We start from the raw sequence: 115,343 nt of genomic DNA on the forward strand, positions 1-115,343 counted from the left end.
CAGGCCGAGCCGGCGCTGCAGGGCTGGCTGCGCCAGGGCCAGCCGAATTGCTTCGTGCCCTACGACCGCGCCGGCATCGACCCGTTCACCGAGCTGTTCCGTATCACCTTGCGCGCCGAAGGCACGGTGCGCGGCACGGGCGGCGTCGACATCGTCTCCGACGATTGCGCCACCGGCGTGCCCGGCCTCTATGTAGCCGGTGACGCGGCCAGCCGCGAAATCATGACCGGCGCGGTTTCCGGCGGCGGCGCCGTCAACTCATCCTGGGCGCTGGCCAGCGGCTGGTGGGCGGGCAAGGGCGCCTCGATCCATGCCAAGCGTCGCGGCGGCAAGGCGTTTCGCGGCATCGTGCAATCGCTCGGCCAGGCCGGCTTGAGGCCGGCAGCATCGCCGCGCGCCGACATTGCGGCAGGTGAGGTGATCGACGCCGTGCGCAACGAGGTGACGCCGCTCGAGGGGAATTTCTTCCGCAGCGGTGCCGGTCTCGATAAAAGCCGGGAGCGGCTGGAGAGCGTCTGGCGCGATGTGCGCGACCATCTGCAGGGCGAGGGGCTGGATCGGGTCCGCACACGCGAGGCGGCATCGATCGCCGCGACCGGGCGCTGGTCGGTGGCTGCCGCGCTGCATCGCGCCGAAAGCCGCGGCATGCACCGCCGCACCGATGTGCCTGGCAAGAGCCCTGATCTGGCGCACCGGCTGGTGATCACCGGCGTCGACGCGTTCCGCATTGCCGGCGCGCCGGAGCGGCTCGCGGAGCTGGCTTCATGATCGAGATCGTCTCCGCCACGCGCTGCATCGAGTGCGACATCTGCGTCAAGGTATGCCCGACCAATGTCTTCGACGCGACTGACAACGGCGCCCCCATTATCGCGCGCCAGGACGACTGCCAGACCTGCTTCCTGTGCGAGATCTATTGCCCGACCGATGCGCTTTACGTGGCCGAATTCGCCGAAGGGCCGACCGGCATCAGCGAGGCGGAAGTCGAGGGGCGGCTTCTGTTCGGCTCCTATGCTCGCGCGCTCGGCTGGAAGCGGGGCAAGGCCGGCGGCTCGGAATTCGACCCGACGCACCACATCCGCGTGGCGCAATAGGAGGGGACAAGATCATGGACCGCATCGTCGTCAGCGACATCAAGAAAACCTTCCAGCTCAAGCCGGGGCAGTTCGTCACCGTCGACGGCGAGGCGACCGATCGCGTCACCGTGCTCGACGGCGTCGATCTGTCCATCCGCAAGGGCGAGTTCATCACGCTGGTCGGGCCGAGCGGCTCCGGCAAATCGGTGCTGCTCGACATCATCGGCGGATTGACGCAGGCGACCGGCGGGGACGTCCAGCTCGACGGAAGGCGGATCACCAGGCCTGATCCCAAGACCGGCTATGTCTTCCAGCAGTATGCGCTGTTCCCCTGGCGCACGGCGCTGGCCAACATCGAATACGCGCTGGAGGTGCGCGGCGTCGCCAAGGCGGAGCGTACGGCCACCGCCCGTCACCTGCTGTCGCTGTTCGGTCTTGCCGGCTTCGAGGACCGTTTCCCAAACCAGTTGTCCGGCGGCATGCAGCAACGCGTGGCAATCGCGCGGGCGCTGGCCAGCAACCCTGAAGTGCTGTTGATGGATGAGCCCTTCGCCGCTCTCGACCAGCAGACGCGCGAACTGCTGCAGGGCGAACTGCTCAGGATCTGGGGCAAGATCAAGACGACGGTCATTTTCGTCACCCACTCCATCGACGAGGCGATCTTCCTCGCCGACCGGGTGGTGGTGATGACCGCGCGGCCAGGCGCGGTCAAGGAGATCATCGACATCGCCCTGCCGAGGCCACGCGACGGCGACATCCGCGCCAGCACCGCCTTCAACGATTACCGCGCCCGCGTCTGGGACGTGCTGCGCGACGAGGTCAACAAGGCACAGAAGGACTGGACGCTGTCGCCAGCCTTCAGCCATTGAGGAGCTAGCCATGGCCTACCTGACCGAAAAGCTTGGCCCCGCCATCGGTTTTCGCGGCGTTGCCGGGGCGGCGCCAAGGGCTGGCCGCGCCGCCAAGGCCCGAAGGAAGAGCGCGCATTTCGGCACTTTCGTCTACGGCTTGCCGCTGCTCGGCCTGTTCTTCCTGCTGTGGGAGATCGCGCCGCGGCTCGGCTGGCTCAACCGCATCTTCTTTCCGCCGCTGAGCGAGGTGATGGTGGCGTGGTGGAACCTGCTCGCCTCGGGCGTGCTGATCGAACATATCGGCATCAGCCTGCAGCGCGCCGCGATCGGTTTCGCGCTCGGCGTGGTGGTGGCCATTCCGCTCGGCCTCTTGATGGGACGCTATGCGCTGTTCGAGAAGGTCAGCGACCTCCTGGTGCAGACGCTGCGCAACACCTCGCAATTCGCGCTGCTGCCGGTGTTCATTCTTTTGCTCGGCATTGGCGAGGAATCGAAGGTGGCCATCACCTTCTACTCCTCGGTGTTCTTCCTGCTGGTCAACACGATCAGCGGCGTCAAATCGGTCGATCCGCTGCTGATCAAGGCGGCACGCTCGATGGGCACGTCCGACTTCGACCTGTTCCGCAAAGTCATCCTGCCGGCCAGCATTCCCTCGATCGTCGCCGGCGCGCGGCTGGCGGTCAAATCCTCGCTGTTCGCTGTCATCGGCGCCGAGATGCTGGCGGCCAAATCCGGCCTCGGCTTCCTCATCCAGAACTCGCAGCTGATGATGGAGACGGGCGACATGTATGCCGGCATCCTGACGCTCACCGTCATCGGGCTGACCGTCAACTACCTGCTCGTCTGGTTCGAGCGCTGGGCGACCGCCTGGAAAGGCCAGTCCGAGTCTTCGCTCATTTAAGCCATTCATTCCAATCAGGAAGGATTTTCCCATGACCAGCATCGCATTCGATGGATTTCGCCGGCTGCTCCTGAAGGGCGCCATTGCCGTCGTCATCGGCCTTGGCGGCATGCCCGCCTTCGCGCAGGACAAGCCCGATGTGATCCGCATCGGCAGCACCGCGCCCGGGCATCTCAAATTCATCCTCGCCCAGAAGGATGGCTGGTGGGACAAGGAATTCGCCAAGGACGGCATCAAGGTTGAATTGGTGACCTTCAATGGCGGCTCGGAGGCGACGACGGCGTTGGCCACCGGCGCCATCGAGGTGACCTATACCGGCAACAACCCGGCGCTGCGCGTCGCCGCGTCCGGCGCCGATGTCAAGCTGATCGGCCTGTCGAGCTATGTCAGGGCGGGCGGCTCCTACGTCGTCGTCAAGGCCAACTCGCCGCTGAAGACCCTGCAGGACCTCAAGGGCAAGAAGGTCGCTTATCTCACCGGCACGGTGAGGCATTCGAATTTCAGCAAGGCGCTGAACAGCGTCGGCCTGACCACGAATGACGTCGAGGGGCTGAACCTGCCTTTCGAGGCCTCCGGCCCCGCGCTATTGCGCGGCGACATCGACGCCATCGTCGAGACGGACTCGACAGCGGCCAAGCTGGTCGACACCGGCGAGGCGCGGGTGCTGTTCGACACAAGCACGCATCCGGAGTGGAACGTGCCCAACGTCATCTCGGTCAACGGCGCTTTCGCGGCGAAATATCCCGACCTGGTCAAGCGGCTGCTGAAGGTCGATATCGAGATTTCGCGCTGGGCCGACGCGCATCCCGACGAGACGATCAAGATCTTTGTCGAGGCGACCAAATCGTCGGAGAAGTCAGTGCGCAAGACCTATGCCGACGGCGTGTTCCACCAGGATCCCAAACTCACCGACGACGCCATCGACGCCTTGAAGGGCGAGGAGAAATTCATGGCTGGCGCCGGGCTTTTGAAGGGTTCGATCGACTACGGCAAATGGGTCGACAAGAGTTTCGTCGACGCCGCCGCCGCGCAGGTCGCCGCCGTCCAGTAAGTCAGAAGCGTCGGGCGGCGCTGCGCCGCTCGTCCCGATCCGTCAGATTTCCGGGATGTTCTCCTTGAAGATCACCTGCAGCCTGGGCTGGTGCAATTCATAGGGGAGCCCCCGGACCGCATGGGTCAAGGTGTTGAGTGCTTCGCGGGCCTCGACGCGCGGGTTCTGGTCGATGACCGCGTCGAGCGTGCCGTCGAGCAGCAGGTCCTTGGTGCCGTCCGTCACCTCATGGCCGAGAAAGACCATGGATTGCGCACGGCCGCGCTCCTTGAGCGCGCGTGCGATGCCGGTGTTGCCGGCGCCGACATTGTAGATCGCGGCAAGGTCGGGGTGCCGCTCCAGAAGCGCCGATGCCTCCGAATAGGCCTTTTCGCGGTCGTCGAGCATCTCGCGCATCTCGACGATCTCGAGATTGGGGGATTCCTCGGTCAATATGTGCCGGAACCCCATCTCGCGTTCCTCATGGCCGCGATAAGACAGCGAGCCGGCGAACAGCGCCACCTTGCCGGGACGTTCCGGGCCCATGAAACGCTTGAGCAGATAGCCGGCCAGGCGACCCGCGGCACGGTTGTCGATGCCGATATAGGCGACCCTCGGCACATGCAGGATGTCGGAGGCGATGGTCACCACCTTGACGTCATTGGCCGACAGCGAGCGGATCGCCTCGCGTACCGTTGGATGGTCTAGCGCGATGACGCCGACGCCTTGCGTCTGGCCGCGCAGATCCTGCAGCAGACGGGCAAGCCGGTCTGGATTGAAGCCTTCAATCGTGGCGATGTGCACGTCGAGATCGGGGCGCGCCAGGGCCTGTGCCTCGATGTGGCGGTGCAGCATCTTGATGAAGGAGTTGGTGCCGGCCGGCAGCGCGAAGTCGAGCCTCATGACCTCGCCGGATGAGGGCCTCGGCGGTGCCCCGTTCGGACTTTCGGCGATGTAGCCGAGGCGCTGCGCCATTTCGAGCACGATGTCGCGCGTGCGCGCCCGCACGCCGGGACGGTTGTTGAGCACGCGGTCGACGGTGGCTGCGGAAACGCCAGCTTCCCGGGCTATGTCAGTCAGGGTGGAACGCACCGTCTTTCATCTCCTCAATGCATCAAGATCGTGCAATGCCGGCCGCCGGCATGATGGCGACGGCACCCGCTATCCGCGATTCTGATGGGAAATGATGTATCCGGCCTTGGCCGAAGCGCAAGCCGCCGGGCTAAATCAGGTCGCCTGACGGTTCGGAGCCGGGATGGGAAAGCACATTTCCCATCAATTCGAGGCATCAGGAGCGATGCATGGACCTTGGTATGACGCATTTCCTCGCCTTATTGCGATGTTGTGAGGTGTTTTGATTATTTATGATGTTGACAGCCTTCCGATACTGCCGTCAATATCCCTCATGGGCTCGTGGAGGAAACATTGAGCCCTGAGGGAGGAATTCCAATGTCTGATCTGATCCGCATATCGCGACGCCGATTGCTGGCGTCCGGAGGAAAGGCGGCGGCGTTCGTGGCCGCGGCCGGCATCGCACCGCAATTCATTCGTCCCGGCCGCGCCTTTGCGGCCGACGCGCTGGCGCCTGGCATGATCGGCGGCCCGACCGGTTTCGAGGGCGCCGAGCGTTATCAATACGGCGCGGACACACCGGAAGGCCGCGCCATCGAGGCCGCCAAGGCGCTGAAGGGCGCAGGCAAGGCGCCGGCTAGAATCGTGCTCGGCCTGTCGGACGGCTCGATCGGCCAGCTGACGCAGCCTTTCCCGGCCGGCGCGCCATCGATCAAGGAGCTGTGGGAAAAGGAAACCGGCATTCCGATCGAGATCGTCGGCCTGCCGAACGGCCAGGAATTCACCAAGACGATGCAGGATATCTCCACCAAGGGTGGGGCCTACGACATCTATTCAACCGAATGGAACCGCCTCGGCGACCTCGCCGAGACCGGCGGCATCGCCAAGCTGGACGACTTCGTCGCCCAGTACAAGCCCGAGTGGGACGATCCCAAGACCGGCTATGTCGACGGCGCCAAGGGCGTGTCGCTGCTCAACAAATATCGCGGCTCGAACTATGGCGTGTCGCTCGACGGCGACTTCCAGACCTGGGTCTACCGCACCGACCTGTTCGGCGACGCCGCCGAGCAGAAGGCCTTCAAGGACAAATACGGCTACGACCTGGCGCCGCCGAAGACCTGGAAGCAGCACAGCGACATCGCCGCCTTCTTCCAGCGCCCCGACAAGGGCCTGTTCGGCTCGACCGACCTGCGCAACCAGGGTTGGGGCTACACCAACTGGTACCAGCGCTATGTCTCGATGGCCTCGCCCAACCAGTTCCTGTTCGGCGACGACGGCAAGCCGCTGATCAATTCCGAACACGGCATCGCCGCCACCAACGAATATGTGGAATCGCTCGTCCATCATTCACCGGATGCGATCTCATGGGGCTGGCCGGAGCAGTATGGCAATTTCGCCAAGGGGGGTGCCGCAATGACCTGCGCCTTCTCCAATCTGCCGAAATTCCTCGACAATGCCGGCAACAAGGATTCGGCCGTCACCGGCAAGATCGGCACGATGCTGCCGCCGGGACGCGAGATCGACGGCAAACTGATCAGCCGCTCGGTGCTGTGGTTCTCGCTGACCGGCATGGTCTCGTCGCAGTCGAAAAACCAGGAAGTCGCCTACCTCCTGCTGCAATGGCTGGGCTCGGCCCGCATCTATGCCTGGATGAGCGCCAATCCCGGCGGCTATCTCGATCCGTTCCGGCTTTCGGATTTCTCCGATCCGCTGGTGCGCCAGACCTATCATGCCTACCACATGGATGTGGTGCGCGAGACCGTCGCCCGCACGGTGCCGACCATCAACTATCCCGGCGCCACCGCCTTCCACAACGCCCTGGACGAAAACCTCATGGCCTCGCTGACCAAGGCCAAGACCGCTGAACAGGCGATGGCCGACACCGAAGCCGAGTGGAAGAAGATCGCCCGGCGGATCGGCGAGGACAAATTGCTCGAAGCCATCAGAACCAACAAGGAGGCCTGGCCGACCGTTCTCGATCCGATCAGCTGATCCGTCTCCCTGGATCAGAGCCGGAGGGGAGGGGCGAAAGCTCTTCCCCTCCGCACCAGAGCATGATCCCGAAAAAGTGGGACCCGGTTTTCTCGGACAAACGGTTTTCCGTTTGTCCAGAGATCATGCTCCCTCTAACGCCACCAGCAAAAGCAGCCAGATGAAGCGTTCCGTTCCTTTCGAGATATTCCGCTACGCTGCGATCCTCGCGGCGATGGCGGTGACGCTGGTGCCGATCCTGTGGATGGTGTCGATGGCCTTCAAGCCGATCGCCGAATGGTCGGCGACCGGTGTCGACCTGACCTGGTGGCCGAAGAACCCGACACTCAGCAATTTCCAGTTCGTCTTCGGCGAATCCACCAACAATTTGATCGTGGCGCTCGACCGCACCGCGCTGAAGCCGATCCTGTCGTCGCTGCTCTCGGCGGTGTTCGGCACCGCGATCGCCATGTCGGCGGGCACGGCCGCTGCCTACGGCCTGTCGCGCTTCGGCTCCGGACAGAATCTGCCGCTGGCGCTGATCCAGCTCAGGCTGTTTCCGCCGATGGCGGTGATGATCCCTGTCATGATCATGTGGTCGTTCCTGAACTTCACCGACAGCTGGTGGGGGCTGGCCCTGATCTACGGCATCGTCACCTTGCCGTTCGCCTTCTGGCTGATGAAGACCTTCTTCGACGACATGCCGCGCGAGATCGAGGAAGCCGCCCTGGTCGAAGGCTGCTCGCGGCTGCGCGTCTTCACCCGCATCACGCTGCCGATGATGCGCGCGCCGCTCGCGAGTGCTGCCCTCTTCGTCTTCATCCTCAACTGGTCGGACTATCTGATCGCGCTGCTTCTGACGACGCGCGAATGGGTGACGATCCCCGTCTACATGGCCTCGCTGTCGTCCTCGATGACCGGCCAGCTCTATGGTGCCAAGGCAGCGCTGGGGCTCATCGCCGCCGTGCCGCCGGTCATCATGGGCATCGCCATCCAGCGCCATCTGGTGCGCGGGCTGACTTTTGGAGCGCTCAAGCAATGAGCGCGGTGATTGCCACGATTTCGGAGGACGCGATGAAGGCCGTCCAGGCAAAGCCGGCGCCGCGCGATGAAGGAGCAAAGCTGGGCTTCCGGCTGACGCTGCCGGCGCAGATCCTGGTGCTGTTCATCTCGGTCTTTCCGCTGCTCATGCAGCTCTACATCAGCGTCACCGACTGGTCGCCGCTTTCGGGCCTCGGCTGGTGGAATGCCTGGGAGATGTGGAACAGCTTTGCCAACTATACGGACCTTGCCGCCGATGCGCGCTTCTGGAGCGCGCTGAAGCGCACGGCGATCGTCATGATCGTCTGCGTGCCGGCCGAATTCCTGCTGGGCCTGGCGCTGGCGACGCTGTTCGCGGACGATTTTCCGGGCAAGCGCATCTTCTATTCGATCCTGCTGACGCCGATGATGGTGGTGCCGGCGGTGGCCGGCTACATGTTCTTCATGCTGTTCCAGTCCGGCGGCCCGGTGAACGACATCCTGTCCGCCATATCAGGTACACAGGTCACCATCGCCTGGCTGTCGGACCCGACGCTGGCGCTGATCGCGGTGATGATCGCTGATATCTGGCAATGGACGCCGCTGATGTTCCTGATCCTGCTTGCCGGCCTGGTCGGCGTGCCGGAGGACCAGATCAAGGCGGCTACCTTGCTCGGCGCCAATCCTTGGCAGCGCTTCGTCACCATCGTGCTGCCGAAGATGAAGACCATCATCATCATCGCGCTGGCGATCCGCGTGATCGAGAATTTCAAGATCTTCGACACGCTCTACATCATGACTGGCGGTGGTCCCGGCGTCGCCACGGAAACGATCTCGGTCTACATCTACAAGGTCACGACGCAGGACCTGATCTGGGGTTATGTGGCGGCGATCGCGCTGGCCATCCTGATCGTCCTCTCCGTCGTCGCCGTGTTCGCCATGAAGCGCATGGCGCGGGCAGGGCAGGTGGCGGCATGAGCGCGATCCAGCTGCGCAACCTCACCAAGACATTCGGCGACTTCACCGCGCTGAAGACGATGGACCTCGACATAGCGGATGGCGAGTTCATGGCGCTGCTCGGGCCATCCGGCTGCGGCAAGTCGACCACGATGAACATGATCGCCGGCATGGAAGAGCCGACCAGCGGCAAGATCCTGTTTGGCGAGCGCGACATGGCCGGCGTGCCGATGGGCCGGCGCGGCGTCGGCTTCGTCTTCCAGAATTACGCCATCTTCACCCATATGACGGTGCGCCAGAACCTGGCCTACGGGCCAAGAATGCGCGGTGCGGCGAAAACCGAGACCGACCGACGCGTCGGCGCCATTGCCGAGCTGCTGCAGCTGACGCCGCTGCTCGACCGCAAGGCCGACCGGCTGTCGGTCAACATCTTGCAGCGCGTGGCGATCGGCCGCTCGGCGATCATGGAGCCGGCGATCTTCCTGCTCGACGAGCCGCTGTCCAATGTCGATGCCGCCTTCCGGGCCGTCATGCGCACCGAGCTGAAGCAGCTGCAGCGCCAGTTCAGGCAGACCATGGTCTATGTCACCCACGACCAGCTCGAAGCCATGACCATGGCCGACCGCATCGCCGTCATGGACCACGGCGTTCTGCAGCAGGTCGGCACGCCGCTCGAAGTCTACAACAATCCGGTCAATGTCTTCGTCGCCCGCTTCATCGGTGCGCCGGGCATGAACCTGCTCCAGGGCAAGCCGGCGGAGAGTGATCGCGGGCTTGTCGTCGATCTCGGGCCGCTGGGTATCACGCCGCCGCTGCCGGACGAGTTGGCGGCCACCCTGCGCGGTGCCAGCGGTGACGTGCTCTACGGCTTCCGGCCGGAGCAGGTGGCCCTGGCGCAGGACGGCCGCGGTCTTGCCATGCCTGTCACCTTCGTCGAGCGCATCGGCGCGCGCACCATCGTCCATCTCGGCCAGGGCGAGGGCGCCGTGAAGGCGGTCTTCGACAATGATGTCGGGCTCTCGATCGGACAAACAGCGGTTGTCGCGCCCACGGCGGCGTCGGTGCGCATCTTCGATGCCGCCAGCGGCCTTGCGATGAGGGTGGATTGAGCCATGGCCGACATCGTCTTCCGCAACGTGACGAAACGATACGGTGCAACGCTCGCCGTGGACGATGCGTCGTTCACCGTCAACGACAACGAGTTCTTCTGCTTCTTCGGGCCGCCGCTATCGGGCAAGTCGACGATGCTGCGCCTGGTGCTCGGGCTGGAGAGCCCGGACGCCGGAGAAATCCTGATCGGCGGCAGACCGGTCAACACGGTATCGCCGGCCGAGCGCAATGTGGCGATGGTGTTCCAGAACCTGGCGCTGTTCCCGCATATGAGCGCGCTCGACAATGTGCGCTTTCCGCTGGTCGAACGCGGCGTCGCCGAGCTCCAGATCAAAAAGCGCGTCGCCGACGTCGCGGCCAAGCTGCATATCGGCCACATCCTGCACAAGCCGCCGGCGCAGCTTTCGGGTGGCGAGCGGCAGCGCGTGGCGATCGCGCGTGCGCTGGTGCGCGATCCCAACGCCTATCTGATGGACGATCCGATCTCGGCGCTTGATGCCAGGCTTCGCGAGGAGACGCGTGTCGAGCTGAAGCGGATCCAGCGCGAACTCGGCAAGACGCTGATCTATGTCACCCACGACCAGGAAGAGGCGATGTCGATCGCCGACCGCATCGCCATACTGGAGAATGGCAAGATCCGGCAGATCGGTGCGCCGGCCGAGATCTATGACCGGCCGGCCAGCACCTATGTGGCGCGGCTGCTCGGCTCGCCTGTCATGAACATCCTGAAATCGGCGCGCGGCGAGGGCGGTGTCGAGGCGGCTGAAGGCACGATCCGGATTGCCGACAAGACTGCTCCTGCTGATGCCGTCGAGATCGGGTTGAGGCCGGAAGACATCAAGGTCAGACCCTGGGCGGACGGGGGCTCGGGCCGCCCGGCGCGGGTGTTCGAAGTCGAGCCGCTCGGCGGCTACACCGTCGTGACACTCGCTGCCGGGCAAGCGCGGCTGAAGGCGCTGTTGCGCGGCCAGCCCGACATCAGGCCTGACGCCATGGTGGCGATATCCTGCGAGGCCACCCGCGTGCATTATTTCGGACAGAGCGGAGGCGCGTTGTCGAGATGATTGCGGCCGCAAGGACAGAATTTCGGGAGGAAGACATGGCAGCCAAAGGCTTCGAACCGGACGTGAAGGTCCGCACAAAGGAATACAGGATCGGTTGCGTCGGTGCCGGCATGATCATGGCGGAGTGCCATCTCGCCGCCTACAAGGAGGCCGGCTTTCCAGTCGTGGCGATTGCGTCGCGCACGCGGGCGAATGCGCAGAAGGTCGCCACGCGCTGGGGCATCCCGACCGTGCACGACACGCCGGAACGGCTGATCGAGGACACGAATGTCGAGATCATCGACCTTGCCTTCCCGCCCGATCTGCAGCCGGCGCTGATCCGCCACGCGCTGAAGCAGAAGCACATCAAGGCAATCCTGGCGCAGAAGCCGCTGGCGCTGTCGGTCGAGGAAGCCGTCAAGCTGCGCGATGAAGCGGCGAAGGCCGGCAAGATCCTCTCGGTCAACCAGAACATGCGCTACGACCAGTCGATGCGCGTCTTGAAGCAGATCATGGACAGCGGCGCGCTCGGCGACATTGTCTTCGCGCAGATCGACATGCACGCCATCCCGCACTGGCAGACCTTCCTCGAGGATTACGACCGGCTGACGCTCGCCAATATGAGCGTGCATCATCTCGACGTGCTGCGCTTCCTGTTCGGCGATCCCGACGAGATCACGACGCTGACGCGCAAGGATCCGCGCACGACATTCGACCATCTGGACGGTATCACCGTCTCGACGTTGCGTTTCCCGTCCGGCGTGCTCGCGGTTTCGCTCGAGGATGTCTGGTCCGGCCCGCGCCAGGAGGGATACAAGGACGACCAGCACATCAACTGGCGCGTCGACGGCACGAAGGGTGTCGCCAAGGGCACGATCGGCTGGCCGACGGGTGCGGCCTCGACGCTGACCTATGCCTCCGCGGAAACCACCGGCGGCGAATGGGTCAGCCCAAGCTGGGACACGATGTGGTTCCCGCATGCCTTCATCGGCGTGATGGAGCAGCTGCAGCACGCGGTGAAGACCGGCACGCCGCCCGCGCTCTCCGTCGCTGACAATGTCAAGACCATGGCGCTGGTCGAGGCGGGATACCGCTCGATGGCATCGGGCCGAACGGTCAAGCTTTCCGAAATCGCTATCTGATCACCGCAACCGAAACACCAGACAACTGAATCGCTTACAGGGAGGAATTCAAGATCATGATGCAGGCAGGTATTTTCACGGGCTATTTCCCGTACGGCCTCGAAGAGACGGCGAAGAAGATCCGCGGCCTCGGTTTCAACACGGTGCAGCTCGATCTCCACTTCAAGGATGTCGACCTGTCGGCCGGACAGATCACGCAGGACAAGGCGAAGAAGGTCCGCGACGTCTTCCGCGACCACAACCTGCCGGTCTGCTGCGTGTCGGGCTACACCAACATCATCCATCCGGACAAGGCCGAGCGTGACAAGCGCGTCGGCTATCTCAAGGAGATCATCCGCAACGCCCGTCATTTCGGTTCGCCTTACGTGATCTCGGAGACCGGCACCTACAACACCGAATCCGACTGGGTCCATCATCCCAAGAACAAGACTGAGGAAGGTTTCGAGGAATGCCGCAAGGTGATCGCGGACCTCGCGCAGACGGCTTATGACCACGGCGCGGTCTTCCTGCTCGAAACCTATGTCAACAACGTCGTCGGCTCGGTCGAGGAGACGGTGAGGATGTTCGCGCAGGTCGACCACCCCGGCCTTGGCTTGCTGATGGACCCCACCAATTATTTCGAGACGCACAACATCGACAGGATGGACCAGATCCTGAACCAGGTGTTCGACACGCTGACCGACAAGATCAAGATCGCGCACGCCAAGGACGTCAAGCGCTCGGGCGATGACAAGTCGGAGAAGCACGCCGATATCGGCGACGCCGATGCGATGGAAAGCCATACGTTCCGCGGCGTCGGCGAGATCGAACTGCCGGCGCCGGGCCTCGGCTCGCTGAACTATGATCTCTATCTCAAGCGGCTGGCTGAGAAGCATCCGAACATCCCGGTGATCATCGAGCATCTGTCGGAGGACGACGTGCCGCGCGCCAAGAAATTCCTCGACGGGAAATTCCGCGCCAACGGCCTTTGATGATTGTTTCGCGCTGCCGGTTCGCGGCCGCTCGGCTCCAAACAAGGGAGGAAAGAATGTTGAAATTCGCTTGGAAATTGGCGGCCGCGGCGACGGTGCTCGCCGGCGTGGCCCTCGGCACGACGGCGCAGGCGGCGGAGGGCCAGAAGACCTTTTATCTGCTGTCGCATGGCGGCCCCTCGGATGCGTTCTGGATCGACTGGAACGCCGGCGCGACCAAGGCCTGCGACCAGCTCAAGGTGACCTGCAAGATCTCTTTCAGCGGTGGCGACATGGCGGCGCAGAAAGAGGCGTTCAACTCGGCGCTCGCCGCCAAGCCCGACGGTATCGCCACAACCTCGGCGCAGCCGGGGCTTTGGACAGAGGAGGTCAAGGCTGCAAAGGCTGCCGGCATCCCGATCGTGTTCTTCAACACCGACGATCCGGCGACGGGCCGCCAGGCCTATGTCGGCGCCGACCTCAAGGAAGCCGGCGCGGTCTGGGCCAAGTACCTCGTCGACCACAAGATGGTGAAGCAGGGCGACAAGGTGTTCCTGCCGGTGGAAGTTCCCGGCGCCAGCTATCAGCAGTTGGAGACGGAAGGCATCGCAAGCGTTTTCGATCCGTTGGGGATCAAATACGACGTCGTCGATTGCGGCACCGATCCGGCCGGCATCATCGCCAAGATGACCGACTATATGGTGGCCAACAATCCGCCGGCGATCATCGCGCTCGGCGATTCCGTGGCGGCCAGCGTGAAGCGGGTGTTCGACGGTGCCGGCGTGCCGGCAGGCAAGATCCCGGTCATCGGCTGGGGCAATTCCAAGGAGACGGCGCAGGCCGTCAAGGACGGCTTCGTCAACGCCGCCGCCTGGCAGTACCCGTCGGCGCAAGGCTTCATGCCGGTGGCGTTGCTCGGGCTGGCCGCATCGGGCGAGCCGATCGGCTACGACATCCACACTTTCGGTCTCTACGACGCCTCCAGCGTCGACCCGATCCTGAAGCTCTACGACAAGAAATGATAAAAGCAGCGCCCGCTGCGAAAGCGGCGGGCGTCTTTCCAGCATGGTTCAAACAGTCATGACGATCGCCGCAGAAGACGAGATGCCTGTCGGGAAACGCAGATCGAGCCTGATACGCTCGCCGCCATTTTCCTCGCTCGTCATCCTCATTGTCCTGCTGGCGGTGTTCGCCATCGCCGACCGCAACTTCCTGTCGCCGCTCAACATCTCCAACATGATGGCGTTCCTGCCCGAGCTCGGCATCATCGCGCTCGGCATGACGCTGCTTCTGACGGCGGGCGAATTCGACCTGTCCGTCGGCGCGGTGTTCGGACTGGCGCCGGTGGTGGTGATGCTGCTGGTGCAGAACGGGGGATTGGATATCGGCATCGCCCTTCTGGCCGGCCTTCTCCTGTGCATCGCGATCGGCGCGATCAACGGGCTGATCGTCACCAAGATCGGCATTTCGTCTTTCCTGGTGACGCTGTCGATGCTGCTCGTCGTACGCGGCGCGGCCCTCTACATCACGCAAGGGTTCCCGCTGAAATCCTGGGACCAGCCCGGCTTTTTCGTGACCCTGCTGGCGGGCAGCTTCAATGTCGGTTCGTTCCGCTTCTATACCTCGCTGTGGTGGTTCATCGGCCTGTCGCTGTTTGCCATCTACATCCTGCGCTACGCCAAGCTCGGCAATTGGATCAGCGCCATCGGCTCCAACCGCAACGCGGCGGTGGCGCGCGGCGTGCCGGCGGACGCCGTCAAGATCTGGCTGTTCATCGCGACCTCGGTGCTGGCCGGTCTTGCCGGCATGATCAGCGCCTTCCGCATCTCCGCCGCTTCGCCGGTGGCCGGTACCGGCTACGAACTGGAAGTCATTGCCATGGTGGTGGTCGGCGGCACGGCGCTGACCGGCGGGCGCGGCACCATCCTCGGTACCATCGTCGGCGCGCTGATGCTGCGCGCCATCCGCAACGGCATCGTGCTGATCGGCGTGCCGGGGCTGGCCTACAACATCTTCGTCGGCCTCATCATCCTCGCCATGCTGATCCTGCACGCTTTGCTGCAGAAGAACGCCGCAAGGAGCTGATAATGGACGTGCTTCGGCTGCAGAATTTGCAGAAATCCTTCGGCAGCGTGCGCGCGCTGAAGAATGCCTCGCTGACGCTCAGGGAAGGCGAAGTGGTGGCGCTGCTCGGCGACAATGGCGCCGGCAAATCGACGCTGATCAAGGCGATCTCGGGCGTGTTCCCCGTCGACCGAGGCGACATCTATGTGCGCGGCGAAAAGGTCTCGATCCGCTCGACCCGCGATGCGATGGACCTCGGCATCGAGACCATCCATCAGGACACGTCGCTGGCGCCGGATCTCAGCATCGCGCGCAATCTTTTCCTCGGTCGCGAGCCGGTCAATTTCGGCTGGCTCGGCGTGTTCGCGCCGCTCGATCTCGCCAAGCTGCGCAAGGCCGCTTCCGAACTGCTCAAGCGCGTCGGCATCTCGAAGAAACTCGACGCCGATGCGCTGGTTTCGACGCTGTCGGGCGGCGAACGCCAGTCGATCGCCATATCGCGCGCCATGCAGTTCGCCGCCAAGGTGATCATCCTCGACGAGCCGACCAACAATCTCGGCGTCGAGGAGACCCATGGCGTGCTGCGCTTCGTCAAGGAAGTGCGCGACGCCGGCCATTCGGTGCTTTTGATCACCCACAACATCCACCACGTGTTCCAGGTCGCCGACCGCATCATCGTCATGCGGCGCGGCGAAATCGTCGCCGAACAGATCGTCGCCGACACCGACCTCTTGACCGTGGAAAGCATCATCACCGGCGCCGACATGTCGGCCTTGCTCAAAGAGGCGAGGGCAAAGTGAAGGGCGTCGCATGGTAGAGCTTTACGGCAAGACGCTGTCGCGAAGGCAAGTGGCGGAGCGATCCGGCATGCTGTCGCAATTCGCCGGCGTGCGGCTGATGACGCTTGGCGACGGCGTGGAGCGCGGCATCCGCATGCTGGAGTTCCGCACCGGCTCGGGCCTGCGCTTCACGGCGCTGGTCGACCGGGCGCTTGATATCGCCGATTGCGAGTTCAAGGGCCAGGCGATCGGCTGGCATTCGCCGAGCGGCTTCCGCCATCCAGGTCTGCACGACTATGAGGGAGAGAGCGGGCTCGCCTGGGCACGCTCCTTTTCCGGGCTGCTCGTCACTTGTGGCCTCGACCACATATTGGGCCGGGAAGAGGTGCCGGCCGAAAACTACAACTACCCCGGCAAGAGTACCGTCACCCATTCGCTGCACGGCCGCGTCGGCACCATTCCGGCACGGCTGACCGGTCATGGCGAGCGCTGGGAGGGCGACCGCTGCGTGCTGTGGGCCGAAGGCATCGTCCAGCAGTCGGCGGTGTTCGGCGAGGATCTGCATCTCATCCGTCGCATCGAAGCCGATGTCGGCGGCAACGAGATCCGGCTTTCAGACCGTGTCGTCAATCACGGCTTCAACCGCACGCCGCATATGTATTTCTACCACATCAATGTCAGCCATCCCCTGCTCGACCAGGGTTCGCGCTATCTCGCGCCGATCCGCGACGTGGTGTGGGCCGGTCATACCGGCGAGCGCTACAAGGCGCAGAAGGTCGGATATCGCACAGCGCCGGAACCGCGAATGGGGTTCAGCGAGCAGGTCTGGCAGCATGAGATGGGCGCCGACGCAAAGGGCGAGGTTCCGGTGGCGGTGGTCAACGACCGCCTCGGACTCGGTTTCGAAGTGGTGACGCGCAAGGACCAGCTGCCTTGTGCCTATCAATGGCAGAATTTCCAGGCCGGGCAGTATGCGCTGGGCATGGAGCCTTCGACCCATCATGTGCTCGGCGATCTCGCCGCGCGCGACCGCGGCGAGATGATCTGGCTGGAGCATGGGGAAAGCCGGGCCTACGATGCGGTGTTCCGGGTGCTCGACGGTGCGGGTGAGATCGCGGCCGCCGAAAACCGGATCGCGGCCATCGCCCGGCAGCCAAAGCAGGATTATCCTCAGCCTTCCGGCAATTTCCCAAGACTGGCGGGCAGGGCATGAGCGCTACATTTATCCAAAGCGAGCCTTCCGGCCGGCGGACCGGATTGCCAGCGGTGCATGACGATTGGAGGTCGATGTGACGACGATGGCAAAAAAGCGCGATTACAGCCTGGTCGGCGAAAGCACACGCAGGGCGATCGAGACCGGCCTGGCCTCGGCCGAGTGGTACCACACCGACGTGCCGCGCAAGGCGATGAAGGAACTGATGCAGCGCTCCGATGGCCCGGCGATCCGCGACACGGTGATCTGGCTCGCCGCGATCCTGGGTTCGGCCGCCGGCATCGTCTGGTTCTGGGGCACTTGGTGGGTGGTGCCGTTCCTGTTCGTCTATGGCGTGCTCTACGGCTCGTCGAGCGATTCGCGCTGGCACGAATGCGGCCACGGCACGGCCTTCCGCACGCGCTGGATGAACGATGTCGTCTACCACATCGCCTCCTTCATGCTGATGCGCAATCCCGTGCAATGGCGCTGGAGCCATGCCCGCCACCATACCGACACCATCATTGTCGGCCGCGACGCCGAGATCGCCGTGATGCGTCCGCCGGATTTGTTGAAGGCGGCGCTCGCCTTCACCGGCATTCTCGATTTCCGCTATTCGCTGCCGACGCTGGTGCGCCAGGCCTTCGGCACGCTGTCCGCGGAGGAGAAGAGCTACATCCCCGAAATGGAACAGCACAAGGCCGTGGTCGCCGCCCGATGGCACGTGGCCATATATCTCGCGACGATCGTTCTTGCGATCGCGCTGAGGTCATGGATACCGCTGGTGCTGATCGGCCTGCCGCGCCTTTACGGCACCTGGCACATGGTGACGACCGGCCTGCTGCAGCATATCGGCCTTGCCGACAATGTCGTCGACCACCGGCTCAACACGCGCACCGTCTACATGAACCCAATCAGCCGGTTCATCTACTGGAACATGAATTACCATGTCGAGCACCACATGTTCCCCATGGTGCCGTATCACGCGCTGCCCAGGCTGCACGAGCTGATCAAGCACGATCTGCCTGAGCCGAACCCGTCGATGTGGCATGCCTATCGCGAGGTCTGGCCGGTCCTGCTCAGGCAGCTGAAATACGAGGATTTCTACCTCAAGCGCGAATTGCCGCCGACGGCCAGGCCCTATCGCGGCGAGTTCCACGAGGTCGATATGTCGGCGGCCGCCGAATAACGATCGCGAGTGTTGGCAGGAGACTGAAAGATGGCCGATTGGGTTGAAGCGTGCGCGGTGGACGACGTCGAGGAGGAGGATGTCATCCGCTTCGACCATGGCGGCCGCACCTTCGCGGTCTACCGCTCGCCGGATGATCAGTTCTTCGCCACCGACGGCTATTGCACGCATGAGAAGGCGCATCTGGCCGACGGGCTGGTGATGGACGACATCATCGAATGCCCCAAGCATAATGGCCGCTTCAACTACAAGACCGGCCAGGCCAAGGGCGCGCCGGTCTGCGTCAATCTCGCGACCTATCCGGTGAAGGTCGAGGCCGGTAAGGTGATGATCCAGATTTGACGCGCGGCAACCGACCCAGCACGTGGCAAGCAACAGAGGGGATGTTTTAATGAGCCGAAAGAGACCGACCGTCGCCGATCTGCGCGCCATGAAGGGCAAGCGCCAACTGACCATGCTGCGGGTGCTGACGCTCGACGAGGCGGAGGCCGCCGAACGGGCAGGGGTCGACATCGTCTCGGTGCCGCCCGAACTGGTGCTTAACCCGCAATATCGCGATGCCGCGCCCAGCCTGTTCACCATGCCGGGCGAGAATTTCTTCGAGATCGGCACGGCGGATGATTTCCTGCGCTGGGCGTTCCGGCTCTACAAGGCCGGTGCCGACGCCGTCTATTGCAGCGCCGGCCATGCCACGATCAAACGGATGGCCGACGATGCCATTCCCGTCATCGGTCATGTCGGCCTCATTCCATCCCGCGCCACCTGGACCGGCGGCTTCAAGGCGGTCGGCAAGACCGCCGATACCGCTCTTCAGGTCTTCGAAGCGGTGAAGCAACTGGAGGCCGCCGGCGCCATCGGCGCGGAGATCGAGGTGGTGCCGGTGGAGGTTGCCAAGGCAATCTCGGAGCGGACCTCGCTGATCATGCTGTCGATGGGGGCGGGCACCGGCTGCGATGCGCAATATCTGTTCGCCGAGGATATCCTTGGCCAGAACCGGGGTCACATGCCGCGCCACTCCAAGGTCTATCGCAATTTCGCCGCCGAATATGACCGGCTGCAGGCTGAGCGGGTGGCGGCATTCTCCGAATATGTCGCCGACGTCAACAGTGGCGCCTATCCGGAGGACAGGCACATCGTGCACATGGACCCGGCCGAGCTCAGCCTGTTCATGAAAAAGGTAGACGCAAGGAGCTGATTATTCGGCTTCCTGGCTGACCATTGCCGCGCCTTGCCACGCTCCATCGGCGAGCATGGCGTGGAGCAGCTCGGCGTCGGTTCCCAGCGGCCGGTCGTCTTTCAGCATCGATACATGCGCGCGCACCGCCGCATAGATCGAGCCAGTGCGTGGCCCCAGCGTCGACCCTTCACGCAGGTCGACGGCCTGGGCGGCAGCCATCAGCTCGAAGGCTATCAGCCGCCGCCATAGCGCGATCATCCCGGCGCATTTCGCAACGGCGAGGGGGGACTGGGTCGCATGGTCCTCGACACCTTCCGATACCGGCAGGAAGTCGAGCATCACAGGATTGGCCTTGTGGCGAATGGCGGCCAGGATCGATGTCGCCGTCTTCTGCAGGGGCACGAAGCCGGCCGACGCGCCGCCGACCGGCGACAGATATTTCGCCAGGCCGTTGCGTCCCGAGCCGGTGAGCTGAATGAAGCGGGCGACGCTCGCGGCGGCGCATTGCGCGATCGCCAGGCTGAGTGTCTCGAAAGCGAGCGAAAGGGCGGCCGTGTGGAAATTGCCGGTCGACAGCACCAGTTCGTCATCGCCCAGCACCAGCGGGTTGTCGGCGGCGGCATTGAGCTCGATCTCGACGGCACGTTTAGCCTGGCCGATCGCCTCGATCAGCGCGCCGTGGATCGACGGCATGCAGCGGATCGACAGCGGATCCTGCAGGGTGGTCGGCGCCGGCGGCTCGTCGCGGGCCAGCAGATCATGCAATATCTTGGCGGCTTCCTGTTGGCCGGCCGCCGGGCGTGCCATGTGCAGGCGCGGATCGAGGATGGTGCGGTTGGCGCCAAAACCTTCCATGGTCAGCGCGCCGGCCTGCTGCTGCTGGGCAAGCGCCGACAGCGCGTCAGTTACCGCAAGCGCGCCGCAGCCGGAGGACACCGCCGATGCGTTGATCAGCGACAGCCCGTCCTTGGGTGCCAGGCTGATGGGCGCGAGGCGGCCCATCATCAGCGCCTTGGCCGCCGGCATGCGACGGCCCTGATAGTCGACTTCGCCTTCGCCGATCAGCACAAGGGCAAGCGCGGTCATCAGCACGAGGTCGCCGGCGCCGATCGAGCCGAGTGACGGCATGACCGGATGGACACCGGCATTGAGCACGTCGACCAGAGCGACGAAGACAGCGGGAGAGAGGCCGGAGCCGCCGGCCGACAGCATCGCCAGGCGAGCGACCATTGTTGCCCGCACCGCCTCAACCGGCAGCGCCTCTCCGACCGCGCCGCTGCGCCCTTCCAGCAATTGCCGCTGGAAGGCACTGGCGTCGCCCTCGACCGCCGTGCCGAGATTGGCGCCGAGCCCGGTGTTCAGCCCGTATATGGGCTGGCCGGAGGCAGCGGCCTGGTCGAGCACTTTGCGTGCCTTGTCCAGCCTGCCGAGGACATCGGGGCCGATCTCCACCTTGCGGGCTCCGCGGGCGACGGTGGCGATATCGCCGACACTTACGGCGGCTCCGGTGAGGACGAGCGCGCTCATGCGAAACGCAGCCTCTGGCCGATGCCTTTTTCTCCTGCCTTGGCCAGCATCGCCTTGCCGAGCGCAATGTCGGACAGCGACAGGCCGCGATGCCAGAACAGGATGGTCTCGTCGTCGCTTTGCCGGCCCGGCTTGAGGCCGGCGGCGATCTGGCCAAGCTCGGCATGCAGCGTCTTTTCACTCAGCCGTCCGGTCTCGACATGGGCGCGCAGCGAACCGAACTTGCCGCCCTTGCACTGGCCCCAGTCGTCGACCACCATCTTCTGCATGATGTCGGTCAGCGACAGCTCCACCGCGCTCATCGTGCCATAGGGTACGACCAGGGCGCCGGGCTTGATCCATTCGGTCTTGAGCAGCGGCTGAGGCTCCGGCAGCCGCGAGGCCTCGACAACGATGTCGGCGCCTTCGATGCAGCTCTTCCAGTCGGCGACCGCCGTCACTTTCTTGCCGAGGTCGCCGGAGAGCTTGGCGGCAAAGCCGTCCCGGCTTTCCGGGCGGCGCGAATGGACGCGGATCTCGTCGAAGTCGAAGAGATGGTCAAGCAGGCGCACGTTCCAATAGGCGGTGCCGCGCGCGCCGATATGGGCGAGCACCTTGGAGTTCTTGCGTGCCAGATGCTTCGCGCCGATCGCTGTGACGGCGCCGGTGCGCATGTCGGTGATGACGGTGGCATCGAGGATGGCACGCGGCGTGCCGGTGCGCGGATCGAACAGGTTCAGAATGCCGAATTCAGAGGGCAGGCCATGCAGATAGTTGTCGACGTAGTCGCCGACGATCTTCACGCCCGCCGCGTCGAGTGGCGCCACATAGCCGCGCAGCACATTGAAATGGCCGTGGAAGGATGGGTCCGGTTCCAGGTGAACACGCGGTTCGATCACGGTCTGGCCCTTGCCCTGAGCGACCAGACCGGCCTCGACGGCGGCAATGATTTCGCCGTCGGTCATGGCAAGCGCATCGATGTCTAGAGCATTGAGATAGTCGATGTAGATGGGCTTCATTTATGCGCGCCCTTTCCTCGGTCGCCCCGCCCATCCCATAGCAGGCCGCGAGGCGACACGAAAGTTTGTTGCGCTGGCTATGGACGCAGTCGGCCAAATGCTGTTCAACCCGGTTCCGACATGACTGCCATTCCCGAAACTGAAGCCTTGCCGGCAACGGCCACCAGTGCGCGGCGCGTGGCGCTGATCGTCGCCATCGCCTTCTTCATGCAATTGCTGGATTCGACGATCATCTCGACCTCGTTGCCGCAGATGGGTGCCTCCTTCGGTGTGCCGGCGGTGGCGATGAGCATCGGCATCACGGTCTACATGCTGACCATGGCTGTTTTCGTGCCGCTGTCCGGCTGGCTTGCCGACCGGTTCGGCGCGCGCAACATTTTTCTCGTGGCGATCGCGCTGTTCACGCTGGCCTCGCTTGCCTGCGGCTTTTCGGAAAACCTGCCCCAATTTGTCGCTGCTCGCGCCGTGCAGGGGCTGGGCAGCGCGCTGATGACGCCGGTCGGCCGCATTCTTGTCCTGCGCAATGCGTCGAAGTCCGAGCTGCTCAACGCCACCGCGCTGATCACCTGGCCGGCGCTGTTCGCGCCCGTGGTCGGGCCGGTGCTCGGCGGCTTCATCACCACCTACCTGTCCTGGCACTGGAATTTCTTCATCAACGTGCCGCTTGGGCTGATCGGGCTGGCGCTGGTCGCCCGCTTCATTCCGGGCGACCGGGAAGCCGATCCCAAGCCGCTCGACTGGCCGGGGTTTTTCCTGACGTCGCTCGGGCTCGCCTGCCTGCTCTACGGCCTCGAGCGCATCGCGCATCCCGAGGACGGCCCGCGGCCGACGGTGCTGCTGATCGCGGCGGGCATCGTCATCGGCTGGCTGGCGGTGCGGCATCTGCGGCGCGCGACTCATCCGCTGCTCGATCTCTCCTCGTTCAAGGTGCTGACCTTCGCCATCTCGACACTCGCCGCGGGCACCATATTCCGGATGGCGATCAACGCCACGCCGTTCCTGCTGCCGCTTTTGTTCCAGGTTGGCTTCGGCCTCTCGCCCGTCGATGCCGGCTTGATGATCCTGGCCTATTTCCTCGGCAATCTCGGCATGAAGACGATAACGACGCCAACGCTGCGGCGTTTCGGTTTCCGCCCGGTGATGGTCGTCAACGGCATCATCGCCTCGGCCTCGATCATGGCTTGCGGAGCGATCTCGCCGCAGACGCCGCAGGCGCTGGTCGTGGTCCTGATGCTGATCGCCGGCCTGTCGCGGTCGATGCAGTTCACCGCGCTCAACACCCTGGCCTTCGCCGATATCGATGCGGCGCAGCGCAGTTCGGCGGCGACGCTGTCGTCCATGCTGCAGCAGGTGGCGATGCTGTTCGGCGTCGCGGTGGCGGCGGCGATCCTGAACCTGTCGCAGATCGCCAGGGACCGGCCGGCGCTCGATCTCGTCGATTTTCGAATCGCCTTCCTGGCGATCGGTGTCATCGGCCTGGTCGCGGCATTGCGTTTTCTCGTGCTGCCGCCCGCCGCGGGAGCCGAGGTTTCCGGCCACGCGCCGGCGAAATGAACTCCAATTTTTCGCCCGATGCGGAGATAAATTCCGCCCCATCCCTTCGCCTTGATACAGCGCTTTCGTAAATGACGGCGATGGCGCAATCGGTTGCCAAAAATGCAGGAGTTTCCGCGCATTGCGCCAGTTTCGGCAATCAATGTGTCCACCCGGTGAATATCGACATCCGCCGGTGTTCCAAGCGCGGATTCATTTGACGAACCGGCGCTGAGCCGATTAGCTTTTGCTTTCGGGATGGCAGCGCTGCCATCGGGGCAAATGCAGACATGAACACGACCGGCTGGCTAAATCCCAGGAGCCTGAATCAGGAAGGCATTGTCTTTGCCATTGCCGTGGTGCTGTTCGTTGCGGCGGCAATGGGGCTGCCGGGCTTTATCGATCCCAACAACCTCGTCGCCATTGTCCGCTCGGTGTCGGTGCTGGGCATATTGGCGCTCGGCATGGCTGTCGTCATCATCGGCCGCGGTATCGACCTGTCCGCGGTGGCGATCATGGCGATGTCGGTCGCCTGGTATCTGCAACTGCTCAACACGGGGACGTCGGACGGGCTGGCCTTCGCCTATGTGCTGGCCGGCGTGCTCGCCATCGGGCTGCTCAACGGCTTTCTCGTCGCCTATGCCGACGTGCCGGCGATTTTCGTGACGCTGGCCACCGGCTCCTTCGTCTTCGGCTATGTGCGCTCGCAACTGATCACGCAGGATGCGGTGCCGGTGCCGCAGGGGCATTGGGTCGAACTGCTCGGCGGCCTGCGCTTCCTCGATATCCCGATCGAGGTGTTCGTCTTCGCGGGCCTCGCCTTCCTGTTCTTCCTCTTCCTGCGTTACACCAAATGGGGGCGCTACATCTATTTTGCCGGCGACAACCCGGTCGCGGCCCGCAACATCGGCATCCCGGTGCGGCCGATGCTGGTGCTGCGCTACGTGCTGTCTGCCTTCGTTGCCCTGATCGCCGGCCTGCTGACGGCGGCCAGCCTGCATTCGATCAACACGCGTGTCGTCAATTCGACGCTGCTCTACGACATCGTGCTGGTGGCTGTGATCGGCGGGATCGGCCTCTCGGGCGGGCGGGGCGGGGTGCGCAACGTGCTGGTTGGAGCGGCGCTGATCGGCATCCTTCTCAACGCCATGACCATCATCGACATTCCGCTGCTCTACCAGAACCTGATCAAGGCAGCGATCCTGCTCGGCGCCATCATCGTCGACGGCATCATCAATCCACGCGACGAACAGACCGCGCAACAAGGCGACATTTAGGGGTACCCGGAACGATCGCGACGATCGGCCGGCAATGACAGTCGAAACAGAGGACGTGACATGAAACTGATCAGAACACTGATGGCCGCCGCCACGGCGCTGGCCGTTACCGCCTTCGTGGCGCCGACCTTCGCCGCCGATGATCCGGGTCCGGCCGCTTATGCGCAGGCGCTCAAGGGCAAGCGCGTCATGCTGGTGCCGCTGGCGATGGGCTTCGACCTGGCGCAGGGCTGGGCGCATTACCTAAAGAAGGAAGTCGAGGCCTGGGGCGGCGTGTTCGAGACGCGCGATCCGAACTGGGTGGTCGATGCGGGCGCGCAGGCGATCACCGACGCGATCTCGTCCGACACCAGGCCCGACGTGCTGATCATCCATGCACCGGACCTCAACTCCTATTCCAAGCTGATGAAGAAGGCGCAGGCCGCCGGCACCTATGTGCTTCTGGTCGACAACCCCGCCAACTTCCCGGCCGATGCCTTCGTCGGCAGCGACTGGGACCGGCTCGGCCAGCTCGAGGCCGAAGCGGCGATCAAGGGCTGCGGCGAAAACTCGTCGAAGAAGATCGGACTTGTGCAGGGCGACCAGGCGAACTCTTCCAGCCTCTATCAGTATGCCGGCATCATGAAGGTGCTGGACAAGCATCCTGACTTCAAGGTGGTGGCCAAGCCCGACTCCAACTGGGACGCGACGACCTCGCGCAACGTGACGACGACGATGCTGCAGCAGAACCCGGACATCTGCTCGATCATCGATTTCTGGGACGGTGACGCCACCGGCGCATCGGCCGCGATCCGAGACGCCAAGCTCGACGGCAAGGTGTTCCTCGTCACCACCGGCGGCGGCGAGAAGGCGGCCGATTGCGACAAGCTGCAGGACGGCACCTATGGCGCCGTGGTGATGACCGATCTCGCCCGCCAGTCGGGCGACATGAACGCCATCATCAAGTTCCTGCTGCAGAGCGGCCAGCCGGCCGGCACCTCCCACACCTATATCTATACGCTCGAGAAGGCGACGACCAAGGCCGATCTCAAGCCCGACAGCTGCTGGGACCTGAAGGCGCTGCAGGCCGAAGCGGCGGCGAAATAAACCGCACGTTCCCGACAGATATCAATGAGGTGGCCGGATTGCCCGGCCACCTCTTTCTCGTACCGCAGTGAGCCGATGTCCTTTCGCGAACGCCTTCAGTCCTGGCGCTACAATCTCGTGCCCGACCATCTGGTCGGCGAGATCCTGACCAAACGCTGGACCGACAATGCCATTCCGTTCCTGGCGCTGGTGGCAACGCTCGGCGTGTTCGGCTCGATCATTCCGGGTTTCTTCAAACTGACGTCGCTGCAGGAATCGACCCGCCAGCTCGGCGAATTCTCCATGGTGGTCACCGGCATGACGGTGGTGATGCTGGGCGGCGGCATCGATCTCTCGGTCGGCTCGATCTTCGCGCTGTCCTGCTTCTCGGCTGTCTACGTGTTCTTCATCCTCGAACAGTCGATCTGGCTGGCGCTGGCCGCTTCGCTCGCCACCGGGCTCGTCTTCGGCGCCATCAACGGCTACCTCGTCGGATATCTCAGGCTTCGCGCCTTCCTCACCACGCTGGTCACCTTCATCTTCGGTCGGGCATTGTTCGACATCCTCGTCACCACCTACGCCGCCGACGTGCAGCTTTCGACCGCCACGTCGGATGTGCTGGATTTCATCGGCGACAGCACCTTCTGGGGCCTCTCGGTCTCGGTCTGGCTGGCGATCATCCTCGCTGTCGTCACCCATATCGCGCTGACGCGCTCGCGGCCGGGATGGCATGTGCTGGCGGTCGGCGGCTCCCGGCGCTCGGCGCACAATGCCGGCATCCGCGTGCGCCGCACCGTGTTCATGACCTATGTCTTCTCGGGCTTCTGCGCCTCGATCGGCGGTTTCCTCATTGCCTGCCGCTTGAGCGGTGCAGGGCCGGGCACCGGCCTCAACCTCGAGATCATGGCGCTGACGGCGGCGGTGGTCGGCGGCGTCAGCCTCGGCGGCGGGCGCGGCTCGGTGATCAAGGGACTGATGGGCGCCATCATCGTCTTGACCATGACCAACGGCTTGATCCGGCTGGGCTACGGCACAGGCACCAACCAGATGGTGCTCGGCATCATGCTGGCGGTGGCGGTGACCATCGACATCCGCTGGCTGAAGAACCGCCACAAGGTGCTCAACGAAGTCTATGTCGCGCCGGTCTATCTCAAGATGGGCGAGACACAGTCCGCGGTGCCGGGCTCCGGCACGCCTTACGAGCTCGACAACCGTCTGTCCGCGGCCGACCATATCGGGCTCGGTGAGCTGGAAGGGCCCGAGGATGTCATCCTCGACCGTGACGACAATCTCTATTGCGGCACCCGCCATGGCGAGATCGTCCGCTTCTTCGCGCCGGACTACGTCAAGTCGGAAGTGTTTGCCCATATTGGCGGCTTTCCGCTGGGGCTCGCCTTCGACAAGTCGGGCAACCTGATCAGCTGCGTCGGTGCCATGGGGCTCTATTCCGTTTCGCCGCAGCGCGAGGTGAAACGCCTTTCGGCCGAGACGTCACGCTCCTGGACCTCGATCGTCGACGATGCACGGCTGCGCGATCCCAATGATTGCGACATCGCGTCGGATGGGCGCATCTATTTCACGGATTCAACGAAGCGCTACGACGCGCATGACTGGGCGCTGGACTCGATCGAGAACCGCGCCACCGGGCGCCTGCTGGTCTACGACCCGAAGGACGGTTCGACGAAAACGCTGCTCGACGGCTATCGCTACACCAATGGTGTGTGCATGGCTCATGACGGCAAGTCGCTGTTCTTCGCCGAAAGCTGGGCCTGCCGCGTGCATCGCTATTGGCTGGAAGGGCCGAAGGCCGGCACCGCCGAATGCGTCATCCGCGACATGCCGGGCTATCCCGACAACATCAACCGGGCGTCGGACGGCAATTACTGGATGGCGTGGCTGGGCATGCGCACGCCAAGCTTCGACCTGTCGCTGCGCCATCCCGACATGCGCAAGCGCATGACGCGGCGGCTGCCGCAGGACGAGTGGCTGTTCCCCAACATCAACACCGGCGGCGTGGTGAAATTCAACGAGAAGGGCGGGATCGTGGAGGCACTCGGCGACCTCACCGGCGATGCGCATCCGATGGTCACCTCGATGCGCGAGCACAAGGGATATCTTTTCGTCGGCGGCATCCTCAACAACCGCATCGGCCGCTACAGGATTTCGGGTGCCGACCCGAACTGGACCAGCCCCGCTTCCTATTGGGGAGCAAAGCCATGATCCTCGATCCGATCCTGGATATGTTTCGCGGCAAGGCGGTCACCATCCCGCCGCTGGACGGCGCCTTCCGGCCCAACACGCGGCTCGATGACGCGCCTGCGTTTGCCGAACTGACCGAGCCGGACAATCTGCTGGCCTCCGGTGAGAGGTTGCTCGCCTCAAGCGGCAACGCCGTCTGTTCGCTTGGCGCCGGAGGCGAGCCCAGGGTTGTCGAGACCTTTGCGTCCCCCGTTTCGGCACTGGCGCTGTCGCCATCGGGTGAGCTGACGGTGGCTCTCGAAAGCGGCAAGCTGCTGATATCGGGCAAGGATGTTTCGCTGCCGACGGATGTGCGTTGCGTCACGGCACTTGCCTATGCCGATGACGGCACGCTCTGGCTGGCCAATGGCTCGGCCGAGCACACGCCATCGCAATGGGCCGCCGACCTGATGAGGAAGGGCGCGTCCGGTTCGCTGTGGCGATGTGGCCCGGGAGCGATCGGCTTCCAGAAAGTTGCCGGCGACATCGCGTTCCCCAACGGTCTGCATCCGGCGGGCGAGGGCGTTCTGGTGAGCGAAAGCTGGCGCCACCAGCTCATCCGTTTCAGCAGCGCGACAGGCAATCGTTCGACGGTGCTGACACATCTGCCCGGCTATCCCGCGCGACTCGCGCCGGCGCGCGATGGCGGGGCGTGGCTGACCTTGTTCGCGCCGCGCAACCGGCTGATCGAGTTCGTCTTGCAGGAGACGCATTACCGGCAGGACATGATCGACCAGGTCCCGCCGGCCTACTGGATCGCGCCGGCGCTGGCCTCCAACCGCAGCTTCCTCGAACCACTGCAATGCGGCGGCATCCGCACCATGGGCATCCACAAGCCATGGTCGCCGAGCCGCTCCTACGGGCTGGTGGTCAGACTGGATCAGAACATGCAGCCGCAGTTCAGCCTGCACAGCCGCGCCAATGGCACGCGCCACGGCATCTGCAGCGTGGTGGAAAAGGACGGCAAGTTGTTCATCGCCTCCAGGGGCGGCGACTGTGTGCTTGCCGTCGATACGGGAGGTTTCTGATGGAACCGATCGTTCGCCTGGAGAATGTCACCAAGAATTATCGCGGCGTGCCGGCGGTGAAAAATGTCAGCTTCGACCTGCGCAAGGGCGAGATCCACGCGCTGCTCGGCGAGAATGGTGCCGGGAAATCGACGCTGACCAAGATCATCGCCGGCGTCGTCGACGCCACCTCCGGCAAGATGTTCCACAAGGGGCGCGAGATCGCCTACGCCTCGCCGCATGCGGCACTCGAGGCCGGTATCGCCATGGTGTTCCAGGAGACCAGCCTGGTGCCGTCGATGACGGTGGCGCAAAATCTTTATCTCGGTACTGAAAAATTCCTCAACCGGCTGCGCGGCACGTATATTTCAGCACAACAGTTCCTGCAGTCGCTGAATTTCCCGGTCGATCCGAACGCGATGGTGGCGACGCTGGGCGCGGCCAAGAGGCAAATGGTGGAGATCGCGCGTGCAGTGCACCACAATGCCGAGATCATCATCTTCGACGAGCCGACGGCGACGCTGACGCCGGAGGAGAAGCGGCATTTCTTCGCGCTGATCCGCCGATTGAAAGCGAATGGGGTCTCGATCGTCTTCATCAGCCATGCCCTGGAAGAGGCGCTTGCCATCGCCGACCGCATCACCATTTTGCGCGACGGCGAACTGGTCGTCACCGACGATACTTCCGCCTTCGACCGCGACAAGATCGTTGCCGCCATGGTCGGGCGCAGCTTGTCGGGCCAGATCTACCGACAGCGCGACGAAGCCAGGCTGCGCAAGGCGGGCAAGAAGGTGCTGTCGGTGCAGGACATTTCGATGAGCAATGTCGTGCGCAACAATTCCTTCTCGATCTTCGAGGGCCAGATCACCGGTGTGTTCGGTCTCATCGGCTCCGGCCGCACCGAGACCTTCAAGATCGTGTCCGGTATCTACAAGCGGGATTTCTTGCGGGGTGGGGCGATCGAGCTCGATGACAGACCGGTGCGCTACCTCGTGCCGAGCGAGGCGGTGGCCGACGGCATCGTCTATGTCACCGAGGACCGCAAGAGCGAGGGCATTTTCGAGACGATGGGCATCGCCGAGAACCTTTTCGGCGGGCTGCTGGCGGCGGGCCGCGAAAAGGCCTGGGTGATCAATGCGCAGGAGATGCGGCAGCTGTCGGCGGAATGGACGAAGACGCTGAACATCAAGGCGATCAACGACAATGCGCGCGTGGTCGAGCTTTCCGGCGGCAACCAGCAGAAGGTGGTGATCGGCAAGGGGCTGGTGCAAAAGCCGCGCATTGTCATCTTCGACGAGCCGACGCGGGGCGTCGATGTCGGCGCCATCGCCGAGATCCACCAGATCATCAACCGGCTGGCCGACGAGGGACTGGCCGTCGTGGTGATCTCGTCCTACCTGCCGGAGATCATGAACCTGTCCGACCGGATCTTGGTCTGCCGCCAGGGCCGTATCGTCGAGGAGTTTTCGCCGGCGGAGGCGACGGAGGAGAAGATCATGTACGCGGCGGTGCATTAGGGTTCTGGCTGGTGTGTGCGTCGACAATTGGCCGAGGCGTCTCTCCCTTCGTCATCCACGGGCGACGCTGGGTTGCTCTGCCAACCTCGGCGTCCGTGCTGTTCCGAGCCAAAAACTGAATCGGACAAACCGGTTAGCCGTCTATGCGCATCACTTGATTCAACGACCTAATTCATCGATCGAAACGGAAGGACCACACCATGGCCACCACAAGACTCCTCAGCGATGCCGAGGTCGAAAAAATCCCTGATGTGAAGGCCGTGTTCGACGATATCCGGGCGACGCGCAAATCCGACTTCGTCAACAATTTCTGGCGTGGGCTGGCCAATGATCCGGTGTCGCTGAAGCGGGTTTGGGAGCAGCTCAAGGTGGTGATGGTGGCCGACAGCGCCATCGATCCACTGACCAAGGAGATGATCTATATCGCCGTCTCGACCGCCAATGGCTGCTCCTACTGCGTCCATTCGCACACGGCGGCGGCGCGGGCCAAGGGGATGACCGATGCGCAGCATGGCGAGCTGGTGTCGATCATCGGGCTGGCGGGGCAGACCAACCATCTGGTCACGGCGATGCAGATCCCGGTCGACCCGCAATTCGAGGTGAGGTGAGCGTGATTTCCCGCCGCGCCGCCGCAAGATCGTGAGCGCGGCTATTCTGTAGCCTAGCAGTGGCAAGTGGCTGAAATCCGGTCGCTTTCCACGCTGCGCCGGTTGCCGCCGGCTACCCTTCGCCAGCCGCTGCCCGCAATTGCGCGGTTTATCCCAGCGGCTGTTAAGGAAGTGACATGGAACGGCACTAAGGAAGCCCCATGCGATGCCGCTCGCCGGGGGGCTCGGCTCGCATGCTGGAGCCGACATGAAAATCGTTCAGATCACAGACACCCATTTCAGCCCGACCAAACCGCACTTCAACGGCAATTGGCAGCCGCTGGCCGCCTGGATCGAGCAGAGCGGCGCCGACCTTGTCATCCACACGGGCGACCTCAGCGTCGACGGTGCCGACCGGGACGACGACATCGCCTTCTGCATGGATCTGATGCGGGAGATCCCGAAGCCGATGCTGCTGGTGCCCGGCAATCACGATGTCGGCCATCTGCCCGGCTCGCTGCAGCCGGTCAATGCCGGACGCCTCGAGCGCTGGCGCCGGCTGGTTGGCCCCGACTACTGGATGGAGGACACCGGCACCTGGCGTCTCATCGGGCTCGACAGCCTGCTGATGGGTTTTGACGATGCCGAGGAAGAGGCGCAGTTCGAATGGCTGCGGACCGCACTGGAAAGCCGCGCCGGCCGGCGCGTCGCGCTCTTTGCCCACAAGCCGCTCTTCATCGACGAGCCCGGCGAGGGCGACACGGGTTACTGGAGTGTCAGGCCGGCGCAGCGGCAGCGTCTTTATGACCTGATCGGCGCCCACGATGTCGCGCTGTTCGCCAGTGGTCACCTGCACCGGGCATGGCAGGGCGAATATGAAAACACGTCGCTTGTATGGGGTCCGTCGGCGGCCTTCGTCGTCGGCGACATGGAGCGTGATATGCCGGGCGAGCGGCTGCTTGGCGCCGTTGTGCATCAATTCGGCGACACGGTCGCCAGCGAGATCGTCGCCATCCCGGGCATGACGGCCCATGTCCTGGATGACGTAGTCGAGGAGGTCTATCCGCACGAGGCGCACAAGGTTCGCAAGAAGGTCGCGTCATGAGCGCGCTTTCGCTTCGCGGCGTCAAAAAGTCGTTTGGCGGCAATGCCATTCTGAACGGCATCAGCCTTGATGTGGAGCCCGGCGAGTTCATCGCGCTTGTCGGTCCCTCCGGATGCGGCAAGAGCACCTTGCTGCGCATCCTGGCGGGGCTCGACCATGCGGACAGCGGCGAGATCTTCGTCGGCGACAGGGACATGTCGCCGGTTGCCGCGGCCGACCGCAACATCGCCATGGTGTTCCAGTCCTACGCGCTCTATCCGCATCTGACGGCCGGCCAGAATATCGCCGTGCCGCTTGCCATGAAGCGGCTGAGCCGGTCGCAGCGCCTGCCGCTCGTTGGCTCGCTGCTGCCCGGCCAGAAAGAGATCCGCACCGGCATTGCGCGCGATGTGCGCGAGATGGCGGGTCTGCTGAAGATCGATCATCTGCTTGACCGCAAGCCGGGGCAGATGTCCGGCGGCCAGCGGCAGCGTGTCGCCTTGGCGCGTGCGATGGTGCGCCATCCCAGCATCTTCCTGATGGACGAGCCGCTCTCCAATCTCGATGCCAATCTGCGCGTCCATGCCCGCGGCGAGATCGTCGAACTGCACCGCCGCGCCGGCGTGCCGACGCTCTATGTGACGCACGACCAGGCCGAGGCGCTTTCGATGGCTGACCGTGTGGCGGTGATGATCGGCGGCAATCTGCTGCAACTCGCCGCGCCCGACGTGATCTACAACGATCCCGCCCATATCGAGGTCGCGCGCTTCGTCGGCCAACCGAGGATCAACATCATCCAAGCACAGGCCGAAAGCGGCCGTGTCGGCTTCGAGGGCATCCGGCTGGCCCTGCTGGAAAAGGTTGCGACCGGGCCGGTCAGTCTCGGCATCCGGCCCGAATTCGTAAGACTTTCCCCCAGCGGCAGGAGCGGCCTTGCCGGACGGATCGAGCGCCTCGAATTCCTCGGCTCGGAAGTCATTGCCCATTGCCGCCTCGACGCCTCCGGCGACATCATCGTCGCCAAGCTGGCGCCGCACGAGGCGAGGGACCTGATTGCCGGAATGAAGGTGGGCATCCTTCTGGCCCCTGAACAGGCGATGGTCTTCGGGCCGGAGGGAAAGCGGCTGCGCATCGCGGCGGGCGCGCGGCAGGAGCCGGCCTATGTCTAGCGTTGCGCTGGCCGGCAATGTCCGGAGCGCGGCGGCGCTGCGCGCGCGCAGCGAGGACCGGACCGCCTGGCTGCTGGCGGCGCCGGCCATCGTGCTGTTGCTGCTGTTCGTGCTGTTGCCGGTGGCTGCCGTCATCTTTCTCGGCTTCACCGATTTCGAGCTCGGCTACGGCAAGTTCCGCTTCGTCGGCTTCGAGAATTACGCACATCTCCTGAACGACCGCACCTTCCGCCGGTCGTTGTGGAACACCTCGGTCTATACGGCCATTGTCGCGCCGGTCTCGATCGTGCTTGGCCTGGGCGTTGCCCTGCTGATCGAAGGCGAGGGCCGGGCGCGCGGCTTTTTCCGCACCGTCTATTTCCTGCCGGTCGCCTCGCTGATCGTCGCCATGGCGACCGTCTGGCAATACATCTTCCACCCGACGATCGGGCCGCTCAACGCGCTGCTTTCGCTAGCCGGCATTCCCGGCCCGAACTGGCTCGGCGCGTCGAACACCGTGCTTTACAGCCTGTCGATCATCGGCATCTGGCAGTCGGTCGGCTTCAACATGGTGCTGTTCCTGGCGGGCCTGACGGCGATCCCGCGCGAACTCTATGCCGCCGCTTACGTCGACGGCGCGAAATCGGCGCTCGACCGGTTCTTCCTCGTCACCTGGCCGATGCTCGGGCCGACGACGCTGTTCGTCGTCACCATCAGCATCACCAATGCGGTGAAGGTTTTCGAAACGGTGAAGATGCTGACCGATGGCGGCCCCAACAAGGCCTCCGAAGTGCTGCTTTTCACTATTTACCAGGAAGGTTTCGTCTATCTGCGCGTCGGCTACGCCTCGGCGATGACGGTCGTCTTCCTCGCGATCCTGGTCGTGCTGATGCTGCTGCAATACCGCGTCCTCGACCGGCGGGTGCACTACACATGAGCAGCGTTCCGGCCGGCCGCGTCATCCGCTTCGCGCTGCTTTCGCTCGGCGCGCTGATGATCCTTGCGCCCTACATCTTCATGATCTCGACAGCGGGCAAGACGCAGAGCGATATCTTCACCTCGTCGCTGTCGCTCGTTCCGCGGCATTTCTACTTCGCCGAGAATTTCGCCAAGGCGTTTGCCAAGGTGCCGATGGCGACACTGCTGTGGAACGGCGTTGTCGTGTGCGGCCTGATCTTCTTCTTCCAGGTCGTGGTGGCGATTCCGTGCGCCTATGCGATGGCCAAGCTGAAGTTCCGGGCCGCGCGGCTGATGATGGTGCTGGTCATGCTCGGCCTGCTGGTCCCGATCCACGCGACGGCGCTGCCGCTCTATGTCACCTTCGACAGGATGTCGCTGCTCAACAGCTACACCTCGCTGGTCGCGCCTTTCACCATATCGGTGTTCGCGATCTTCATGTTCCTGCAGTTCTTCCGCGCCATGCCCGACGACCTGCTGCACGCGGCACGGCTCGACGGCATGTCCGAACTCGGCATCGTCGCCCGCGTCATCGTCCCCAATGCGTGGCCGGCGGTCACGGCCTTTGCGATCTTTTCCGTCGTCGCGCACTGGAACGATCTCTACTGGCCGCTGATCGTCGTCAGCAAGCAGGCTTACGCCACACCGCCGCTCGGCCTGATGTATTTCCGCGCCGCCGAGGCCGGCGACGACTACGGCGCGCTGATGGCCGCCACGCTGATCATCACCCTTCCTCTCGTCGCCGCCTTCCTGCTGGCGCAGAAGCGTTTCGTCGAGGGCATCACCATGACCGGTCTCAAAGGCTGAGCTTGCCAACAACTGACTGGGCCAACAAGGAGCACGAGCAATGAAGCATTTTTCCAGGATTTTCGCCGCGGCGGCGGTGTCGCTGGCGACGGCCATTCCGGCCTATGCCGAGACGACGCTGACGGTTCACTACCCGATGCCCGGCTTCTTCAAGAACGTGATGGACACGATCTCGAAGAAGTTCATGGAGGAAAACCCCGATATCAAGATCCAGTTCGCCAGCCCGTCGGCGACCTATGAAGAAGGCATCCAGACCATTCTTCGCCAGGCCGGCACCGACGAGATGCCCGACATCACCTTCATCGGCCTCAACCGCCTGCGCATGCTGAACGAACGCGACGTCGCCGTCGATCTCGGCCCGTTGGTCAAGAAGGAAGGCAACATGGCGGAGCTCGGCTTCTCCGACACGATCCTGAAGCTGGCGCAGGTCAACGGCAAGCAGGTCGGCCTGGCCTTCGCCACCTCCAACCCGATCATGTATTACAATGCCGACCTGGTGAAGGCGGCCGGCGGCGATCCGGACAATCCGCCTAAGACCTGGGACGAGGTGATCGCGCTCGGCGGCAAGATCAAGGCGCTCGGCAATGGTGTCGACGGCATCGACTTCCGCTGGCAGGGCGATGACTGGATGTTCTCGGCGCTGCTGTTCGGCGCCGGTGGCAAGATGCTGAACGAGGACGAAAGCAAGGTCGCCTTCAACGGACCCGAAGGCGAGAAGGCGGTGGAGATCCTGGAACGGATGGTGAAGGAGGGCGGCATGCCGGTCTTCACCAAGCCGGCGGGCGAGCAGGCTTTCGCGGCCGGCAAGGTCGGCTTCGAATTCCAGACCACCGGTGCGCTGGTCAACACCATCAAGAATGTCGGCGACAAGTTCACGCTGCGCACCGCCAAGATCCCGCTGATCGATCCGGTCAACGGCCGTCTGCCGACCGGCGGCAACGCCGTGGTCATCCTGACCAAGGATACGTCCAAGCAGGAGGCTGCCTGGAAGTTCGCGAAATTCGCCGCCGGCCCCTATGGCGCTTCCGTCGTCGTGCCGGGCACCGGCTATGTCCCCAACAACGAGCTGGCAGCGAAATCGTCAGACTATCTCGGCGATTTCTACAAGAAGAACCCGCTGTTCCAGGCCGGGCTCAGCCAGATGCCGCTGATGGTTCCGTGGTACGCCTTCCCGGGCACCAACGGGGTGAAGGTCACGCAGACGATCGTCGACAATCTGTCGCGCATCATCGACCAGTCGGCCTCGCCCAAGGAAGCGCTCACGGACGCGGCCAGCGACGTCGAAGGCATGCTGCCGACGCAGTAAGGGCTTAGGCGGGGACTTACCTTCTCCCCTTGTGGGAGAAGGTGGCCTCGCGAAGCGAGGTCGGATGAGGGGTGCTCCAGGGAACGCCAACGTCTCACTTCGCTGGAACACCCCTCATCCGTCTCGGCGCTGCGCGCCGATTCACCTTCCCCCACAAGGGGGGAAGGAAGAGAGTGCTACACTGGCCGGTAAACCCGCTCCGCCGTGTTCCAGAAGATATCGGCCTCGGCGGTCGCGCCGTGCTTCGCCACCGCGTCACGGTGCGCCTTGATCAGCTCGGCGTGGCTGGTCCAGAGCTTCTCGATCGGGAAGTTGGAACCGAACATCAGATGATCGGAGCCCAGGATATCGATCGCGTTGTCGACGATATAGGCGATCAGCGCCGGATCGTTGCGGTGGACGAAGGTGCCGAGGCCGGAGAGCTTGGCGTAGAGATTGGGTGCCGCCGAGAGCGTGCGCAGCCCCGCCTTCCAGGCCTCGGTGGTTTCCTGATCCGTGCCGGTCAGCATGCCGGCATGGGTGAGGATGAAGCTGGTATCGGGATTCTCACCGACCAGCGTCAGCCCGTCCTTCATCTGGGCGGGGAAAAGCTGCAGGTCGAAGGACAGGCCATAGTCCCTCAGCCTCGCGACGTTGGCGCGCACCTTGGGATCGATGACCTGGTCGGCCGAAGCGGCGAAGCGGAAGGCCGGCGTTTCGTGCCAGTGCAGTTGCATGCGCACGCCGCGCAGCAGTTTGTACTTCATCAGCCGGTCGATCTGGGGCCTGACGTCATCCACCGTCATGTCGGCATAGCCGACGATTGCGTGCGGCCAGCCGGTTTCACCCGCTGTCTTCTGCAGGAAGGCGACCTCTTTCTCGAAATCCTCCTTCGCCCAGTTGGTCTGGACATAGACGGCCTTCTCGACGCCTGATCCCTTCTGGTCGTCGAGGAATTCGCCGATCGGATAGTCGCGGCGGATCGGCTCGTAAGGGCCGAAGATGCGCGGCACCATCGGCCCGACCAGCCAGGGTTGGTCCTTCTGGCGCCAAATGTGGAAATGCGCGTCGATGGCTTTTTGCATCAGGAAACCCTCTTCCAGATTGTCGATGCCGCGGGGGCGGGACGGGCGAGCGACAGGATGAAATCGATGAGGCTGGTCAACGACGAGCCGTCGATGAGGTCGTCGAGGTCAGGCAGGATGGCGCGCAGTGCCGCCGTCACCGGGCGGAAGCGCGGGTCGCCGGCCAAGGGTGTTGCCAGCGACAGCCGGAAGGCACGGGCGCTCAGCCTGCGTATGGCCGTCTCCAGCTCGGCATGGTCGCCACGTTCCAGAGCGTCCGACAGGACAACGACCGCCGCACCGCGGGCAAAGGACGAAAAGCGCGGAACGGAGAGGAAGGCGAGCAGTGTCGGTCCCATGCGGGTGCCGCCGTCCCAGTCGTCGACCTGGGCCGCCGCGCGCGCCAGCGCCTGGTCGCGGTCGCGGATGCGCAATGCCGTGGTGATGCGGGTGAGCCGCGTGCCGAAGGTGAAGATCTCGGCGCGGTCGGCGCCTTGCACGATGGCGTGCGCGAGCTTGAGATAGTCCGCCGTGTGCAGCTTCATCGAGCCGGAGACGTCTATCAAGAGCAGCAGCTTGCGTGGCACGGTCTGGCGGCGGCGCAGCAGCGGTGAGGGCACGTCGCCATCGGCGCTGACGATTTCGCGCAGCGAGCGGCGCAGGTCGAGCTTGCCGCGCGAAGGGGTGCGCACGGTGCGGAAGGAGCGGCGGGCGGGCAGGGCGGACGGCAGCTTGCGTTGAAAGGCGGTCAGTCTGTCGTCGTCGCGCTGAAAATCGCGGGTGCTCAATTGCTCCAGGGCCGAGGACAGTTCGCCGCCTTCCTGGTTGTGCTCGGCTTCGATCCGCTGGTCGTCAGCGCCGCCATCATCCTTGATGCGGGTTTCCTCTTCCGCGTCACCTTCGACCACGGCTGACGTGCTGCCGTAGAAATGGCTCTGGAAATGCGCTTCGAATTCGTCGCGGCGATCGGGCGGCGGCGCCAGCGTGGCAAGGGCGGCCTCGCGGATGTCGGCCATCGAGCGTGGTCCGAGCAGTGTGACCGCCTGCATGAAGCCGGAGACTTGTTCGGGGGCGATGGCGAAGCCGTAGCGGCGCAGCAGGCGGCCGAAGCCGAGGAAGGGCGTAGCGGCGTTGGGCAACGCGCTCATGCAAGCGCCTCCTCGACAATCCGGCCAAGCTCAGGCGCGATGTAGGACAGATCCTCCTCGTCCTTGATCAGCACGCCGATGGCGCGGCGGAAGGCTTCCGGCCAGGGGCTGCCGCCTTTTTCGAGGATGGTGGCGGCATTGGCCCATTCGACGGCCTCGGCGATGCCGGGCGGCTTGGCCAGCGGGCGGGCGCGGATGGTCTGCACGGCTGCCGCAACGGCGCGCGCGGTGGCCTCAGCGACATCGCCGGCGCGCAGCAAGATGATGGCGGCTTCGCGCTCGGCATCGGGATAACCGATCCAGTGATAGACGCAGCGTCGTCGCAATGCCTCGGCAAGTTCGCGGGTGCGGTTGGAGGTCAGGATGACGATCGGCTGCGCGCCGGCACGGATGGTGCCGCGCTCGGGGATGCTGATCTGGAAATCGGAGAGGAATTCGAGCAGCAGCGCCTCGAATTCATGATCCGAACGGTCGATCTCGTCGACCAGCAGTACGCGCTGCTCCGGTGCCCGCAACACCTGCAGCAGCGGCCGGGCGATCAGGAAGCGGTCGTCGTAAATGTCGATTTCGTGTTCGCCGGAATGGCGGATGGCGAGCAGCTGGCGCTGGTAGTTCCATTCGTAGAGCGCATGCGCGGCGTCGACGCCTTCATAGCATTGCAGGCGCACCAGATCGCGGCCGAGCAGCTCGGCGACAGCCTTCGCGGCCTCGGTCTTGCCGACGCCCGGCGCGCCTTCGAGCAGCAGCGGCTTGCCGAGCCGGATCGCCAGGAAGATGGCGGTGGCCAGGCTGTCGTCGGCCAGATAGCGCGAGGTGGCGAGATGCGACGCCACCGCCTCCGGCGAGGTCGCGACAGTCTCGGCGTTCACCTCGGGCATGTCAGTTCGCCGCTTGCGCCTTGAGCGCGCGCAGGATGCGCTCCGGCGTGATCGGCAGCGTGTCGATGCGCACGCCGACGGCGTCGAAGACGGCATTGGCGACCGCCGGTATCTGCGGATTGGCGCACATTTCGCCCGGCCCCTTGGCGCCGTAGGGCCCGTCCGCCGAGGGCCGCTCCAGAACGATGATCTCGGTCTCGGCGAGGTCGCCTGGCCCCGGCATCAGATACTGGTTGAAGTCGGTGCCGCCATGATCGCGGTTGGGGTAATAGGGCTCTGTCGTCTCGTAGAGCGCGTGGCTGATGCCCATCCAGGAGCCGCCGACCAGCTGCTGCTCGACCATCTTCGGGTTCAGCGCGCGGCCGATCTCGAAGACGTTCTTGACTGTCAGCACGGTGACCTCGCCGGTCTCGTCATCGACCTCGACCTCGGCCACCGTGCAGGCATGCGCGTAGCAGGTCGACGGTTTCATCGCGCCGGTTTCCTTCTCGGGATAGGAGCGCGGGATCAGGAACATGCCGCGGCCCGAGATCGAGCGCCCGCGCTTGAAATGTGCCGACAGCGCGACGTCGAAGATCGAGATCGATTTCTGCGGCGCGCCCTTGACCAGTATGTTGCCCTGGCCGTCGGTCTCGAGGTCGGAAGCGTTGACCTCCAGTTCTTCCGCCGCCACTTCCAGCATCACCTGGCGCGCTTCTTTCGCGGCCTGGATGACGGCGTTGCCGGCGCGATGCGTGCCGCGCGAGGCGAAGGTGCCCATGCAATGCGGGCCGGTGTCGGTGTCGGCGGTGTCGACGACGACGCGGTCGGTCGGCACGCCAATGGTTTCGGCACAGATCTGCGCCATGATCTGCTTCATGCCCTGGCCGAGATCGACCGAGGATAGCGTCACCATGAAATTGCCGGTCGGCGTCGAGTGGACCAGCGCCTGGGTCGGATCGCCGCCGAGATTCATGCCGGTGGGATAGTTGATCGCGGCGACGCCGCGTCCGCGCCTGATCGCCATCTCAAGCTCCCTTCACGTAGGACGACATCGCCATGTATTTCTCCGCCACCGGCCAGTTGGCGGCGCGCGAGGCTTCCTGCATGCACTCGATGAGCGCTGCCCCTTCCGTCGGCTGGCGATGCGCCTTCATGTCGCCGTCGCGATAGGCGTTGATGAAGCGGAATTCGAGCGGGTCCATGCCGATCAGCCGCGCCAGCTTGTCCATCTGCACCTCCAGCGCGAAGTCGCCGATGGTGACGCCGAAGCCGCGCATGGCCGACGACGGCGTGCGGTTGGTGTAGACGCAGTAGGTGTCGATCCACACATTCGGGATGGTGTAGGGGCCGGGATAGTGGCCGGCACCCTTCTGCGCGCCATAGGGCGAGTGACGCGAATAGGCGCCGGCATCGGTATAACCAGTGACCTTGCGCGCGACGATGCGGCCGTCCTTCATCACGCCGTCCTTGATGACCACCTTTTCGGCCGCACGGGGTGACGAGATCTGCATCTCTTCCTCGCGGCTGTAGATGAAACAGACCGGTCGTCCGGTCAGCTTGGCGCCGAGGATGGCGATCGGCTCGACGATGACGTCGACCTTGCCGCCAAAACCGCCGCCGACCGTGCCGCCGACGAAATGCAGCTTCGAGCCCGGCATCTGCAGGATGATCGACGTGTTGTCGAGGGTGAAGAACATCGCCTGCGTGTTGGTGTAGCAGGTGAAGCGGTCGTTGCCTTCGGGCGCCACAACACAACCGGTGGTCTCGGTCGGCGCATGCTCGATCGGCGAGGACTGATAGCTCTGTTCCAAGATGTGGTCGGCGCCGGCGAAGCCGGCCTCGACATCACCGAAGCGTACCTTGCGGCACTCGCCGCTGTCATAGAGATAGTAGTTCTGGCCGTGATATTCGTTGACCAAGGGCGCGCCGGGCTTCAGCGCTTCCTCCATGTCGAAGACGGCCGGCAGCACTTCATAGTCGACCTTGACCTTCGCCGCGGCTTCCTGCGCGGCGCGCTCCGTCTCGGCCAGCACCGCAACCACGGCCTCGCCCTTCCAGCGCACCTTGCCGTCGGCCAGCACGGTCTCGTCCTCGGGGCCGATCTGGATCAGGATCAGGATGGTGTAGACATTGTGCGGCACGTCCTTGGCGGTCAGCACCTTGACCACACCTGGATGCTTCTCAGCCTCGGACGTGTCGATCGAGCGGATGCGGGCGTGGTGGTGCGGGCTGCGCACCATCTTCAGGTGCAGCATGCCGGGAAAGTTGCGGTCGGCGAAAAAGGCTGTCTTGCCGGTGACATGGCCGGGCGAATCCGAACGGGGCCGGGGCTGGCCGATCTCATGCAGATCGTCCTTGCGGACATCGGCGAAGTAGTTCTTGCGCAGTTCCATTCTCTTGATCCCCTCAGGCGGCGTTCTGCGAATTGGAGCGCGCGGCCGTCAGCACCGCCTGGATGATCGGCTCGTAGCCGGTGCAGCGGCAGATATTGCCCGACAGCGCCTCGACCACGTCGTCGCGGGTGGGGTTGGGCGTGTGGTCGAGCAGCACCTTGGCCGCCATGATCATGCCCGGCGTGCAGAAGCCGCATTGCGTGGCGAACGTGTCGAGGAATGCGCGCTGCAGCGGATGCAGGACGCCGCCCTCGGCGAGGCCCGATGTCGTGGTGATGGCTGTTCCGTTGCAAGTTTCAGCCAAGGTCAGGCAGGACAGCCGGAGCTCGCCGTCGATGATGACGGAGCAGGCACCGCACGTGCCCTGGTGGCAGCCGCCCTTCGGCGAGGTGTCGCCGATCTTGTCGCGCAAGGCGTTGAGCAGCGTCGTGCCACTGTCGATGAATTCGGCTTTTTCGAAGCCGTTGAGCGTGAATTGAACCGGGACCTTCGCCATGTTTCCTCCTTGCGCGTCCGCCCGAAGGATCGGACAGACGCGCGCTCCCCAACTCGTGATTTCAAGTCAGCAACAGCCGGCCGAGATGGACCGGCAGCACTTCGGCGCGATACCAGGCGCTGGCGATCGGATCGGTGATGGGCGTGGTGCCTTCGGCGGCGGCGGCCAGTGCCGGTGCGATGCCGTTCCGGTCAAGCGTCTTTCCCTTGAGCGCCTCTTCCGCCGCCCTGGCACGCACTGGCCGATCGGCCATGCAGCCAAGCGCGATCCGAGCCGAGGAAACGGTGCCGTCCGCGGCCTGCTCCAGAACGATGGCGATGCTCAGCACCGAGACGCCCTTGGGCTTGATCCGCGATATTTTCAGGAAGCGGAAGCCGTCGGCCTTCGGCAGCGTGAAGCCGACCGACGTGACGATGGCGCGGCTTTCGTCACGCCCGGTCAGGAAAGTCTCGATCGGCAATTCGCCGTCATCGGTGCCGACCGTGGCGTCGAGCGCCAGCAAGGCAACGGCGAAATCGCCGTAGGGGGCGGGCGCGAACAGATTGCCGCCGACGGTCGCCATGTTGCGCACCGCCGGGCCGCCTACGGCGCGCGCGGCCTTGGCGAGCGTGCCGAGTTCCGGATGTCGCGCGATCGCCGCCATGGTCACCGAGGCGCCGATGCGGATCTTGCCATCGGCGACCGTGATGGCCGACAGGGTCGGGTCGGTCGACCTGACAAGGCCGGAGACCGAGACATCGCCTTCATTGGCCGCGCGGACCACGAGTGTGCCGCCACCGAGATAGCGGGTACCGGCCGTCTTCAGCGCCGCATTGGCGTCCTTCACGGTCGGGAATGTCTGGAGGGCAAGCGCCATGGAACACTCCTGTTCTCAGCCCGATTCAGCTCTGGCCGGCAAAGTGGCTCTTCAGGGCGTTGAAGCCGCCCTGGAAGACATTGGCGCCCATGCCCTCGGCCAGCTTGTCCGCATCCTCCGGGGCGGCGTCGAAGCTGGCTGTCCACTCGGCATAGGTGCGGTCGCCATCGGTGACGCGCCGAAGCTGCAGCGTCGCCTTGTGGTTGGTGAGCGGCTGCGGCGTTTCCAGGATGGAATAGCTGACGAGGAAATTGTCGTCGGAGAAGTCGAGCAGTTTTTCACGGATGCGCGCGCCGCTGGCGAGCTGGAAGTTGCGCACGCAGCCGATCGCGGCGGCGTCCTTGCCATCCTCGATATGGCTTTCGACCATGCGCGGGTGCCAGCCCGGCAGGTCGTTGAAGTCGCGTATGCGCGCCCAGACTTTTTCGACCGGCGCGTCGATGACGCTGGAGATGGTGACCTTGGCCATATGATGTTCCCTTGCGAATGAGCGTTGCGGCAAGGGTAGGGGGCTGACCCGGGTGACGCTTATCAATGCGTCTTGAGCGCGTATCAAGGAGTCTGAAAAACAAGCGGCTGGAGCTCAGGCCGTTGCCCGCGCCGCCTCACGGTAGAGTGTCGGCGGCACGCCGACATGGTCGCGGAAGAAGCGCGAGAAATTGCCCTGCGTGGTGAAGCCGAGATTGCAGGCGACAGAGATCAGCGGCTCCTGCGACCACTGCAGCTGGCGCACCGCTTCTTCCATGCGCAGCGTGTTCCAGTAGACGTTGGGCGTCAGATTGGTCTGTTCCTTGAACAAGGCAAAGAAATGCGGCCGCGACAGCCCGACGCTGCGCGCCACGTCATCGAACGAGATGCGTTCGCAGACATTGGCCTTCATCAACTGGATCGCCTTGCGGACGCGGAAGTCCTGCATCGTGCTGATGCGGATGCGGGTGTCCTGCGGCGCCGAGGCGTCGGCGGCATCGAGCACGCTGTCGATGAAGCGCTCGATCTCGTAATTGGCGACGTCGTCGACGCTTTCATTGTCGGTCAGATGGTCGAGCAGGCTTGCGGCGGCCTGATGCAGCCAGGGCTCCAGCGTGATCGCCGCCTGGGCAAACAATGGCGCGGAGGAGGGCAGGTCGCGGCGCCTGCGCGCCCAGTCGGGATCGATGTAGAAGGCCAGGAACAGGCCCGGCCTGCCATCCTGCGACAGGACGTGGCTGTGCGGCTGCAGCGAATTGATGCCGGCGGCGGTGTGTGGTCCCAGCCTGACCGTCTCGCGGCCGATCGTCATTTCGCCGGCCGTGCCTTCCAGCCAGATGATCAGGTGTGCCTCGACATGGGCATGGGTGACGAAGTCGCTTGCGACATTCAGGATAGAAACATGTCCGAACCGGCCCCAGTAGAGCCTGATCGCTTCCGTCATGGGTATATCCTCCCGCAGGCGACTGGCCTCCCTTCGCCTGCACCGGGATTGTGCGGCCGGTTTCCGGTTTCCGTCAAGGCATCGGCTCGCGGCCGGTGCCGATGGCGGGTCGCCCCGGCCGATTTTCAGACTGAGCGATAGGAACCGGAACGAATAGCGCTTCGGCGGCGGCGGCTCTCAATCGCTGCGGCGGAAGTTGCGGATGCGGTCGAACAGCACCGCCAGCAGGATGGCGCCGCCGATGAAGGTGCCCTGCCAGAAGGCGTTGATGCCGAGCAGGCCAAGGCTGTTGCGGATCACCTCGATGAGGGCGGCGCCGACGATGGCGCCGAAGGCGGTGCCGACGCCGCCGGCCAGGTTGGCGCCGCCGATGACGGTGGCCGCGATGACCTGCAGTTCCATGCCGGTGCCGAGATTGGTGGTGACGGCGCCCAGCCATCCGGTCTGGATGATGCCGGCAATGCCGGCCGACAGCGCCGAGATCATGTAGACGGCGACCTTGATCTGGCGCACCGGCACGCCGGTCAGCGTTGCAGCGTGCTCGTTGCCGCCGATGGCGAAGATGTGGCGGCCGAACTTGGTCCAGCGCAGGACGAAGCCGGTGATAAGCGCCAGCAGGATCATGTAGAGCACCGGATTGGCGATGCCGAACAGCCAGGCGCCGCCGCCCAACGCCAGCAGCTTGTTGTGGTCCGGCCCGAACTGGAAGACGACGGTGTTGTTGGAGGCGACCATGGCCAGGCTGCGGGCAATCGACAGCATGCCGAGCGTCACCACGAAGGGCGGGAATCCGAGATAGGCGATCATGACCCCGTTGAAGGCGCCGATGGCAAGCGCGGTGGCGATCGAAGCCAGGATGCCGATTTCGATCGAATAGCCGGCATGCATGGTGACGGCCAGCACCATCGACGACAGGCACAGCACCGAGCCGACCGACAGGTCGATACCGCCGGTGATGATGACGAAGGTCATGCCGAGCGCAACGATGGCGACGAAGGTGACGTTGCGGGTGATGTTGTAGAGGTTCTTCGAGGTGGCGAAGGCGTCGGTGGCAAACGACAGGAAAATGCAGGCGAGGATGACGGCGATCACCACCCAGAACGTCTGGCTGGAGAATATCCGCGACAGGAAAGTGTGCTGCTTCTGCGCGATCGTCTGGTCAAGGGTGACTGCCATTATCGACCTTTCCTGCCGGCGGCGATGCGCGCCAGCGTGGTGAAATACGGGTTTTGCGCCCTCATGCCGCCTGCTCGATGGCGCCGGTGATCAGCCCGGTGACTTCCTCGGGCGAACTCGACGCGATCGTCTTGTCGGCGACCTTCCTGCCGCGCCGCATGACGATGACGCGATCGGCGACGTCGAAGACGTCGGGCATGCGGTGGCTGATCAGCACCACCGCTATGCCCTGGTTGCGCAGATTGCGGATCAGGTTGAGCACTTCGGCGACCTGCCTGACCGAGATCGCCGCCGTCGGTTCGTCCATCAGCACGATCTTGGCCTGCGACAGCATGGTGCGGGCGATGGCCACCGCCTGGCGTTGGCCACCCGACATCTGCTTGACCAGGTCGCGCGGCCGGGTCTCGGACTTGAGCTCGGCGAAGATCTGGCCGGCGCGCTTGTACATCGCCGCATAGTCGAGAATGCGGAACGGACCGACGCCGCGCCGCAACTCGCGCCCGAGATAGACGTTCGCCGCCGCGGTCAGATTGTTGCAGAGCGCCAGGTCCTGGTGGACGATCTCGATCCCGTGCTGGCGCGCCTCGACCGGCTTGTGCAGGATCAGCTCCTTGTCGTCCATGCGCATCGCGCCATGGCTCGGCCGGAAATTGCCGGCGATCATCTTGACCAGCGTCGACTTGCCGGCGCCGTTATCGCCCATCAGGCCGACGACCTGGCCGGGCTCGATCGACAGCGACACGTCGTTGACCGCCTGGATGGCGCCGAAATGCTTCGAGATGTTGGTGAGTTCGAGAACCGCCACCAGCCTTTGCCTCCCTGTGCTTGCCGCATGCCCCGGGACAGGGGCGGCTTTCGCGTCGCTCTCCCAGCTCCTCCCGGAAACAGCGATATCAGTCATTTACGCAAATGCCCGTGCGGGCGTCAATTGTCCGATGAATAGGAAATAGACCATTTGTCAGACGAATAGTGGGTGGCGGTTCCGAAAAATCCGTTTTGTAGGACAAATAGCAATTGACGTTGGCGGCGTGCCGTTATTAGCTGAGGGTCGGAGGAAGATTTGCCGGTCCCGGGCCATGATCGACGGCGGGGTCGGCGGGAGATCATCGATCGTGCCGGCAATGCCGGTCCGGTCGCATCTGGAAATGCTTATCGGTCTTGCCAGGCGGCATGGGCATTCGCCCTGCCATCTCGCGTTGGGGCCGATCTGTGTGGCGGGCACGCCGTGTCCGTCTGTTTTTCAAGGGAGGACTGATATGAGGAAAACAGTTTTGCTCGCCGCCGTCGCCGCCATGGCGTTGGGCGCCGGGCCGGCCTTGGCCAAGAAGCAGCTCGTCATCGTGGTGAAAGGTCTCGACAATCCGTTCTTCGAGGCCATCCACCAGGGCTGCGAGAAATGGAACAAGGAAAACGCCAGCTCGGAATATGAATGCTTCTACACGGGTCCGGCGTCGACTTCCGACGAGGCCGGCGAGGCCCAGATCCTTCAGGATATACTGAGCAAGCCTGACACGGCGGCGGTGGCGATTTCGCCGTCCAACGCGCCGCTGATCGCGCAGACGCTCAAGACCGCCAATCCGACGGTCCCGATCATGACTGTCGACGCCGACCTGGCCAAGGAGGACGCAGCCCTTCGCAAGACCTATCTCGGTACCGACAACTACCTGATGGGCAAGAAGATCGGCGAATACATCAAGAAGGCCAAGCCGAATGGCGGCACGATCTGCACCATCGAGGGCAACCCGGCAGCCGATAACATCCTGCGCCGCGCGCAAGGCATGCGCGACGCCCTGACGGGCAAGGAAGGGCTTGCGGCACTAGCCGGTGAAGGCGGCTGGACCGAAGTCGCCGGCTGCCCGGTCTTCACCAATGACGACGGTGCCAAGGGCGTGCAGGCAATGACCGATATCCTTGCGGCCAACCCCAAGCTCGATGCTTTCGGCATCATGGGCGGCTGGCCGCTGTTCGGCGCGCCGCAGCCTTATCGCGACCTGGTTGGACCGTTGAAGGACCGGCTGGCCAAGAACGACTTTGTCATCGGCGCCGCCGACACGATCGGCGACGAGGTGGCGATCGCCAGGGATGGCCTTGTCACCGCGCTGGTCGGCCAGCGGCCGTTTGAAATGGGCTACAAGGCGCCGTCGGTGATGATCGACCTGATCACGGGCAAGAAGGTCGCCGATCCGGTCTTCACCGGCCTCGACGAATGCACCAAGGATACGGTCGACACCTGTATCCAAAAGTAGTTTTCGATCCGGGGCGCTCGGCCAACGGGCGCCCCGTCAATTCCTTGAGCGAGACGCCGTGGCGAGGGGCAACAGGCTCCGGCCTTGTCGCGTCCATGGTTTGGATTTTCGGCAACGGGATCGGCGCGCCACGCAGATACGGACCCATCCGGGCGACAGGCAGCCGACCTACTGGAACGTGGATGCCGCACGAGAAGGCAGAAAGAAAAGCCAGCCGGGCCAAGGCGAAAGCCAGCCGCGATCCGGCGGCCATGCGCAGGGCCGACGCGGCGCACTTTCCCGGATCCAGTGTTCATGCCTCGCTCGCCAGCGAGATCGGTCTGCGGATCGTGCGCGGCGATTATCCGCCCGGCAGCATCCTGCCCAACGAGGCCAAATGGGCCGAAACCTTCAATGTCAGCCGCTCGGCGGTGCGCGAGGCGATCAAGATGCTTATGGCCAAGAGCCTTTTGGCGTCACGCCCCAAGATCGGCAGCTGGGTCGAGCCAAAGGAGCGCTGGAACCTGCTCGACCGCGACGTGCTTGCCTGGTACGCGACCGCGCCCGACCGCGAGGCCTTCCTGCGCACCGTGCAAGAGTTCCGCCATATCATCGAACCGGAAGCGTCGGCCTTTGCCGCCATGCGGCGCAGCGACGAGCAGATGGCCGAGATCAGCCTCGCCTGCCGCGAAATGGGCGAGGCGGCCAACCTGCCGGAACGCATCCGCGCCGACACACGCTTTCACCTCGCCATCCTGCGGGCCTCTGGCAATGACCTTCTGGTGCCGCTCGGCGTGCTGATCGAGTCCGCGCTCGACCATCTCTTCGTCTTCACCACGCGGCAGGTCGGCGACCAGCGGCGAGCGCAGAAACTGCATGAGGCGATCGAGAAGAACATCCGCCTGCAACGGCCGGCGGCGGCCCGCAATGCCGTACACAAGCTGCTCGCCGACACCGATGAAGGGATTGGAAGCAGGCGGCGGTGAGCCGTGCGGCCGTTTGAACCTCAAATCGTCTGCTTCTTGCCATCCTTCATCGGCATCAGGTCGACGCCGTTGACCTTGGCGATATGGGTCGCCAGCATCGGTACGAACTGCTCGGCCGGACCGGTGGCATGGGCGCCGGCAAAGGAATTCTTGGTGGCGTTGCCGAGCGGGTTGGCGATGCCGGCCGCACCCGCCATGGACTCCAGATAGGTCAGGTCCTTGAAGGCGTTGGCGATGGTGAATTTGTGGGCGTCGCGGTCGCCTTCCAGCGTCCAGCGCATGAAGGTCTGGTAGAAGCCGCAATCCATGCGGCCGTTACGGATGACGCTGTCGAAACGCGGCGGCGAGATGCCGACCTTTTGAGCCAGGGCCAGTGCTTCGGAATAGATGGCGGCATAGCCCAGCGAGATGAAGTTGTTGAGCAGCTTCATGCGGTGGCCGTCGCCGGTGTCGCCGATGTGGACGATGCGGCCGGCCCAGGTCTCGATCACCGGTTTCACCCTGGCAAAGACGGCGTCCGGCGCGCCGACCATGGCATCGAGCGTGCCTTCCCAGGCCTCCTTCGGCGTGCGGCTCAATGGCGCGTCGACATAGTCGATGCCAAGCGCGTTGAGTTCGGCCGCGAGCGCGACGGTCGAGACCGGGTCCGAGGTCGAGCAGTCGACGACGACCGAACCTTTCTTCAAGCCTTCCTTGAGGCCATCGGGGCCGCGGATGATGGCTTCCACTTCGCGCGACCCGGTGACGCAGATGAAGACAATGTCAGATGCCGCCGCGACATCGCGCGAGGTCGATGCTTCCCTGGCGCCTCGGCCAAGGAGGTCCTCCGCCGGCTTGCGGTTCTTGCGGCCAAGGAATGTCAGGGGATAGCCCTTGTCGACGATGTTCTTGGCAATGCCGTGCCCCATCAGGCCAAGGCCGATGAAGCCGATCGTCTCGCGCGCGGCGGAGGTGTTCATGTCGTCTGTCCTATCCAGGATTATCGATAATTGCGCCGCCGTTTTAGCCCTATGTGGTTGCGGAATGCAATATTGTCTGACAATAGACGGGAATTCCAGAGCCTGTCATGGAGACCAGAATGACGAAGCGGATCATGTTCACCGGCGGCAGCGGCAAGGCTGGGCGCCATGTCGTGCAATATCTTGTCGAGCACGGCTGCCAGGTGCTCAACATCGACACCAAGCCGCTCGACAATCCCAAGGTGCGTACGCTGATCACCGACATCACCGACAGCGGGCAGGTGTTCAACGCACTGTCGAGCTATATGGGCCTGCACGAATTCGATCCGTCGCTGCGCCCGCAGCCGGTGGATGCGGTGGTGCATTTCGCCGCCATCCCGCGCATCATGATCACGCCCGACAACGAGGTGTTCCGCATCAATGCGATGGGCACCTACAATGTCATCGAGGCGGCGGTGAAGCTCGGCATCCGCAAGGTCATCATCGCGTCCTCGGAGACAACCTATGGCCTGGTGTTCGCCAACGAGCCGCGCGATCCCAGATATTTCCCGCTCGACGAGGCGTATGATGTCGATCCGATGGACAGCTACGCGCTGTCGAAGGTCGTCAACGAGAAGACCGCGCGGGCCTTCGCGCAACGCAACGGCACCGACATCTATGCCTTGCGCATCGGCAATGTCATCGAGCCGCACGAATATTCGCTGTTTCCGAAATGGTTCGCCGACCCCGGTTTTCGCAAGCGCATTGCCTGGAGCTATGTTGACGCGCGCGATCTCGGCCAGATCACGCTACGCGCCATCGAGAAGGACGGCCTCGGCTACCAGGTGTTCAACGCGGCCAACGACGATACTTCGTCCGACCTGCCGACGGCGGAACTCTTGAAGCGCTTCTATCCGGGCGTGCCGGTCAAGGCCGAACTCGGTGAATACGAGACGCTGCTGTCGAACCGCAAGGCGCGCGACATGCTCGGCTTCCGCCCGGAACACAGCTGGCGCAAATACGTCAAAACGGCCTGAGCGAGCGGGCAAATGCGGTTGGGCTGTGCATAGCGGGGCGCTTTGCGGCGCAACCGTTCCGTGGTGCTTGACAGCTTCCGCAAACCGGCCTTTCTGAAGCGTATGCGGGACGCGAAGCCGAACAAGGAAAAATCGCCGGACAAGGCGGCCGCCGTCGAGCGCTCGACCGGTGTTCGACGGCCCGACGCGGCACGTATTCCCGGCGCCAGCGTGCACACGTCGCTGGCCAGCGAGATCGGTCTGCGGATCGTGCGCGGCGACTATCCGCCCGGCACCATCCTGCCCAACGAAGCCAAATGGTCGGAGACCTTCAGCGTCAGCCGCTCGGCGGTGCGCGAGGCGATCAAGATGCTGATGGCCAAGAGCCTGCTTGCCTCACGCCCCAAGATCGGCAGCTGGGTGGAGCCGAAAGAACGCTGGAACCTGCTCGACCGCGATGTGCTCGCCTGGTACGCGACGTCGCCGGACCGCGAGGTGTTCCTGAAGACTGTGCAGGAGTTCCGCCACATCATCGAGCCCGAAGCGACCGCTTTCGCGGCGATGCGGCGGACCGACGAACAGATGGCCGAGATCAGCCAGGCCTGCCGCGAGATGGGGGAGGCCGCGAGCCTGCAGGAGCGCACCCGCGCCGACACACGCTTCCACCTTGCCATTTTGCGCGCCTCCGGCAACGATCTTCTGGTGCCGCTCGGCGTGCTGATCGAATCCGCCTTCGATCACCTGTTCACCTTCACCACCCGGGAAGTCGATGATCTCAACCACGTGCAAAAGCTGCATGAGGCGATCGAGAAGAACATCCGGCTGCAACGCCCGGACGCGGCGCGCGCCGCGGTTCGCAAGCTGCTGGCCAACACCGACCACGTGATCAAGTCGCGCTAGGGATGCTGAGCTTCAGGCGATCCGGCTCTGCGCACGGCACTTTATGGCCCGCTCCGGTTCTCAAAAACCATCGGCTCGGCCTGACCTGAATCTCAACATAGGCCGGCGCTAGTCTTCCTTCTCGCGGCCGAAGGCCAGGCGCAGTTCGTCCTTGGCGTGCTCAAGCACTTGTCTGCGCGCGGCCGGCAGGTTCTTGCCGGCGCGATTGATGTAAAAATTCAGCATCGACATGGCTGACTGGAAGGGTTCGGCCTTGCGGCGGTGGCTGTGCTCGGCCGACCGCTTGAGCGAGGCGGCGATCTTTTTGGCATCGTCGGATTCGAAGACGTGATCCTCAAGATCCATCGCGTCACTGTGCTCGGTCACCTCGGCCGACCATTTCTTCCTGGCGGTGGTCATGGCTGGGACTCCTTTGGGGGTTCGCTGATCGGAAAACTCCAGACATTGGCCTCGGTTCCCGCCTTCGTGCCCGCTCTGGAGCCACGGATTTGCCCGCCGTGGCGCTGCTGTGGGCTGGGAATGTGCCGATAGTGGCCAAAACGGCAGCCGATTTCGAGTCCGCCGACAGGAAACGCCTTTGACCCGAACCGACTTGAGCCGGCCCAGTGCCGGCATCGACAGTTCCTACGCGTGGATGCGGCTGGCCATCTCGATGCTGCTGGCGACGATCGGCGCGGTCGGCATGTGGGCGGTGGTCGTGGTGCTGCCCGCCGTGCAGGCCGAGTTCGGCGTCGACCGTGCAGATGCTTCGATGCCCTACACCGCGACCATGATTGGCTTTGCCGCCGGCAATGTCCTGGTCGGCCGCGCCATCGATCGCATGGGCTATTGGATCCCGGCGCTGTTCTCTTCCGTGGCGCTCTCCGCCGGCCTGCTGCTCGCCGCGCTTTCGACCTCGATCCTGCAATTCACCCTTGCCCAGGGGGTGCTGATCGGTGTCGGCACGTCGGTGATCTTCGGGCCGCTGATCGCCGACATCTCGCACTGGTTCAACCGCCGGCGCGGCGTCGCTGTGACAGCGGCTGCGGCCGGCAACTATCTCGCCGGCGCGCTCTGGCCAACCATCATGCCGACGCTGATCAAGGCGGAAGGCTGGCGCTTCACCTACGCGGCGATCGGTGTCTTCTGCCTTGTCACCATGGTGCCCCTGGTGCTGTTGCTGCGACGCGGTGCTCCTGACGCGGCCGCCGCCGGCTCGCCCGGGAGCCGGCCGGTGCAGCCGATTCCCATGTCGCCGGCGGCGCTGCAGACGCTGCTGGTTGTTGCCGGCCTCGGCTGTTGCGTGGCGATGTCGATGCCACAGGTGCACATCGTCGCCTATTGCATGGATCTTGGCTACGGCATGGCGCATGGCGCCGACATGCTGTCGATCATGATGGCGGCGGGCGTCGTCAGCCGGCTTGCCTCAGGCTTCATCGCCGATCGCATCGGCGGTGCGAAAACCCTGCTGATCGGTTCGGTGCTGCAGTGCCTGTCGCTGCTGTTCTACATTCCGTTCGACGGGCTCGCCTCGCTCTATGTCGTGTCGCTGGTCTTCGGCCTGTCGCAAGGCGGCATCGTGCCTTGCTATGCGATCATCGTGCGCGAGTACCTGCCCGCCAAGGAGGCCGGCCAGCGTATCGGCATCGTCATGATGGCGACGATCTTCGGCATGGCGATCGGCGGCTGGATGTCGGGTTGGATCTACGACCTGACCGGTTCCTACGCCGCCGCCTTCCTCAACGGCATCGCGTGGAATCTGCTGAACATAGTGGCGATCGGGCTGTTCATGTGGAAGGCAAGGCAAAGGACCGCCATAGCGGCCTGAGCACCTCGGCTTGACAACAGGCGGGCACTGCGCGACCCCAGAGCCGAAGGGTGCGGTAAGGCCGGTGAAATGGCGACAGCTCAGATGATCATGTTGCGGGCGCGTTCCGGTGATGGCGCGCATGGGCCGTGGCCATGATCAAGACACGCTCGCGCCGGGGCGGAGGCCGCCCGACCATATCGGATGTCGCGCGCAAGGCCGGCGTCGGCGCCATCACGGTGTCGCGCGCGCTGCGCGAGCCAGAGCGTGTCAGCCTGGATTTGCGCCGCCAGATCCAGGCCGCCGTCGACGAGCTTGGCTATGTGCCGGACCCCAATGCGCGGGCTCTGGCCTCGGCGCGCGCCGAAGTGTTCGGCGTGCTGGTGCCCTCGCTCACCAACAACGTCTTCGCCGAGGTGGTGCGCGGCATCTATGACAGCCTATCGGACAGCCCGTTCCGCATCCAAATGGGCAACACGCATTATTCGGGACTGGAGGAGGAGCGGCTCCTGCAGGTGTTCGGCTCGCAGCGGCCGGCGGCACTGATCGTGGCCGGCATCGACCAGACGCCAACCTCGCGAAAACTGCTGGAAAATGCCGGTTGCCCGGTGGTGCAAGTGATGGAGACCGGGCCGGACCCCGTCGACATGATGGTCGGCTTCTCGCATCTCGACGGCGGCAGGACGGCGACCGAGCACCTGATCGAGGTGGGTTATCGCCGCATCGGCTTCATCGGCGCGCGCATGGATCCGCGCTCGCAGCGGCGCCTGGCCGGTTATCGCGCCGCGATGGAGAAGGCCGGCCTGTTCGACCCGCGCCTGATCACCACCACGCCGGTGCTGTCCAGCGTATCGCTCGGCCGCGAAATGTTTCGCGATGCCCTGGCCAAGATGCCGACGCTCGACGGCGTGTTCTGCAACAATGACGATATCGCGCTCGGCGTGCTGTTCGAATGCCATCGCGCCGCGATCGATGTGCCGAAGACGATAGGCATCGTCGGCTTCAACGATCTCGATATGATGCAGGTGGCCTTTCCCTCGATCACCAGCATCCGCACCCATCGCTACGAAATCGGCAGGCGCGCGGTGGCCATGGCGCTGGCCGCGATCGCCGGCGACCGGCCGGAGCAACGCATCGTCGACCTCGGCTTCGAGCTCAAGCGCCGCGAGAGCACGGCCCGCTGAACACACTTTCGAGAACGACCGCGAATGGCGCTTTACACAATATCATGGTAGCGCTACCATTTTCTCTGATCGGGCATTGCCAGCAAAGGCGTTGAACCTGTTTATTATACATAAGCAACAGCTCATGCTTGTTTATTATGTATAATATGATAAATTTCCCCCCGATCGATGGGGACGGCAAGGGGAGGGATCGCGGAGGTCTTCGGCACCTGGCAGGCGTGACTGGGCAAGGCGGAGGGGCCAGCCGGAAACGCGAAAATTCCATAAACTGAACCGACAAATCAGAACTGCAATCGGGAGGATTATCGATGATCAAGTCACTTGTCGGTGGCATTGTTGCCGCCAGCGCATTCGTCATGCTCAACTCGGCCGCCATGGCCGCCGGCCCGGAAATCGTATCCGGACCCGCCGCCCAGGCCGACTGCTTCGCGCCGTGGGGCGCGGACACGAAATTCTTCAAATATCCGAAGAAGGAAGGCCCGTTCCGCATCGCCTTCGCCAATGGCTATATCGCCAATACCTGGCGCATCCAGATGGTGCAGACGGCCAAGGCCTATGCGGCCCAGCCCGACGTCAAGGCCAAGATCAAGGAATTCAAGGTCGTCTCGACCGGCGAGGACGTGCCGGCGCAGATCTCGGCGATCAACAATTTCATCGATTCCGGCTATGACGCCATCGTCACCGACGCGCAGAACCCGACCGCTTTCGGTCCGGTCATCAAGCGCGCCAAGGAAGCCGGCATCGTGCTGGTCGCCTTCGACAACATCCTCGACACCAAGGATGCCATCAACGTCAATGTCGACCAGAAGGGTCTTGGCGAATTGTGGGCCAAGTGGCTGGTCGAGAAGGTGCCGAATGGCGGCAAGATCCTCGAGGTGCGCGGCGTGGCCGGTACCTCCGTCGATACCGATCGCCACAATGGCATCCACGAGGTGTTCGACGCCTCCGGGAAGAAATGGGACGTCACCGAAGTCGCCGGCAAATGGGATGACGGCGTGGCGCAGAAGGTGACCGCCGACGCCATCGCCACCAACGGTCCGTTCGACGGCATCACCGGCCAGGGTGGCGATACCGGCATCGTGCAGGCGATGATCGATGCCAAGCACCCGTTCGTGCCGTTCGGCGGCGAAACCGAAAACGGCTTCCGCAAGTTCTGCGCGGCCCATTCCGCCGATGGCCTGAAATGCACCTCCGCCGGCTCCGGTCCGGCCCAGGTTGCCGTCGCCATCAAGACCGCGATCGCGGCACTCGAAGGCGAGGTGGTGCCACAGGAAGTGAAGCTGCCGCTGGCTGTCGCCACGGATCCTGACATGAAGGAAGGTACCGATTACTTCCCGAAGGAATCCGACAATTTCTTCGTCGGCAATTCCTTCCCGACCTGCGGCATCAATTTCAGTGCCCAGGAAATCATGGGGCAGACCAAGGAAAACCAGTAATCGCTGGCCAATGGCTGGCGCCGCGGCTTACCCCGCGGCGCCAGCCTGCAATCCCTTAATGGCCCTGGAGGGTTGATGGACGGTGCGGCTCCTCTCTTTCGCATGGAAGGCATATCCAAGCGCTATGGCGGCGTGCGGGCGCTGGAAAAGGCCGAGCTTGCGGTCGAAGCCGGCAGCATCCACGCCATTCTCGGTGAAAACGGCGCCGGCAAATCGACGCTGATCAAGGTCATGGCCGGTGTCGTGGCGCCCGACGAGGGTCGCATGATGCTGGATGGCCGCGAAGTGGCCTTCGCTTCGCCCGGCGCGGCGAACAAGGCCGGCATCGTCTGCATCTTCCAGGAACTGTCGCTGATCCCAGAGCTCAGCGTTGCCGACAACATCGTCATTTCCGATCCGCCCAAACGCTTCGGCATGATCGACCGCAAGGCGCAGCGCCGCATCGCGGAGGAAGCCCTTGCCCGCGCCGGCGCGGCCGACATCCATCCGCTGGCGCTGGTCAAGGACCTGCCGTTGTCGCGCCGGCAGATGGTCGAGATCGCCAAGGCGTTGGCCAGAAAACCGCGCATCCTGATCCTCGACGAGGCAACCTCGGCGCTGACGGCGGCGGATGTCTCGAAGATATTCGGCGTCTTGAAGCGGCTGCGCTCGGAAGGGCTGGCGCTGCTCTACATCTCGCACCGCATGAACGAGATCGCCGAACTTGCCGATCAGTGCACGGTGTTCCGCAACGGCCGCAACGTCGCCAGCTACAAGGCTGGCTCGAAGAGCGACAATGAGGTGGTCGAACTGATGATCGGCCGCGAATACAGCCACATCTTTCCGCCCAAACCGGTGGCGGCAGCGGCCAGCGCCGCCCCCAGGCTCGAAGCGCGCAAGCTCTCCTGGGCCGACCGGCTGCACGATATTTCGCTGACCGTCAGGGCGGGCGAGGTGGTCGGCCTCGGCGGTCTTGACGGCCAGGGCCAGCGCGAATTGCTGCTTGCCTTCTTCGGTGTGCTGCGCGGCCTTGCCGGCGAGGTGTTGATCGACGGCAAGCCGGTGACCATCAGCAGTCCCGCCGTGGCCCGACAGGACGGCGTCGGCATGGCGCTCATTCCGGAGGACCGCAAGACGGAAGGCTTGATGCTGCCAATGACGGTGCGCGAGAACCTGTCCTTTGCCGCGCTCGACCGGTTGTCCAGGAGCGGCATCATCGACCGCGCGGCCGAGCAGCGGCTGATCGACGACATGGTTGGTCTGCTGGCGATCAAGACGGCGGGTCTCGACATTCCGGTCGGCGCGCTGTCGGGCGGCAACCAGCAGAAGGTGGTTATCGCCAAATGGCTGATGCGCCAGCCGCGCATCATCCTGCTCAACGATCCGACGCGCGGCATCGATGTCGGCACCAAGCAGGAGATCTACCAGCTGATGCGCAAGCTGGCGGATGCCGGTGCGGCGATCCTGTTCTATTCGACCGACTATGACGAGCTGATCGGGTGCTGCGACCGTGTGCTGGTGCTTTACGATGGCGCGGTCAAGCGCGAACTGGTCGGCGCCGAGATCACCGAGCGGGCGCTGATATCGAGCGCGCTCAACATCCATGGCGAGGAGAGCCCGGTGGGCCTGGGAGCAAGCGTGTGAAAGATTGGCGCTACTGGCTGGCCGAGCAGCGCGGAACGCTGCTTGCGCTCGGCATCTTCATCGTCATGTTCGTCATCTACACCTCGAACCATCCGGCCGGATTCACAGCCAATGTGGTGCAGACGGCGGCCAACAAGGGCGTGCTGCTCGCCTTCGTCGCCATGGCGCAGACGCTGGTGGTGATCACCGCCGGCATCGACCTGTCCGTCGGCATGATCTTCCTGCTCACCAACTGCCTGGCTTCCTGGCTGGTGGTGGGCACGCCGGCGCAGACGGCGCTCGGCGTCATCGCCGTGCTGGCTGTCGGCCTTCTGTGCGGCGCCATCAACGGCGCGATTGTCATCTATGGACGACTGCAGCCGATCGTTGCCACCATCGCCACGGGCGCCGTCTATTACGGCATCGGTCTTTTGCTACGGCCGTTCCCGGGCGGCTCGGTCAATGAGGATCTTGCCGATGCGCTGACCGGCCGCGTGTTCGGCGTGGTGCCGGCGAGCCTCGTCGTGCTGCTCGCCATCGTGCTGGTGGTCTGGGTGCCGTTCAGCCGCTCGGTGCTTGGCCGGGCGGCCTACGCGGCGGGATCGTCGGAGACGGCGGCCTACATGTCGGGCGTGCCGATCCGGCGCGGCAAGTTCGCCGCCTACACGCTGGCCGGGCTGCTGGCATCGATCGGCGGCCTGTTCCTGACCTTCTTCACCTATACGGGCGAGGCGGCCTATGCCAGCGGCAATTCCTACACGCTGTTCTCGATCGCCGCCGTGGTGCTTGGCGGCGTCTCGCTGTTCGGCGGCAAGGGCAGCGCCATTGGCGCCATCTTCGGGGCACTCGCTTTCCGCACCATTGGCGATCTGTTGTTCGTGTTCGATTTCGATCCGCTCTGGCAGCCTTTGTTCCAGGGCGTTATCCTGCTGGTCGCCGTCAGCCTCGGCGCCTTCGCCCTGTTTCGGGTCCGCAACCGGCTGGAGTGGTTCCTGTGAGCGAAACGACGCCGATGGTTGGGAAGAGCGACGGCGGCATTGCCGGCCGCATGCCTAAATTCATCCGCCGCGCCGATCCGGCGGTGCTGACGGCTTTTGCCTGCATCGTGGTGCTGCTGTTGCTGGGCAGCCTCTATTCGCGCAGCTTCCTGTCGCCTGAATATCTGCTGCAGCAGCTCAAGGTGGCCTCGTTCCTGGGTGTCATCGCCACCGGCATGATGCTGGTCATCCTGCTCGGCCAGATCGACCTTTCGGTGCCCTGGGCGGTGGCGGCGGGCGCCATGATGGCATGCGCGGCCGCCGCCTACGGTCCGGTCGGCGTCGCGCTGGCCATCCCGTTCGGCATCTTCTGCGGCGTGCTGATCGGCGTCGTCAACGGCATCGGCGTTGCCTATCTGCGCATCCCCTCGATGATCATCACGCTTGCCACCAACGCCGTCGCGCAAGGGCTGATGGTGGTCTACACCGGCGGCTTCTCGCCGCAGGATTCGGCCACCGGCGCCATGCGTTACCTCGCCACCGGCTTCGCCATTCCCGGCGTCCCCAACGCGGTCATCATCTGGGCGCTGATCGGGGCCGCGATGGTATTCGTGCTGACCCGCACCGGCTTCGGCCGCACCGTCTACGGCATCGGTAACCGCGAGCGCGCCGCCTATCTCTCGGGCATCGACACAAGGCGCGTGGTGATGATCGCCTTCGCCGTCTCCGGCGGGCTCTCCGCCTTCGGCGGCGTGCTTCTGGCCGGTTATGCCTCCAAGGCGGCGCAGTCGATGGGCGATGCCTATCTCTTGCCGTCGATCGCCGCGGTCGTGCTTGGCGGCACTTCGATCCTCGGCGGGCGCGGGTCCTATCTCGGCACCGTTGCCGGCGTCATCCTGATCACGCTCCTGCAATCCATCCTGTCGGTCATGCAGATGCCGGAGGCGGGGCGGCAGATCATCTATGGCGTCGTCATCGTCGCCATGCTGTTGCTCTACGGCCGCGCGCCGGCAAGCCGCTAGGGCCGGATGATTTCAGGTCGAATTGACCTGAAATCTGAAACCGCCTCCAGATCAAGGAGATAGAGCATGATGTCGTCCGAAAACCGCTTCACACTTTTCGGCATCATGCTCTAGCCATGGACCAAGAAACAGCGCAGGCGCCGACGCGCCCCCCCGTCTCAGTGCCTCCGGCCATCGTGGTGATGGGCGTCGCCGGCTGCGGCAAGTCGGCCGTCGGCACCGCGCTGGCGGCCGCGCTGGGCGCCATCTTCATCGAGGGCGACAGGCTGCACCCGCCCGAGAATGTCGCCCGCATGGCAAGCGGCGAGCCGCTCACCGATCAACTGCGCGAAGGCTGGCTCGATGCGATCGGCGAACACATCGCGGCATCGGCCAGCAAAGGGAAGGGCGTGGTCGCGGCCTGCTCGGCGCTGAAGCGCGGCTATCGCGAACGTCTGCGCGGTTTTTGCCGTGATATCACCTTCCTCTACCTGGAGATCGACCCGGCGACGGCGAGCGCGCGGGTCGCCAGCCGGAAGGGGCATTTCATGCCGGCCAGCCTGGTCGGCAGCCAGTTCGCCATACTGGAGCCGCCGGGCAGGGATGAGCGGGCCCTGACGATCGACGCGACGAGACCCGTCGCCGATGTCGTTGCCGAAGCGATCCGGCTGCTGGCCAAGTCATGAGCCGGCATCGTCGGTTGTCATGGCATCGTCCGGGGCATCCGTCAGCCTTCGGCTGCTGGACCAGATCAGCATCTGTTCGGGAAACTGTTTCAGCGCTTCCAGCAGCCGGTCGCGCTTGAGCAGGATATAGCGTGCCTGCAGCACCATGTCCTTGGCTCCGTCCCGTCCCGTTTCCGCTTCAGCCGGCAACAACTCCGGGCTGATGACGGCCCGGTATTCGCGGAAGGGAAGGGTCTCGAAGGTCGACATGGCAAACAGCGCCGCCTTGCCTCTTGCGGCGAAGTTCGCCGGCGCGGAAGCAAGGTGCGTCCAGCCGCCTTCGCCGATCGCGACCTCGGTGAAGGTCGAGCCCGCATGGATGGTGTTGGTCATCAGCACCACGCCATTGCGCTTCAGGATCTTCTGGATGCGGATGGTGACCTGATAGGCATCGTCGCGCTCGAAGACGATACGGCTCTTGAGGTAGCGGTTCTCGACCTTGACCATCGGCGGGTTCAGGAAACGCAGACCGAACCTCGATTCCGAGACACCATGTGAATTGACACTCACCTGATGCGCCTCGATGCCCGCCTCGTGCAGGGCGCGCTTGCCGAAGATGGTCTGGGAGGTGAACTGATCGCACCAGATGATGGCGCCGTGGCCGCGCCGCAGTGCCGCCTGCAGTCCTTCCTGTCCCTCCAGCCGGACAATCGGGGACCACCGGAAACCGGCGATGTGCGCTGCAAGCTGCAGCCGGCGGCGGTGGCGTGCCACGAGCAATGCCTCGAACAGCTTGCGTGCGTCGATGCCGCCGCCAAGCACCGCGCGCGTCGCGGCCGCGTAGCCTGGAAATTGCTTGCGCATGTGGCGTTTGAGGCGAAGCCTGGACATCCGATCGCAAATCGGTGCCCACCAGCGCACCGGCACTGAGGCCGCGACCATGAGATAAAAGGCGGCCAGGAGGGTTTCGCGCAGATCCTGGTTCGAGAACCGGCGCACCTTGCCGGGGCGGACGATCCTGCGGCTGAAGAAGCGCACGTCCTCAGCCCTTTCCGGCACGCGGATATCGGCGATGATTTCAGTCTGGAACCTGGCCGTGGGGGTCGGTCCGCGGGCAGCGTTTCGGGATTTCGCGAACGTCGACAGCCTCATCCTGCGGGCGTCCATCTGTTCCTGTTGCAGGACCGCTTTAATGCGCCTGCGCGCATCGCGCAATCTCACGGGGATGAACGGTGTTCGCCAGCCGTCGGTCTAGATTTGCGAGGACAGCTCGACCGGGAAATCGTCGTTATCGGCATCGCGCATGGCGGCGAGGCTTCTGTTGTCGAGCACCTCGGCGATCGCCTGGCGCACTTCCAGCATCATGTGCCGGACCTGGCAGGTCGCTTCGTCGCAATCCTCGCAGCGCTGGTACTGCGTGCGGCTGGCGCAGGGAATGGGCGCCAGCGGCCCGTCGAGCACGCGCACGACGTGGCCGATCTTGATCTCCGAGGCGGGGCGGGCGAGGCGATAGCCGCCTTCCTTGCCCTTGCGGCTCTGGACGAAGCCGGCATTGCGCAGTTCGCCCAGGATGGCATCCAGGAATTTCTTCGGGATGTTGTTGGCGACGGCGATGTCGTTGACGAAGGCCAATTGGCCAATCGGGAGACTGGAAAGATGCACGAGGGCCTTGAGGCCGTATTTGCCTTTTTTTGTCAGCATGCCCGAGTCAACCCGTTGAAACCCCAACCACCCCGCATCTGGCGGCTGTTTGTGTGCAAATAATGACGGTTCTGCCGCGCAGTGGTATTTTGCGAAAACGAGACGCCAAATGGCACGTTAGGCACGAACGCGTTGATTCTTTGTAACGTTTCGCAGGGTTGGCGCCGGCGAAGGCAAAAACGAAGAAAGCCGGCTCATTGCCGGCTGTCTTTGTCTGCTCAATATGTGCCGCGAGCCTTCAGCGGCTGCCATAGGCCTGGTCGAGCAGGCCGCCGGCGGCGAAATGCTCTTTCTGGATCTTGTCCCAGCCGCCGAAGACGTCTTCCACGGTCAGCAGGCGCACCTCGGGGAAGTCGGCCTTGTATTTGGCGGCGACGGCCGCGTCGCGCACGCGGTTGCCGTTCTGTGCGAGGATGTCCTGGCCTTCGGGCGTGTAGAGGAAGTTGAGATAGGTCTTGGCCAGGTCGCGCGTGCCGTGCTCGTCGGCGACCTTGTCCACGATCGCCACCGGGAATTCGGCCAGCAGGCTGACCGAAGGCGTGACCTGCTCGAACTTGTCGTCGCCATACTCCTTGCGGATGCCGCGCGTCTCGGATTCGAAGGTGATCAGCACGTCGCCGATTTCGCGCTGCACGAAAGTGGTGGTCGCGGCGCGACCGCCCGTGTCGAAGATCGGAACATTGTTGAACAGCTTGGTGATGAACTCCTTCACCTTGGCGCCGTCGCCCTTGAAGGCTTCCTTGGCGTAGGCCGTGGCCGCCAGATAGGTGTAGCGCGCATTGCCGGAGGTCTTCGGGTTGGGGAAGATCACCTGCACGTCGTCGCGCACCAGATCGTTCCAGTCCTTGATGTGCTTGGGGTTGCCCGCGCGGACAAGGAACGAGGGCAGTGAGTAGAAGGGCGATGCGTTGTCGGGAAAATCCTTCTGCCAGTCGGCGGATACGAACCCCTTCTTGACCAGGAAATCGATGTCGGTGACCTGGTTGAAGGTGACGACATCGGCGCCAAGGCCCTCGGCGATGGCGCGCGCTTGCGCCGAGGTGCCCGCATGCGACTGGTCGACGGTCACGCCCGGATGCCCTGATATGAAGGCCTTGTTGACCTGAACGAACAGTTCGCGGCCGACGTCATAGGAGGCATTGAGCAGCTTGTCGGCCGACCAGGCTTGGGAGGACGCGAGGAACAGGCCGGCGACCGTGGCAATGCCGAGGAAAAATCGCTTCATGAAAAGGGCTCCGGATGCAATGTGTTAATCGCGCAACCATAGCCGTGGCGCATGGGGCGCGGCGAGGTATGCACGAGGGTTCCGCGCCCTTGCTGCGAGAAAAGATATGATCGACAGAACGAGTCCTTAGAATTTTATTTCAGGTGACAATTGTTTCGGTCTGTATTCCTTGTGCAGGGCGATCATTTGGCATATACATATGGCATATACAAACGGAGGCAACCGTGCCACAGCACCGGCATACAACCGCGTCGCCTCCGAAGGAGGCCAAGCTCTTCCGCAACAACCGCAGCCAGGCGGTGCGTATTCCCGTCGAATTCGAGCTCCCCGGTGACAAGGTTCTGATCAGCCGCGAAGGCGACCGCCTTGTCATCGAGCCGCTCCGCAAACCAGGCCTTGCCGCGCTGCTCGCCCAATGGGCGAAAGAGCCACCGCTTGGTCCTGAGGACGACTTTCCCGGGATCAAGGATGCGCCTGTTGAAGCCGAGGACATTTTCTGATGCGGTTCATGTTGGATACAAACGTCATTAGCGACATGATCCGAAACCCGGCCGGCAAGGCTGCCAGTGCAATGGTGCGCGAAGGTGACGCCGCTGTTTGCACCAGCATCGTCGTCGCCTCCGAATTGCGATATGGCTGCGCCAGGAAGGGATCGGCCAAGCTGCTCAAGAAGGTCGAGGATCTGCTGGCCGAGATCCCTGTATTGCCGCTCGACGTACCGGTGGACGCTGAATACGGCGCGCTTCGCGCCGAGTTGGAGGCCGCTGGCCAACCCATTGGCCACAATGACCTTTTTATTGCCGCTCACGCCTGCGTGATGGGCACCACATTGGTGACGGCCAATGTGGGGAAGTTCGCCCGGATACGGAAGCTGAAGGTCGAGAACTGGCTGGAATAGCGCCTGACCCGAAAGATCAGGCCGCCGGAAACAGCTTCCAGCGCCCCGGACGGAACGCCACCCGGCTTTTCTGTGCCGCCGGGTGATCGACGGGCAGTTCGATCTCGACCCGCTGGCGGTCGCCGCCGATCTCGAGCTCCACCCGGCGCGTGCCGGCGACGCGGCGGCTGGCGGCGACCGTGCCGGCGATGCAGCCGCTGCAGCCGTCCAGCAACTCGACGTCGTGCGGGCGAAAATAGAGCGTTGCATCACCCTCGGGCGCGTGCGGCGCCGCAAGCCCGATGGGGCGATCAGCGAGCCAGATCTCGCCATTCTCGACCTTGACGGGAAGCGAGCTCGATTCACCAATGAAGCCGTAGACGAAGGGCGAATTCGGCGTGTCGTAGATATCGTCCGCCGTGCCGACCTGCTCGATGCGGCCCTGGCTCATCACCACGACGCGGTCGGCAAGCTCCAGTGCCTCTTCCTGGTCGTGGGTGACGAAGACGGTGGTGTGGCCGGTGCGATCATGGATCTCGCGCAGCCAGCGGCGCAGTTCCCGGCGGACCTGCGCATCGAGTGCGCCGAACGGCTCGTCGAGCAGCAGCACCTTGGGCTCGATCGCCATGGCGCGGGCGAGCGCGACACGCTGGCGCTGGCCGCCGGACAATTGGGCCGGATAACGCTTTTCGAGGCCGGAAAGCTGAACGAGATCGAGAAGCTCGGAGGCACGGCGGCGGATTTCCTGCGCCGGCGGCCGCGAGGATCCATGCCGGACCTTGAGCCCGAAGCCGATATTGTCGGCCACCGTCATGTGCCGGAACAGTGCATAGTGCTGGAACACGAAGCCGACATTGCGCTCCTGGATCGACTTCTGCGAAGCGTCTTCGTCGCCGAAGAAAATCTTGCCGCGCGTCGGCCGTTCCAGTCCCGCGATCAGCCTGAGCAGCGTCGTCTTGCCGGAGCCGGACGGGCCCAGCAGCGCGATCAGTTCACCGGACTTGATGTCGAGCGATACGTCATGGAGCGCTGGAAACCGCTCAAACTCCTTGCGCACGTTGGCAACGCGAACTTCCATACAAATCCCTCTGTCAGTGTCCGCGCGTCGCGGCGAGTTCGGCGCCGTAGCGCATCTCGAGCAGTGTTTTCAAGACCAGTGTGACGAGCGCCAGCCCGGCAAGCAGTGAGGCGACGGCGAAGGCGCCGACGGCATTGTACTCGTTGTAGAGGATTTCGACATGCAACGGCATGGTGTTGGTCAGGCCGCGTATGTGACCCGAAACCACCGAAACCGCGCCGAATTCGCCCATGGCACGGGCGTTGCAAAGCAAGACGCCGTAGAGCAGCCCCCATTTGACGTTGGGCAGCGTGACGTACCAGAAGGTCTGCCAGCCATTGGCGCCGAGCGAGAGCGCCGCTTCCTCATCGCCATTGCCTTGCTCCTGCATCAGCGGGATCAGTTCGCGGGCGACGAAGGGGAAGGTGACGAACACGGTGGCCAGCACGATGCCGGGCACGGCGAACAGGATCTGGATGCCATGTGCCTTCAGCCACTCTCCGAGCAGCCCCTGGGCGCCGAACAGAAGCACGTAGACCAGACCCGAGATGACCGGCGAGACCGAGAAGGGCAGGTCGATCAGCGTGGTCAGGAAGGCCTTGCCCTTGAACTCGAACTTGGCGATGGCCCAGGCGGCGGAGATGCCGAAGACGACGTTGAGCGGCACCGAGATAGCCGCGACGAGCAGTGTCAGGTGAATGGCCGAACGCGCATCCGGTTCGCCCAGCGCTTGCGTATAGGCACCGATGCCTTTCGCCAGCGCCTCATGGAAGACAATGATCAGCGGCAGGAGCAGAAAGACGCCGAGGAAGGCAAAAACGATCGCCATCAGCACGGCCTGTGCCGGCCGGCTTTCGGTCACCGCCGCCGAGCGGCTCTCATGGTAGGGCTCGTAGGATTTGATTTCGGGATCAGCCATAGCGCTTGCGGCTCCATGTCTGCACGAGATTGACGACCAGAAGCATGACGAACGACAGAGCGAGCATGATCGCCGCGATCGCGGTCGCCGCCGGATAATTGTACTCCTCCAGCCGGATGACGATCAAAAGCGGAGCGATCTCGGATCTGTAGGGCAAGTTGCCGGCGATGAAGATGACCGAGCCGTATTCACCGACGCCGCGCGCGAAGGCCAGCGAAAAGCCGGTGATGATGGCCGGCGCCAGGCCCGGGAACAGCACGCGGGTGATGATCTGGAAGCGGTTGGCGCCAAGCGTCGCGGCGGCCTCCTCCACCTCCTTGTCGATTTCTTCCATGATCGGCTGCACGGTGCGCACGACGAAGGGCAGGCCGATGAAGACCAATGCGATGACGATGCCGAGCGGCGTGTAGGCGACCTTGATGCCGAGCGGCATCAGCAATTTGCCGATCCAGCCGTTCGGCGCGTAGAGCGTGGTCAGCGCGATACCGGCGACCGCGGTCGGCAGCGCGAAGGGCAGGTCGACCATGGCGTCGACGATGCGGCGGCCGGGGAAGCGGTAGCGCACCAGCACCCAGGCGACGAGCGTGCCGAAGACGACATTGACGGCGGCCGCCAGAAAGGCGGTGCCGAAGCTGATTTCCAGCGCATTGATGGTGCGCCGATCGCTCGCGATCGCCCAGAATTCAACCCAGCCGAGAGAGGCCGAGCGCCAGATCAGCCCGGACAGCGGAATGAGGATGATGAGGGTGAGGTAGGCAAGCGAGAAGCCGAGCGTCAATCCGAAACCCGGAATGACACTCGGCTGCTTGAACCGCCACCCCGCCTGCGCGGGTGCTGTCGTCATGAAGCTCTGGATTGTCCCTTCTTATTCAACCGGACTCTGCCTGAAGAAAGCCCATTGGCGAGCTTCCTCAGCGCAACCGAACCTTACTGGGCCGGCTTGTAGATCTGGTCGAATATACCACCGTCGCCGAAATGATAAGGCTGCGCCTTCTTCCAGCCGCCGAAAAGCGGATCGTCGATCGAGATCAGCTTGATATCGGGGGTCTTGGGCAGATCCGCCGGTGCGACGAGTTCTGGCTTGGCCGGACGATAATGGTTCTTTGCGATGATCGTCTGGCCTTCCTTGGAATAGAGCCAGCCGAGATAGGCTTCGGCCACCTTGCGCGTGCCCTTGGCATCGACATTGGCGTCGACGATCGCCACCGGCGGCTCGGCTAGGATCGACGTCGGCGGATAGACGATCTCGAAATTGTCGGCGCCGAATTCGTCGAGCGCCAGATAGGCATCGTTTTCCCAGCCGATCAGCACGTCGCCGATGCCCTTTTGCGCGAAGGTGACGGTCGAGCCGCGCGCACCGGTGTCGAGAACCGGGGCATTGGCGTAGAGCTTGCCGACGAATTCCTTGGTCTTGGCCTCGTCGCCGCCGTCATGGGCGTTGGCGTAGGCCCAGGCGGCCAGGTAGTTCCAGCGTGCGCCACCCGAGGTCTTGGGGTTGGGGGTGATCACCTGGGTGCCGTCCTTGACGAGATCATTCCAGTCGTGGATCCCCTTGGGATTGCCCTTGCGAACGAGGAAGATGATGGTCGAGGTGTAAGGCGCTGAATTGTTTTCGAATTTCTTGCGCCAGTCGGGATTGATCTTCTTCGACTTCGAGACGATCGCGTTGATGTCGCCCTCGAGCGCCAGCGTGACCACATCGGCATCGAGGCCGTCGATCACGGCGCGGGCCTGGGCGCCCGATCCGCCATGCGACTGCTGGATCGTCACCGTTTCGCCGGTCTCGGCTTTCCAATGGGCGACGAAAGCCTCGTCATAGGCCTTGTAGAGCTCGCGTGTCGGATCGTAGGACACGTTGAGGATGGTGGTGTCGGCGAACGCGAAACCGAGCGTGCCGAACTGGACAGATGTGGCGACCAGTGCGCCGAGCAGTTTCCTGAAATGAGGTTTGGTCATTTCTGCCTCCGTTGAACCCGCGCCAAATCTAGCGAATTGATAGAAATTAGATGCACCGAATGTTCCCTTTTTTGCCCTCCTGAAGAAAATATTCGACGGTCTTCCGCCATGTCGGGAAATATTTTCCTCGCCGACACTCCGCGCGGACTCGACGTCCTATCTAGGGATGCCCGATGCCGAGGCAACGCCGCATTCGGTTCGATCCCGCGGGTTATTCGGCGCTTACCGGAAAATCGAAACGCTGGTTTGGAAAGGGCTCGTGCCCGAGCGTAAAATGCCACCATTCGCGGGCGTAGTTCTTGAAGCCGCCGGTGCGCATGGCATCGACGAGCATCTTGCGGTTTGCCGCCGCTTCATTGCCGAGCGGACGGTGCGCGGTCTCGCTCATTGGGTCGAAACAGTCGAAACCGGTGCCGAAATCGAGCGTATGGGCATCGGTGGCGCCACAGGCCGGTTTGGAGACCGCCGGACCGCCGGCCCGCGCAATCGCGACATCGACGGTTGAGCCGCGCGAATGGGTCGACAGCTCACCGACATAGCCCTTGGCGATGAGGTCGCCGCGCTTGACCTTCGGATACCATTTCGGATCGGGCGGACCGCCCGCGCGCGTCCATTCGCCCATGTCGGCGACGGCGCGGGCAGGGCGGTAGCAATCGAACACGACCAGGGTCAGGCCTTTCGCGGCCATCGCCTGTTGGATACCGGCAAGAGCTTGCGCCGCCTGCAAGGTGAGAATGCAGACCGGCGCCTCGTAGCCATTCACCTTGCGGTGAAGGAAATCGTCGGGTCCGGCGTAACGGATGTCCTGGCGGATGGACGGATCGATATCGGCGAGCCGAACGAAGCCGGCGGAAAGGGTATCGGCATGTGCCTGGGGAACTGAAGCCCCAAGCGCCAGTGCGCAAAAGCCAACGCGCTGAATCGCCTGGCGCATTCTATTCAAGGAGTGCGTTCACTCGACGAACACCTTTACGCTGGCCGCCCGCCCCACGGCGTCGATGACAGTCAGCGTCGAATAGCCCGCGCCGTCGGGCAGCCAGGTCGCGGTGCGGCGGCGGTCGATGCCAGTGAGCGGCTTGCCGTTGGCCAGCCAGCGGAATGGCGCACGGCCGCCTTGCAGTTTCAGCACAAGCGGCGAGGCATCTGCCGAATTCGTGGCGAGATCGACGCGGGCGCCGTCCGGCGGGAAGATGATGGTTGGGGCGGGCTCGGTGGGCGTGGCCTGCACCAGCCCGTCGGCACCGGCGCCAAAGCGGGCGAGCGTCACCGGCAGATCCTCGCGCTTGGGGGTGAAGGCACCGGGCGGCTTGCCCGGCAGCGGCACGGTGGCGAGGCCGGAACGGACAAAGCCCTCGAACAGGATCGGGGCGGCCGAGACATAGCCGGAGAGGCCCGGCACGGCGCTGGCATCGGGGCGGCCGACCCAGACGCCCAGCACATAGCGGCCGTCGAAGCCGACCGACCATGCGTCGCGGTAGCCGTAGGATGTGCCGGTCTTGTAGGCGATACCGCGCTGCAAGGCGCCTTCCGGCGGTTTCACGCCCGACAATATGTCGATGATCTGCCAGTTCGCCTGCTCGTTGAGGATGGTGGCAGTGGTGCGTTCGGCATTGGCCGGCTCGGTGCCGTCATGCAGCGTGTGCGTCTTGCCGCCATTGGCGAGGCCCGTATAAAGCTGGACGAGATCGCGCAGCGTCACGCCAACGCCGCCAAGGCCGATGGCCAGGCCGGGCGCCTCGTTGATCGGCAGGATCGGGTTGACCCCGGCCTGGCGGAAGCGTGCTGTCAGCCGGGCCGGGCCGACCGCGTCGAGCACGCGGATCGCCGGCACGTTGAGCGACAGTTGCAGCGCCTGGCGGATCGAGACATCGCCTTGGTAGCCCATGTCGAAGTTCTTGGGCCTGTAGCCGCCGAAATCGACCGGGCTGTCCTCGATCAACATTTCCTGCGCCACCAGTCCCTGCTCGAAGGCGAGGCCATAGATGAACGGCTTCAGCGTCGAGCCGGGCGAACGCACGATCTTGGTCATGTCGATCCAGCCGGAGCGGCTGGAATCGAAGAAATTGGCCGAGCCGACTTCGCCGAGGATGTCGCCGGTTCGGGAATCGGCCAGCACCATGGCGACGGAGAGGCGCGGCCCGAGCTTGGCGGCGGCGTCGCGTGCCACCTGCTCCAGTCCTTGCTGGACGCTTTTGCGGATCGTCAGCTTGAGCGGCTGGCCGGGAACGGCCCGGGGCAGCATCGCATAGGCGGCGTGCGCGGCGAGTGCCGGCAGAGTCCGGCGCAGGCCCGACACGTCGTCGAGGGCGGCGCGTGCCGCCTCGCGTTCGCCGATCAGGCCTGACGAAACCATGCGGGTCAGCACCCGGTCGCGGGCGGCGTGAGCGATTTCGAGATTGCGGTCGGGCCGCCGCCTTTCCGGCAATTGCGGCAGCGCGACGAGCAAGGCGGCTTCGGAGACGGTGAGCCGCTTTGGCTCCTTGCCGAAATAGGCGAGCGAAGCGGCGCGCACGCCTTCGAGATTGCCGCCATAGGGCGCCAGCGTGAGATAGCGTTCGAGGATCTCGCGCTTGGACAGCCGCCGCTCGATCTGGATGGCGCGCAGCATCTGCTTGACCTTGGAGCCGAGGCTGCGGCTTTCGCGCGGCTCGATCAGGCGCGCAAGCTGCATCGACAGGGTCGAGCCGCCGGAGACGATGTGGCCGCTGGTTGCGAACTGGCCGGCGGCTCTGCAAAGCGCCAGCACGTCGACACCCTCATGGTCCCAGAAGCGCTTGTCCTCATAGGTGACCAGCATGTCGACGAACTGCTTGTCGACCTGGTCGAGACGGGTTTCGAGCCGCCAGTAGCCGTCCGGCGTGGCGAAGGCGCGCAACAGTTGGCCGTCACGATCCTGGACTTCGGTGGAGACAGTCAGCGTCGCGGGCAATGGCGGCGGGAAAGCGCGGTCGAGTTCCCAGAGAGAGGCGACGGAAAGGGCGAGAATGCCGGTGACGGTTGCTACGGTTATGGCGGCACGGCGGAGAAGTTTTCTTGAAAGCATGGCGCTGCCCCTCATTGCCCTGCCGGGCATTTCTCCCCGTATAGAGACGGGGAGAAAGAGGCCTGCGCGGAGGTTTTCGCCAATTTCCAAAGTTGCAGAACAGTTGCCGACGATCGGGACAGTTCCCTTCTCCCCGTCACTATACGGGGAGAAGGTGCCGGCAGGCGGATGAGGGGCAGCGCCATCGTCCTGTTCATGTTCGTCGGCAACATCTTACGGCGCCTTGATCTCCATCATGCCGGTGGCGGTGCGGGCCGAATATCGCGGCCGGTACATGTCTTCCACCGTCGCCGCCGGATGGGCGTAGGTACCCGGGGTCACGGCGCGCACGACATAGGCGAGCGTCAGATTGTGGTCATGGTCGCCGTCGGCCGGGTTGAATGCCGCGACGAAACGGTCGTCGCGGAATTCGAGGTGAGCGGCGTCGGTCTGTGCCAGCCAGGAGAAGTTCATCAATTGGGCGCTGGAGACCAGGCCGGGATTGTCGATCTCGAAGCCGGCCGGCAAGAGGTCGGTGACCAGCAGGCGCGACGGCCAGCTGTTCTGCTCGGTGACCTTGAGCACGACGACATAGCGCTCGTTCTGGGTTGCCTCCGTCACATTGGCTTCCGTGCCATCGAGCTTGTAGTAGGTACGGCTGATGGTGAAGCCGTCGCCGCCGGCCGGCAAGGGCTGGATCGGCGACGCCACGCTGGTGACGACGGCCTGCAGCGGGGTCTTGCCGGTGTTGGCGATTTCGAGCGGGCTGTCCACCAGCTCGGAGCCGTTGACCTGGTTGGAATAGCCGCCTGAATGCGGCGCGCCGTTGACGGTCAGGGTGATCGAATCATTGCCTTCCTTCAGCGCGCGGGCCGCCAGCAGCATCCAGGAATCGTCCTGGGTGCTGGTCCAGCGGGCTTCGGCGCGTTCCCTGGTCACCAGCTTGACCAGCTCCGGCACGATCGTCGACACGGGCTTCGATTCCGCCGCCAGCGACAGCATCGCCGCGCCGTCACGCAGCGCCGAGCCGTAGTCGGAGCGGTACCAGTCGTAGTCGCTGCTCGACTTGGCGAGCTGCAGCGCGGTCTTGAACGTCGCTTCCGAGCGCTGCGTGTCGCCATAGAGCGCAAGGCTCGCCGCCAGCTGGGCAACGGCCATCGGGCTCGAGAAGGCCTCGAGCTGGGTGTCGGCATAGTAGCGCAGGTCGCCGATCGAGGCCTTCTTGTTGCGGGCCAGAACGTAGAGGGCGTAGGCGATCTCGCTGCCGCGGTCCTGTACGCTCTGGTCATAGCCGAGCGAGTTCTGCAGATTGCTCAGCGCCTGGTTCATGGCCAGAGCCGGCACGTCGTATTTCTGCTCGCGCGCCCTGGTCAGGAACTCGCTGACATAGGCGTCCAGCCACAGATCGCCGGAGCCCGGGCCCCACAGGCCGAAGCTGCCGCTCGAGGACTGATAGCTCAGCACCTTGTAGATGGCATCCTGGATGCGGCCGTGAAGGTCGGGGTCGCTTTCCATGCCGATGCCCGAGGCCAGCTCGTTGACATAGAGAAGCGGCATGGCGCGGCTGGTGGTCTGCTCGGCGCAACCATAGGGGTAGCGGTCGAGCGTCATCAGGAGCGAGGGCACGTCGAAGGCTGCCGCCTGCGATACGCCGACGCTGACGGAAGCGCCGTCGAGCAGGCTTGCCGCAAGCAGTTCCTTGTCGACACGCAGCGCGCCGCCATTGCCCTTGAGGTCGACCACAAGCCGCGTGGTGACCGGCAATTGCGCCGGACGTACCGGCACATAAAGCGTCTGCTCGACCTTGGTGCCGTCGGCGTGCGCAAGCCTGATGGTGAGCGAGGCATTGCCCGCCGTCTTCGCGATCAGCGGCACGGTCAGCGTCTGGCGCTTGCCCTGGGCGAGCGTCAGCTTCTGGGGCAGGGGCTTGTCGCCGGTCGACAGGTCGCCGGTCGTGTCGATCGAGAAGGCATAGTCGCCGGCCGGACCGTCGGTGTCGGCCACGTCGAGCCGCATGACGGCGTTGTCGCCAGGCGCCAGGAAGCGTGGCAGGCCGGCGGTGATGACCACGGGGTCCCGCACGATCACGTCCGACTGGGCATGGCCGACCGCTTCCTTGGTCCAGGCGACGGCCATGACGCGCACGGTGCCGTTGAACTGCGGGATATCGAAGTCGATCCGTGCCTTGCCGTCGGCGTCGAGCTCGACCGGGCCGGAGAAGAAGGCGACCAGCTTTTCGGTCGGCGGGCTGCCTTGCGCCTGCATGTTGGCGCCGTCACCGCCGGTCCTGAGCTTGCCGGTGGTGCCGAGCGACCCATCGATCAGGCGGCCATAGATGTCGCGGATCTCCATGCCCAGCATGCGCTGGCCGAAGAACCAGTTCTCCGGATCCGGCGCCTTGTAGTTGGTCAGGTTGAGGATGCCGACATCGACGGCGGCAACCATGACATAGGCGTTGGTGCCCGGCTGCACGCCGGCCACGGAAACCGGGATCGACAGTTGCTGGCGCGGCATCGTCTTGTCCGGCGGTGTCAGGGTGACGGCGAGCTTCTTCGAGCCCGGATCGACCGTCAGCCATTTCACGCCGATGGCGCGGGCCGGCATGCGCGTCTCCTGCGCATCGCCCGGCCGGAACAGGGTCGCCGTGACATAGGCGCCGGCGCCCCAATCGTCGCCAACCGGAATGTCGACGGTACCGCCGCCGGCCGGAACGGTCGCCGTGATGGTCTTCAAGAGCTTGTCGGAACCGATATTGACCAGAAGTTCGCCGGCAAAATGCGGCGAGACTTTCAGCTTGGCCACTTCGCCCGCGGCATAGTTGTCCTTGTCGAGGGCGATCTCCAGTCCGTCAGGCGTTTCGGTGGTCGTCGAGGCGACATACCAGCCGGCGTCGAATTCATAGCTGGTCGCCGGCCCCTCGGGGTCCGAGGTCTCGACCTCGAGCCGGTACTGGCCCCAGTCGACCGGCACGGAGACGGTGGCGTCGCCATCGGCGTTGAGGTCGACCTGGCCGTTGGCGATCGACTTGGTGAAGGTAACCGGCTCGTAGTTCCACGAATTGTTGGAGCGGTACCATTGGTAATTGCGTTCGACCTTGACCAGCGTCCACTGCGCGCCCTTCAGCGCCTCGCGCTTGCCATCAGGGTCGACGGCGATCAGGCTGAACTTGGCCGTGCCGCCCTGCGGCACTTCACCATCGGCGAAGTCCGGTCTGATGCCGATCATATGGCCTTGCGGACGGATGCCGATGTTGAGCGAGCGTTCGATGGCGCGGCCACCGGTTTCGCGCATGCGCACCGCCACCTTGCCGTCGACCAGCTTGGTGGTCGAGGGCAATTGATCGACGGAGATCGGGAAGGTCGCCTTGCCGTCATCGCCAACCACGGGCAGGTTGGTGAGCGGCGTTACCGTCGGCTCCGCCGACTGCTCGTCGGCGAGGCCGAAGGAAAAGTTGGGGAAGCGGTCCCAGTCGCGCGACGTCGACAGCGTCAACTCGCCTTCCAGCGCCAGGCCCGCCGCCGGCGCGCCATAGAGGAAGCGGCCGTCAATGTTGATGTTGGCGGTTTCTCCCCGCGCGATTTCCTGCTTGTCGGCCTTCATGTCGAATTCGATGCGATCCGGCACGAAATCCTCGACCAGGAACATCTGGCTGGCGACCGCCGGCTGCTTCGGGTCGGTGTGGATCGATACCGACCAGGTGCCGCGCATGGCGTTGGGTTCAAGCGGCAGGTCGACGGCATGGCCGCCGGCCGAGGCGCCGTCGCTGACGATGCGGCGATCCTCGACGCCGTCGGGGCGCGAGAAGATGAAGGTGAGCGGCAGGTTCTCGACCGCCTTGGCGGCGCCGTCGCGGGCAAGGGCCGCGACATGGACATCCTCGCCGGCGCGGTAGATGCCGCGCTCGGTCCAGGCGTAGACGTCCAGCGCACCGGGCGCCGCGCGCCCGGTGACGCCGCGGTCGGACAGGTCGAAGCCGGCCTTGGACATGTCGAGGAAGACGAAATCATTGTCGCCCTGCTTGGCCATCAGCACGGCCGGCACCATGCCGCCGTCGCCGCGGGTGAGGCCGGGATTGAAGACGGCGTGACCGTCGGCATCCGACGTCGCGGTGCCGAGAACCTCGTTGTTGCGGGCAACCAGCGTCAGTTCGGCGCCGGCGATCGGCTTGGCGGAACCCAGCGAACGGGCAAAGACGTTGAGCCCGTCCTGGCCGGTATAGGTCGACAGGCCGATGTCGGAGACGACGAACCACTGCGTGGCCATCGAATTGTAGTCGTCGCTCTTGCCGTTGACGGCCTGGGCGGTCAGCACATAGACGCCGGGCTTGCGTTGCGGCAGCGCTTCGTCGACCGGAAAGGAGGTGGTGACCTCCTTGTTGAGGTCGTTGACGATGTCGAGCTGACCTTGCCAGACCGGCGCGCCCATCTGCTCGGAAATGTTGGAGATGTCATAGCCGTCGAGCTGGTGCAGGAACTGGTAGCCCGACAGAAGCTGCGCGAGCGACCGGTCGCCGATGCGGTAGAGCTTCATTTCGGCGGCGTTCATGTTGACGGTGACGACCGGAATGCCACGGCGCGCGCCGGCCGGCAGCACGAAGCTGTCGCCGGTGAAGCGGGCGGACGGAGCGCGATCCTGCACATAGATCGACAGCACCACGGGTGCGGCGGTCACTTCGCCAATTGCCGCCGGCAGGCCGGCGCGGAAGGTAACGTCGTAGTGCTGGCCGTGTTCGAGCCCTTCGATGCAGATCTGCTTGTCCTTGGCCTCGACGCCCTTCGGCGGAGCGTTGTCGACGGTCACGAACTGCGCGTAGTCGACACCGGTCTTGACCAGTTCCTCGGAGAATTGCGCGCAGATGCGCGGCGCGCTTGTGTCGGCATCGACGCTGTGGTCGATCACGCGGAAACCCTTGCGGGCCTTCAGATCGGCATAGTCGGCCTGGACGGCCGGCGACGTCACCAGCGCAAGGCTCGCCTCATAGGCCTGCAGCGCCGGCCGGTAGAGATCGCGCTTGTCGAGGCCGGCGCCGAGCTGTGCCAGCACGTCGGCGCGGGTCTTGGTGGTGCGCAAGAGCTTGTAGGCGTTGAAGGCGGCCGAAGTGGCGTTCATCGGCAAGGTAGACGTTTCGGAGGTGTTGGCGGCGGGCTGCACGGCCAGCGTTTCGCGCGCCAGATTGAGCCAGAGCTGGCCATCATCGGGCATCACCGAGACAGCGGCCTCGTATTTCTGCATGGCGGAGCGATGGTCGCCGGTCTGCACGGCCTGCTCGGCGGAGCTGATCAGGGCCGCCATGCCTTCGGTCGGCTTGTCATAGGCCGGGCCAAGCAGCCTGTTGCGGTATTGCTGCGCCTGATCGGCCATCCAGTTGGGGAAGAAGGCGAGTTCCGGCGGCGCGCCGATATCCGGATCGCCGTCAATGTTGACGATCTTGCCGGCAACTGCTCCGTTGAACGGCTTCAGCTGGTTGTAGTCGGATTTGAGGAAGCACCATTTGGCCTTGGTGTTGTAAGTGAAGGCGCGGCAGGCAGGGTCGCCAAGGCATGTTGTCTTGCACTGGTCGAGGGTGACATTCTGGTCGGATCGCAGGTCGAAGCCGAAATAATCGGAATTGTCGGTCGTTGCGATTCGCCGGGCCTCGGCCGCTTGCGCGACGTCGTTCCAGGCCAAGGCATTGGCCCAGGCGAAGAAAAGAAGGATCAGAATCGACAGACCACGAGCCGTGCGCATTGCCATAACACCCTCCAGACAAGTGCAGACGTCCCGGCATGTTCAAGCTTCAGTCGAGCTTGTCAACGCGCGGACGCGGCAGGTTCCACCTGCCAACGGTTTATTTTCCGGCCAAGGACCGGTATGCGGACAGTAACCTCCATAGGACAGGGGATCACGCTTTCTTGCGGAAACGCAGAAGGTGTGAATTCCAAGCCCGTCCTATTTCAGACAATTGGATTGTGGCCCCTTTACGTGCGCTTCAGAACTTCATTCCAATTTTAGTTTTGTAACCTAGGTTGTCTTAATGCCAGCGCATGAAAAGCAGATGTCAGGAGGGACCGCGCCAGGGCGCGTTCTTTCGCGCGCCCTGCTTTTGGCCATGATCTGCTCGACCGTGCTGGGCGCCGAATCAAGGTCCGCGGCTGCGTTCGAGCTTTTCGGAATCAAGCTTTGGGGGTCGTCCAACGACGAGGACGCCGACATTGTCGACCCGCTGCGCTATGCCGTGACCATCACGGTGCCCGATGCGGACAAGGATCTTGTCAAGAAGCTCGAGAACGCCTCGGCGCTGAAGGGCGACGAGGATCGGCCGGTCTCCGGCTCGCTCGGGCTGATGGCGAAGGCGCGCAGCGACCGCGAACAGCTGGTCGCCGCGCTTTATGCCGATGCCCGCTACGAAGGCGTGGTTACCATCACCGTCGACGGCAAGCCGCTCGACGAACTGCCGCCGGACGCCGAATTCAAGGGCCCACAGCCGATTCCAGTGGCGATCAATATCGCGACCGGCCCCAAGTTCACTCTCGGCGATATCAGGCTGGAAGGGGACGCGGCGGGGCTGATGAGCGCCGATTACGGCCTGATATCGGGCGGCGACGCCGGGTCGGGCGCGGTGCTGAAGGCCGAGGCGCTGATCGTGCGCACGTTGAAAGAACAGGGCAGGCCGCTCGCCAAGGTGACCGGCCGGCAGATCGTCGCCGACCATGCCACCTCGACGCTCGACGTGACGCTGACGGTCGCGGCAGGCCCCGTCGCCGGCTATGGCGCGACCACGGTGGAAGGCACCGAGAAGGTCGACCGCGACTTCACCGAATACATGACCGGGCTGAAGCGCGGCCGGCAGTACTCGCCGCAGGAGATCAGCGATGCGCGCGACAGGCTGCTGGCGCTCGAGGTTTTCAACAGCGTGACCTTCAAGGAGGCCGACAAGCTCGATGCCGACGGCAACATTCCGATCGGCGTCCAGGTCAGCGAGCGCAAGCCGCGCTATTTCGGCCTCGGCGGCACCTTCTCGAACACGGAAGGCCTCGGCCTGGAAGGCTATTGGGGACACCGCAACCTATTTGGTCACGCGGAAAAGCTGCGCATCGATGGCGCCATCAGCGGCATCGGCAGCAACAATCTGTCCGATCTCAACTACAATGCCGGCATCATGTTCGAGAAACCCGGTGTGATCGGGCCCGCGTCGAAGTTCTTTGCCGGCGTGAAGACCGTACTCGAGCATCCCGACGCCTACGACCATTTCTCGGTCAAGGGCAGCACCGGCCTGTCCTATGAGCTCGACAAGAAGCAGACCGTCTCGGCTGAGGTGGCGCTCGACTATTCCAGGATCACGGATGCGTTCGGCAAGCACACCTACCTGATCGCCAGTGTTCCGCTGCAATATGTCTATGACAACAGGGACAGCAGGCTGAACCCGACCAGGGGCTTCCGGGTGCTGGCCTATGCCGAGCCGAGCTACGACATCATGAGCGGGGCCGCCTTCCTCAAGCTCAAGGGAGAGGGATCGGCCTATCAGTCGCTGGATACGGCCTCGAAGTTCGTGCTGGCCGAGCGCGTCGCCGTCGGCTCGATCGTCGGCACCGGGCTCGAGAACGTTCCGGCCGACCGGCGCTTCTACTCCGGCGGCGGCGGTTCGGTGCGCGGCTATGCCTATCAGGGCATCGGCCCGAAAGACTTCACCGGCCAGCCGATCGGTGGCCTGTCCTTCTTCGAGACCTCGGTGGAGATGCGCATCGCCGTCACCGACACGATCGGCATCGTGCCGTTCGTCGACGCCGGCACGGTGTCGACGAAGTCGGTTCCGAACTTCTCCGACGTCAAGGTCGGCGCCGGCGTCGGCCTGCGCTATGTGACGCCATTCGGGCCGCTGCGCATCGATGCCGCGGTGCCGCTCAACCGCGATCCCAGTGATCCGCATTTCGGCATCTATGCCGGCATCGGGCAGGCGTTCTGACATGAAGACGGTCCGGCGCATCCTTCGCATTGTTCTCTACACGCTGCTGATTGTTGTCGCGGGCGCGATCGGCGCACTCGTTGTCCTGACCAAGACCGAGCGCGGGCGCGACAATCTCGCCGGCATCATCTCGCGGCTGGCCTCGAGCGACGACCGCAAGGTCACGGTCAGCGGCATCGACGGCATCTGGTCGGGCGCGCTCAGCGTCGATCATGTCGTGCTGGAAGACCGCAACGGGGCCTGGCTGGTGGCGCGCAAGGTCGCCGTCGACTGGTCGCCGCTGGCGCTGCTGTCGAAGAGCTTCAGTGCCGACCGCATCGCGGCCGAGCGCATCGAATTGGCACGCCTGCCGGTGGCCGGGACGCAACAGCCGGCGCCGAGCGGCGGCACGGCGACGCTGCCGGTTTCCATCGACATCAAGCAGATCGACCTGCCGGAAATCGCGCTTGGCCAGCAGCTGGCCGGCAGCGGCATCGCCGAACTCGCCGCCAAGGGGATGCTCAAGGCCGACGCGGCGCCGCTGGCGGTCGAGACCAGGCTCAACGTCACCCGCCATGACGGCAAGCAAGGCAATGTCGATGCGAACATCCACTTTGCGCCAACCGACAACAGGCTCGACCTCGAGTTCAAGGCTTCTGAGCCCGCAGGCGGCATCATCGCCAACCTGCTCAAGCTGCCCGATACGCCGCCGGTCGATATAACCGTCTCAGGCACCGGGCCGCTCGCCAATTGGAACGGCATTGCCACGTTCACGGTGGATGGCGAGATCGTCACTCAGCTGACGGGCCGCCATCAGTCGACCGACAAGGGCAGCCACGTCGAGGCCAAGGGTGACGGCGATTTTGCCCGCTTCCTGCCGGAGAACTTGAAGCCGCTGTTTGCCGGCAAGACCAGTTTCGATGTCGCGGGCACCGCGACATCGGCCGGCGGCATCAGTGTCGACCGGGCCAGCATCGAAAGCGATGCCGTGCATGGCACAGCGACCGGCATCGCCGATCCGGCCGGCGCCAGCGACCTGTCCGTGGAAATTGCCGCCAAGGGCGCGCCTGTGCGGATCACCGTGGGAAGTGCCGCGCAACCGATCACGCTGGCGATCAGAAACGCGACCGCGCGCGCGTTCGGCGACGGCAAGGCGCCGATCGTCGACATCGGTGCCTCGCTGGCTTCGGTGGTGGCGGGCGGCACGCAACTGAACGACCTTGCGGCGCAGATCCATTCCGACGGCTTCGACATCCAGAATCGCTCCGGGCCGGTCGCCGTCAAGCTGACGGCGGGCGGGCTGAAGACCGACGTGGCGACGCTGGCGCCGCTGGTCACCGGCAAGGTCGATGTCGATCTCGCCGGATCACTGAGCAAGGATGCCATCATCATCGACCAGGGCACGCTGCGTTCCGATGCGCTCAATGCCTCCCTGACGATGACGGTGGCGCTCGCGGACCTGTCGATGCAGCTCAAGATGAATGCCGATGCGGTGTCGACCGCCTTGCCGCCGCAGATCAGCTCGGTGCTCGGCGAGCGGGTGAAATTCTCGGCCGCCGCGACGCGCGATCCGCAAGGGGCCTTCGCCGCCAATTCGATCTCATTGACCTCCGGCACGCTCACCGCCAGCGGCACCGCCAGCGCGCAAGGCTCCGACATCCAGGCCGACATCAAGGGCACGCTCGGCGACGTTTCGGTGCTATCGCCGATGGTCGGCGTGCCGGTCGCCGGCGGCGTCGATTTCGCGCTGTCGGCCAGCGGCGCCAGGACAGCCCCGGATTTCACCGTCTCCGCCAATAGCGACAGCCTGACGGCCTCGGGCCGCACGGTGAAGGCGATCAAGCTGACGGCAAGCGGCAAGGCCGACATAGCGAGCCCTTCCGCCGATGTTTCGCTGACCGGCGCCGTCAACGATCAGCCGCTCGACGTCAAGGCGGCGCTGGTGACGAGCGAGGGCAAGCGGTCGATCAACGGCTTCCTTATCTCGCTGGGCGACAACAAGGTTTCGGGCGACCTGGCACTGGATGACAAGTTCATGCCCCTGGGCACGCTGACGCTCGCGGCACCCGCAATCGACCAGTTGGCGGCACTCGCCGGGCAGGCGGTGACGGGTGATATCAACGGCACCATCAATTTCGCCAAGGACGGCGAGACGCCATCGGTCACCATCGATGCCAGGAGCACCTCGATCGCGCGTGGCGAGGTGACCGCCAAGGCGATCGCCGTCAACGCGCTGATCGCCAACTATCTCAAGGCGCCGGCGATCTCGGGCACCATCAAGGCTGACTCGGTCACGTCGGGCGCCACCGAGATCAGCGGCATCGGCGTCGACCTGAAGCGCGACGGCGACTGGACCAATTTCACCGGCGGCGCGACGATAGCGGGCATTCCGGCGACAGCGGCCGGCCGGGTCAAGATCGCCCAGGGCACCACCAGCGTCGAGATCGCCTCGGGCGAAGCGACGATGCGCGGCATCAAGGCGGCAATCGCCCAACCCTCGACACTGACCATCGCCAATGGCACCACCAGCATCGAGAAGCTGGCGCTCGACATTGGCGGCGGCGCGGTGACGTTGTCGGGCAGCGCCGGCCAGACGCTCGATCTCGCCGCGCAGTTCTCGGCGCTGCCGGCGGCGCTTGCCAATGATTTTGCGCCCGGCCTCGATGCCGTGGGTACGCTCGGCGGCACGGCGCAGGTGACGGGAACGCCAGCCGCCCCGGACGTTCGGTTCAGCGCGCAGCTTGCCGGCGCCGAAACCAGCCAGACCCGTCAGGCCGGGCTTGGGCCGCTCGCGGTCGATGCGGCCGGCAGCTACACCTTGGCCGGCGGCGTCGCCCTCGACCATGCGACGCTGTCCGGCGACAAGATTTCCGGCACGGCCGCCGGCACCATCAATCCGAACGGCGCCAGCGATTTTGCGCTGGATCTCACCTCGTCCGGCCCCAGCCTGCCGCTGACCGTCGGCAGCGCCGAGAGTCCCGTGAAGATCGAGGTCAAGTCCTTGTCGGCAAAGGTGGCGGGGGAGAGCACCAAGGCTCGCCTGGATGTCTCCGCGATCCTGCCTTCGGTCGTCACCAGCCCGGCGAGGGTGGACGGACTTGTCCTGGCGCTGCATTCGGACGCTTTCGATCTCAAGAACCGCGCCGGAGCGGTTTCCGGCACGGTGTCGGTGGACAAGGTCGGCCTCGACAATGCGGCGATCGCGCCGCTGATCGCCGGCAAGGTCACGGCCGCTCTCAATGCCCGGCTGAGCGCCGATTCCGTCGCGATCGACAGCGGCTCGCTCAAAAGCGATGCGCTCAACAGCCAGGTTGCAGGGCAGGTATCGCTGCGCGACGGCACCATCGACCTCAAGCTCAATGCGGATGCTCCGTCATCGGCCTTGCCGGCCGCGGCGCGCGGCATGCTCGGTGAACGGGCACAGATCAGCGCCACGCTGAAACGCGATCCCAGCGGCAGCATCAATGTCGATGGGCTGAAGCTGGTCTCCGGCGCGCTGACCGCCGGCGGGCAAGCCAGCCTTGCCGACAACAAGCTGGCCGCCGACATCAAAGGCGCGCTGAGCGACATCTCGCTGCTATCCAAGGATGCCAAGGGCGCCATTGCCTTCGCTCTGAACGCCCAGGGGCCAGCCATCGCGCCCGACCTGTCGCTGACGGTCAACAGCGATCGGCTGCTGGTGGCGGAGCGCGAGATCACCGGCCTGAGGCTCACGGCCACCGGCAAGGCCGATGCCGCCAACCCGGCGGCGAATGTGCAACTGACCGGGAATGTCGCGGGACAGGCCCTGCAAGGCAGCGCGGTGCTGGCGACGGCGGACGGCAGGAGCGCCATCAACGGCCTCCTCCTGTCGCTGGGCCAGAACAAGATCTCCGGCGATCTGGCGCTGGACGACAAGTTCGTGCCCGAAGGCACGATCTCGCTCGACCTGCCCGATATCGGCCCGCTCGCCGCGCTGGCGCTGGAAAAGGCCGAAGGCGATGTGCGCGGCACGATTGCCTTCACCAGGAATGGCGCCGCACCCCAGGTTGCCATCAAGGCGGCCACCGCCTCGATCACGCGCGGCGACCTGCAGGCGAAGGCCGTCTCCATCGACGCGCTGATCGCCAACTATCTCGCCGCGCCGGTGATCTCGGGCAAGATCCGTGCCGACAGCGTCATATCGGGCGGCACCGTGATCAGCGGCATCGATGTCGATCTGAAGCGCGATGGCGACTGGACCGGCTTTTCCGGCGGTGCCACGGTCAAGGGCATTCCGGCCAAGGCCGCAGGCCGCGTGAAGGTGGCCAATGGCACGACCACGATCGAGCTCGCCTCGGGCCAGGCGACCATCCAGGGCATCAAGGCGGCGATCGCCCAGGCGTCGACCGTCAGCATCGCCAACGGCACGACGACGCTCGACCGGCTGGTGCTCAATCTCGGCGGCGGCACGGCGACGGTCACCGGCAAGATCGGGCAGGCGATCGACATCAACGCGACGCTGGCGCGGGTGCCGATGTCGCTCGCCAACAGCTTCTCGCCGGGCCTCGACGCGGCGGGTTCGATTTCGGGCACGGTGAAAGTGACCGGCGCGCCGGCCAGTCCGGCCGTGGCCTTCAACATCGATGCGACCGGCGTGCAGACGTCGCAGACCCGCGGCGCCGGCGTCGGCGCGGTAAGCGTTTCGTCGTCCGGCACTTTTGCCGGCAACAAGCTGACCTTAAACGCCAATGTCAGCGACGGAGCCGGCCTTGGCCTCAAGGGCGGCGGCACGGTGACGACGGGGGGCACGCCGGCGCTGGTGCTCGACTTCAATGGCGCCGTGCCATTCGGCCTCCTCAGCCAGAAGCTTGCCGCGCAGGGCCTGGCGCTGACGGGAACCGCCAATGTCAATGTCCAGGTGCGTGGCCCCGCGACGTCGCCCGTCATCGGCGGCAGCGTCAGCACCTCGGGCGCGCGGCTCGTCGATGCGCGCTCGGGCCTGGCCGTCAACGATCTCACGGCCGATGTCTCGATCGGCGGCGGCGTCGCCAGGATCAACCGGCTGACCGGGACGCTATCGACGCGCGGCAGCCTGTCGGCGAGCGGCACGGTCGGCATCGACCCGGCGCAAGGCTTCCCGGCCGACCTTTCGATCAAGCTGACCGACGGCCGCTATACGGATGGACGCGTTGTGACCGCCAATCTCGGCGGCGACCTGACGATCAAGGGGCCGCTGACATCGGCACCGGCGATTGCCGGTACCGTCAATCTCGCCAAGACAGTCATCACGGTTCCGGACAAATTGCCGGGCTCGCTCTCGGCGCTCGACGTCAAGCACAAGAACGCGCCAAGCGCCGTCAAGGCGCAGGACAAGGCGCTGCGCCCGGCGACGACCAGCGGCAAGAGCGGCGGCAGCGGTCTCGCGCTCGATGTCACCGTCAATGCGCCGAACCAGATATTCATCCAGGGCAGGGGCGTCGATGCCGAACTCGGCGGTTCGCTCCGCCTGACCGGCCCGGCTTCTTCGCCGCAGGCGGTCGGCACCTTCACCCTGCAGCGCGGCAGGCTGTCGATCCTGGGCAAGCGGCTGACCTTCACCGAGGGCACTGTCGGCTTCTCCGGTTCGCTGGTGCCCTATCTCAACCTGACGGCGACCACGACGACGACCGGCGCCACCGTCACCATCGTGGTGTCGGGCGAGGCGACCAACCCGAAATTCACCTTCTCCTCGGTGCCGGCGCTGCCGGAGGACGAGGTGCTGGCGCAACTGATCTTCGGCCGGTCGATGTCGAACCTGTCGCCGCTGCAGATCGCGCAGCTTGCCGAAGCCGCCGCGCAATTGGCCGGCGTCGGCGGCTCGACCTCGCTGCTCGAGAACCTGCGCAGCGCCATCGGCGTCGACGATCTCGATGTGACCACGGACAGCAAGGGCGGGACGGCGGTGTCAGCCGGCAAATACCTGAACGACCGCACCTATGTGACCATCCAGAAGGGCGACAAGCCGGGTTCGGGCAAGGCGACCATCGACCTCAATGTCGGGCGTGGCGTCAAGTTGCGCGGCGAGGCGACGGACGCCGGCGAGGCCAAGGGCGGCATCTTCTACGAGAAGGAATATTGAGGGGCTGGCCCTCACCATGGCCGCGGCTGGCGCTGTCGTAACCAGCGCCAATGCCTCAGTTTACTCGCCCGAGGAGATTTGGGCGGAATCTGGGCGCACTAGCAATTTTGCGTCAAGACTGTCGCTATCGCGCGTACCGCTCCCTTTTCAAAGTTGCACATTCCCTAACATGTTCCCATTCCAAGCCATCTTTGACATCATGGCCTGGATGCGGAATGTTAATCGGCGGAAAGCCAACAATGGGAGTTAGTCATGACAATCTATAAAAGTAACGGCGACAGCGTTCCGGATCACATCCTGGCCATGGCCGAAGAAGCCAAGGCGGGAACAGTGGACCGCCGCGAATTCCTGGCGCTTGCCAGCGTCTTCGGTGCGTCGACGGCCATGGCTTACGGTCTGCTCGGCCTCGCCGCCCCGACGCCGGCCAGGGCCGAGGACGTGCAGGGCAAGAAGGGCGGCGTGATCAAGGTCGCCATGTCGGTCAAGGATCCCAAGGATCCGCGCACGGCGGACTGGTCGGAGATTTCCAATGCCGAGCGCCAGGCGCTCGAACCGCTGGTGAAATACACCAAGGAGTACACCTTCGCGCCGTATCTGCTGGCGAGCTGGGACATCAACGACGACGCCACCGAATACACGCTGCATGTGCGGCCAGGCGTCGAATGGAACAATGGCGACAAGTTCACGGCCGACGACGTGATCCACAATTTCACTCGCTGGGCCGACAAGTCCGCCGAAGGCAACTCGATGCCGGGGCGCCTCGGCAGCCTCGTCGATGATACGACCAAGAAGCTGCGCGAAGGCTCGGTCGTCAAGGTTGACGACATGACGGTCAAGCTCAAGCTTACCAAGCCGGATATCGCCATCATCCCGAACCTGTGCGACTATCCCGGCCTCATCGTCCACAAGACCTTCGACGAGAAGGGCGCGAACTTCAAGAACTGCCCGATCGGCACCGGTCCGTTCGAACTCGTGTCCTACGATGTCGGCCAGAAGGTCGTCTACAAGCGCCGCACGACCGGCAAGTGGTGGCAGGGCGAGGCCTTCCTCGACGGCGTCGAGTTTATCGACTACGGCACCGATCCGGCTGCGACGGTTTCGGCCTTCGAATCGGGCGAAGTGCACACCAACCACGAGACGACCGCCGACTACGTCAAGATCATCGAAGGCGTCGGCGCGCCGGCCTCGGAAGTTGTGACCGCGGCCACCGTGGTGTCGCGTTTCAACGTCAACGCCAAGCCTTATGGCGACCAGAAGGTGCGTCAGGCGATGTGCCTGGCCGTCGACAATTCGGTGGTGCTGCAGCTTGGTTACGGCAACGCCGGAACGCCGGCCGAAAACCACCATGTCGCGCCGATCCATCCGGAATATGTCGAACTGCCGAAGATCAAGCGCGACATCGCCAAGGCCAAGCAGATGCTGACGGAAGCCGGCGTGATCGATTTCGAGCACGAGCTGATCAGCAATGACGAGGACTACCACAAGAACACCACGGACGCGATCGCGGCCCAGCTGCGCGAGGCCGGCATCAAGGTGAAGCGCACCGTGCTGCCGAGCTCGACCTTCTGGAACGACTGGACGAAGTATCCGTTCTCGGAGACCAACTGGAACATGCGTCCGCTGGGCATCCAGGTCATCGCCATCGCCTACCGCACGGGCGAGGCCTGGAACGAAACGGCCTACGCCAATCCGGACTTCGACAAGAAGGTCAACGAGGCGCTCGGGATCGCCGATGCGGAGAAGCGCAAGGTGGTGATGAAGGACATCGAGCAGATGCTGCAGGATTCCGGCATCATCATCCAGCCTTACTGGCGCAAGCTCTACATCAACATCAAGCCCGAGGTGAAGAACCACTCGATGCACCCCACCTACGAGCACGACTTCGGCAAGGTCTGGCTCGATCAGGCGTGACCCACAGCTTGATGAATGCGAAGGGCATCGCCCTTCGCATTCGCAGGATCGCCGCCGTTGCATGAGATGCAGCGGCGGCGTGACGTCGCAAGGTTTTCGTCACAGGGTTGACCATATCTGACCCCAACCCGGCCGGCAGGGGGGCACGCATGTTCTCATTCATCATCAGACGCATCGGCACGATCCTGCTCACGATGCTGTGCCTGACGCTGGTCGTCTTCTTCCTCGTCAATCTCGAACCCAACCTGAAGAAGCTGGCGATCAGCCAGACCGAAATGCACACATCGGCCGATCAGCTCGAAAGCTGGCTGGTCAACCATGGCTACCGTCAGAACTTTTTCTCGCGCTATGGCCAGTGGCTCGGCGTGCTGCCCAAGCAGCCGATCACCGATCCGGCGACCGGCAAGACGACCCAGCGCTTCACCTTCTGCAACGACCCGACCGTGCCGACATTCTCCGGCGTGATCGAGGGCGATTTCGGCTGCTCGACAAAGTTCAAGACCACGGTCGCGGCCAAGCTGTTCCCGGCGCTCGGCGCCACCGGCATCCTGATGTTCTGGGTGCTGGTGGTGATGGTGCCGGTTTCGCTGCTGATCGGCATTCTCGCCGGCATGCGCGAGGGTTCACGAACCGACCGGGTGCTTTCTGTTGCCTCGATCGCCTCGACGGCGACGCCTGAATATGTGTCGGGCGTCATCTTCACCGTCGTCTTCGCCTCCTGGCTCGGCTGGCTGAACGGCTCGGCCGCCTCGGCGAGCCAGGGCATCACCTTCTACAATTTCACGCTGCCGGTGATCACGCTGGCGATCTACGGCATAGGCTACATCGCGCGCATGACGCGCGCCTCGATGGTCGAGGTGATGACGCAGCAATATATCCGCACCGCGCGATTGAAGGGCCTTTCCTTTCGCGGCGTGGTGGTCAAGCACGCGCTGCGCAACGCGCTGATAGCGCCCTTCACCGTCATCATGCTGCAGTTTCCCTGGCTGCTCACCGGCGTCGTCATCGTCGAGGTCATGTTCCGCTACCAGGGCTTCGGCTACACGCTGGTCGAGGCCGCCGGCAACAACGACATCGATCTCTTGCTCGGCTGTTCGCTGGTCTCGGTGTTCATCGTCCTGATCACGCAGCTCATTTCCGATGTCGGCTACGCGTTCCTCAATCCGCGCATCCGGGTTCAGTAGGGAGAAGGCGCATGCAAGCTCAATATATCGGCGCCTCCACCATCATCCTCGAAGTGCTGTGGCGCTTCTGGCCGGTCTGGGTCGCGCTCGCCATCGTCATGGGGGCGAGCTTTCTCTACAAGAAGAAGCTGGCGCTCTATGGCCAGCTTTTCGACAGCGGCGTCGGCATAGCGGGGGTGTTCATCTGCCTGTTCTGGCTGTTCACGGCGATCTTCGCCTCGACCATCTCGCCGTTCGATCCGCTGGGCCAGATCCCGATCATGAAGGACACGCTGCCGGGCGCCATCGAGCCGCAATCGGGGCTCGTCTATCTCTTCGGCGGCGACAAGCTGGCGCGCGACGTGTTTTCGCGAATGGTCTATGGCAGCCAGATCGTGCTGATCATCGCACCGGCGGCAACCGGTTTCGCGCTGATGGTCGGCATCACGCTCGGCTTGCCGGCCGGCTATTACGGCGGCAAGATCGATTCCATCCTGTCGTTCCTGGCCAACCTCGTTCTGGCCTTCCCCGTGATCCTGCTGTTCTACCTGCTGGTGACGCCCGGGATCATGGACACGCCGATCCCCTATGCGCTGGCCGGCGTCTTCTTCCTGTTTCCGATCATCTTCTTCTGCGTCCTGTTCTGGACTCGCTTCAAGAACCGGCCGGACCGGATCTACATCCTGCTCGGCCTGACGCTGATCGTAGGCGGCTGGATCTATCTCGGCCTTGTCTTCGACAGGGACCCGCTGCACATCGTGCATATCGACCCCAACCAGCTCAACATCTTCGTGGCGGTGGTGTTCGCCTCCAGCCCCGGCGTGTTCCGTATCGTGCGTGGCCTGGTGATGGACATCAAGACGCGCGACTATGTGGCGGCGGCGCAGACGCGTGGTGAATCACCCTGGTACATCATGCTGTGGGAGATCCTGCCCAATGCGCGCGGCCCGCTGATCGTCGATGCCTGCCTGCGCATTGGCTACACCACGATCCTGCTCGGGACGCTCGGCTATTTCGGCCTCGGCCTGGCGCCGGAAAGCCCTGACTGGGGCACGGCGATCAAGGATGCCAGCCGGCTGCTGCGCTCCTTCATCCATCCGGCGCTGCCACCGACGATCGCGCTGATGTCGTTCGTGCTGGGGCTCAACCTGCTGGCCGACTCGCTGCGCGAGCAATCGATGAAAGACTGATTGACGGGCCTTGGCCCGCCTCTGGTATAATTTGGATTGGAGCGACCCATGAACGAGGCAGTTCGAAATCCCGACAAGCCGACCCCTGGGCCGACCCCTGGGCCAAGCACTGCGCCGATCATCGAGATCGAGAACCTGTCGATCTCCTTCTTCACCCGCAAGGGCGAGATACCGGCCGTCATGGATTTTTCCTGCACGGTCATGCCCGGCGAAGCGATGGGCATCGTCGGCGAATCCGGTTGCGGCAAGTCGACCGTGTCGCTCGGTATCATGCGCGACCTCTCCAACATCGGGAAGATCGTCGGCGGCAAGATCAAGTTCCAGGGCAAGGATATGGGCGAGCTCTCCGAGGAGGAGCTGCGCGCCATCCGCGGCAACAAGATCGCCATGATCTACCAGGAGCCGATGGCCAGCCTCAATCCGGCGATGAAGATCGGCCAGCAGCTGATGGAAGTGCCGCTGATCCACGACAAGGTGTCGAAGGAAGAGGCCTATAAACGCGCGGTCGAAATGGTGCGGTCGGTCAAGCTGCCGGACCCCGAGCGCATGATGCGCTCCTATCCGCACCAGCTGTCGGGCGGCCAGCAGCAGCGTATCGTCATTGCCATGGCGCTGCTGTCGAAGCCGGCGCTGCTTCTGCTCGACGAGCCGACTACGGCGCTCGACGTGACGGTGGAGGCGGGTATCGTCGAACTGGTCAAGGGGCTGGGCGAAAAGTTCGGCACCTCGATGATCTTCGTCTCGCACAATCTGGGCCTCATCCTCGAGACTTGCGACAGGATCACGGTCATGTATTCGGGCGAGGCGGTCGAGACCGGCAAGATCAAGGACGTCTTCGACCGGATGCGCCATCCCTACACGCAAGGGCTGTTCCGTTCGATCCCGCTGCCGGGCGCCGACAAGAACTCGCGGCCGCTGATCGCCATTCCGGGCCAGCTGCCGCTGCCGCATGAGCGGCCCAAGGGCTGCAATTTCGGCCCGCGCTGCCACCATTTCGTCGAGGGCGTCTGCAACGCCGCCGAAATCCCCATGGTCGAGGTCGCCGGCCATGACGGCCATTTCTCGCGCTGCGTGCGCTTCAACGAAATCGACTGGGAAGCGCTGCCGCCCGGTGCCAAGAAGGTCAATGAGCGTGTCGTGCCCGGCGCGCCGGTGCTCAAGATCGAGGATCTGAGGAAGTACTACAAGGTCGGCGGCAGCGAGGTGTTCGGGTCGAGCGAAGGCCGTGTCGTCAAGGCCAACGAGACCATCTCCTTCATGGCGCGCGAATCCGAGACGGTTGCCATCGTCGGCGAATCCGGCTGCGGAAAGTCGACGCTGGCCAAGGTTCTGCTCGGCCTGGAGACGGCAAGTGCCGGCACGGTGACGCTGGGCAACAAGGAGATCCAGTCGACCGGCATCGAGAAGCGCAGCGTCGACACCGTGTCCTCGATCCAGATGGTGTTCCAGAACCCGTTCGACACGCTCAATCCCAGCCATTCGGTCGGCTCGCAGATCATCCGCACGCTGGAGAAATTCAACGTCGGCAAGACGGTCGCCGACCGGCGCAAGCGCATGCTGGAACTGCTCGACCTGGTGAAGCTGCCGCGCGCCTTCGAGACGCGCAAGCCGCGCCAGCTTTCCGGTGGCCAGAAGCAGCGCATCGGCGTGGCGCGCGCCTTTGCCGGCGACGCCAAGGTGGTGGTGGCCGACGAGCCGGTCTCCGCACTCGACGTGTCGGTGCAGGCGGCGGTGACCGAACTGTTGATGGATATCCAGCGCAAGAACAAGACGACGATGCTGTTCATCAGCCACGATCTGTCCGTCGTGCGCTATATCGCGGACCGCGTCGTCGTCATGTATCTCGGCTATATCGTCGAGCAAGGCACGACCGACCAGATCTTCGCGCCGCCCTATCATCCATATACCGAGGCGCTGCTGTCGGCGATCCCGATCGCCGACACCAGCGTGGTCAAGAAGCACATCGTGCTGGAGGGCGACATCCCGTCGGCGATGAATCCGCCGTCTGGCTGCCCATTCCAGACACGCTGCGGCTACAAGAAGCTCGTGCCCGACAATCTGTGCGAGACCAAGGTGCCGCCGGTCAAGCATCTCGGTGACGGCCATATGAGCCTGTGCTGGCTGGCCGATGACGTGCTGGCGAAGATGGAGCCGGTGATCAAGTTCGACAAGGAACACGCCGCGCATGAGGGCGTGCCGGACGATGCGCACGGCACCGGGCCCGGTTTGGCCGGGACAGCGCCCAACCGGCCGCGTGGCAAAACGGGCAGCGCGGAAGCCGACCAGATCGGGGACGCCGTGGAGCAGGGCGAGGCCGGCATGCGGGCCCGTCGCCACGAAGTCCGCGACGAGGTCTCCGAAACCGGTGTTTCGAAGCCGAAAGACACGACGAGGCGGCACTAACCTAGGCAGGTATCAGGAGCCGCATTGCCGTAGCTGAGCTTCATAGTCTCGGGCCATCTTGTCCGTGGCCCGGGCGTAACCCTGCACCCCGGCGTCGCCGCGGTTGCCGCGGCCATAGGCGGTCCAGCCGAGATAGTAGGCGAGGTAGAGATTGTAGGTGTCGTTGCGGGCGACGCCGTAGGTGTCTGATGTCTTGGAATGATACCAGCCGACGAAGTCGACGGCGTCGGCGAATTTGGTGCGCCGCGCCGCCCAGTTGCCGGTCTCTCGCTGATATTGCGACCATGTGCCGTCCAGCGCCTGCGAGAAGCCGGTGGCCGACGAGACGTGCTTCCAGGGAATGAAGCCGAGCAGCTTGGTGCGCGGCGGCCGGGCATTGCTCTTGAAGCCCGATTCCTTGCGCACCGTCGCCATCAGCACGGGGACGGGGATGCCGTATTTCCGCTCCGTCCGTTCGGCCGCCGACTGCCAATTGTCGAACCAGCCGTCATTCTGGTCGAAGACGGCACAGACATTGTTGATATGGCTGGGCGCGGTCGCGCAGGCCGACAATGCCAGCAACACGCCAACCGCTACAATTTTACTAAAACTCGACCTACGCATTGGATGAGCAATAGGCCGAAATCATAAAGGGAATCTTGCCGACTCCGTTAATGCTCCGCGGCCATCAGCGCTCGGGAAAATGCTATATCGGCATTCCGACGCCCTCTGTCGCTTTTTATAAAATGACACTGCGAAGATGCCGCCTTGACTAAAATCGCGCCTGTAAGCGGCGTATTTCCGACAGCTTGCCTGGTTTGCCGAAGCTTTGATGCCAGGCATGAATGAACCAAGACGCAAGCGCGGCGCCGAGCGCACCAGCAACCGGGGCCCAGCGCCCATCCCGCAACTACCGCAAAGGCGCGTAAGGAACCCCTATCCGCCAATGGCGCTGCTTTCGTCCGACCAGATCGAGGCGATCCACCAGGCGTCGATGCATGTATTGGAGAATTTCGGCATCGAGGTGATGAGCCCCCGGGCGCTGTCGCTGTTCGAGAAAGCCGGCGCCAGGGTCGACCATGCGACAGCCAATGTCCGCATCGATCGCGGCATGGTCGACGAGGCGCTGAAGACCACACGGCCCACCTATACGCTGACACCACGCAACCCGGCCAACACAATCCATCTGGGCGGCAACACCATCAATTTCACCCTCGTTGCCGGGCCGCCCAATGTGCACGACATGGAGCGAGGCCGCCGCGCAGGAAACTTGCGCGACTATGCCGACCTGACCCGGTTGGCGCAGCATTTCAACTGCGTCCACATGCTCGGCAACCAGGTCTGCGCGCCGGTCGAGTTGCCGGCCAATTCGCGCCATCTCGACACCTACTTCACCAATCTGACGCTGAGCGACAAGAGTTTCCACGTCTCGGCGATCGGCCGGGGCAGGGCGCTGGACGGTATCGAGATGATGGCGATCGCGCGCGGGCTGACGCTGGACCAGTTACGGGAAGATCCCGGCATCGCCACCATCATCTCGGTCAACTCGCCGCGCCGCTTCGACGAGATGATGGCCGAGGGGCTGATGACGATGGCCGAGTTCGGCCAGTCGGTGGCGGTGACGCCGTTCACCCTGATGGGGGCGATGAGCCCGGTGACGCTGGCGGGCGCCTTGGCGCAGCAGAACGCCGAGGCGCTGTTCGGCGTCGTGCTGACGCAGTTGGTGCGACCCGGTGCGCCGGTCATGTATGGCGCCTTCACCTCCAATGTCGACATGAAGTCCGGGGCGCCGGCCTTCGGCACGCCTGAAAACACCAAGGCCAACATCGCCTCGGGGCAATTGGCCCGGCGCTACGGCCTGCCGTACCGGACAACGCCGGGCTCGGCCTCCAACGCCGCCGATGCGCAAGGCGCCTATGAGACGCTGATGGCGCTGTGGGGCGCCGTGCTCGGCCATGGCAACCTCGTCTATCACGCCGCCGGCTGGCAGGAGGGCGGGCTGACGGCGTCGTTCGAGAAGTTCATCATCGATGTCGAGATGATCCAGCACATGATGGAGTTCCTGCGGCCGATCGAAGTCAACGAGGCCGAGCTTGCCGTCGAGGCGCTGGGCGCGGTGCCGACCGGCGGCCATTTCTTCGGCGAGCCGCACACGCTGGAGCGCTACGCCACCGCCTTCTACCAGCCGATGCTGTCCAACTGGCAGAATTTCGAGGCCTGGCAGGAGGCAGGTGGGCTCGACGCAACGGCGCGCGCGACGCGGCTGTGGAAGAAGGCGCTCGAGGACTATGTCAAGCCGGCGATGGATATCGCCGTTCGTGAGGCGCTGGAGGCCTATGTGGCCAAGCGTAAGGAAGCGATCGGGCAGGGCGAGCCGTGATGCCTTCCGTCCTGATTCCACTTTCCCCTCCAATCCATTGATATCAGAGAAAAATCCATGAAGTCGCATGCAAAGGTCGTGGTCATTGGCGGCGGTGTCGTCGGGTGCTCCGCGCTGTTCCATCTCGCCCGCCATGGCTGGACCGACGTGGTGCTGCTGGAACGCGACGAACTGACCTCGGGTTCGACCTGGCACGCGGCCGGCGGCATGCATACGATCAATGGCGATCCCAATGTCGCCAAGCTGCAGAAATACACGATCAGCCTCTACAAGGAGATCGAGGAGCTGTCGGGCCAGGCCACCGGCGTGCATCTGACCGGCGGCGTGCTTCTGGCGGCGACCGAGGCGCGGCTGGACTGGCTGCGCGGCGTCGTCGCCAAGGGACGCTATCTCGGCATCGACCTGGAAGTGATTTCGCCTGCCGAGGCGGCCGAACTGATGCCGCTGATCGATCCCAAGCAATTCGTCGGCGCCGTCAGAAACAAGGAGGACGGCCATCTCGATCCCTCGGGCGTCACGCATGCCTATGCCAAGGCCGCGCGCAAGCTCGGCGCGGAGATCGAGCGCTTCACCAAGGTCGAGGACATCGTGCGGCGGCCCGACGGGATGTGGCGCGTCATCACCAACAAGGGCGAGGTGGTGGCCGAGCATGTCGTCAACGCCGGCGGCCTGTGGGCGCGCGAAGTCGGCCGCATGGTCGGGCTCGAACTGCCGGTGCTGGCCATGGAGCACATGTACCTGATCACCGAGGACATGCCGGAGGTCGCCGCCTGGAACGCCAAGACCGGCACCGAGATCATCCATGCGGTCGATTTCGACGGCGAGCTTTACCTGCGCCAGGAGCGCGGCGGCATGCTGATGGGCACCTACGAGAAGGCCAACAAGCCATGGTCCGAATACCAGACGCCATGGAATTTCGGCCATGAACTGCTCGAGCCCGACATCGACCGCATCGCGCCGTCTCTCGAGGTCGGATTCCGCCACTTCCCGGCTTTCCAGCACACCGGCATCAAGCAGATCATCAACGGGCCCTTCACCTTCGCGCCCGACGGCAACCCGCTTGTCGGGCCGGTGCGCGGCCTGCCGGGCTTCTGGGTCGCCTGCGGCGTCATGGCCGGCTTCAGCCAGGGCGGCGGCGTCGGCCTGGCACTGTCCAACTGGATGATCGAGGGAGATCCCGGCGCCGACATCTGGGCCATGGATGTGGCACGCTATGGCGACTGGGCTGGAATGGCCTACACCAATGCCAAGGTGCGCGAGAACTATTCCAGGCGGTTTTCGATCCGCTTCCCCAATGAGGAACTGCCGGCCGGACGGCCGCTGAAGACGACCCCCGTCTATGACCTCTTGTCGGCCAGGGGTGCGCAGTGGGGTGTCGCCTACGGGCTGGAAGTGCCGCTTTGGTACGCGCCGGAGGGCATCAAGGATGAGTTCTCGTGGCGGCGTTCAAGCGATTTCACCCATGTTGCGAGGGAAGTCGCAACCGTGCGCGGCGGCGTCGGTCTGGCGGAGATTTCGAGTTTCGCCAAATACAAGGTGACGGGCGAGGGGGCGGCTGCCTGGCTCGACCGGATGCTCGCCTGCAAACTGCCGAAACCCGGCCGCATGACGCTGGCCCCGATGCTGAAGGAGGACGGCAGGCTGATCGGCGATTTCACGCTGGCCAATCTGGGCGCCGATGGCTGGTTCCTCGCTGGCTCCGGCATTGCCGAGCAGTATCATATGCGCTGGTTCGAGGCGCACCTGCCTGCAGATGGCTCGGTTCATATCGAGGCGCTGGGCGCGAAACTCACCGGTCTTGCCATTGCCGGCCCGAAGGCGAGGGATGTGCTGGCCAAGGTCAGTCGCGCCGATGTCTCCAACGCGGCGTTTCCGTTCATGGCGGCGGCGAGGATGGATATCGGCATGGCGCCGTGCCTTGTCGGCCGCGTCAGCTATACCGGCGATCTCGGCTACGAGATCTGGGTGGCGCCCGAATACCAGCGCGCGGCTTATCATGCGCTGGTGGCGGCGGGCGAGGAGTTCAGCATCGGCCTGTTCGGTTCGCGCGCGCTCAACGCGCTGCGGCTGGAGAAGAACTACGGCTCATGGGGACGCGAATACCGGCCGATCTATGGGCCGCTGGAAGCCGGGCTCGACCGTTTCGTCGCCTATGGCAAGGACGCCGATTTCATAGGGAAGGCGGCGGCGCTGGCCGAGCGCAAGCAAGGCGGGAAACTGCGGCTGCGCGCCTTCATCGTCGATGCGGACGATGCCGATGTCATCGGCGACGAGCCGATCTGGTTCGGCGGGGCGGTGCGTGGCTGGGTGACGTCCGGCGGCTTCGCGCATCATTCGAAAAAGTCGGTCGCCGTCGGCTATGTGCCGAAAGAGATCGCCGACGAGAGCGACGGATTCGAGATCGAATTGCTGGGCAAGCGTCACGCGGCGCGCATCCAGGCGGCGCCGCTGTTCGATGCGAATTTCGAACGGATGCGGGGGTGAGGCTCACCCCCGCGGCATGGGCATCACGCGTTGCGGCGATTGTCGAGCGCGAAGGCGCCGGCGCCGGCGAAGACCAGATAGAGAAAGATGAAGCAGAACGAGATCGCCGCATCGCCGCTGTTGTTGACGGGGAAGAAGTCGCGCGGATAGTGCGCCATGAAATAGGCGATCGCCATCTCGCCGGCCAGAAGAAACGCGACGGGCCGCGTGAACAGGCCCAGTGCCAGCAGGCTGCCGCCGGCGAATTCGAGGATACCCGCGGTGAGCGACAGGCTGTTCAGGGCATGAGGTTGGGCGCTTAGCGGGAAGTTGAACAGTTTCTGGCTGCCATGCTCGATGAACTGCAGCGCGGTCATGATACGCAGCACGCCGAGTGCCTGCGGCTGGTATCTGGCAAGGCCTTCAAAAAGTTTCATCCGAACTCCATTTTCACCCTCCCGGCCCGGCGATAGATTATCGCCCAGCGACGGACCATTCACTTCCGTTGGCATGTCATCAACAATCGGTGATTGGAAATGTTCCCCGGTATTGCCCTTCCCATATTCTTCTCGCCTGGGTTGCATTTGTATCGCAAAGGTTGTATTAGCATAAGCGCTCTGAACAGGTGGATTTCCTTGCCATGAAAAAAGTCATCATCAGCCTATTCGCACTCGTCGCGGGCACCGGTTTCGCCGTGGCGGAGGACGCCGGCTGCGAGGCCTTCAAATGGCCGGTGACGCGGGAACAGGCGTTGTTTGCCGCGGCGCCGGCAACGCCGTCCGGAGGGACGCTGGCGGTCGGCGCGGCCGCTGACCTGGCGCTGGTGCCGGTCGACAAGGCCGCTTTCGCCGTGCCCCCTGAACATGCTCCGGGAGAGGGCACGTTTGGCGCTGTCGCCAGCGTGGCCGTGCCGCCCGAAGGCGCCATTCAGATAAGCCTGTCGGGCGAGGCGTGGATCGATGTCATCCAGGACGGCAAGGCCGTTAAATCGGCCGGCTACAGCGGGGTAAAAACCTGCCCTGGTATCCGCAAAAGCGTGCGCTTCAAGCTGGCGGCCGGCCCGGCCACCATCCAGTTCAGTGGCGCGAAAAAGGCTGAGCTGAAGGTCGCGGTGCTGACGCCGGAATAAATCGGCCGGTTGAGGCATGCGGCCCTTCGTCGGTGGTGCGAAGAAAGGCCGTCGCTTCATGCCAGCGGTGTCATAGCTTTCAGCGCACCGGCGCCATCAAGGCGAAATGCGCGCCTTGCGGGTCCTGGCATTGCACGATCCAGCTGCCGCCGGGCACCTCCATCGGCCCCATCAGGATCTTGCCGCCATTGTCGGTGACGCGTTTTGCGGCCGCGTCGATGCCGGTGACGTTGAAGTAGAACTGCCAGACCGGGACGGGGATCTGGGCAGGCTTGTTCATGATGCCGCCGCCAGATTCGGGGCCGGCCGTGAAAGTCTGGTAGATGCCCATCGGGCCCATGTCGAAATCGCCGGCGTTGGTCCAACCGAACTGGCTGGAATAGAAATCGAACGCGGCCTTCCAATCGCTGGTGTAGAGTTCGTGCCAGCCGATATGACCAGGCGTGCTGGCCGGCACGACGGGTTGGTCGGGGCCGTTCGGCTGCAGGAACATGAAGGCCGCGCCTTGCGGATCGGCGACAACGGCAAAGCGGCCGACGCCCGGAATGTCGCTGGGTTCACAGTGAACGCCGCCGCCGGCGGCTTTCACTGATTTCGTCGCGGCATCCACGTCCTTGGTCTTGATGTAACCAAGCCAGGCAGGCGGCGCGCCCATCTTTCTGACATCCTCGGGCATGGTCATCAGGCCGCCGACGCCGCGCTCGCCGACATTCATGACGATATAGCGCGGCATGCCAGGCGCCGTGTCGAAGGGCTGCGCCGTCCAGCCGACAACCTTGGTATAGAAGGCCTCGGCGGCATCGAGGTCTGATGTCATCAGCTCGTACCAGAAGAAAGGCATCGGGGATTTGGGCATGGTCGGTCTCCTCACCGTTCAGCATCGATCGTTGTCCGATCCATCGCAGGACGATCCTGGCGACGGAAATCCGACATCCGCCCGGACGAATAATGTCGACGCATGGCATGCGTTCCCGGGTTGCGCGCCCGACTTTTTTCAATTTCTCTGCGGCAAAAGAGGGGTTGTCGTTTCATGCGCCTGATGTCGCTCACGCCTGAGCTTGTCGCACTGTGCCATCGGCAGGAGGCCGATCCCGGACCGGACCCAAGCTGGACCGAGCTGAACGACGAGGATTTCCGGACCCTTGCCATGCGGCTTGCCGCTGAAGCGGACGAAGGGCCGCTCTGGGTATTCGCCTACGGGTCGCTGATCTGGAAGCCGGAATTCGAATCGGTGGAGCAAAGGCTCGCCACGGCCTTCGGCTGGCACCGCTCCTTCTGTCTCGACATGGTGCGCTGGCGCGGCAGTGCGGAGCAGCCGGGGCTGATGATGGCGCTCGAACGAGGTGGAAGGTGCAACGGCGTGATCTACCGCTTGCAGGAGGGCGAAAAACCGGCCCAGATCGAAAGGCTGCTGCGGCGCGAGATCAGCGACCATGAGAGCGTCAGCTCAGTCCGGTGGCTGCCCGTGCATACGGCGCAAGGCCCGTTGCGGGCGCTTGGTTTCTGGGTTGGCGTGAAGGGGCGGGGAACGTCGCTGGGCCAGCCACTGGACAAGGTGGCAAGCATATTGGCCAGGGCCTGCGGCCATATCGGCTCCGGCGCCGAATATCTCTACAACACTGTCAGCCATCTCGAGGCGTTCGGCATCCACGACCGCAATCTGTGGCGGCTGCAGGAGCTGGTGGCGGACGAGGTCCGGGCACTCCATGGCCGGCCGGACGACGAGCGCCACCCAGCTCGGCAAGACCAGCCGTCCTCAGCATAACATGAGTGAAAAAATCATGTTTTTATCAAACCTTTTCAGTAGCTTGCGCCGAAAATTGACCAATTGATAAAAAAATAAAACGTGCTAGCCTTCCCCAAAACAAAACATGGGGAACTGACAATGCCAGAAGGCCAGTTCAAGGAAGGTATTGCCGGCGGCCGGCTCGCGGCCGAGCAGTATGCGGATAATTTTTCCGACCTGCATCCGCCGCTCGATCACCACGAGGCGCTGGTCGAATCCGACCGCTGCTATTTCTGCTACGACGCGCCGTGCATGAACGCATGCCCGACCTCGATCGACATTCCGCTGTTCATCCGCCAGATCTCGACCGGCAATCCGATCGGCTCGGCCAAGACCATCTTCGACCAGAACATCCTTGGCGGCATGTGCGCCCGCGTGTGCCCGACCGAAACGCTGTGCGAAGAGGTCTGCGTGCGCGAGGTGGCGGAGGGCAAGCCGGTGCAGATCGGCCGCCTGCAGCGCTACGCCACCGATGTCGCGATGGCCGAGAACAAACAGTTTTATGCGCGCGCCGCGGCGACGGGGAAGACCGTTGCCGTGGTCGGCGCCGGCCCGGCCGGTCTTGCCGCCGCGCACCGGCTCGCCCGCCATGGCCATGACGTGACCATCCTGGAAGCGCGCCCGAAGGCCGGCGGCCTCAACGAGTATGGCATCGCCGCCTACAAGAGCGTCGACGATTTCGCCCAGGCCGAGGTCGACTATGTCACGGCGATCGGTGGCATCGACATCCAGAACGGCAAGGCGCTCGGCCGCGACTACCAGCTCTCCGACCTGATCCGCAATTACGACGCGGTGTTCCTCGGCATGGGGCTTGGCGGCGTCAATGCGCTGCGCGCCGATGGCGAGGATGCCGCCGGCGTCATCAACGCGGTGGAGTTCATCGCCGAACTGCGCCAGGCCGCCGATCTCGCCGGCCTGCCGGTTGGCCGCCGCGTCGTCGTCATCGGCGGCGGCATGACGGCGATCGACGCGGCCGTGCAGTCGAAGCTGCTCGGCGCCGAGGAGGTGACGATCTGTTACCGGCGCGGCCAGGAGCATATGAACGCCTCCGAGTTCGAGCAGGACCTGGCCGCCGCCAACGGTGTCACCATCCGCCACTGGCTGCAGCCGAAGCGGGTGATCGCCGAGGCCGGCAAGGTGTCGGGCATCGAACTCGAATACACGGCATTGAAGGGCGACAGGCTCGCAGGCACCGGCGAGACGCTGACGCTGGTCGCCGACCAGGTGTTCAAGGCGATCGGCCAGAGCTTTGTCCCGGCCGCCCTCAACGGCAGCGGTGCCTCGATCGAGCTCGAAGCCGGCCGTATCAAGGTCGACGCGGAAGGGCGTACCTCGCTGGCGAAAGTCTGGGCCGGCGGCGACTGCATCTTTGGTGGCGACGACCTGACCGTCTCCGCCGTGGCGCAAGGGCGCGATGCGGCGGAGAGCATACACAGGAGTCTGACGCAGGGATAAGGATCATGGCCACGGTGGAACCGGGCGTCGCCCGTCACTACGACATATCGGGTCTCGAGCAGCGCATCCTTGCCGCGCTCGCCGATACGGGCGTGGACGTTGCCCATCTAAGTGCGGGCGATCTTGAAGCGGTCGACGAATTCCACATTGGCGGCATCGCCGCCACAAGGGAACTCATCGGGCAGATGGGTTTGAAGCCTGGAGCCAGGCTGCTCGATATCGGATCGGGGGTGGGTGGTCCGGCCCGCTTTGCCGCCAACGAAGCCGGCGCTGATGTTACCGGCATCGATCTCACGCAAAGCTATGTCGACATCGCGACCAGCCTGTCGAAGCGCACGGGAATGGCCGACAGGACGCACTTCGTGCAGGGCAGCGCCTTGGACATGCCGTTCCAAAACGCCAGCTTCGACGCGGCCATGATCCTGCATGTCGGCATGAACCTTCCGGACAAGAAAAAGCTGATGAGCGAAGCCGCGCGCGTGCTCCGTCCGGGCGGCGTCTTCGCCGTTTATGATGTGATGCGGCTCAAGGGCGGCACGCTGACCTATCCGCTGCCATGGGCATCGGATGAAACCATGTCCTTCGTTGCCACGCCCGGTGACTATCGCGCGGCCGCTGCAGCCGCGGGGTTCTCGGTAACCGCCGAGCGGCCACGCGGCGCCTTTGCCATCGAATTCTTCGCCACTGTGCGTGCTCGGATGGCCGCCGCGCAAGCAGAAGGCAAAAAACCGCCGCCCGGCGTCGGCCTCATCATGGGCGAGAGCGCCCGCACCAAGATCGCCAATATCACCGCCGCGCTTGAAGGCGGCATTCTTGCACCCGTGGAACTGCTCCTTCGTCTCCGTTGAAAGGGACCTGTCATGGCTGACATCCGCAACAATTTCGTCGGCATCAAATCGCCCAATCCGTTCTGGCTGGCCTCTGCGCCGCCGACCGACAAGGCCTACAACGTCATCCGCGCCTTCAAGGCAGGATGGGGCGGCGTGGTGTGGAAGACGCTGGGCGAGGAAGGCCCGCCGGTGGTCAACGTCAACGGCCCGCGCTATGGCGCGATCTGGGGTGCGGACCGGCGCCTGCTCGGCCTCAACAACATCGAGCTGATCACAGACCGCGACCTGCAGACCAATCTGCGCGAGATGAAGCAGGTCAAGATGGATTGGCCCGACCGCGCGCTGATCGCCTCGATCATGGTGCCTTGCGTCGAGGAGAGCTGGAAATCCATCCTGCCACTGGTCGAAGAGACCGGTGCCGACGGCATCGAGCTCAATTTCGGCTGCCCGCACGGCATGTCGGAACGTGGCATGGGTGCGGCCGTCGGTCAGGTGCCGGAATATATCGAAATGGTGGTGCGCTGGTGCAAGCAGTACACGCGCATGCCCGTCATCACCAAGCTGACGCCCAACATCACGGATATCCGCAAGCCCGCGAGGGCGGCGCACGCGGGTGGCACCGACGCGGTGTCGCTGATCAACACCATCAATTCGATCACCGGTGTCGATCTCGACAGCTTCGCGCCGATGCCAACCATCGACGGCAAGGGCTCGCATGGCGGCTATTGCGGCCCGGCGGTGAAGCCGATCGCCATGAACATGGTGGCCGAAATCGCGCGCGATCCCGAGACCCGCGGCCTGCCGATCTCGGGCATTGGCGGCATTACCACCTGGCGCGACGCCGCCGAATTCCTGGCGCTTGGCGCCGGCAATGTGCAGGTGTGCACGGCGGCCATGACCTATGGCTTCAAGATCGTGCAGGAGATGATCGCCGGTCTCGAGAACTGGATGGACGAGAAGGGCCACCGCTCGCTCGACGACGTCATCGGTCGCGCCACGCCCAACGTCACCGACTGGCAGTATCTCAACCTCAACTATGTCGCCAAGGCGCGTATCGACCAGGACGCCTGCATCAAATGCGGCCGCTGCCACATCGCCTGCGAGGACACCTCGCACCAGGCGATCACCAACATGGTCAACGGCGTCAGGCATTTCGAGGTGATCGAGGCCGAGTGTGTCGGCTGCAATCTGTGCGTCAATGTCTGCCCGGTCGACAATTGCATCACCATGGAGCCGCTGGCCGCCGGGGCCATGGATGAGCGCACCGGCAAGCCGGTGTCGCCAATCTATGCCAACTGGACGACGCACCCGAACAATCCGATGGCCAAGGTGGCGGCGGAGTAGGGATTCGTCACGAGAAGGGCGCCGAGGACTCAGTAGCTCCCTGCTCCCCGTCACTATACGGGGAGAAGGTGCCGGTAGGCGGATGAGGGGCCGTGCGACCTTTGAGATGATCTGCCCGCCAGTCCCGCATTTCATGCGTCCCTGACGATCTGGCTCAAGCGCCCTGTGCGTTCGCACAGGGCGCTTTTGTATGGTCTTAGTCATCAGATCGCTAAGTTGGCGCTGCCCCTCATTGCCCTGCCGGGCATTTCTCCCCGTATAGTGACGGGGAGAAAGACGCTGTCATTTCCGATTTCGCCATCCACGTATTCTCGTTTCAAAAGCAGGGCTGCATTTTCTTATTGCAGATAAAAATTATCCACGATAAAAGATATCCATGAATTGGAGATCGGCATCATGAAGCTTGGCGAGGGCGTTGAAGCGGCCATCCACTGTGCGGCCACACTGGCCAGCGTGGACGGAAACAGCACCATGCCGGGTGCGGCTCTTGCCGAGTCCTTTGGCCTGTCGCCGAGCTATCTGCTGAAGCATCTCAACATGCTGTGCGCGGAGCGAATCCTGGAATCGGTGCCGGGACCGGCGGGCGGCTACCGGCTGGCGCGGCCGGCGGAGAGCATCACGCTGCTCGACATCGTGCTGGCCATCGAGGGGCGTGAACCGGCCTTTCGCTGCGGTGAGATCCGCCGCAACGGCCCGGTCAAGCTCGACGCCTCGGCCTATGTCAAACCCTGCGGCATCAACGCCGCGATGCTGAAAGCCGAACGCGCCTATCGGGCAGCGCTCGCCGAGACGAAGCTGTCCGACATCGTGGCGGATTACGCCGCGGAAGGGGATCCCAGATCGTACGCAGCGAGCTGCGCCTTCGTCGCGCGTCATCAACGGCCCCAGAAATCCAGTTCCACCCCGCGAAATCCAAAGCAGATGTGAAAGGACATCAAGATGAAACAGAGGATGCAATTCTTCGCCAAGGCGCCCGAGATCATGAAGGCGGTGTCGGCGCTCAACAAGGCGGTCGACGAATGCGGGCTGGAGGTGAGGCTGCTGCACCTGATCAAGCTCAGGGCCTCGCAGATCAATGGCTGTTCCTACTGTGTCGAGATGCACAGCCGCGAGGCGAGGCGCGACGGAGAGACAGAGCAGCGGCTTTATCTCGTCTCTGCCTGGAGGGAATCGCCGCTGTTCTCCGAACGTGAGCGCGCGGCCTTCGCCTGGACCGAGGCGGTGACCCTGATCGCCAACAATGGCGTATCGGACGAGCTCTATGCCCGTACGCTCGAGCATTTCTCGGACGAGGAACTCGTCAAGCTGTCGGTTGCGCTCGGCATGATCAACACCTGGAACCGGCTCTGCATCCCGTTCCACGCCATTCATCCGATGCCGGCCGCCAAGGCAGCCTGATTTTCCAGCGCCATGGGAGCGCCGCCGAGGCGGCGCTCCCACAGTTTTCAAAGGGGCGTTTGATGCCCGTCGATTTGCCTTCGACCCCGTTGTTCCTCGGCCGCCTGTTGCTCGGCGGCGCATCGTGATTGCCGCCGTGCATTGGACCTGCCGCCTATGCCGCAAACCTCAGCCCGCCATCGCAGGTCAGGACCTGGCCGGTCATGAAGCCGTTGGAGACGAGGAAGGCTATCGCCGAGGCGACATCCTCGGCGCGGCCGATCCTGCCCACGGGAGTCTTGCCGGCATATTCGGCGAAGACCGCCTGCCGCTGCTCGTCGGGCAAGAAGTCCCACCACGGCGTGTCGATGACGCCGGGCGCCACGACGTTGACGCGCAGCGGCTTCAGTTCGACCGCCAGGATCGGCGCCACGGTTAGCAACATGCCGTTGATGGCGCCGATGCCGGCGATGCCTGGCATGGCGACCTGAGCCGATACCGCCGATATGAAGGTGACCGATCCGGTCTTGCTGAGCGTCGGCAGGGCTGCCTGCAGGCAGGACAGTTGCGGCCGCACCTTCTCCTCGACGCCACTGCCTATGTCTGCAAGGTCGAGGGTCTCGAAGGGGCCAAGGCCCTTGCCGCCGCTCGCTGCCAGAACAAGATGGTCGAACGGGCCGAGGCGCTCGAAGAACTGACGCACTTCATCCGGCTTTGAAGCATCGAACGCGGCCTTTTCCGCGGCGCCGCCAAGGTTCTTCCAGGCGCGGTTGAGCTTGTCCTGGTTGCGCCCGGTGATCGTTACCTTCATGCCCGGCCCGATCAGCTTGCGCGCGGTGGCCAGGCCGATGCCGGATGAGCCGCCGATGATGACTGTGTGTTCTGTCTTGCCGGTCATGAATGTTCTTCCTTCGCTGTTGCCAGCCCGACAAGGTCGAGGCTCAAGCTCCGCAATTGCTGTCTTGCCCTGGCGTCGTAGGCCTGGGCGTCGGCGCGGGATTCGCGCAGGCCGTCGAAATAGAGGCCGCTGCGTCCTTCAAGCGCGGATGAGGTCGCGAGATTGACGATCGCGTCGGCGCCGGTTTCGACCGAACTCCATGGCGTCACCCCCGCTTGCCGGACCATGGTGGTGTTCATGTAGCTCGCCGGATGCAGCGCGTTGACGGTGACGCCGGTGCCTTTCAGCTCTTCCGCCAGATCGATGGTGAACAGAATCTGGGCCAGCTTGCTCTGGCAGTAGGCGCGCACGCCGCTATAGCCGCCGGCCAACATTACATCGCCGAAGTCGATTGCCTGCTGGCCGGCCGAAGCGACATTGACGATGCGCGCCGGCGCACTCGCCTTCAGCAACGGCAGAAGGTCCGAGGTCAGCAGGAAACCGGCGAGATAGTTGACCGCGAAGCGCAGTTCGTAGCCATCGGCGCTGATCTGCCGTTTGGCACCTGCTGTACCGATGCCGGCATTGTTGATGAGGATGTCGAGCTGGTCCGTCCTGGCGCGGACGGCCTCGGCGAGGCGGCGAATTTCGGCCAGCGAGGCGAGGTCGGCGGCGAAGAACTCGGCCTTGCCGCCGGCGGCCTCGATTTCGGCGACCACGGCCTTGCCGCGCTTGGCATCGCGGCCGTGCACCAGCACGCGCGCGCCGGCGGCGCCCAGTCTTTGCGCCACGACGCGGCCGACGCCGTCGGTCGAGCCGGTGATGAGGATTGTCTTGTCTTGCAGGTCCATGTCCGGAGCCTCCATTTCGTCGCTCCGGCTCGAAGATGGGACATCCGGCAGGCCTCAAACAGTTCAAACTTTATCCTGGTATCAGTACTGCTATAATAAGCGTCATGGATGCTCGCTCTCATTCCGCTGAAGACAGCCGCCGGCGCGAACTCGGCGCTTTCCTGCGCTCGCGACGCGAGAGGCTGACGCCCTCGGCAACCGGTATCGCGACAGGCCTCAGGCGGCGAACGCCGGGCCTGCGCCGCGAAGAAGTGGCAATGATCGCCGGCGTCGGCACCACTTGGTACACCTGGCTGGAGCAGGGCAGGGACGTGCGCCCTTCGGTGGAGGTGCTGACGGCGCTCAGCGAGGCACTGCGGCTGGACCCGGCTGAGAAACGGCATCTGTTCACGCTTGCCGGCCGCCAGCAGCCAGAGCGGCGGCGCATCGTGCCGGCAAAGGTCGACGGGCCCTTGCTGCACATGCTGCAAAGCCTGGTTCTGCAGCCCGCCTATGTGGTCGGCCCGCGCTGGGACGTGCTGGCCTGGAATGACGCGGCTGTTGCCATTTTCGGCGACTACGGCCTGTTGGAGGGCGACGCCCGCAACATCATCCATGGCGTTTTCACCGATCCGCACCGGCGGCATCTGCTGGTCGACTGGGAGCAGGTGGCCCGCGCTTCTCTCGCCGCGTTCCGCGCCGAGAGCGCGAAGTATGTCGGCGATCCGGATTTCGAGCGGCTGATCGCGCTGATGATGCGCTCAAGTCCCGAGTTCCGGGAATGGTGGCCGCAGCGCGACGTCGTGCACCGGCTGTCCGGCATGAAGCACCTGCGCCACCCCGCGGCCGGTCCGATGGTGTTCGAGCATATGAGCCTGTCGATCGATGACGGCTCGGACATGAAGCTGATCGTCTATACGCCGCTCGCCGAGCAGAACTCGATCGCAAAGCTGCAGACATTGCTGGACGCGCTGCCGGTCGAGCGGCGCAGCGCCTGAGCCGTCGCGGCAGCGATCAGGGCTTCGGCTTCAGCCCCTCAAGAAACAACTGCTCCAGAAACCGCGCCGCGTCCTCGAAGCGGCCGTCGCCGCCGCGGTTCGGTCCCAGCACCGCGCGGACCTGGACGTCGAAATCGGCATAGTGCTGCGTCGTCGCCCAGATCGAGAAGATCAGGTGCCAGGGGTCGGTCTTGGCGATCTTGCCGGCACGCATCCAGCCCTTGATGACGGATGCCTTCTCGTCCACCAGCGTCTTCAATTCGCCGGCCAGCAGCGGCATGATGCGCGGCGCGCCTTGCAGGATCTCGTTGGCGAACAGCCGGCTCTCGCGCGGGAAATCGCGCGCCATTTCGAGCTTGCGCCGGATGTAGCTCCTGAGCTCGGTCATGGGATCGCCGATGTCGTCGAGCTCGCGCAACGGCGCCAGCCAGGTGTCGAGCAGACGCTGCATCAAGGTCTCGTGAATGTCTTCCTTGCGGCGGAAGTAATAGAGCAGGTTCGGCTTTGACATGCCGGCGGCTTCGGCGATCTGGTCTATGGTCGAGCCTCGGAAGCCGTTTGTGGAGAACACCTCGAGCGCGGCCTCCAGGATGACTTCGCGCTTTTCCTGCTGGATGCGTGTGCGGCGGGGGGCTTCCGTGCCGGTGTTCACAGTTGCGGGCCCTCGCGTTGCCAAGTCTCGTGTTCAAGGTCATCTGGACCAATTCTCTGGACCAGTTTTTCCCCAGGCTGTGGAACGCACTTCAGGACCCGCATTTCCGCTAGTAATCCCTTGACCGCCGACAGGGCGGTGCTAACGTTTGTCCAATCGGTCAAAAATTTGCGTAGCATGAAAACGGCGCAAAGACCAAGCGTTGGACGCACCGAAACAGGTTACAAGGGGAAGTCTTGGTCATGTCCAACCGGCTGAAAGTCACGCCGAACGATCTCAGTGCATTCTGGATGCCGTTCACGGCAAACCGGCAGTTCAAGCAGGCGCCACGCATGTTCGTGTCCGCCAAGGACATGCATTACACGACCAGCGATGGCCGCAAGGTGCTGGACGGCACGGCGGGCCTGTGGTGCGTCAATGCCGGCCACTGCCGGCCGAAGATCACCGAGGCGATCCAGCACCAGGCCGCCGAACTCGACTACGCGCCTGCCTTCCAGATGGGCCATCCCATCGTGTTCGAACTGGCCAACCGCCTGGTCGACATCGCGCCCAAGGGCATGGACCACGTGTTCTTCACCAATTCCGGTTCGGAGTCGGTCGAGACCGCGCTGAAGATGGCGATCGCCTATCACCGGATGAAGGGTGAGGGCTCGCGCACCCGCCTGATCGGCCGCGAGCGCGGCTATCACGGTGTCAATTTCGGCGGTATCTCGGTCGGCGGCATCGTCACCAACCGCAAGATGTTCGGCACGCTGCTCGGCGGCGTCGACCACATGCCGCACACGCATCTGCCGGAGAAGAACGCCTTCTCCAAGGGCGTGCCGGAACATGGCGCGGAGCTCGCCAACGAGCTGGAGCGCATCGTCGCGCTGCACGACGCCTCGACCATCGCCGCTGTCATCGTCGAGCCGGTCGCCGGCTCCACCGGCGTCATCCTGCCGCCCAAGGGCTATCTGCAGAAGCTGCGCGAAATCTGCACCAAGCACGGCATCCTGCTGATCTTCGACGAGGTCATCACCGGGTTCGGCCGTCTCGGCGCGCCGTTCGCGGCCGACTATTTTGGCGTCACGCCAGATATCATGACCACGGCCAAGGGCGTCTCCAACGGCGTCATCCCGATGGGCGCGGTGTTCGTGAAGAAGGAAATCCACGACGCCTTCATGACCGGTCCCGAGCACATGATCGAGTTCTTCCACGGCTACACCTATTCGGGCAATCCGATCGCCTGTGCGGCCGCACTGGGCACGCTCGATACATACAAGGAAGAAGGCCTGCTTACCCGCGGCGAGGAACTGGCGCCTTATTGGGAAGACGCGCTGCACTCGCTGAAGGACGAGCCGCATGTCATCGACATCAGGAACATCGGCCTGATCGGCGCGATCGAACTGGCGCCGATCGCCGGCAGCCCGACCAAGCGCGCCTTCTCGGCCTTCGTCAAGGCGTTCGAACGCGGCGCGCTGATCCGCACCACCGGCGACATCATCGCGCTGTCGCCGCCGCTGATCATCACCAAGGGCCAGATCAACGAACTGATCGACCATGTGCGTGAAGTATTGAGGTCGATCGATTGAAGATCTGGGCGCGGATATCCCTCCCCCTCGAGGGGAGGGTGGCCGCGAAGCGGTCGGGTGGGGTCGCCTGACATAAGCTCGCCCTTCCCCTTGACCAACTGCGCGACATGCCAAGCGCTGTTTATGACATCGGGCTCGTCAACGCGAAAGATATCGAACCCGAGCGAACGCAGATAGGCATCACGAACAGCGTCGTGCCGTTTGCCCTTTGCGTGTTCGTGCAGATCGCCATCCACTTCGACCACCAGCTTCACACCAAAACAGGCGAAGTCGACGATGTATGCTCCAATCGGGCACTGGCGGCGGAATTTAATACCGGTCGATTTCAGCTCGCGCAGTTCATACCAGAGCAGGGATTCGCCCTTGGTCGCGTGAACTCGAAGCGCGCGCGCCTTCTGGCGCATTTCGAAGCTTACGCGTGTCCGGGGCATCAACGGCGGCCTCGCGGCAAAAGATCAGGTCGGCGCCCGGTCGCACCGACCCCACCCGACCGCTTCGCGGCCACCCTCCCCTCGAGGGGGAGGGGGACGCCGCGCAATTGGAGAGGTTTTGAATGGCCGCACCCGGCGAGAATCTGCGAATCAATTCAGACCGTTTGTGGGATTCGCTGATGGAGATGGCGAAGATCGGCCCCGGCATTGCCGGCGGCAACAATCGCCAGACGGTGACCGACGAGGATGGCGAGGGTCGGCATCTGTTCAAGCGCTGGTGCGAGGCCGCCGGGCTCGAAATGGGCGTCGACGAGATGGGCACCATGTTTGCCCGCCGCGAGGGCACCGATCCCAGCCTGCCGCCGGTCTATGTCGGCAGCCATCTCGACACGCAGCCGACAGGCGGCAAATATGACGGCGTGCTCGGCGTTCTGGGCGGGCTGGAAGTCGTGCGCTCGCTCAACGATCTCGGCATCAAGACCAAACATCCGATCGTCGTCACCAACTGGACCAACGAGGAAGGCTCGCGCTTCGCACCGGCGATGATGGCGTCGGGCGTGTTCGCCGGCGTGCTCGACCAGGCCGATGTCTACGAGCACACGGACAAGAACGGCAAGAAATTCGGCGAAGAGCTGGAGCGTATCGGCTGGAAGGGCACCGAGAAGGTTGGCGATCGCAAGATCCACGCCTTCTTCGAACTGCATATCGAGCAGGGCCCGATCCTTGAGGACGAAGACATCGACATCGGTGTCGTCACCCACGGCCAGGGCCTGAAATGGCTGCAGGTGACGCTGACCGGCAAGGAGGCGCATACCGGCTCGACGCCGATGCCCAAGCGCCGCAATGCCGGGCTCGGCATGGCTCGCGTGATCGAACTGGTGCATGAGATCGCCATGGACTACCAGCCCGACGCCGTCGGCGCGGTCGGCCACATGGAGGTCTATCCCAACTCGCGCAACATCATAGCCGGCCGCACCGTCTTCACCATCGACATACGCTCGCCCGAGAAAGAAGTGCTGGACGCCATGGATGGCCGCATCCGCGAAGGCATCGACACGATCTGCGAGGCGCTGGATATCCAGTACAAGGTCGAGCAGGTCGGCCATTTCGATCCGGTCACCTTCGATGCCGGCTGCGTGAAGGCTATCCGCGATGCCGCCGAACGGCTTGGCTACACCCACCGCAACATCGTCTCGGGTGCCGGCCACGATGCCTGCTGGATCAATCGCGTGGCGCCGACCGCAATGGTGATGTGCCCCTGCGTCGATGGGCTGAGCCACAACGAGGCCGAGGAAATTACCAAGGAATGGGCGAGCGCGGGCGCCGACGTGCTGTTCCATGCTGTGGTGGAGACGGCTGTCATCGTGGAGTGAGCTTTAGACATCCAGATTCCAAACGCCGCTCACGAAGAAGCGCGAAAAGAACAAGGGAACACGAAAATGACCAAAGTCATCAAGAACGGCACCGTCGTCACCGCTGACCGCAGCTGGAAGGCCGACGTGCTGTTCAGCCACGGCAAGATCGTCGCCATCGGCTCCGACCTGCATGGCGACCATGAGTACGACGCCACCGGCTGCTATGTGATGCCGGGCGGCATCGACCCGCACACCCATCTCGAAATGCCTTTCATGGGCACCTATTCGGCCGATGATTTCGAGTCCGGCACGCGTGCGGCCCTTGCCGGCGGCACCACGATGGTGGTCGATTTCTGCCTGCCGGCGCCGCAGCAATCGCTGCTCGAAGCCCTGCAGATGTGGGACAACAAGACCTCCAAGGCGTCGTGCGACTATTCCTTCCACATGGCGATCACCTGGTGGGGCAAGCAGGTGTTCGACGAGATGGCGACCGTCGTCGACAAGGGCATCACCTCGTTCAAGCACTTCATGGCCTACAAGGGCGCGCTGATGGTGGATGACGACGAGATGTACGCGTCGTTTCAACGCTGCGCCGACCTTGGCGCGCTGCCGCTGGTGCATGCCGAGAATGGCGACGTGGTTGCTGCCCTGTCGCAGAAGCTGCTCGCCGCCGGCAACAACGGCCCCGAGGGTCACGCCTATTCACGCCCGCCGGAAGTGGAGGGCGAGGCCACAAATCGCGCCATCATGATCGCCGACATGGCCGGCGTGCCGCTCTATGTCGTGCATGTCTCCTGCGAGCAGAGCCACGAGGCCATCCGCCGGGCGCGGCAGAAGGGCATGCGCGTGTTCGGCGAGCCGCTGATCCAGCACCTGACGCTGGACGAGAGCGAGTATTTCGACAAGGACTGGGACCATGCCGCGCGGCGCGTGATGAGCCCGCCCTTCCGCAACAAATTGCACCAGGATTCGCTGTGGGCCGGCCTGCAGGCCGGGTCGCTGCAAGTGGTGGCGACCGACCATTGCGCCTTCACCACCAAGCAGAAGCGCTTCGGCGTCGGCGATTTCACCAAGATACCGAACGGCACCGGTGGGCTCGAGGACCGTTTGCCGGTGCTGTGGACCAAGGGCGTCAACACCGGGCGGCTGACGATGAACGAGTTCGTCGCGGTGACCTCGACCAACATCGCAAAAATCCTCAACATGTATCCGAAAAAGGGCGCCATCGTCGAAGGTGCTGACGCCGACATCATCGTCTGGGATCCGAAGCGCAAGAAGACGATCGCAGCCAAGAAGCAGCAGTCCGTCATCGACTATAATGTCTTCGAAGGCGTCGAGGTGACCGGCCTGCCACGCTTCGTCTTCTCGCGCGGCGAACTGTCGATCGAGGAGACCGAGGTGAAGGCCAGGCCCGGCCACGGCCAGTTCGTCGGGCGCGAGCCGAACGCCGCGGTCAACCGCGCGCTGTCGACGTGGAAGGAGATCACCGCGCCGCGCAAGGTGGAACGCACAGGCATCCCGGCGACGGGGGTTTGAGATGCGGCGCGGGGGACTTCTTGTCAGCGCTTTTATGGTTCTGGCGGCAAGCCAGGCGACGGCGGCCGGCATCGACCTCAGCAAGCCTTATGGCAACAAGTCCGGTTGCATCAACAAGAACGGCCAAGAGGTCTATGCCGAGGACATGCTGCTTCTGACCAGCGAGGCATTCGTCACGGTGGCGAGCGCTTGCACCTTCACCGAAAAAAAGGTCCAGGCCGACGGGTCGCTGGTTGTGAAGGCCAGTTGCCAGGCGGAGGGCGAGGAGGGCGAGACGCCCGGCCAGTTCACCATCAGGAAGAGCGCCAAGAACGCCAAGAGATTGGTGATCGCCGATGAGGACGGCAACGTCATGGGCGAAGTCTCTCGGTGCAAATGACGGCACGAGCCTTTGCGTCGACTTCAGGCGACCAGCGCATCCAGTTCCGGCAGCAGGACGACGCTTTCCTGTTCGTTGGGATCGGTGCGGGCAATGACGGCCGAAGACGGGGCGTTGCTCAGATTGGCCGGCAGATGCGGCACGCCGGCAGGAATGTAGAAGAGGTCACCAGCCTTGACGACGATGTGGTGTTCGAGCCGGTCGCCATACCAGGTATTGACCTCGCCGGAGAGCACATAGATCGCCGTCTCATGGCTCTCGTGCAGATGCGCCTTGGCGCGGGCGCCGGGCGGCATGGTGAGAACGTGCATGCAGATGCCGGAAGAGCCGACCGATTCCGTGGCAATGCCGGCGAAATAGGTCAAACCCTGCTTGCCTTCATAAGTGCTTCCAGGGCGGATAAGATGGCAAGTGGGTTTGGGCGACATCGGGGAACTCCGGGCGTCGATTCGAGTGGGACAAGACCAATGGGACTGGGCGAGTGGAAAACAACATCGCTATAAAAGCAATCGGAAACCGGACGGCGCCGCAGGGGCGGGAACAGGCAGGCGGCAGCCGATGACCGGAATTTCGCCAGCCGTCGTCGCGGCAAGCAAACTTGGCCTCACCTTCCAGACCAATGACGGACCGGTCCAGGCGCTGTCCAATGTCGACCTGACCATCGGCAAGGGAGAATTCGTCTCCTTCATCGGGCCGTCGGGTTGCGGCAAGACCACGCTGCTGCGCGTCATCGCCGACCTGGAGAAACCGACATCGGGGACGATCTCGGTCAACGGCATGACCGCGGAGCAGGCCCGCGAGAAGCGCGCCTATGGCTATGTCTTTCAGGCCGCGGCGCTGTTTCCGTGGCGCACGATCGAACGCAATGTCGCGCTGCCACTGGAGATCATGGGCCTCTCCAGGGCGGAGCAGGCGGAGCGCATCAAGCGCACGCTCGACCTCGTCAACCTCTCGGGCTTCGAGAAGAAATACCCCTGGCAGCTTTCCGGCGGCATGCAGCAGCGCGCCTCGATCGCGCGTGCGCTCGCCTTCGACGCCGACCTCTTGTTGATGGACGAGCCATTCGGCGCGCTGGACGAGATCGTGCGCGACCATCTCAATGAGCAATTGCTGCAACTGTGGGCGCGCACCAACAAGACCATCTGCTTCGTCACCCACTCCATTCCGGAAGCCGTCTACCTCTCGACGCGCATCGTGGTCATGTCACCGCGCCCGGGGCGTGTCAGCGACATCATCGAATCGACACTGCCGAAGGAGCGGCCGCTCGACATCCGCGAAACGCCGGAGTTTCTGGCGATCGCCGCGCGCGTGCGCGATGGTCTGCGGGCAGGGCACAGCTATGATGATTGAGTGCCCTCGCCAGAGAACGTCCTACGCGTTCGTCATCCTAGGGCGGAGCGGCGCGAAGCGTCGCGCAGACCCTAGGATCCATACCGTGACGTCGGGCGAGGGGTCAAACCGGCGGAGAACGGCTTCCAGCCGCGGTCGCGCAAAGGGTGCCGTGTTCCGCACCGTTGCGGAACATAGAGGTAACGGCATGGATCCTAGGGTCTGCGCCGCGTCGCTTCGCTCCTTGCTTCGCCCTAGGATGACGAAGAAACAGGTGGTCGTCCTCCGCTTCGCTCCGGCCATCCTCTCCCCGGCGGGGAGAGGAGAGGGGGAGCGCTAGATGGACTCCTTCCGCGACAAGCTCGTCCCTGTCACCTCGATCCTGGCCGGCGTGGTCGTGCTCTGGTACGTCATGGCCGTCATCCTCAACACGCCATTCCAGCGCGATCTCGACACTCGTGCCAACGAAACCCCCGGCGCGGTCGAATTCATCGGCAAGACGCTGGCGCAGCCGAAGCCGACGCTCCCGGCGCCGCATCAGGTGGCGG

Annotated in this window: 99 protein-coding genes and 1 pseudogene (2 of these 100 cut by a window edge); 66 read left to right on the forward strand and 34 right to left on the reverse strand. The window is 64.1% G+C overall.

Annotated features, from left to right (window positions below; genetic code table 11):
* The 5 genes in view from EB230_RS15675 to EB230_RS15695 are tightly spaced (at most 31 nt apart) and all read left to right on the forward strand, a layout consistent with a single transcriptional unit that may run on beyond the window.
* Positions 1 to 768: the 3' end of an FAD-binding protein gene (locus EB230_RS15675; protein ID WP_172373108.1), read on the forward strand. The gene continues 858 nt to the left of window position 1, outside the view; the window shows 768 of its 1,626 coding nt (coding positions 859-1,626); the start codon falls outside the window, past its left edge; it ends in the stop codon at positions 766 to 768.
* Positions 765 to 1,091, forward strand: a complete 327-nt coding sequence (locus EB230_RS15680) for a ferredoxin family protein (protein ID WP_056571701.1) — start codon at positions 765 to 767, stop codon at positions 1,089 to 1,091. The genes EB230_RS15675 and EB230_RS15680 overlap by 4 nt, the downstream gene beginning before the upstream one ends.
* A gap of 14 nt (positions 1,092 to 1,105) precedes the next feature.
* Entirely contained in the window at positions 1,106 to 1,942 is an 837-nt protein-coding gene (locus EB230_RS15685) for an ABC transporter ATP-binding protein (RefSeq protein ID WP_172373110.1), read from the forward strand.
* 10 nt (positions 1,943 to 1,952) lie between these two features.
* The gene (locus EB230_RS15690) at positions 1,953 to 2,825 is read left to right on the forward strand and encodes an ABC transporter permease (RefSeq protein ID WP_081294887.1); all 873 of its coding nucleotides are present in this window, start codon (positions 1,953 to 1,955) and stop codon (positions 2,823 to 2,825) included.
* A 31-nt stretch (positions 2,826 to 2,856) separates the two neighbouring features.
* A complete protein-coding gene (locus tag EB230_RS15695; protein WP_172373112.1) occupies positions 2,857 to 3,876 on the forward strand; it encodes an aliphatic sulfonate ABC transporter substrate-binding protein in 1,020 nt (339 codons plus the stop codon).
* Positions 3,877 to 3,918: 42 nt separating this feature from the next.
* On the opposite strand, the gene EB230_RS15700 is transcribed toward EB230_RS15695, so the two are convergent.
* Positions 3,919 to 4,947, reverse strand: a complete 1,029-nt coding sequence (locus EB230_RS15700) for a LacI family DNA-binding transcriptional regulator (protein ID WP_056571709.1) — start codon at positions 4,945 to 4,947, stop codon at positions 3,919 to 3,921.
* Positions 4,948 to 5,304: 357 nt separating this feature from the next.
* Between EB230_RS15700 and EB230_RS15705 the strand changes: the two genes are divergently transcribed.
* The 14 genes from EB230_RS15705 to EB230_RS15770 all read left to right on the forward strand — a co-directional run bounded on the left by EB230_RS15705 (position 5,305) and on the right by EB230_RS15770 (position 19,538).
* The gene (locus EB230_RS15705; RefSeq protein WP_172373123.1) at positions 5,305 to 6,918 is read left to right on the forward strand and encodes an extracellular solute-binding protein; all 1,614 of its coding nucleotides are present in this window, start codon (positions 5,305 to 5,307) and stop codon (positions 6,916 to 6,918) included.
* Between the two features lie 160 nt (positions 6,919 to 7,078).
* Positions 7,079 to 7,939 carry a carbohydrate ABC transporter permease gene (locus EB230_RS15710; RefSeq protein ID WP_056571715.1) on the forward strand — a complete coding sequence of 287 codons (861 nt, stop codon included), beginning with the start codon at positions 7,079 to 7,081 and terminating at the stop codon, positions 7,937 to 7,939.
* Entirely contained in the window at positions 7,936 to 8,895 is a 960-nt protein-coding gene (locus EB230_RS15715) for a sugar ABC transporter permease (RefSeq protein ID WP_056571718.1), read from the forward strand. Before EB230_RS15710 ends, EB230_RS15715 begins: the two co-directional genes overlap by 4 nt.
* Positions 8,892 to 9,983, forward strand: a complete 1,092-nt coding sequence (locus EB230_RS15720; RefSeq protein WP_172373125.1) for an ABC transporter ATP-binding protein — start codon at positions 8,892 to 8,894, stop codon at positions 9,981 to 9,983. Before EB230_RS15715 ends, EB230_RS15720 begins: the two co-directional genes overlap by 4 nt.
* Before the next feature lie 3 nt (positions 9,984 to 9,986).
* Positions 9,987 to 11,048 (forward strand): ABC transporter ATP-binding protein, encoded by a 1,062-nt coding sequence (locus tag EB230_RS15725; RefSeq protein WP_056571724.1) that lies wholly within the window; start codon positions 9,987 to 9,989, stop codon positions 11,046 to 11,048.
* 35 nt (positions 11,049 to 11,083) lie between these two features.
* Entirely contained in the window at positions 11,084 to 12,169 is a 1,086-nt protein-coding gene (locus EB230_RS15730) for a Gfo/Idh/MocA family oxidoreductase (RefSeq protein WP_172373127.1), read from the forward strand.
* A 56-nt stretch (positions 12,170 to 12,225) separates the two neighbouring features.
* Positions 12,226 to 13,140 carry a sugar phosphate isomerase/epimerase gene (locus tag EB230_RS15735; RefSeq protein WP_056571731.1) on the forward strand — a complete coding sequence of 305 codons (915 nt, stop codon included), beginning with the start codon at positions 12,226 to 12,228 and terminating at the stop codon, positions 13,138 to 13,140.
* A gap of 56 nt (positions 13,141 to 13,196) precedes the next feature.
* A complete protein-coding gene (locus tag EB230_RS15740; RefSeq protein ID WP_172373128.1) occupies positions 13,197 to 14,141 on the forward strand; it encodes a substrate-binding domain-containing protein in 945 nt (314 codons plus the stop codon).
* A 43-nt stretch (positions 14,142 to 14,184) separates the two neighbouring features.
* Positions 14,185 to 15,204 carry an ABC transporter permease gene (locus EB230_RS15745; RefSeq protein ID WP_172373130.1) on the forward strand — a complete coding sequence of 340 codons (1,020 nt, stop codon included), beginning with the start codon at positions 14,185 to 14,187 and terminating at the stop codon, positions 15,202 to 15,204.
* Positions 15,201 to 15,983 (forward strand): ATP-binding cassette domain-containing protein, encoded by a 783-nt coding sequence (locus EB230_RS15750; RefSeq protein WP_162258925.1) that lies wholly within the window; start codon positions 15,201 to 15,203, stop codon positions 15,981 to 15,983. Before EB230_RS15745 ends, EB230_RS15750 begins: the two co-directional genes overlap by 4 nt.
* Before the next feature lie 10 nt (positions 15,984 to 15,993).
* Positions 15,994 to 17,175: an aldose 1-epimerase family protein gene (locus EB230_RS15755; RefSeq protein WP_172373132.1), complete on the forward strand. Its 1,182-nt coding sequence runs from the start codon at positions 15,994 to 15,996 to the stop codon at positions 17,173 to 17,175.
* An 85-nt stretch (positions 17,176 to 17,260) separates the two neighbouring features.
* Complete coding sequence (locus EB230_RS15760; protein ID WP_056572152.1) at positions 17,261 to 18,343, forward strand: fatty acid desaturase family protein; 1,083 nt, start codon at positions 17,261 to 17,263, stop codon at positions 18,341 to 18,343.
* A 30-nt stretch (positions 18,344 to 18,373) separates the two neighbouring features.
* Entirely contained in the window at positions 18,374 to 18,685 is a 312-nt protein-coding gene (locus EB230_RS15765) for a MocE family 2Fe-2S type ferredoxin (RefSeq protein ID WP_172373140.1), read from the forward strand.
* A gap of 49 nt (positions 18,686 to 18,734) precedes the next feature.
* Positions 18,735 to 19,538 carry a 3-methyl-2-oxobutanoate hydroxymethyltransferase gene (locus EB230_RS15770; RefSeq protein ID WP_056571743.1) on the forward strand — a complete coding sequence of 268 codons (804 nt, stop codon included), beginning with the start codon at positions 18,735 to 18,737 and terminating at the stop codon, positions 19,536 to 19,538.
* Here the strand turns inward: EB230_RS15770 and hutH are convergent, their stop codons facing one another.
* Both hutH and EB230_RS15780 read right to left on the reverse strand, forming a co-directional pair.
* On the reverse strand, positions 19,539 to 21,047 hold the full coding sequence (hutH, locus tag EB230_RS15775; protein WP_172373141.1) for a histidine ammonia-lyase: 1,509 nt from the start codon (positions 21,045 to 21,047) through the stop codon (positions 19,539 to 19,541).
* On the reverse strand, positions 21,044 to 22,045 hold the full coding sequence (locus EB230_RS15780; protein WP_065005347.1) for an ornithine cyclodeaminase family protein: 1,002 nt from the start codon (positions 22,043 to 22,045) through the stop codon (positions 21,044 to 21,046). The genes hutH and EB230_RS15780 overlap by 4 nt, the downstream gene beginning before the upstream one ends.
* Positions 22,046 to 22,165: 120 nt before the next feature.
* On the opposite strand from EB230_RS15780, the gene EB230_RS15785 reads away from it, so the two are divergent.
* The 12 genes from EB230_RS15785 to EB230_RS15840 all read left to right on the forward strand — a co-directional run bounded on the left by EB230_RS15785 (position 22,166) and on the right by EB230_RS15840 (position 36,571).
* Positions 22,166 to 23,599 (forward strand): DHA2 family efflux MFS transporter permease subunit, encoded by a 1,434-nt coding sequence (locus tag EB230_RS15785; protein WP_172373142.1) that lies wholly within the window; start codon positions 22,166 to 22,168, stop codon positions 23,597 to 23,599.
* Positions 23,600 to 23,868: 269 nt separating this feature from the next.
* Entirely contained in the window at positions 23,869 to 24,855 is a 987-nt protein-coding gene (locus EB230_RS15790) for an ABC transporter permease (protein WP_065005348.1), read from the forward strand.
* A gap of 60 nt (positions 24,856 to 24,915) precedes the next feature.
* A complete protein-coding gene (locus EB230_RS15795) occupies positions 24,916 to 25,941 on the forward strand; it encodes a sugar ABC transporter substrate-binding protein (protein ID WP_056571758.1) in 1,026 nt (341 codons plus the stop codon).
* 75 nt (positions 25,942 to 26,016) lie between these two features.
* On the forward strand, positions 26,017 to 28,140 hold the full coding sequence (locus tag EB230_RS15800; RefSeq protein WP_172373143.1) for an SMP-30/gluconolactonase/LRE family protein: 2,124 nt from the start codon (positions 26,017 to 26,019) through the stop codon (positions 28,138 to 28,140).
* Positions 28,137 to 29,186, forward strand: coding sequence for a hypothetical protein (locus EB230_RS15805; protein WP_172373144.1), 1,050 nt, complete (start codon positions 28,137 to 28,139; stop codon positions 29,184 to 29,186). The genes EB230_RS15800 and EB230_RS15805 overlap by 4 nt, the downstream gene beginning before the upstream one ends.
* Positions 29,186 to 30,682 (forward strand): sugar ABC transporter ATP-binding protein, encoded by a 1,497-nt coding sequence (locus tag EB230_RS15810; protein WP_172373145.1) that lies wholly within the window; start codon positions 29,186 to 29,188, stop codon positions 30,680 to 30,682. Before EB230_RS15805 ends, EB230_RS15810 begins: the two co-directional genes overlap by 1 nt.
* Positions 30,683 to 30,882: 200 nt before the next feature.
* Positions 30,883 to 31,290, forward strand: coding sequence for a carboxymuconolactone decarboxylase family protein (locus tag EB230_RS15815; RefSeq protein WP_056571771.1), 408 nt, complete (start codon positions 30,883 to 30,885; stop codon positions 31,288 to 31,290).
* A gap of 247 nt (positions 31,291 to 31,537) precedes the next feature.
* The gene (locus EB230_RS15820; protein WP_172373146.1) at positions 31,538 to 32,374 is read left to right on the forward strand and encodes a metallophosphoesterase; all 837 of its coding nucleotides are present in this window, start codon (positions 31,538 to 31,540) and stop codon (positions 32,372 to 32,374) included.
* Complete coding sequence (locus tag EB230_RS15825) at positions 32,371 to 33,522, forward strand: ABC transporter ATP-binding protein (RefSeq protein WP_172373148.1); 1,152 nt, start codon at positions 32,371 to 32,373, stop codon at positions 33,520 to 33,522. The genes EB230_RS15820 and EB230_RS15825 overlap by 4 nt, the downstream gene beginning before the upstream one ends.
* Positions 33,515 to 34,438, forward strand: a complete 924-nt coding sequence (locus EB230_RS15830; RefSeq protein WP_172373150.1) for a sugar ABC transporter permease — start codon at positions 33,515 to 33,517, stop codon at positions 34,436 to 34,438. Before EB230_RS15825 ends, EB230_RS15830 begins: the two co-directional genes overlap by 8 nt.
* Positions 34,435 to 35,265, forward strand: coding sequence for a carbohydrate ABC transporter permease (locus EB230_RS15835; RefSeq protein ID WP_172373159.1), 831 nt, complete (start codon positions 34,435 to 34,437; stop codon positions 35,263 to 35,265). The genes EB230_RS15830 and EB230_RS15835 overlap by 4 nt, the downstream gene beginning before the upstream one ends.
* A 40-nt stretch (positions 35,266 to 35,305) precedes the next feature.
* The gene (locus EB230_RS15840; RefSeq protein WP_172373161.1) at positions 35,306 to 36,571 is read left to right on the forward strand and encodes an ABC transporter substrate-binding protein; all 1,266 of its coding nucleotides are present in this window, start codon (positions 35,306 to 35,308) and stop codon (positions 36,569 to 36,571) included.
* A gap of 176 nt (positions 36,572 to 36,747) precedes the next feature.
* On the opposite strand, the gene EB230_RS15845 is transcribed toward EB230_RS15840, so the two are convergent.
* From EB230_RS15845 to EB230_RS15895, 11 genes are all read right to left on the reverse strand, one after another.
* Positions 36,748 to 37,635 carry an amidohydrolase gene (locus EB230_RS15845; protein ID WP_065005349.1) on the reverse strand — a complete coding sequence of 296 codons (888 nt, stop codon included), beginning with the start codon at positions 37,633 to 37,635 and terminating at the stop codon, positions 36,748 to 36,750.
* Positions 37,635 to 38,762 carry a VWA domain-containing protein gene (locus EB230_RS15850; protein WP_172373163.1) on the reverse strand — a complete coding sequence of 376 codons (1,128 nt, stop codon included), beginning with the start codon at positions 38,760 to 38,762 and terminating at the stop codon, positions 37,635 to 37,637. The genes EB230_RS15845 and EB230_RS15850 overlap by 1 nt, the downstream gene beginning before the upstream one ends.
* Entirely contained in the window at positions 38,759 to 39,640 is an 882-nt protein-coding gene (locus EB230_RS15855) for a MoxR family ATPase (protein ID WP_172373165.1), read from the reverse strand. Before EB230_RS15855 ends, EB230_RS15850 begins: the two co-directional genes overlap by 4 nt.
* Position 39,641: 1 nt before the next feature.
* A complete protein-coding gene (locus EB230_RS32975) occupies positions 39,642 to 40,646 on the reverse strand; it encodes a molybdopterin cofactor-binding domain-containing protein (protein WP_023779827.1) in 1,005 nt (334 codons plus the stop codon).
* A 1-nt stretch (position 40,647) separates the two neighbouring features.
* Positions 40,648 to 42,015, reverse strand: coding sequence for a xanthine dehydrogenase family protein molybdopterin-binding subunit (locus tag EB230_RS32980; RefSeq protein ID WP_056571795.1), 1,368 nt, complete (start codon positions 42,013 to 42,015; stop codon positions 40,648 to 40,650).
* A 13-nt stretch (positions 42,016 to 42,028) separates the two neighbouring features.
* Positions 42,029 to 42,511, reverse strand: coding sequence for a (2Fe-2S)-binding protein (locus EB230_RS15870; RefSeq protein ID WP_056571797.1), 483 nt, complete (start codon positions 42,509 to 42,511; stop codon positions 42,029 to 42,031).
* 61 nt (positions 42,512 to 42,572) lie between these two features.
* On the reverse strand, positions 42,573 to 43,367 hold the full coding sequence (locus tag EB230_RS15875) for an FAD binding domain-containing protein (RefSeq protein WP_172373175.1): 795 nt from the start codon (positions 43,365 to 43,367) through the stop codon (positions 42,573 to 42,575).
* A 25-nt stretch (positions 43,368 to 43,392) separates the two neighbouring features.
* Positions 43,393 to 43,836, reverse strand: a complete 444-nt coding sequence (locus EB230_RS15880) for an SRPBCC family protein (RefSeq protein ID WP_056571803.1) — start codon at positions 43,834 to 43,836, stop codon at positions 43,393 to 43,395.
* 114 nt (positions 43,837 to 43,950) lie between these two features.
* Positions 43,951 to 44,778, reverse strand: a complete 828-nt coding sequence (locus EB230_RS15885) for an AraC family transcriptional regulator (RefSeq protein WP_056571805.1) — start codon at positions 44,776 to 44,778, stop codon at positions 43,951 to 43,953.
* Positions 44,779 to 44,955: 177 nt separating this feature from the next.
* A complete protein-coding gene (locus EB230_RS15890; protein ID WP_056571808.1) occupies positions 44,956 to 45,954 on the reverse strand; it encodes an ABC transporter permease in 999 nt (332 codons plus the stop codon).
* 61 nt (positions 45,955 to 46,015) lie between these two features.
* A complete protein-coding gene (locus EB230_RS15895; protein ID WP_056571811.1) occupies positions 46,016 to 46,759 on the reverse strand; it encodes an ATP-binding cassette domain-containing protein in 744 nt (247 codons plus the stop codon).
* 451 nt (positions 46,760 to 47,210) lie between these two features.
* Between EB230_RS15895 and EB230_RS15900 the strand changes: the two genes are divergently transcribed.
* Entirely contained in the window at positions 47,211 to 48,200 is a 990-nt protein-coding gene (locus tag EB230_RS15900) for a sugar-binding protein (protein ID WP_056571814.1), read from the forward strand.
* A 182-nt stretch (positions 48,201 to 48,382) separates the two neighbouring features.
* Positions 48,383 to 49,165, forward strand: a complete 783-nt coding sequence (locus tag EB230_RS15905) for a FadR/GntR family transcriptional regulator (protein ID WP_056571817.1) — start codon at positions 48,383 to 48,385, stop codon at positions 49,163 to 49,165.
* 20 nt (positions 49,166 to 49,185) lie between these two features.
* Here the strand turns inward: EB230_RS15905 and EB230_RS15910 are convergent, their stop codons facing one another.
* Complete coding sequence (locus tag EB230_RS15910; protein ID WP_056571819.1) at positions 49,186 to 50,124, reverse strand: NAD(P)-dependent oxidoreductase; 939 nt, start codon at positions 50,122 to 50,124, stop codon at positions 49,186 to 49,188.
* Between the two features lie 119 nt (positions 50,125 to 50,243).
* On the opposite strand from EB230_RS15910, the gene EB230_RS15915 reads away from it, so the two are divergent.
* The gene (locus EB230_RS15915) at positions 50,244 to 51,140 is read left to right on the forward strand and encodes an NAD(P)-dependent oxidoreductase (protein ID WP_056572156.1); all 897 of its coding nucleotides are present in this window, start codon (positions 50,244 to 50,246) and stop codon (positions 51,138 to 51,140) included.
* A gap of 102 nt (positions 51,141 to 51,242) precedes the next feature.
* Positions 51,243 to 52,019 carry a FadR/GntR family transcriptional regulator gene (locus tag EB230_RS15920; RefSeq protein ID WP_056572158.1) on the forward strand — a complete coding sequence of 259 codons (777 nt, stop codon included), beginning with the start codon at positions 51,243 to 51,245 and terminating at the stop codon, positions 52,017 to 52,019.
* A 108-nt stretch (positions 52,020 to 52,127) separates the two neighbouring features.
* On the opposite strand, the gene EB230_RS15925 is transcribed toward EB230_RS15920, so the two are convergent.
* Entirely contained in the window at positions 52,128 to 52,418 is a 291-nt protein-coding gene (locus EB230_RS15925) for a DUF3175 domain-containing protein (RefSeq protein WP_056571823.1), read from the reverse strand.
* Between the two features lie 178 nt (positions 52,419 to 52,596).
* Between EB230_RS15925 and EB230_RS15930 the strand changes: the two genes are divergently transcribed.
* The 7 genes from EB230_RS15930 (at position 52,597) to EB230_RS15960 (ending at position 60,691) form a co-directional block, all read left to right on the forward strand.
* Positions 52,597 to 53,826, forward strand: a complete 1,230-nt coding sequence (locus EB230_RS15930) for an MFS transporter (RefSeq protein WP_172373177.1) — start codon at positions 52,597 to 52,599, stop codon at positions 53,824 to 53,826.
* A gap of 134 nt (positions 53,827 to 53,960) precedes the next feature.
* Positions 53,961 to 54,989 (forward strand): LacI family DNA-binding transcriptional regulator, encoded by a 1,029-nt coding sequence (locus tag EB230_RS15935; protein WP_172373179.1) that lies wholly within the window; start codon positions 53,961 to 53,963, stop codon positions 54,987 to 54,989.
* A gap of 308 nt (positions 54,990 to 55,297) precedes the next feature.
* Positions 55,298 to 56,425, forward strand: coding sequence for a sugar ABC transporter substrate-binding protein (locus EB230_RS15940; RefSeq protein ID WP_056571832.1), 1,128 nt, complete (start codon positions 55,298 to 55,300; stop codon positions 56,423 to 56,425).
* A gap of 75 nt (positions 56,426 to 56,500) precedes the next feature.
* Entirely contained in the window at positions 56,501 to 58,048 is a 1,548-nt protein-coding gene (locus EB230_RS15945; protein WP_172373181.1) for a sugar ABC transporter ATP-binding protein, read from the forward strand.
* Positions 58,045 to 59,025: an ABC transporter permease gene (locus EB230_RS15950; RefSeq protein ID WP_056571838.1), complete on the forward strand. Its 981-nt coding sequence runs from the start codon at positions 58,045 to 58,047 to the stop codon at positions 59,023 to 59,025. Before EB230_RS15945 ends, EB230_RS15950 begins: the two co-directional genes overlap by 4 nt.
* Before the next feature lie 14 nt (positions 59,026 to 59,039).
* Positions 59,040 to 60,026 carry an ABC transporter permease gene (locus EB230_RS15955; RefSeq protein ID WP_155772460.1) on the forward strand — a complete coding sequence of 329 codons (987 nt, stop codon included), beginning with the start codon at positions 59,040 to 59,042 and terminating at the stop codon, positions 60,024 to 60,026.
* 116 nt (positions 60,027 to 60,142) lie between these two features.
* Positions 60,143 to 60,691, forward strand: a complete 549-nt coding sequence (locus EB230_RS15960; protein ID WP_172373183.1) for a gluconokinase — start codon at positions 60,143 to 60,145, stop codon at positions 60,689 to 60,691.
* Here the strand turns inward: EB230_RS15960 and EB230_RS15965 are convergent.
* The 3 genes from EB230_RS15965 to EB230_RS15975 form a co-directional block, all read right to left on the reverse strand.
* Positions 60,686 to 61,822, reverse strand: a complete 1,137-nt coding sequence (locus EB230_RS15965; RefSeq protein WP_172373185.1) for a hypothetical protein — start codon at positions 61,820 to 61,822, stop codon at positions 60,686 to 60,688. The two genes, EB230_RS15960 and EB230_RS15965, sit on opposite strands and share 6 nt — an antisense overlap.
* Before the next feature lie 99 nt (positions 61,823 to 61,921).
* Entirely contained in the window at positions 61,922 to 62,371 is a 450-nt protein-coding gene (locus tag EB230_RS15970; RefSeq protein WP_027029809.1) for an Rrf2 family transcriptional regulator, read from the reverse strand.
* A gap of 238 nt (positions 62,372 to 62,609) precedes the next feature.
* Entirely contained in the window at positions 62,610 to 63,596 is a 987-nt protein-coding gene (locus EB230_RS15975) for a sulfate ABC transporter substrate-binding protein (RefSeq protein ID WP_172373187.1), read from the reverse strand.
* Positions 63,597 to 63,820: 224 nt separating this feature from the next.
* On the opposite strand from EB230_RS15975, the gene EB230_RS15980 reads away from it, so the two are divergent.
* On the forward strand, positions 63,821 to 64,096 hold the full coding sequence (locus EB230_RS15980) for an antitoxin (RefSeq protein WP_172373188.1): 276 nt from the start codon (positions 63,821 to 63,823) through the stop codon (positions 64,094 to 64,096).
* Entirely contained in the window at positions 64,096 to 64,494 is a 399-nt protein-coding gene (locus EB230_RS15985; RefSeq protein ID WP_172373190.1) for a type II toxin-antitoxin system VapC family toxin, read from the forward strand. The genes EB230_RS15980 and EB230_RS15985 overlap by 1 nt, the downstream gene beginning before the upstream one ends.
* 16 nt (positions 64,495 to 64,510) lie before the next feature.
* On the opposite strand, the gene EB230_RS15990 is transcribed toward EB230_RS15985, so the two are convergent.
* The 7 genes from EB230_RS15990 to EB230_RS16020 form a co-directional block, all read right to left on the reverse strand.
* On the reverse strand, positions 64,511 to 65,551 hold the full coding sequence (locus EB230_RS15990; RefSeq protein WP_056571856.1) for a sulfate/molybdate ABC transporter ATP-binding protein: 1,041 nt from the start codon (positions 65,549 to 65,551) through the stop codon (positions 64,511 to 64,513).
* Positions 65,552 to 65,564: 13 nt separating this feature from the next.
* Entirely contained in the window at positions 65,565 to 66,449 is an 885-nt protein-coding gene (cysW, locus tag EB230_RS15995) for a sulfate ABC transporter permease subunit CysW (protein WP_056571857.1), read from the reverse strand.
* Entirely contained in the window at positions 66,442 to 67,293 is an 852-nt protein-coding gene (cysT, locus tag EB230_RS16000; protein ID WP_056571860.1) for a sulfate ABC transporter permease subunit CysT, read from the reverse strand. The genes cysW and cysT overlap by 8 nt, the downstream gene beginning before the upstream one ends.
* Before the next feature lie 83 nt (positions 67,294 to 67,376).
* Positions 67,377 to 68,405, reverse strand: coding sequence for a sulfate ABC transporter substrate-binding protein (locus EB230_RS16005; protein WP_056571863.1), 1,029 nt, complete (start codon positions 68,403 to 68,405; stop codon positions 67,377 to 67,379).
* Positions 68,406 to 68,616: 211 nt separating this feature from the next.
* Positions 68,617 to 69,339 carry a M15 family metallopeptidase gene (locus tag EB230_RS16010; protein ID WP_172373191.1) on the reverse strand — a complete coding sequence of 241 codons (723 nt, stop codon included), beginning with the start codon at positions 69,337 to 69,339 and terminating at the stop codon, positions 68,617 to 68,619.
* A gap of 18 nt (positions 69,340 to 69,357) precedes the next feature.
* The gene (gene pbpC, locus EB230_RS16015; RefSeq protein ID WP_171883300.1) at positions 69,358 to 71,448 is read right to left on the reverse strand and encodes a penicillin-binding protein 1C; all 2,091 of its coding nucleotides are present in this window, start codon (positions 71,446 to 71,448) and stop codon (positions 69,358 to 69,360) included.
* 213 nt (positions 71,449 to 71,661) lie between these two features.
* A complete protein-coding gene (locus tag EB230_RS16020) occupies positions 71,662 to 77,160 on the reverse strand; it encodes an alpha-2-macroglobulin family protein (protein ID WP_172373192.1) in 5,499 nt (1,832 codons plus the stop codon).
* A gap of 280 nt (positions 77,161 to 77,440) precedes the next feature.
* On the opposite strand from EB230_RS16020, the gene EB230_RS16025 reads away from it, so the two are divergent.
* From EB230_RS16025 to EB230_RS16050, 6 genes are all read left to right on the forward strand, one after another.
* On the forward strand, positions 77,441 to 79,369 hold the full coding sequence (locus EB230_RS16025; RefSeq protein WP_056571875.1) for an autotransporter assembly complex family protein: 1,929 nt from the start codon (positions 77,441 to 77,443) through the stop codon (positions 79,367 to 79,369).
* Between the two features lies 1 nt (position 79,370).
* Entirely contained in the window at positions 79,371 to 85,427 is a 6,057-nt protein-coding gene (locus EB230_RS16030; protein WP_056571878.1) for a translocation/assembly module TamB domain-containing protein, read from the forward strand.
* Positions 85,428 to 85,679: 252 nt separating this feature from the next.
* Positions 85,680 to 87,338, forward strand: a complete 1,659-nt coding sequence (locus EB230_RS16035) for an ABC transporter substrate-binding protein (RefSeq protein ID WP_172373193.1) — start codon at positions 85,680 to 85,682, stop codon at positions 87,336 to 87,338.
* Positions 87,339 to 87,487: 149 nt separating this feature from the next.
* Positions 87,488 to 88,522, forward strand: coding sequence for an ABC transporter permease (locus tag EB230_RS16040; protein ID WP_056571884.1), 1,035 nt, complete (start codon positions 87,488 to 87,490; stop codon positions 88,520 to 88,522).
* A gap of 11 nt (positions 88,523 to 88,533) precedes the next feature.
* The gene (locus EB230_RS16045; RefSeq protein ID WP_056571887.1) at positions 88,534 to 89,691 is read left to right on the forward strand and encodes an ABC transporter permease; all 1,158 of its coding nucleotides are present in this window, start codon (positions 88,534 to 88,536) and stop codon (positions 89,689 to 89,691) included.
* A 48-nt stretch (positions 89,692 to 89,739) separates the two neighbouring features.
* Entirely contained in the window at positions 89,740 to 92,094 is a 2,355-nt protein-coding gene (locus EB230_RS16050) for an ABC transporter ATP-binding protein (protein WP_056571889.1), read from the forward strand.
* A 12-nt stretch (positions 92,095 to 92,106) separates the two neighbouring features.
* On the opposite strand, the gene EB230_RS16055 is transcribed toward EB230_RS16050, so the two are convergent.
* On the reverse strand, positions 92,107 to 92,697 hold the full coding sequence (locus tag EB230_RS16055; protein WP_056571892.1) for a transglycosylase SLT domain-containing protein: 591 nt from the start codon (positions 92,695 to 92,697) through the stop codon (positions 92,107 to 92,109).
* Positions 92,698 to 92,914: 217 nt separating this feature from the next.
* Here EB230_RS16055 and EB230_RS16060 point away from each other — a divergent pair, with 217 nt between their 5' ends.
* Together EB230_RS16060 and EB230_RS16065 are read left to right on the forward strand one after the other, a co-directional pair.
* Positions 92,915 to 94,453 (forward strand): trimethylamine methyltransferase family protein, encoded by a 1,539-nt coding sequence (locus EB230_RS16060; RefSeq protein WP_056571895.1) that lies wholly within the window; start codon positions 92,915 to 92,917, stop codon positions 94,451 to 94,453.
* Positions 94,454 to 94,510: 57 nt separating this feature from the next.
* Positions 94,511 to 96,937: an FAD-dependent oxidoreductase gene (locus EB230_RS16065; RefSeq protein WP_172373194.1), complete on the forward strand. Its 2,427-nt coding sequence runs from the start codon at positions 94,511 to 94,513 to the stop codon at positions 96,935 to 96,937.
* A gap of 23 nt (positions 96,938 to 96,960) precedes the next feature.
* Here EB230_RS16065 and EB230_RS16070 read toward each other — a convergent pair whose 3' ends face one another.
* Positions 96,961 to 97,353: a DoxX family protein gene (locus EB230_RS16070; RefSeq protein ID WP_056571901.1), complete on the reverse strand. Its 393-nt coding sequence runs from the start codon at positions 97,351 to 97,353 to the stop codon at positions 96,961 to 96,963.
* 203 nt (positions 97,354 to 97,556) lie between these two features.
* On the opposite strand from EB230_RS16070, the gene EB230_RS16075 reads away from it, so the two are divergent.
* Positions 97,557 to 98,045: a hypothetical protein gene (locus EB230_RS16075; RefSeq protein ID WP_056571904.1), complete on the forward strand. Its 489-nt coding sequence runs from the start codon at positions 97,557 to 97,559 to the stop codon at positions 98,043 to 98,045.
* 79 nt (positions 98,046 to 98,124) lie between these two features.
* Here EB230_RS16075 and EB230_RS16080 read toward each other — a convergent pair whose 3' ends face one another.
* Positions 98,125 to 98,901 carry a VOC family protein gene (locus EB230_RS16080; protein WP_056571907.1) on the reverse strand — a complete coding sequence of 259 codons (777 nt, stop codon included), beginning with the start codon at positions 98,899 to 98,901 and terminating at the stop codon, positions 98,125 to 98,127.
* A gap of 174 nt (positions 98,902 to 99,075) precedes the next feature.
* Between EB230_RS16080 and EB230_RS16085 the strand changes: the two genes are divergently transcribed.
* From EB230_RS16085 to EB230_RS16110, 6 genes are all read left to right on the forward strand, one after another.
* Entirely contained in the window at positions 99,076 to 99,810 is a 735-nt protein-coding gene (locus tag EB230_RS16085) for a gamma-glutamylcyclotransferase (protein WP_056571909.1), read from the forward strand.
* A 120-nt stretch (positions 99,811 to 99,930) separates the two neighbouring features.
* The gene (locus tag EB230_RS16090; protein WP_056571913.1) at positions 99,931 to 101,286 is read left to right on the forward strand and encodes an NAD(P)-dependent oxidoreductase; all 1,356 of its coding nucleotides are present in this window, start codon (positions 99,931 to 99,933) and stop codon (positions 101,284 to 101,286) included.
* 5 nt (positions 101,287 to 101,291) lie between these two features.
* Complete coding sequence (locus EB230_RS16095; protein WP_056571916.1) at positions 101,292 to 102,134, forward strand: methyltransferase domain-containing protein; 843 nt, start codon at positions 101,292 to 101,294, stop codon at positions 102,132 to 102,134.
* A gap of 12 nt (positions 102,135 to 102,146) precedes the next feature.
* Positions 102,147 to 103,460 (forward strand): NAD-dependent dihydropyrimidine dehydrogenase subunit PreA, encoded by a 1,314-nt coding sequence (gene preA / locus EB230_RS16100; protein WP_056571919.1) that lies wholly within the window; start codon positions 102,147 to 102,149, stop codon positions 103,458 to 103,460.
* 396 nt (positions 103,461 to 103,856) lie between these two features.
* Entirely contained in the window at positions 103,857 to 104,387 is a 531-nt protein-coding gene (locus tag EB230_RS16105; RefSeq protein ID WP_065005385.1) for an Rrf2 family transcriptional regulator, read from the forward strand.
* Between the two features lie 12 nt (positions 104,388 to 104,399).
* Entirely contained in the window at positions 104,400 to 104,858 is a 459-nt protein-coding gene (locus EB230_RS16110; RefSeq protein WP_056571921.1) for a carboxymuconolactone decarboxylase family protein, read from the forward strand.
* A gap of 154 nt (positions 104,859 to 105,012) precedes the next feature.
* Here EB230_RS16110 and EB230_RS16115 read toward each other — a convergent pair whose 3' ends face one another.
* Positions 105,013 to 105,735: an SDR family oxidoreductase gene (locus tag EB230_RS16115; protein ID WP_172373195.1), complete on the reverse strand. Its 723-nt coding sequence runs from the start codon at positions 105,733 to 105,735 to the stop codon at positions 105,013 to 105,015.
* Complete coding sequence (locus EB230_RS16120) at positions 105,732 to 106,565, reverse strand: SDR family oxidoreductase (protein ID WP_172373196.1); 834 nt, start codon at positions 106,563 to 106,565, stop codon at positions 105,732 to 105,734. The genes EB230_RS16115 and EB230_RS16120 overlap by 4 nt, the downstream gene beginning before the upstream one ends.
* Before the next feature lie 104 nt (positions 106,566 to 106,669).
* Here EB230_RS16120 and EB230_RS16125 point away from each other — a divergent pair, with 104 nt between their 5' ends.
* Positions 106,670 to 107,542 carry a helix-turn-helix transcriptional regulator gene (locus tag EB230_RS16125; protein WP_172373197.1) on the forward strand — a complete coding sequence of 291 codons (873 nt, stop codon included), beginning with the start codon at positions 106,670 to 106,672 and terminating at the stop codon, positions 107,540 to 107,542.
* Positions 107,543 to 107,558: 16 nt separating this feature from the next.
* On the opposite strand, the gene EB230_RS16130 is transcribed toward EB230_RS16125, so the two are convergent.
* The gene (locus EB230_RS16130; RefSeq protein ID WP_172373199.1) at positions 107,559 to 108,194 is read right to left on the reverse strand and encodes a TetR family transcriptional regulator C-terminal domain-containing protein; all 636 of its coding nucleotides are present in this window, start codon (positions 108,192 to 108,194) and stop codon (positions 107,559 to 107,561) included.
* Between the two features lie 242 nt (positions 108,195 to 108,436).
* On the opposite strand from EB230_RS16130, the gene EB230_RS16135 reads away from it, so the two are divergent.
* Entirely contained in the window at positions 108,437 to 109,765 is a 1,329-nt protein-coding gene (locus EB230_RS16135) for an aspartate aminotransferase family protein (protein ID WP_056572164.1), read from the forward strand.
* A gap of 113 nt (positions 109,766 to 109,878) precedes the next feature.
* Here EB230_RS16135 and EB230_RS32635 read toward each other — a convergent pair.
* Positions 109,879 to 110,196: pseudogene (locus tag EB230_RS32635) on the reverse strand (DUF559 domain-containing protein); the annotation flags it as partial.
* 122 nt (positions 110,197 to 110,318) lie between these two features.
* Here EB230_RS32635 and EB230_RS16145 point away from each other — a divergent pair.
* The 3 genes from EB230_RS16145 to EB230_RS16155 all read left to right on the forward strand — a co-directional run bounded on the left by EB230_RS16145 (position 110,319) and on the right by EB230_RS16155 (position 113,466).
* On the forward strand, positions 110,319 to 111,569 hold the full coding sequence (locus EB230_RS16145) for a Zn-dependent hydrolase (protein WP_056571939.1): 1,251 nt from the start codon (positions 110,319 to 110,321) through the stop codon (positions 111,567 to 111,569).
* Positions 111,570 to 111,635: 66 nt separating this feature from the next.
* Entirely contained in the window at positions 111,636 to 113,087 is a 1,452-nt protein-coding gene (hydA, locus tag EB230_RS16150) for a dihydropyrimidinase (RefSeq protein WP_172373201.1), read from the forward strand.
* A 1-nt stretch (position 113,088) separates the two neighbouring features.
* Positions 113,089 to 113,466: a hypothetical protein gene (locus EB230_RS16155; RefSeq protein WP_056571945.1), complete on the forward strand. Its 378-nt coding sequence runs from the start codon at positions 113,089 to 113,091 to the stop codon at positions 113,464 to 113,466.
* Between the two features lie 23 nt (positions 113,467 to 113,489).
* On the opposite strand, the gene EB230_RS16160 is transcribed toward EB230_RS16155, so the two are convergent.
* The gene (locus EB230_RS16160; RefSeq protein WP_172373202.1) at positions 113,490 to 113,894 is read right to left on the reverse strand and encodes a cupin domain-containing protein; all 405 of its coding nucleotides are present in this window, start codon (positions 113,892 to 113,894) and stop codon (positions 113,490 to 113,492) included.
* 130 nt (positions 113,895 to 114,024) lie between these two features.
* On the opposite strand from EB230_RS16160, the gene EB230_RS16165 reads away from it, so the two are divergent.
* Together EB230_RS16165 and EB230_RS16170 are read left to right on the forward strand one after the other, a co-directional pair.
* Positions 114,025 to 114,816 (forward strand): ABC transporter ATP-binding protein, encoded by a 792-nt coding sequence (locus EB230_RS16165; RefSeq protein WP_056571950.1) that lies wholly within the window; start codon positions 114,025 to 114,027, stop codon positions 114,814 to 114,816.
* Between the two features lie 319 nt (positions 114,817 to 115,135).
* A protein-coding gene (locus tag EB230_RS16170; RefSeq protein ID WP_172373203.1) for an ABC transporter permease crosses the window boundary here: on the forward strand, positions 115,136 to 115,343 show its 5' end (the start). The gene runs 671 nt beyond the window's last position; only the first 208 of its 879 coding nucleotides appear in the window; it begins with the start codon at positions 115,136 to 115,138; its stop codon lies off the right edge, out of view.

It is taken from the genome of Mesorhizobium sp. NZP2234, from assembly GCF_013170765.1.
GTDB lineage: Bacteria > Pseudomonadota > Alphaproteobacteria > Rhizobiales > Rhizobiaceae > Mesorhizobium > Mesorhizobium loti_D.

Coding starts and splice junctions, on each gene's coding strand:
- EB230_RS16155 (WP_056571945.1), top strand. CDS start 113,089: ATGCGGCGCGGGGGACTTCTTGTCAGCGCTTTTATGGTTCTGGCGGCA.
- EB230_RS16030 (WP_056571878.1), top strand. CDS start 79,371: ATGAAGACGGTCCGGCGCATCCTTCGCATTGTTCTCTACACGCTGCTG.
- EB230_RS15960 (WP_172373183.1), top strand. CDS start 60,143: ATGGACCAAGAAACAGCGCAGGCGCCGACGCGCCCCCCCGTCTCAGTG.
- EB230_RS15910 (WP_056571819.1), bottom strand. CDS start 50,124: ATGAACACCTCCGCCGCGCGCGAGACGATCGGCTTCATCGGCCTTGGC.
- pbpC (WP_171883300.1), bottom strand. CDS start 71,448: ATGCTTTCAAGAAAACTTCTCCGCCGTGCCGCCATAACCGTAGCAACC.
- EB230_RS15915 (WP_056572156.1), top strand. CDS start 50,244: ATGACGAAGCGGATCATGTTCACCGGCGGCAGCGGCAAGGCTGGGCGC.
- EB230_RS16045 (WP_056571887.1), top strand. CDS start 88,534: ATGCAAGCTCAATATATCGGCGCCTCCACCATCATCCTCGAAGTGCTG.
- EB230_RS15790 (WP_065005348.1), top strand. CDS start 23,869: ATGAACACGACCGGCTGGCTAAATCCCAGGAGCCTGAATCAGGAAGGC.
- hutH (WP_172373141.1), bottom strand. CDS start 21,047: ATGAGCGCGCTCGTCCTCACCGGAGCCGCCGTAAGTGTCGGCGATATC.
- EB230_RS15765 (WP_172373140.1), top strand. CDS start 18,374: ATGGCCGATTGGGTTGAAGCGTGCGCGGTGGACGACGTCGAGGAGGAG.
- EB230_RS15885 (WP_056571805.1), bottom strand. CDS start 44,778: ATGACGGAAGCGATCAGGCTCTACTGGGGCCGGTTCGGACATGTTTCT.
- EB230_RS15890 (WP_056571808.1), bottom strand. CDS start 45,954: ATGGCAGTCACCCTTGACCAGACGATCGCGCAGAAGCAGCACACTTTC.
- EB230_RS15840 (WP_172373161.1), top strand. CDS start 35,306: ATGAAGCATTTTTCCAGGATTTTCGCCGCGGCGGCGGTGTCGCTGGCG.
- EB230_RS15760 (WP_056572152.1), top strand. CDS start 17,261: ATGGCAAAAAAGCGCGATTACAGCCTGGTCGGCGAAAGCACACGCAGG.
- EB230_RS15940 (WP_056571832.1), top strand. CDS start 55,298: ATGATCAAGTCACTTGTCGGTGGCATTGTTGCCGCCAGCGCATTCGTC.
- EB230_RS16165 (WP_056571950.1), top strand. CDS start 114,025: ATGACCGGAATTTCGCCAGCCGTCGTCGCGGCAAGCAAACTTGGCCTC.
- EB230_RS16005 (WP_056571863.1), bottom strand. CDS start 68,405: ATGACCAAACCTCATTTCAGGAAACTGCTCGGCGCACTGGTCGCCACA.
- EB230_RS16125 (WP_172373197.1), top strand. CDS start 106,670: ATGGATGCTCGCTCTCATTCCGCTGAAGACAGCCGCCGGCGCGAACTC.
- EB230_RS15730 (WP_172373127.1), top strand. CDS start 11,084: ATGGCAGCCAAAGGCTTCGAACCGGACGTGAAGGTCCGCACAAAGGAA.
- EB230_RS15955 (WP_155772460.1), top strand. CDS start 59,040: ATGGTTGGGAAGAGCGACGGCGGCATTGCCGGCCGCATGCCTAAATTC.
- EB230_RS15695 (WP_172373112.1), top strand. CDS start 2,857: ATGACCAGCATCGCATTCGATGGATTTCGCCGGCTGCTCCTGAAGGGC.
- EB230_RS16085 (WP_056571909.1), top strand. CDS start 99,076: ATGCGCCTGATGTCGCTCACGCCTGAGCTTGTCGCACTGTGCCATCGG.
- EB230_RS15945 (WP_172373181.1), top strand. CDS start 56,501: ATGGACGGTGCGGCTCCTCTCTTTCGCATGGAAGGCATATCCAAGCGC.
- EB230_RS16020 (WP_172373192.1), bottom strand. CDS start 77,160: ATGGCAATGCGCACGGCTCGTGGTCTGTCGATTCTGATCCTTCTTTTC.
- EB230_RS16050 (WP_056571889.1), top strand. CDS start 89,740: ATGAACGAGGCAGTTCGAAATCCCGACAAGCCGACCCCTGGGCCGACC.
- EB230_RS16090 (WP_056571913.1), top strand. CDS start 99,931: ATGCCAGAAGGCCAGTTCAAGGAAGGTATTGCCGGCGGCCGGCTCGCG.
- EB230_RS15830 (WP_172373150.1), top strand. CDS start 33,515: ATGTCTAGCGTTGCGCTGGCCGGCAATGTCCGGAGCGCGGCGGCGCTG.
- EB230_RS15725 (WP_056571724.1), top strand. CDS start 9,987: ATGGCCGACATCGTCTTCCGCAACGTGACGAAACGATACGGTGCAACG.
- EB230_RS15925 (WP_056571823.1), bottom strand. CDS start 52,418: ATGACCACCGCCAGGAAGAAATGGTCGGCCGAGGTGACCGAGCACAGT.
- EB230_RS15800 (WP_172373143.1), top strand. CDS start 26,017: ATGTCCTTTCGCGAACGCCTTCAGTCCTGGCGCTACAATCTCGTGCCC.
- EB230_RS16075 (WP_056571904.1), top strand. CDS start 97,557: ATGAAAAAAGTCATCATCAGCCTATTCGCACTCGTCGCGGGCACCGGT.
- EB230_RS15685 (WP_172373110.1), top strand. CDS start 1,106: ATGGACCGCATCGTCGTCAGCGACATCAAGAAAACCTTCCAGCTCAAG.
- EB230_RS15770 (WP_056571743.1), top strand. CDS start 18,735: ATGAGCCGAAAGAGACCGACCGTCGCCGATCTGCGCGCCATGAAGGGC.
- EB230_RS15835 (WP_172373159.1), top strand. CDS start 34,435: ATGAGCAGCGTTCCGGCCGGCCGCGTCATCCGCTTCGCGCTGCTTTCG.
- cysT (WP_056571860.1), bottom strand. CDS start 67,293: ATGACGACAGCACCCGCGCAGGCGGGGTGGCGGTTCAAGCAGCCGAGT.
- EB230_RS16145 (WP_056571939.1), top strand. CDS start 110,319: ATGGCCGCACCCGGCGAGAATCTGCGAATCAATTCAGACCGTTTGTGG.
- EB230_RS15820 (WP_172373146.1), top strand. CDS start 31,538: ATGAAAATCGTTCAGATCACAGACACCCATTTCAGCCCGACCAAACCG.
- EB230_RS15875 (WP_172373175.1), bottom strand. CDS start 43,367: ATGGCGCTTGCCCTCCAGACATTCCCGACCGTGAAGGACGCCAATGCG.
- EB230_RS15870 (WP_056571797.1), bottom strand. CDS start 42,511: ATGGCGAAGGTCCCGGTTCAATTCACGCTCAACGGCTTCGAAAAAGCC.
- hydA (WP_172373201.1), top strand. CDS start 111,636: ATGACCAAAGTCATCAAGAACGGCACCGTCGTCACCGCTGACCGCAGC.
- EB230_RS16110 (WP_056571921.1), top strand. CDS start 104,400: ATGAAACAGAGGATGCAATTCTTCGCCAAGGCGCCCGAGATCATGAAG.
- EB230_RS15845 (WP_065005349.1), bottom strand. CDS start 37,635: ATGCAAAAAGCCATCGACGCGCATTTCCACATTTGGCGCCAGAAGGAC.
- EB230_RS32980 (WP_056571795.1), bottom strand. CDS start 42,015: ATGGAACTGCGCAAGAACTACTTCGCCGATGTCCGCAAGGACGATCTG.
- EB230_RS15965 (WP_172373185.1), bottom strand. CDS start 61,822: ATGAGGCTGTCGACGTTCGCGAAATCCCGAAACGCTGCCCGCGGACCG.
- EB230_RS16120 (WP_172373196.1), bottom strand. CDS start 106,565: ATGGACCTGCAAGACAAGACAATCCTCATCACCGGCTCGACCGACGGC.
- EB230_RS15920 (WP_056572158.1), top strand. CDS start 51,243: ATGCGGGACGCGAAGCCGAACAAGGAAAAATCGCCGGACAAGGCGGCC.
- EB230_RS16070 (WP_056571901.1), bottom strand. CDS start 97,353: ATGAAACTTTTTGAAGGCCTTGCCAGATACCAGCCGCAGGCACTCGGC.
- EB230_RS15740 (WP_172373128.1), top strand. CDS start 13,197: ATGTTGAAATTCGCTTGGAAATTGGCGGCCGCGGCGACGGTGCTCGCC.
- EB230_RS15900 (WP_056571814.1), top strand. CDS start 47,211: ATGAGGAAAACAGTTTTGCTCGCCGCCGTCGCCGCCATGGCGTTGGGC.
- EB230_RS16010 (WP_172373191.1), bottom strand. CDS start 69,339: ATGCGCCAGGCGATTCAGCGCGTTGGCTTTTGCGCACTGGCGCTTGGG.
- EB230_RS16055 (WP_056571892.1), bottom strand. CDS start 92,697: ATGCGTAGGTCGAGTTTTAGTAAAATTGTAGCGGTTGGCGTGTTGCTG.
- EB230_RS15785 (WP_172373142.1), top strand. CDS start 22,166: ATGACTGCCATTCCCGAAACTGAAGCCTTGCCGGCAACGGCCACCAGT.
- EB230_RS15705 (WP_172373123.1), top strand. CDS start 5,305: ATGTCTGATCTGATCCGCATATCGCGACGCCGATTGCTGGCGTCCGGA.
- EB230_RS15745 (WP_172373130.1), top strand. CDS start 14,185: ATGGTTCAAACAGTCATGACGATCGCCGCAGAAGACGAGATGCCTGTC.
- EB230_RS16105 (WP_065005385.1), top strand. CDS start 103,857: ATGAAGCTTGGCGAGGGCGTTGAAGCGGCCATCCACTGTGCGGCCACA.
- EB230_RS15720 (WP_172373125.1), top strand. CDS start 8,892: ATGAGCGCGATCCAGCTGCGCAACCTCACCAAGACATTCGGCGACTTC.
- EB230_RS15755 (WP_172373132.1), top strand. CDS start 15,994: ATGGTAGAGCTTTACGGCAAGACGCTGTCGCGAAGGCAAGTGGCGGAG.
- preA (WP_056571919.1), top strand. CDS start 102,147: ATGGCTGACATCCGCAACAATTTCGTCGGCATCAAATCGCCCAATCCG.
- EB230_RS15905 (WP_056571817.1), top strand. CDS start 48,383: ATGCCGCACGAGAAGGCAGAAAGAAAAGCCAGCCGGGCCAAGGCGAAA.
- EB230_RS16025 (WP_056571875.1), top strand. CDS start 77,441: ATGCCAGCGCATGAAAAGCAGATGTCAGGAGGGACCGCGCCAGGGCGC.
- EB230_RS16040 (WP_056571884.1), top strand. CDS start 87,488: ATGTTCTCATTCATCATCAGACGCATCGGCACGATCCTGCTCACGATG.
- EB230_RS15990 (WP_056571856.1), bottom strand. CDS start 65,551: ATGGAAGTTCGCGTTGCCAACGTGCGCAAGGAGTTTGAGCGGTTTCCA.
- EB230_RS16115 (WP_172373195.1), bottom strand. CDS start 105,735: ATGACCGGCAAGACAGAACACACAGTCATCATCGGCGGCTCATCCGGC.
- EB230_RS16095 (WP_056571916.1), top strand. CDS start 101,292: ATGGCCACGGTGGAACCGGGCGTCGCCCGTCACTACGACATATCGGGT.
- EB230_RS16060 (WP_056571895.1), top strand. CDS start 92,915: ATGAATGAACCAAGACGCAAGCGCGGCGCCGAGCGCACCAGCAACCGG.
- EB230_RS15975 (WP_172373187.1), bottom strand. CDS start 63,596: ATGAAGCGATTTTTCCTCGGCATTGCCACGGTCGCCGGCCTGTTCCTC.
- EB230_RS16135 (WP_056572164.1), top strand. CDS start 108,437: ATGTCCAACCGGCTGAAAGTCACGCCGAACGATCTCAGTGCATTCTGG.
- EB230_RS15985 (WP_172373190.1), top strand. CDS start 64,096: ATGCGGTTCATGTTGGATACAAACGTCATTAGCGACATGATCCGAAAC.
- EB230_RS16080 (WP_056571907.1), bottom strand. CDS start 98,901: ATGCCCAAATCCCCGATGCCTTTCTTCTGGTACGAGCTGATGACATCA.
- EB230_RS15935 (WP_172373179.1), top strand. CDS start 53,961: ATGATCAAGACACGCTCGCGCCGGGGCGGAGGCCGCCCGACCATATCG.
- EB230_RS32975 (WP_023779827.1), bottom strand. CDS start 40,646: ATGGCGATCAGGCGCGGACGCGGCGTCGCCGCGATCAACTATCCCACC.
- EB230_RS15970 (WP_027029809.1), bottom strand. CDS start 62,371: ATGCTGACAAAAAAAGGCAAATACGGCCTCAAGGCCCTCGTGCATCTT.
- EB230_RS15850 (WP_172373163.1), bottom strand. CDS start 38,762: ATGAGCGCGTTGCCCAACGCCGCTACGCCCTTCCTCGGCTTCGGCCGC.
- EB230_RS15795 (WP_056571758.1), top strand. CDS start 24,916: ATGAAACTGATCAGAACACTGATGGCCGCCGCCACGGCGCTGGCCGTT.
- EB230_RS15715 (WP_056571718.1), top strand. CDS start 7,936: ATGAGCGCGGTGATTGCCACGATTTCGGAGGACGCGATGAAGGCCGTC.
- EB230_RS15880 (WP_056571803.1), bottom strand. CDS start 43,836: ATGGCCAAGGTCACCATCTCCAGCGTCATCGACGCGCCGGTCGAAAAA.
- EB230_RS15810 (WP_172373145.1), top strand. CDS start 29,186: ATGGAACCGATCGTTCGCCTGGAGAATGTCACCAAGAATTATCGCGGC.
- EB230_RS15855 (WP_172373165.1), bottom strand. CDS start 39,640: ATGCCCGAGGTGAACGCCGAGACTGTCGCGACCTCGCCGGAGGCGGTG.
- EB230_RS16160 (WP_172373202.1), bottom strand. CDS start 113,894: ATGTCGCCCAAACCCACTTGCCATCTTATCCGCCCTGGAAGCACTTAT.
- EB230_RS15735 (WP_056571731.1), top strand. CDS start 12,226: ATGATGCAGGCAGGTATTTTCACGGGCTATTTCCCGTACGGCCTCGAA.
- EB230_RS15780 (WP_065005347.1), bottom strand. CDS start 22,045: ATGAAGCCCATCTACATCGACTATCTCAATGCTCTAGACATCGATGCG.
- EB230_RS16035 (WP_172373193.1), top strand. CDS start 85,680: ATGACAATCTATAAAAGTAACGGCGACAGCGTTCCGGATCACATCCTG.
- EB230_RS15825 (WP_172373148.1), top strand. CDS start 32,371: ATGAGCGCGCTTTCGCTTCGCGGCGTCAAAAAGTCGTTTGGCGGCAAT.
- EB230_RS16065 (WP_172373194.1), top strand. CDS start 94,511: ATGAAGTCGCATGCAAAGGTCGTGGTCATTGGCGGCGGTGTCGTCGGG.
- EB230_RS15805 (WP_172373144.1), top strand. CDS start 28,137: ATGATCCTCGATCCGATCCTGGATATGTTTCGCGGCAAGGCGGTCACC.
- EB230_RS15680 (WP_056571701.1), top strand. CDS start 765: ATGATCGAGATCGTCTCCGCCACGCGCTGCATCGAGTGCGACATCTGC.
- EB230_RS15815 (WP_056571771.1), top strand. CDS start 30,883: ATGGCCACCACAAGACTCCTCAGCGATGCCGAGGTCGAAAAAATCCCT.
- cysW (WP_056571857.1), bottom strand. CDS start 66,449: ATGGCTGATCCCGAAATCAAATCCTACGAGCCCTACCATGAGAGCCGC.
- EB230_RS15710 (WP_056571715.1), top strand. CDS start 7,079: ATGAAGCGTTCCGTTCCTTTCGAGATATTCCGCTACGCTGCGATCCTC.
- EB230_RS15690 (WP_081294887.1), top strand. CDS start 1,953: ATGGCCTACCTGACCGAAAAGCTTGGCCCCGCCATCGGTTTTCGCGGC.